Raw genomic sequence first — 111,680 nt, 5'->3', positions numbered from 1 at the left:
GCACGGGCATTGCGCTGCAGAACCGCGGGCACGGCTTCTCGATGGACCCGGCTTCGCCGAACGTCGTCGCGGGCGGCAAGCGGCCGTTCCACACGATCATCCCGGCGTTCGTCACCGAGGAAGCCAACGGCCGCACCGAGGCGGTGATGAGCTTCGGCGTGATGGGCGGCGACATGCAGCCGCAAGGCCACCTGCAGACCATCGTGCGGATGCTCGGCTATGGCCAGCAACCGCAGGCCGCGTGTTGCGCGCCGCGCTGGAAGGTCAACCGCGACTTCACGCTCGACGTCGAGGCGACGATGAACCGCGCGACGGTCGACGCGCTGGCCGCGCGCGGCCATACGATCAAGTCGATCGATGATCCTTACATGGATTTCGGATCGGGGCAGTTCGTCTGGCGCCTCGATCCCGACGATCCGGAGCGCGGCTACGTGGCCGCGAGCGACAGCCGGCGCGACGGGCTGGCGGCCGGTTTCTGACGGATCGCTTCCAGCCTGCTTGGCAGTGTCCCGGCATGACGGGCGGCCCGACGGCCGCCCGTTTTCATTTGGCGCGGCGCCTGCCATCGAGCACGCGCAAGCGGTTTGAAGGACTCGTCTAACGCACGGCAACAGACGCCGTGGAACTGCGCTCGTCGGGTATGGTCAGTGCTCTGGAGCACGAACATCAAAGTCCGGCTAAGATGCCAAGATGGTTCGGCCGGACCGATTCACTATAAACGCAAGTAAAACGCCGCCTGCGGATCGGCTGGCGCCTGTGCCCCAGGCACGGGCCGGCCTCCGCGCGACGACTGGGAGCGCACTACCATGGACACCAAAACGACGCATGTGATGCCGTGGCGTATCGAGGACATCGACCTGAACCGGATCGATCGTCAGCGTGCCGCCGCGAACGAGGATCTGCTGCTGCTGCTGTGCGCGTCGTCGTTCATCGAGAGCGGCTCGGATCTCTATACGAGCAATCTGAGCGAATTCTTCAATGACGATCCGGAAGTCTCCGCATGGCTCAACAATGCATGGGAGCACGAAGAATTGCAGCACGGCCGCGCGCTGAAGGCGTACATCGCGCACGTGTGGCCCGAGTTCGACTGGGATACCGCGTTCGCGAATTTCTTTGCCGAGTATTCGAAGACCTGCTCGGTCGAGGCGTTCGAAAAAACCCGCGCGCTCGAAATGGTCGCACGCTGCGTCGTCGAGACGGGCACGGCCACGCTCTATCGCGCGATCAACGAATGCTCGGACGAGCCGGTGCTGAAGGAAATCACCGACAACATCCGCACGGACGAAGTGCGTCACTACAAGCACTTCTTCAAGTTCTTCAAGAAGTACAACCAGGTCGAAGGCAACGGCCGGCTCGCGGTGCTCGGCGCCCTCGCGCGCCGCGTGATGGAAATCAAGAACGAGGATTCCGAGATCGCGCTGCGCCACGTGTTCGCGATCCGCTATCCGGATCGCGTCGGCGACAGCCAGTACAACCGCGAGCGCGCCGCGCGCATCAATTCGCTCGTCCGGCGCAACCTGTCGGCCGACATGTGCGTGAAGATGCTGCTCAAGCCGCTCGACCTGCCCGCGAAGATCCAGCCGGGCGTCCACTATCCGCTCACGAAGATCACGCGGCACGTTTTCCTGCGCTGATCGCCGCGGCACGGCCCGCCGCGCGTATGCTGGCGCATCCTCATCCGATCCGCACCGGGGCCACGCCATCATGACCGATACCCATCGCCACGCGCTCGAACAATGGACGTTCGACGCGTGGCCGCCCACCGTCGTGTCGCGGTTCGACGGCACCGCACTCGAGCGTCATGCCGACATGGCCGCATCGCTGATCGTCGCGACCGACGACGGCCAGTTGCGCACGACGCTGCTCGGCGTCGGCGAGATCTATGCACACGATGCGCGCACGCTGCTGATCGCGCTCTGGCCGCAGTCGCGGGCGGCGCGCGCGATCGCGCAGCGGCGCACGGCCGCGTTGACGCTCGTCGCGGACGGTGCGTTCTTTCAGGCGCAACTGGAGATGGCGCCGCTCGAAGGAGACTTCGGCGGACTGGCCGGATTCGCTGCGACGATCGCGCACGGCGATGCGCAGCGGGTCGGCTATGCGCGTCTTGCGACAGGCGTCACGTTCACGCTGGAAGGGGAGCGCGCCGCGGTGCTCGCACGCTGGCAACGCCAGGTCGAGCACCTGCGGCGCGCGGCCGCGCGGCTTCAGTGACCGCGCTGGCCGCTGCGCGACGAACGGTTGCGGTTCGCGTGCGCGGCGTTGCCGTTCGCCGGGCGGGCGCCGTTGCCGCCGCCCGCCGGACGTCCGCCGCCGTTACCACCGGCGCCGGCACCGCCTTGCGTGCGCGGCTTCGCGGCCTTCTGCTGCGCGGCCTTCGGTTGCGCGTGGCCGTCGCGTTTCGCGGCCGGCTGGCCTGAGCCGCCGGCGCGCGGCTGGCGATTGCCGCCGCCGCCACGCGGTTGCTGCTGCCCGCGGCGCTGCTGGATCGGCTCCGGCTTCGCGTTCGGATCGGGTTCGAAGCCCGCGATCACTTCCTGCGGGATCTCGCGCTTGATCAGCCGCTCGATGTCGCGCAGCAACTGCTTCTCGTCGACGCACACGAGCGACACGGCTTCGCCGGTCGCACCCGCGCGGCCCGTGCGGCCGATCCGGTGCACGTAATCCTCGGGCACGTTCGGCAGGTCGAAGTTGACGACGTGCGGCAACTGGTCGATGTCGATCCCGCGCGCGGCGATATCGGTCGCGACGAGCACCTGCAGCGTGCTGTTCTTGAACTCGGCCAGCGCGCGCGTGCGGGCCGACTGGCTCTTGTTGCCGTGGATCGCCATCGCGCTGATGCCGTCCTTGGTCAGCTGCTCGGCAAGCCGGTTCGCGCCGTGCTTGGTGCGCGTGAACACCAGCACCTGGAACCAGTTGTGTTCGCGGATCAGGTGCGTGAGCAGCTCGCGCTTGCGGTCGCGATCGACCGGGTGGATCTTCTGCGCGACGCTCTCGGCGGTCGTGTTGCGGCGCGCGACTTCGATCAGGGCGGGCGAGTCGAGCAGGCTGTCGGCGAGCGCCTTGATTTCATCGGAGAAGGTGGCCGAGAACAGCAGGTTCTGACGCTGCGGCGGCAGCTTCGCGAGCACGCGCTTGATGTCGTGGATGAAGCCCATGTCGAGCATCCGGTCGGCTTCGTCGAGCACGAGGATGTCGAGATCCGACAGGTCGATGGTCTTCTGCTGCATGTGATCGAGCAGGCGGCCCGGCGTCGCGACGACGATGTCGACGCCGCGCTTGAGCGCATCGATCTGCGGATTGATGCTGACGCCGCCGAACATCACGGTCGAGCGCAGCTTCAGGTACTTGCTGTACGCACGGACGCTTTCCTCGACCTGGGCGGCGAGTTCGCGCGTCGGCGTGAGGATCAGCGCGCGCACCGCGCGCTTCGCGCCACGGTGCTCGGCGTAGAACGTGTGCAGGCGTTGCAGGATCGGCAGCGTGAAGCCGGCGGTCTTGCCGGTGCCGGTCTGTGCGCCGGCGAGCAGGTCGCCGCCGCCGAGGACGGCCGGGATCGCCTGCTGCTGGATTGGGGTCGGCGACGTATAGCCGAGCTCGTTGACCGCCTTGACCAGCGGTTCGGCCAGGCCGAGAGATTCGAAAGACATAGATACCACTCTTGAGTTTTATGATCGGCGATGCGTCGCGCGGCCCGCGCGGCAAACCTGCATCGCAAAACAGCCAAAAAGCAAAAGGGCGCGGCCGCGGTTTCCCGCAGCCGCGCCCCGTTTGTGTGAGCCGCTTCTTAGTCGAGCGGCGCGGAACGCAGGTCGCTCACCTGTTGCGGCGAGATCGGCGTACCGTTGTTACCCCAAGACATCCGGATATACGTGACGACCGCCGCGACTTCCTGGTTCGACAGCGACTGTGCGAACGGCGGCATCCCGTACGGACGCGGATTCTTGAACGTGCTCGGCGGATAGCCGCCATTCAGCACCATGCGGATCGGGTTGACGGCCGATTCCATCATGATCGAGTGGTTGCCCGCGAGCGGCGGATAGGCCGGCGGCTTGCCGGCGCCGGTTTCGGCGTGGCAGGTCGCGCAGTTGTCCGCGTAGATCTTCTTGCCCTGGTCGAACAGCGCGTTGCCGAACTGCTTCGACGGCTCGTACTGCATGTTCTTCGGCGCTTCAGCCTTCTGCGGGATCGACTTCAGGTACGTCGACATCGCGCGCGTATCTTCGTCGGTCATGTACTGCAGGCTGTTGTGGACCACGTCCGCCATCGGGCCGAATACCGCACCCTTCTGCGACACGCCGGCCTGCAGCAGGTCGGACAGCTCCTGCACGTGCCAGTCGCCGAGGCCGAGTTCCTTGTCGTTCGTCAGCGACGGCGCATACCAGTTCTGCAGCGGGATCAGGCCGCCGGCGAACGCCGACGAGCTCACCGGGCCGCCCATCATGTTGATCGACGTGTGGCACATCGAGCAATGGCCGAGGCCTTCGACGAGATACGCGCCGCGGTTCCATTCGACCGACTTCGTCGGGTCCGGCTTGTATTCGCCTTCCTTGAAGAACAGCGTGCGCCAGCCGATCAGCAGGTTGCGGTTGTTGAACGGGAACTTCAGTTCGTGCGGACGGCTCGGCACCGACACCGGCGGGACCGAACGCAGGTACGCGTAGATCGCGTCCGAATCGGCGCGCGTGACCTTCGTGTAGCTCGCGAACGGGAAGCCCGGGTACAGCAGGCTGCCGTCCTTCGAGCGGCCCGTGTGCATCGCGCGGTAGAAGTCGTCCGACGTCCACTTGCCGATACCGTTCTGGTCGTCCGGCGTGATGTTCGGCGTGTACATCGTGCCGAACGGCGTCGCCATCGGCAGGCCGCCCGCGAACGACTTGCCGCCGCGCACGGTGTGGCACGCGATACAGTCGCCGACGCGCGCGAGGTATTCGCCCTTCTTGATCAGCGCGGCCTGGTCGGCCGGCGTGGCCGCGACGGCGGCAGCGCCGTGCAGCGTGTCGTTGCCCGGCCACAGGACCGGCACGAGGGCGGCAGCCGCGACGATCGCGACGGCCGAGAGTGCAAACAGGGACTTGCGTTTCATTGTGTCTGTCTCCCTTGCCTTATTGCGGTTCGCTGCCGCAGGCGAGCGGAGTCTTCATCGAACGCGCCGGGGCCGGCACGGGGTTGGCGGGCGCCGGTTGCGCGGCGAGCCATGCGGTCACGGCCGTCACGTCTTCGTCGGAAAGCTTCGCGGCGATGTCGTGCATGCAATCGGGTGCCTTCGCGTGGCGGTTGCCCGAGCGCCATGCGCCGAGCTGCGCGCTCAGGTAATCGGCGTGCAGGCCGACGAGGCCCGGGATCGCCGGCTGCATGCCGGTCAGCCCTGCGCCGTGGCAGGCTACGCAAGCCGGCAGCTTGCGGGACGGGTCGCCCTGCGTGACGAGCTGCTTGCCGCGTGCGAGCGTCGCGGCCGGCAGCGTCGGCTTCGCCGGCGTCGGGTACGGCGGACGTTCGGCCGAGAAATGCTCGGCGATTTCGCGCAGGTAGTCGTCGCTCAGGTACGTCAGCAGGTAGTTCATCGGCGGGTACTTGCGCCGGCCGTCACGGAAGTTGACGAGCTGGTTGTACAGGTACTCGGCCGGCTTGCCGGCAAGACGCGGGAAATAGTCGTTGTCCGTGCCCTGGCCGTGGACGCCGTGGCATGCGGTACAGCCGCGCACGCGCTCGGCCATGGTATCGGGTGCCTTGAGCGGCGCCTGCTGGGCGTGCGCTTGCTCCGTGGGCTTGGTCTGCGCTTGGGCAGCGCTCATAAGGCCCGCGCCGCCGATCATCAGAACGGCGAGCAGCGGACGGAAGAGGCGTCTTGAAGACACACGAGACTCCATGTTTATTCGTCGGGGACCTTGTCCGGGCTACGATCGGCTCGGCGCATGGACGGCAGGACAGCCGGGCTGCTGCGACGCGGCATTCTATCATCGATGGGTAATGACGGCTATTTGACGAAAGGACATCGGTTCCTGTCTGTTTGCGACTTGCGACAATTTGACGCGCATTGCGGTGGGGCCGTGTGAACCGGCGTGCGTTTTCACCATCGAAGACCGTACACTCGCGGGTCGCGCGGCGCCTGCGCCGCAGGTCCAGTCATTTCTCCCGTTTCCGGATTCATCGATGACGTTTTTTACCGTGCCGTTGCCTGCCTCACGCTGTCCGTCCCGTTGCCGCCGCATTGCCGGCCTGCCGCTTGCGGGAGGGTGCGTGCGATGAAGTTCGACAGCTTGTGGATCGGCCAGGTCGCGCTCGCGGCGCTGATGGATGCGGCGTTCGCGATGGCGGTCGGCTCGGCGCTGCTCAAGGCGTGGCTCGGCAAGGACGGCGCGCGGCCGGTCGTCGCGCCGTCGCACCCCGCATGGCTGCGCGCGCAACATTCGCTGGTCGCGGCGGCGCTGGCGCTGGTGCTCGCCGATCTCGGCTGGCTCGTCTACGAGGCCGCGACGATGAGCGGCGCGGGGCTCGGCGGCGCGTTCGCCGCGATCCCCGTCATGCTGATGCAGACGCACACGGGCTTCGCGTGGAGCGTCGCGTTCGCCGGCGCGGTGGTGCTCGCGATCGTCGCGCTCGCGAAGCCGGATGGCCCGCTCGCGCATGCGGTGCTGTGGCTCGCGGTGATCGTGGTCGCGGCCGGCAAGGCGTCGCTCGGCCATGCGGCCGACAGCGGCGTGCTGTCCGCGGCGGTCGGCGTGCAGACGCTGCACCTGCTGGCCACCGCCGTCTGGGGCGGCCTCGTGCTCGCGGGCGGGCTCGCGGTGCTGCCGGCGCTCGGGTCGTCGGTCGCGCGCGGCGCGCTGATCCGCATCGGCCAGCACCTGTCGCGCACGTCGATCGTCGCGGTGGTCTTCGTGCTCGGGACGGGCGTGCTCAACGCGATCCGCGGGCTCGGCGGCTCGCTCGCGCCGCTCGACGGCAGCACGTGGGGACGCGTGTTGCTGCTGAAGCTGCTGCTCGTCGCGCTCGCGCTGGTGCTCGGCGGGCTCAACCGCTTCTCGGCGCTGCCGCGTCTGCGCCGCACCGCGTCGACCGAGGACGCGCACACGTTCCGCAACATCCTGCATCTCGAAGGGATGACGATGATCGGCGTGTTCGTCGCGGCGGCCGTGCTGTCGTTCAGCGTGCCGGGGTTCGCGGCGCTCGGCTGACGACCGAACGGGCTGACGACCGAACGGCGCGGCCCGACGCGAGATGCCGGCGCGCGGCGGGCGTGGCGCGGATGCAAGAACGGCCGCCTGGTCGGGGCGGCCGTGTCGAACGTGTGGCGCGGCGCGCGTGCCGCGCCACACGGCTTCGTCATCTCACGCGTTCATCACCATTCGGCGACGCTGCCGTCCGCGTGGCGCCACACCGGGTTGCGCCAGCGATGGCCGGTCTTCGCCATCTCGCGCACCTTCTCCTCGTTCACGTCGATGCCGAGCCCCGGGCCCTGCGGGATCGCGACGAAGCCGTCCTCGTAGCGGAACACTTCGGGGTTGCGCAGGTAGTCGAGCAGGTCGTTGCCCTGGTTGTAGTGGATGCCGAGGCTCTGTTCCTGGATGAACGCGTTGTAGCTGACCGCGTCGAGCTGCAGGCACGCGGCGAGCGCGATCGGCCCGAGCGGGCAGTGCAGCGCGAGCGCGACGTCGTAGCTTTCCGCGAGCGTCGCGATCTTGCGGCACTCGGTGATGCCGCCCGCGTGCGACGCGTCCGGTTGGATGATGTCGACGTAGCCGCCCGCGAGGATGTGCTTGAAGTCCCAGCGCGAGTACAGCCGTTCGCCGAGCGCGATCGGCGTGTTGGTCTGGTTGACGATGTCGCGCAGCGCTTCGGCGTTCTCCGACAGCACCGGCTCCTCGATGAACATCAGCTTGTACGGGTCGAGTTCCTTCGCGAGCACCTTCGCCATCGGCTTGTGCACGCGGCCGTGGAAGTCGACGCCGATCCCGACGTGCGGGCCGACCGCGTCGCGCACCGCCGCGACGTTCGCGATCACCTGCTCGACCTTGTCGTAGGTGTCGACGATCTGCAGCTCTTCGGAGCCGTTCATCTTCACGGCCTTGAAGCCGCGCTCGACGACCGCGCGCGCATTGTTCGCGACGTCGCTCGGGCGGTCGCCGCCGATCCACGAATACACCTTGATGCGGTCGCGTACCTGGCCGCCCAGCAGCGCGTGCACGGGCACACCGTGATGCTTGCCCTTGATGTCCCACAGCGCCTGGTCGACGCCCGCGATCGCGCTCATCATGATCGGGCCGCCGCGGTAGAAGCCCGCGCGGTACATCACCTGCCAGTGATCCTCGATCAACAGCGGGTCGCGGCCGACGAGGTAGTCGGCCAGTTCCTGCACGGCGGCCTCGACGGTGTGCGCGCGGCCTTCGACGACCGGCTCGCCCCAGCCGATGATGCCCTCGTCGGTTTCGATCTTGAGGAACAGCCAGCGGGGCGGAACGACGAAAGTTTCGAGGCGGGTGATTTTCATGACGCGAGTCTCCATGATTGACCGGCGCGGCCGGGGCGCACGATCCGTGCTTTCGCGGTTATCCTAGCGTAGTCGAATAAAAAATAGTATTAATAGCATTAATGTGCAGATAGTGGGCAGCCCGCCCGACGGAGAACGATCATTCAACGCGACCTGCATGGACAGACGGCCTTCCGGCTCGCGACGGCGATCCTGCGCGGCGACTATCCGCCCGAATCGCTGCTGCCGAGGGAACCCGACCTGATGGAGATGTACGGCGTGAGCCGCACGGTGATGCGCGAGGCGCTGCGCACGTTGACGTCGAAGGGGCTGGTCGAATCGCGGCCGAAGGTCGGCACGCGCGTGCGGCCGCGTCGTGCGTGGAACCTGCTCGATGCCGACCTGCTCGACTGGTATGCGCGCGTCGCGCCGCCGCTCGCGTTCGCGCTGAAGCTGCAGGAGATGCGCGAGATGATCGAGCCGCACGCGGCCGCGCTGGCCGCGCGCACCCATACGCCCGAAGCGTTCGACGCGATCGACGACGCGGTGCGGGCGATGGCCGCCGCGCGCAACGTCGACGAATGGGTGCGCGCCGACCTGCGCTTTCACCTGAGCGTGCTGGAGGCCGGCGGCAACGAGCTGCTGGTGCCGCTCGGCGCGCTGATCGATCGCACGCTCGAGGCGCAACTGCAACTGAACGCGCGCCGGGCCGAGGTGTACAACGCGTCGCTTGCCGAGCACACGGCCGTCAGCGACGCGATCCGCGTGCGCGACGAGGACGGCGCGCGCCACGCGATGGCGATGCTGCTCGCGGTGACGCGCGCGCGGATCGAGATGTCGTGACGGACGCGAGGCGGGCGGCGCCGGCGGCGTGCCGTCAGGCGTTCGCGCAACCGCCCGGCTTGTGGATGCGTTCCGTCGACGGCGGGTACTTCGCGAGGAGGCTCGCCGGCCGCCGCGGGCGGGCGACCAGGTCGCCGCCGCAGTTCGGGCAGCGGCCCTTCAGCACGTCGTCCGCGCAGGTCGCGCAAAACGTACATTCGAATGTGCAAATGCGCGCTTCCGCCGAATCGGGCGGCAGGTCCTTGTTGCAGCATTCGCAGCCGGGGCGCAGTTCGAGCATGACGGTCTCCTGGGTCGGTGAGGGATGGGCGCCGCCCGGGCATTGCGTGCGGCGCATGCGAGCGCTACTGTACGCGCTTGGATCGGCCCGGCCAACGGTGTCCCGCCCGGGCGCCGGCGATGCGCACGGGCTGCACCGGGAGACGACCATGCTTTATCGCGGAAGCTGTCATTGCGGAGACGTGACGTTCGAGGCGGAAGGTGACCTGCAGGGCGTGATGGCGTGCAACTGCTCGATCTGCCAGCGCAAGGGCGCGCTGATGTGGTTCGTGCCGCGCGATCACATGAAGCTGCTGACGCCCGACGAGCATCTCGCGACCTACATGTTCAACAAGCACGTGATCCAGCATCGCTTCTGCAAGCGCTGCGGGATTCATGCGTTCGGCGAAGGCGTCCATCCGGACGGCACCGCGATGGCCGCGATCAACGTGCGCTGCCTGGAAGGCGTCGACCTCGACGCGCTGCCCGTCACGCACTACGACGGCCGCTCGCTCTGAGCGGCGCATCGGCGCGGGCGCCTGCGGGCCGCGATCGCGTCACGACGGTTGCACGGCCGCCGCGTTCGGCGCGGGCGTTTCCGCTTGCGGCGCCGGTCCGGCGGTGCGCGTGCCGGCGCTGGCCGGGCGTTCGATCAGCGGCGCGAGCGCCGGCGCCATCGACTTCAGCAACTGCACGGCCATCGCGCTCGTGAAGTCGTAGCGCGCCGCATACGGCTCATGCGCGGTCGCCGTCAGCACGCCGAAGAACCGGTCGCCGAGTGCGAACACGAAGGTGCCGCTGCGATTGACCTTGCGCGACTCGATCAGCCGCGCGCCGCGCGCATAGACGTTGAAGCGCTGGTCGCCCGTCCCCGTCTTGCCGTACACGTCGAGCGTCTTGCCGTCCGGCAGCGTGAGCCCGCCTGCGAGGCGGCGCGCGGTGCCGTTGAGCACGACGTCGCGCAGCAGCGTGTGCGTCACGTTGACGATCTCCGGCGCCAGCATCGGCTGCGGCTGCGCGGCCGCGCGCACGAAGCGCGTTTCGTACGGCGTGCCCTTCGCGAAATCGAGCCGCGTGATCGTTTCGGTCGGCGCCTTCTGGCCGCCGTTGGCGATCAGGCCGATCAGTTTCGCGAGCGCGTCGGGCTGGTCGCCCGATGCGCCGATCGCGGCTGCATACGACGGCGTCACTTCCGCGAACGGATAGCCGAGCGCGCGCCACGACTTCGTGATCTCCGCGTACGCACGCAGCTCGACCATGCGGCGGATGCGCCGGTCCTGCGTCGCGTGGTAGCGGGTCTTGTACAGCCACGAATACGTGTAGAAACGCGCATCGCGGCTGTCGCGCTGAACCTCGGCGAGCGATGCGCCCGGATGCGCGCGCAGGTAGTTGAGTGTCCACAGCGCGAGCGGATGGACGCTCGCGATATAGCCGCGATCGTTGAGATTGAAGCGGTCGATCGCGTATTTCGCGTAGAGCGCGGCGAGATCGTCGTCGGACAGCGTCGCGGCCGGCGTGCCCTTCAGTTGCGCACGCATCTGCGCATTGAACCATGCGGGCGATTCGTTCGGCGCGACGCTGCGCAGCACCGTCGCGAGCTTCGGCGGCGACTTGCGGACGTCGCGCAGCATCAGCGCGAGTGCGTCGTCGGGCGCCTTGCCCGCATAGCGCGTGTAGTAGCGCTTCACGTAGACCTGGCTTTCGCCGTCGACGAATTGCTGCAGGTAGTGCTGGCGCTGCGCGGGATCGTTGAGCCACGACGACGACGGCCCGGCCGCCTGCAGCGTCTCGTAGTGGACGATGTCGCGCATCAGCCGCACGAACACCAGGTTCACCGAATGCTCGAATGCCGCGTGCAGCGTCATGATGCGGCCGTTGTCCGACTTCTCGAAGTTGGAGAACACCTGCGCGCCGCCGCCCGTGTAGAACACGTCCGGGCTCGCCGAATACTTGCGTTCGACGGAGGCGTCGAGCATCGCCTGCAGCGAGCGGTCGCGCGTATGCGACAGATAGTCGAGCGCCCAGCGCGACAGCCCGTCGATCGGATCGGGCTTCACGCGCGCGAGCTCCGCTTTCGACAGGTTCGCGTAGCGCGCATGCAGGTCGGAGACGATCTGCAGGTACGTGATCAGCGTGCGCAGCTTCGCGGTCGAGCCGAGATTGATGCGGCCGCCGCGATTCACGTCGAACGGCTGGTTCACGCTGTCGGTCTGCACGCGCAGCAGGTTCGCGCCGTTGCGGTGTTCGTAGAGCGTGAAGCTGTACGTGAGGTGCGACGGGTCGTCCTTCGGCGCGAGCATTTCGAAACCGTACAGGCCGGCGGCCTGTGCGCCTTCACGTGTCGACGCTTGCGCGAGCCGCGCGGCGACCGCCTGCTGCACGCCGTTGTCGAGCGTGCTGGTCGCCTGGAGATCGAGCTGGTCGAGCTGGTACAGGTCGCTGATGCCGAGCGCCGACAGCAGCGACGCGCGCGCGGACGTGACGGCCTTGCGCGACACGAACGACTGCACGCGCGCGGCGGCCGGCGGCGCGCTGCGTTCGATCTGCGCGGCGAGCGCGGCATCGCGCAGCGCGGGCGAGATCACGCCGCCGTTCGACAGCAGCCGTAGGTAGCTGTCGGTCAGCTTCTGCAATGCCGGATAGCCGCGGTTCAGGAAGTACGACGGCGCGCGCTGCGCGATCAGCAGCGACAACACCTCGCGGAACGTCTTGCCCTGCTGATCGACGTTGTCGCCGGTCGTCGGCGCGGACAGCACGCGATTCACGTCGTTGAAGTCGCGGCCGTACCACGCGGCGAGACCGTCGCCGATGCCGGTGATTTCGCCCACGTGCGGCCGCGCGGCGAGCGGCACCGAGTTCAGGTAGCGCACGACGATCGTGCGGCGCGCGAGCATCGTCTGCGGACCGTTCAGGTAGGCGCGCACCGACGCGGACGCGATCTGCCGCAGCTTTTCGGGCGGCGTCGCGGTGCGGCCCTCGGGCGAATGGCGGAACTTCTCGATCTGCGTCGCGAGCGTGCTGCCGCCCGGGCGCGCCTGGTGGCGGTTGACGACGTGCAGCGCCTGGTCGGCGAGCGCGCGGCTGAAGCGTCCCCAGTCGATCGCCGGGTTGCGGTTCGGCTCGTTCGCATCGAGCAGGTAGCGATCCTCGATGAACAGCAGCGAATCGGTGATCACGCGCGGCACCGTGTCGAAATCGGCATAGACGCGCTGCGGAAACACGGTCGCGAACAGCGGCGAGCCGGTCGAATCGAACAGCATCAGGCCCGTCTGGTCTTTCTCTTCGTAAGGGAGGAACAGCCCGCGCTCGCCGAGCGACAGCATCCGCTGCGAATCGCGCGCCTGCTCGCTGACGACGAAGCCGCGTGCGAGCAGCCGCTGCTGGAACGCGGGAATCATCGCGTAGCCGAAGCGCTGGTCGTACGGGCCGTTTGCCGGGAAGCGGATGTGATCGCTCGGCCCCGCCTCGACCGTGTAGCCGACGTCGCGGGTGAGCTCGGACAGGTAGTGCGCTTGCAACCGGGACGTTTCGATCTCGGTCTGCACGAGCCGTGCGACGATCGCGACCGCGATCAACAGTGCGGCGAGCAAGGACCACTTGACCCACGTCCACACCGAGGCGGGACCGGTCACGCGCGGCAGGATACGATTCAGCGGCCGATTCATGGCGGCGTCTCCCTGAGGGCGCGGTTATCCGGCCGCACCCCATTAAGGATTAGTGTAGTCCTCCGCGGCGGGCTGCCAAGGGCGGTTGACTACCGAGATGCGCCGGCGCAACAGGCGTGCCCACGCGAGCCGCGCGGCGGCTGGCGGGCCGTCGGGGCGCCTGCCGGCGCGCCGCCGCGACCAGGCGAGGGCCGCGCGGGCGGCGGCGAATCGGTGTGAAAAATGGTGTGCGATGCCACCCTTCATTCAACCGACGAAATGGTCGATCAGGTGATCGACGAAAAGCCGGGCCTTGCGCGGAAAGTGACGGCGGCTCGGGTATGCGACGTTCATCTCGAGCGTCTCGAGCCGATAGCCGGGCAGCAGCGCGAGCAGTTGGCCGTCGTCGAGATCCGACTGGACGAGGAAGTCCGGCAGGACCGCGATGCCCATGCCGGACAGCGCCCAGTTGCGGATCAGCCCGACGTTGTTCGACGACGCGGACTTGTTCGGGCGCACGGTGATGCGCGTCTGGTCGTGATCGAACGACAGGTATTCGCCCATGAAGTCGGCATGGAACGACAGGCACGCGTGCGACGCGAGGTCGTGCGGATGCGCGGGCGCGCCATGCCGGTCGACATAGTGCGGTGCGGCGCAGACGATCTGCTTGAGCCGTGTGAGCGGGCGCTTCACCAGCGTGTTGTTGCTGATGTGCTGGGACAGCAGCAGCCCGACGTCGAAGCCCTCCGACACGAGGTCGACGTGACGATCCACGATCGTGACCTCCGGCACGATGGCCGGGTGGCGCATCTTGAACGCGTCGATGGCCGGCGCGAGCACGTGCATGCCGAACATGACCGGCGCGGCGATTTTCAGCGATCCGATCGGTTCGTGATGCATCGACGCGATGGTTTCCTCGACCCGGTCGATTTCGTCGATCACGTGACGGATCTGCGCCAGATAGAGGTGGCCTGCGTCGGTCAGCGACAGGCTGCGGGTGGTGCGATTCAGCAGGCGGGCGCCAAGCCGGTCCTCGATGCTCATGACGAGGCGGGTGGCCGATGAATTGGAGATGTTCAGTTCCGTGGCGGCGCGCGCGAAACTACGAAGTTCGGCGACCTTGACGAATAGTCGCATCGGTAGGAGTTCGTCCATTTTCTTATCGATAAACAGAAGGCATTGATTGAATTCTATCTATCGGTTTGCTGAATTTTAACGCCCCGTTTTAATGAATGTTTATTATGGAATAGCGTGTTTATCGGGTGTGCGAACGGTCGGAGAATGGTAGGTTTTGAGGTGGGAAGGGCGTCGAATGAATGATTCGAATCGGCTTGCTATTAAGCCTTTTTGATGTATTTGTATTTAGTACTTGTACGAAAATATAGGCTATTTTTTTCATTAAAGCATCAGCATTATCGATGCAATGCGATGTCGAACCGGCTGTGTCCTGATCGCCATGACGACTTCATGCGATCGTGCCGGCGCACGGCTCCGATGGAACAGGGGAACGGGTCGTCGCAGGCAGGCGGGTTCGACGCGTCATGGTGTGTGAGCACACCGCGACGCCGAATAGCCGTGTGCGGCGAAGGCGTGTTGCGACGGCCGCCCGATGCGGAGGGCCTGCGTCGCGGCCGTGGCGAGCGGTGATATGCTCGCGGGACGCCCGCGACCGACCGGCAGTATCACGATACCCGTGCGCGGTTGCGTTGCGCGGCGTTTCCGAGGGAAGAACCGACATCATGAGCCGCAAATTCATTCTGAAGGGCGACACGACCGATCATGGCGGCGTCGTGCTCGAAGGGATCGCCAATTCGTCGTTCGACGGGCGCGAACTCGCGTATCTCGGCGCAGCCGTGTTCTGCGCGGCGTGCAAGTCGCCGGGCGTGATCGTGTCGGACGGCGGCGAGCGCACGATGACCGTGATGGGCAAGGTCGTCGCCCTCGAGCACGACCTGTGTCAGTGCCAGTGCACGCCGCTGCCGAAACTGATCGCATCGCAGGCAACCGGCACGATCTCGGGGTAACGCCCACCGCGCGGCGTCGAGCCTCCGAGGCTCGCCGTCAGACGCTGCCTTCGGTCTCGATCACCAGGATGCGCGCGACGCCGAGCGGATGCGCGACGTGTTCGGTGCCGACCGTCGCGTGGAAGACGTCGCCCGTCTCCAACACCGTCGCATGCTCGACGCCTGCCTCGCGGTAGCGCATCTCGACGCGGCCGTCGAGCACCGCGAATACCTCCTCGCCGTCGTTCACGTGCCAGCGATACGGCTGGTCGGTCCAGTGCAGCCGGACCGTGATGCCGTTCAGGTTCGCGATGTCGAGGGCGCCCCACGCGCGGTCCGCGGTGAATGCGGCGCTCCGGATGATGTTCATCGAGATGGTCTCCCGCACGCGTGCGCGTTGCTTTCCCATGATTGTTCCGACATCCGCATTCAGCGCGGCGTCGCGCGCAGCGCGTGCTCGACGATCTGCTTGCGTTTCGCGAAGCCGGCGGCCGAACGTTCGGTGACGCGCTTCACGACCGCGGCCGGCGCGGTGTCGGGCGAGCCGGCGTCGAACGGCGGCGCCGGCGCATATTCGAGTTGCAGCTGGATCGCCTGCGCTTCTTCTTCGCCGACCAGCTCCGCGGCGATCGTCAGCGCGAAGTCGATGCCGGCCGTCACGCCGCCGCCCGTGACCAGGTTGCCGTCGCGCACGACGCGCTCGCGCACGGGTATCGCACCGAGCGGTTCGAGCAGCGCATGGAAGGCCCAGTGCGTCGTCGCGCGCCGCCCGCGCAGCAGGCCGGCCACGCCGAGCAACAGCGAACCCGTGCAGACCGACGTCACGTAGCGCGCGGTGGCCGCGCGCTGCTGCACGAACGCGATCGTTTCGGCATCGAGCAGCAGCTCGTTGATGCCGATGCCGCCCGGGATGCAGATCACGTCGAGCGGCGGGCAGTCGTCGAACGTGCAGGTCGGTGCGAGCGCGAGGCCGCTGCTCGACGCGACCGCGTCGCGCGACTTCCACACCAGGTGGACGGCTGCGTCCGGCAGTGACGCGAGCACGTCGTGCGGGCCGGTGAGGTCGAGTTGCTGGACACCCGGAAAGACGAGAAGGCCGATATGCAGGGTCATGCGAAGACTCCGAGAGGAAGGGAACGCGCGCCGTTCGGCACGGGATGGACAGATCGATTCTAGGCGCGTAGTGTTTGGCGAAATTGCCATATCCCCCACGTTTTCAGCCAATCGCCATGCCTGCCGCAGCCCCGCGCTCGATCCTGGTCCTCGCGTTTCCCCGTGCGCAACTGCTCGATGTGACGGGCCCGCTGCAGGTATTCGCGTCCGTCAACGAGCTCGCGCTGGAGCGCGGGCAGCCGGCGCCGTATGCGCCGCGCGTCGTGGCCGTCGAAGCGGGACCGGTCGAGACGTCGTCGGGCCTCGTCGTGATGGCCGAGTCGCTGCGCGCGGCCGCGCGCCATCCCGATACGCTGATCGTCGCCGGCGGCAAGGGCGTGCATGCGGCGTCGAAGGACGCGCGGATGGTGCGCTGGGTGCGGCAGCAGGCCGGGCGCGCGCGGCGCGTGGCGTCGGTCTGCACCGGTGCGTTCCTGCTCGCCGAAGCCGGCCTGCTCGACGGGCGGCGCGCGGTCACGCACTGGGCGCGCTGCGACGAATTCGCGGCGCGCTATCCGAACGTGCGCGTCGAACCGGACCCGATCTTCATCCGCGAAGGCGCGCTGTGGACGTCGGCCGGCGTGACGGCCGGCATCGATCTCGCGCTCGCGCTGGTCGAGGAGGATCTCGGGCGGGCGACCGCGCTCGACGTCGCGCGCGAACTCGTCGTGTTCCTGAAGCGTCCGGGCGGGCAGGCGCAGTTCAGCACGATGCTGTCGATGCAGCGCACCGCCGACCGGTTCGGCGAGCTGCACGCATGGATGGCCGAGCACCTGACGGCCGACCTGTCGGTGCCCGCGCTCGCCGAACGCGTGAGCATGAGCGAGCGCAGTTTCGTGCGCCACTATCGCGCGGCAACCGGCCGCACGCCCGCGCGCGCGGTCGAGCAGATCCGTGTCGAGGCCGCGCAACGCCTGCTCGGCGAAACGGCGTGGCCCGTCAAGCGGATCGCCGGGCGTTGCGGCTTCGGTTCCGAGGAGACGCTGCGGCGCAGTTTCGTGCGCGTGCTGGGCGTGTCGCCGCAGGGATATCGCGAGCGGTTCGTGCGGTGACGTACGACGGATGAGCGGGCTCGCCCGGAACTGCACGGAAACGACGCGATTTCCAGTCCGAAGCGTCGAAACTATTCGGCATTGGAGAACAATAGACGGGGGCTTGTGCCGCGCTTGCCGCGCGCTCTATTCTGTTCCGTTGGCGATTCGAAGGGGGAAGCAGCATGGACCGAATCCAGGCAATGGAAGTTTTTACCCGCGTGGTCGACGCGAACAGCTTCACGCGGGCGGCCGACACGCTCGCGATGCCGCGCGCGTCGGTGACGACCATCATCCAGAATCTCGAGGCGCTGCTCGGCGTGCGCCTGATGCACCGGACGACGCGCCGGCTGTCGCTGACGCCGGAGGGCGCCGCGTACTACGAGCATTGCATGAAGATCATCGCGGAGATCGCCGAGGCCGACGCGAGTTTCCAGACCGGCAACCGCAAGCCGAGCGGCGTGCTGCGCGTCCACATGCCGAGTTCGCTCGGGCGGCGCATCGTGCTGCCGTCGCTGTCGATCTTCCGGCAGCGCTATCCGGACATCACGCTCGAGCTGGGATTGTCCGACCGTTACGTCGATCCGGTCGAGGAAGGCATCGACTGCATGATCCGGGGCGGCCCGCTCGAGGATTCGTCGATGGTCGCGCGGCGCATCGGGATGCTCAAGCGCGTGACGTGCGCGTCGCCCGATTACCTCGCCCGTCACGGCGAGCCGAACGAGATTGCCGATCTCGTCGAACATCATGCGGTGAATTTCCGGTCGAGCCATGGCGCGCGGGCGATTCCGTGGGTGTTCATGATCGACGGCAAGCCGTTCGAGGTGCGGATGAACGGCAGCGTGACGGTCAACGACTCGGATGCGTACGTGACGTGCGGGCTCGAAGGCTTCGGGATGATCCAGCCGACGCTGTTCATGGTGCTGCCGAACCTGCTCGACGGATCGCTCGTCGAGGTGCTGCCGGACTGCAATCCGAAGCCGAAACCGATCTCGATCGTCTATCCGCACAACCGGCATCTGTCGCAGAAGGTGCGCGTGTTCGCCGACTGGATCGCGGAGGTGTTCGAGTCGACGCCGGCGCTGGAGGGCGGGGAGAACTGGCGGGGGAAGCTGCGGGCGCAGACGCCGGATGCGCAGCGCGGCGCGGTGGTGGCGTAGTCGCGGCGCAGCGCGCGGCCTGAAGGCGGGCAGCGCGCGACACCGCGTGCGCCGGATGAGGCAATGAAAAAAGCCGCTGTTTCTTTCGAAACAGCGGCTTTTCGCATTTGGTGGCGAATCAGGGATTCGAACCCCGGACCTGCGGATTATGATTCCGTCGCTCTAACCGACTGAGCTAATTCGCCGTGAAGACTTGAATTATGTCGATCGGCCGGTCAGCTGTCAATACCTTTTTCCATCTTTCCCGAAAAAAGTTGCCGGCGGCTCGTGCCGGCCTCCGTCGCGGGCGGGAGCCGGGCGCCGGAAGGCGATCCTCCGCCGGCCGTCCCCGCCGCGGACCCGACATCAATCCTGCGCGTAGATGTCCGAGTCCTTCGTCTCCTTGACGAACAGCAGGCCGATCACGAACGTGGCCAGCGCGATCACGATCGGATACCAGAGCCCCGAGTAGATGTTGCCCTTCGCCGCGACGATCGCGAACGCGGTTGCCGGCAGGAAGCCGCCGAACCAGCCGTTGCCGATGTGATAGGGCAGCGACATCGACGTGTAGCGGATCCGCGTCGGGAACATCTCGACCAGCATCGCGGCGATCGGGCCGTAGACCATCGTCACGAAGATCACGAGGATGGTCAGGATCACGATCGTCATCGGCCAGTTGAGCTGCGCCGGGTCGGCCTTCGCCGGATAGCCGGCCCCCTTCAGCGTCGACGCGAGCGTCTTGTCGAACGCCGCACCCTGCGTCTTCGCGTCGGCCGCCTTGCCGTCGTAGGTCTGGATCACCGTGTCGCCGACCTTGATTTCGGCCAGCGTCCCGGCCGGGGCCGCGACGTTCTCGTAGTTCAGGCCGGCCTTCGCGAGCGCGCTCTTCGCGATGTCGCACGAGCTGGTGAACTTCGACGTGCCGACCGGGTTGAACTGGAACGAGCAGGTAGCCGGATCGGCGACGACCGTGATCGGCGCCTTCTGCGTCGCGAGTTCGAGCTGCGGGTTCGCGTAGTGCGTGAGCGCCTTGAACAGCGGGAAGTAGGTCAGCGCGGCGATCAGGCAGCCGGCAAGGATGATCGGCTTGCGGCCGATCTTGTCCGACAGCGAACCGAAGAACAGGAAGAACGGCGTGCCGATCAGGAGCGCGATCGCGATCAGGATGTTCGCGCTGGCGCCGTCGACCTTCAGCGTCTGCGTGAGGAAGAACAGCGCGTAGAACTGGCCCGTGTACCACACGACCGCCTGGCCGGCCGTCAGGCCGATCAGCGCGAGGATCACGATCTTCAGGTTCTTCCACTGGCCGAACGCTTCGGTCAGCGGCGCCTTCGACGTCTTGCCTTCCGCCTTGATGCGCAGGAACACCGGCGATTCATTCAGTTGCAGCCGGATCCACACCGATACCCCGAGCAGCAGGATCGACGCCACGAACGGCACGCGCCAGCCCCAATTGCCGAACGCTTCCTCGCCGATGAACGTGCGCACGCCGAGGATCACGAGCAGCGACAGGAACAGGCCGAGCGTGGCCGTCGTCTGGATCCACGCGGTGTAGAAGCCGCGACGGTTGGCGGGCGCATGCTCGGCGACGTAGGTCGCCGCGCCGCCGTATTCGCCGCCGAGCGCGAGGCCCTGCAGCAGCCGCATCGCGATGAAGATCACGGGAGCGGCGATGCCGATCGACGCGTAGCCGGGCAGGAAGCCGACCACGAACGTCGAGACGCCCATGATCACGATCGTCACGAGGAACGTGTGCTTGCGGCCGACGAGGTCGCCGAGCCGGCCGAACACGATCGCGCCGAACGGTCGCACCGCGAAACCGGCCGCGAAGCCGAGCAGCGTGAAGATGAACGCGGCGGTCGGATTGACGCCGGAGAAGAAGCTCTTGCTGATGTAGGCCGCGAGCGAGCCGGCCAGGTAAAAGTCGTACCACTCGAACACGGTGCCGAGCGACGACGCGAAGATCACCTTCTTCTCTTCGCCCGTCATCGGCGAGTGCGAAATTTGCCCGCCTAACGTTGCCATGAATCGTCTCCAAGTCCCTTGATATAGATGTGCGGCCGCCTTGGGAGGGGCGGGCCTGTCGACGATTATTGGCACGGAAACTTACGGCGCACTGACTCGCGCGCACAAAACGACTGCGCGTTAACCCGTGTCGAATCGGCGGCTTCGCGCGCGGATCGTGACGCGAACGTCCGGTAAAGCGCCGGTTTCGACGTATCTGCAGCCGAGCCGCGGCGGCGTACGTCAGGGTTAATCCGGGGCGGTGTCGGTCAGCGGCAGGCTGATGCGCACGAGCGTGCCGGCGAGACGCGGCGCATGCTGGTAGACGTGATCGTCGAGCGTCAGCGTGCCGCCGTGCTGCGTGGCGATCTCGCGCACGATCGCGAGCCCGAGGCCGCTGCCGTCGCCTTCGCGGCCGAGGATCCGGTAGAAGCGCTCGACGACGCGCTCGCGCTCGCCGGCCGGGATGCCGGGGCCGGTATCCTCGACTTCGAGATGCACGCGCCGCGCCGCGCGCTCGGCCCGCACGCGCACCGTGATGCGTCCGCCTTCCGGCGTGTAGCGGATCGCGTTGTCGATCAGGTTGCCGAGCATCTCGCGCAGCATCACCGGGTTGCCGTCGACGTCGAGCGGCGCGTCGTCGTCCGGGCCTTCGTAGCCGAGGTCCATGCGTTTCGCGAGCGCGGCCTGCACCCAGTCGCGCACCGCGCGCCGCGCGAGCGCGGCGATCTCGACCGGCTCGAACGTCAATCCGCTCGCACGGTTCTCGGCGCGCGCGAGCGCAAGCAGTTGCGTGACGAGCCGCGCGGCCTGCTCGGAACTCGTCGCGATCTGCTCGAGCGAGCGCTGCACGTCGGGCGGGACCGGGTGGCGCATCGCGAACTCGGCCTGCGTGCGCAGGCCCGCGAGCGGCGTCTTCATCTGGTGCGCGGCGTCGGCGATGAAGCGTTTCTGCAGCGCCATGTTCTGTTCGAGGCGTGCGAGCAGGTCGTTGAACGACGTGACGAGCGGTTCGATCTCGGGCGGCGCGCGCTGCGCCTCGACGGGCGACAGGTCGTCGGGCCGGCGCGCGCGGATGTGCGCCTGCAGCGCGTTGAGCGGCGCGAGCCCGCGCGACAGCCCGAACCAGACGAGCAGGATCGCGAGCGGCAGGATCACGAATTGCGGCAGGATCACGCCCTTGATGATGTCGTTCGCGAGCGCGTTGCGCTTGTCGAGCGTCTCGCCGACCTGCACCAGCACGGGCTGCGCGCCGCTCGTCTGCGGCAGCGCGACGGTCGTATACGCGACCCGCACGTCGTTGCCGCGCAGCAGGTCGTCGCGGAACACGACGACGCCCGGCGGCGGGCGGTCCTCGTCGCGCGGCAGCGGCATGTCGGCTTCGCCCGCGACCAGCTCGCCGCGCGTGCCGAGCACCTGGAAGTAGACGCTGTCGATGTTGTCCGCGCGCAGGAAGTCGCGCGTCTGCTCCGGCAGCGTCAGCTCGGCGACGCCGTTGACCGGATGGATCTGGCGCGCGAGCACGTACGCGTTGGTCTCGAGCGCGCGGTCGAACGGGCTGTTCGCGATCGTTTTCGCGACGAGATAGGTGACGGCGATGCTCATCGGCCACAGCAGCAGCAGCGGCGCGAGCATCCAGTCGAGGATTTCGCCGAACAGCGAGCGCGGGCGCGGCGTTTCGGACGATTCGGTTTCGTCGGGCGGCGCGAACGGGTTCTCGTAGCGCGCGTCGCGTGCCTCGTCGGCGGCCGACGACGGCGCGCCGGTCGGGTGGCGGGAGTGGGCCGGCGTGGCCATCGCGGCGACGCCCGGCGTCAGCGCAGCGGCGTGCCGGCCGCCGCGGGCTGGGGCGCCGCCGTGTCGGCCGGCGTCGCGGGCGCGACCTTCTCGAGGCAATAGCCGAGGCCGCGCACGGTCGAGATCCGCACGCCGCTCGGTTCGATCTTCTTGCGCAGCCGGTGCACGTAGACTTCGATCGCGTTGTTGCTGACTTCCTCGCCCCATTCGCACAGGTGATCGACGAGCTGTTCCTTCGACACGAGCCGGCCGATCCGCTGCAGCAGCACCTCGAGCAGGCCCAGTTCGCGCGCGGAGAGATCGAGCACGTGATCGTTCGCATACGCGATGCGGCCGACCTGGTCGAACGCGAGCGAGCCGTGGCGCACGACGGTCGGGCCGCCGCCGGCGCCGCGCCGGGTCAGCGCGCGCACGCGCGCCTCGAGCTCGTTGAGCGCGAACGGCTTGGCCATGTAGTCGTCGGCGCCGAGGTCGAGTCCCTTCACGCGTTCGTCGACGCTGTCGGCGGCGGTCAGGATCAGCACGGGGAGATTGGAATTGCGCGCGCGCAGGCGCTTGAGCACGTCGAGCCCGGACATTTTCGGCAGCCCGAGATCGAGGATCAGCAGGTCGAAAGTCTGCATCGACAGCGCGGTGTCGGCGTCGACGCCGCTCTTCACGTGATCGACGGCATAGCCCGATTGGCGGAGTGACCGGGTGAGGCCGTCCGCGAGTATGCTGTCGTCTTCGGCGATGAGAATTCGCATGTTGCTGACCGATGCCGGCAGGGCGTTCGCGCCGGCGCGGCTGTCTCCGAAGTTATTCGTGCACAACGCGCTGCATTGCGGGCTTGCACAAAACACTGTTTTTTTATACAGTGTCTGCATTCGTGGGCAGCGCTTGAAAGGGGCGCGCCTCCAACAGACGCTGCTCATCATAGCAAAGGACGATTCATGGAAGATAGCAAGAAGGGCTCCGGGATGACCGCCGAGAAGAGCAAGGCGCTGGCGGCCGCGCTCGCGCAGATCGAAAAGCAGTTCGGCAAGGGCTCGATCATGCGGATGGGCGACGGCGAAGCGGCCGAGGATATCCAGGTCGTCTCCACGGGGTCGCTGGGTCTCGACATCGCGCTGGGCGTCGGCGGCTTGCCGCGCGGCCGGGTGGTCGAGATCTACGGTCCGGAATCGTCCGGTAAGACCACGCTCACGCTGCAGGTCATCGCCGAGCTGCAGAAGCTGGGCGGCACCGCGGCGTTCATCGACGCCGAGCACGCGCTCGACGTTCAATATGCCGCGAAGCTCGGCGTGAACGTGCCGGAGCTGCTGATCTCGCAGCCGGACACCGGCGAGCAGGCCCTCGAAATCACCGATGCGCTGGTGCGCTCGGGCTCGATCGACATGATCGTCATCGACTCGGTCGCGGCGCTCGTGCCGAAGGCCGAAATCGAAGGCGAGATGGGCGATTCGCTGCCGGGTCTGCAGGCCCGCCTGATGTCGCAGGCGCTGCGCAAGCTGACCGGTACGATCAAGCGCACGAACTGCCTCGTGATCTTCATCAACCAGATCCGGATGAAGATCGGCGTGATGTTCGGCAACCCGGAAACCACGACGGGCGGTAACGCACTGAAGTTCTACTCGTCGGTGCGTCTCGATATCCGCCGGATCGGCTCGATCAAGAAGAACGACGAGGTGATCGGCAACGAAACCCGCGTGAAGGTCGTCAAGAACAAGGTGTCGCCGCCGTTCCGCGAAGCGATCTTCGACATCCTGTACGGCGAAGGCATTTCGCGTCAGGGCGAGATCATCGATCTCGGCGTGCAGGCGAAGATCGTCGACAAGGCGGGCGCCTGGTACAGCTACAACGGCGAGAAGATCGGCCAGGGCAAGGACAACGCGCGCGAATTCCTGCGCGAAAATCCGGAAATCGCGCGCGAGATCGAGAACCGCATCCGCGAATCGCTCGGCGTCGTCGCAATGCCCGATGGCGCAGGCAACGAAGCCGAGGCGATGGACGAAGAAGAGTGATGGTTGCGCGCCGAGGTCAGGCCGGCGAGCCGGAGGAGCACGACACGCCCGAAACGGCGGGTCGCTCCGGCCGGCGAGGCGGATCCTCGGGCGCCGACCGGCGGAGCGCAGGCGGCAACGCCGCGAACCGCATCGCGACGAGGGCATCCGACGATGCCCTCGTTTCGTTTGAGATTGCCGCACCGGACGATCCGTTCGACGACGATGAGTCGTTCGACGCGCACGATCGGTCCCGCCGTCGCGTGTCCGGTGTCCGCTTTCCGGTCGATCGCACAGCCGATGCACCGGCGACGGAAGATGTCTATACGCGCAGCAGCCAGCATCCGCGCCGCGCACGCCGTGCAGCCGGCGCGTCTTCCGGCGATGCCTCGAGTGACGCGCCGGGCGCCCGCGAGCGCAAGTCGTCGAAGCCGCCGCGGTCGTTGAAGGGCCGCGCGCTCGGCTATCTGTCGAGGCGCGAATACAGCCGCGCGGAGCTCGCGCGCAAGCTCGCACCCTACGTCGGCGAGGACGAATCCGTCGAGCCGGTGCTCGATGCGCTGGAAAAGGAAGGCTGGCTATCCGACGCCCGTTTCGCCGAGAGCCTCGTGCATCGCCGCGCGTCGCGTGTCGGCGTCGCGCGCATCGTCGGCGAGCTGAAGCGCCACGCGGTCGGCGACAGTCTCGTCGAAGCGGTGAATGCACAATTGCGCGAGACCGAGTTGACGCGCGCGCAGGCCGTCTGGCGCAAGAAATTCGGTGCACTGCCGCAAACGCCCGCCGAGCGCGCGAAGCAGGCGCGCTTCCTGGCCGCGCGCGGCTTCTCGAGCGCGACCATCGTGAAGTTGCTGAAGGTCGGCGACGATTTCCCGATCGACGACTGACGGGCCCGGTCGCGCGCGTGGCGCGCGATTTTGCTGCATTGCAACCGCTTCCGGACAGGCGGGAATACCCGCCGTCGCGGCAAACTGTCTCAAATACCCAATATGCTAAAATCCACGGGTTTTCCTCTTCGGCCTCAACCTCCAGCATGCCGCTATCCGAGCCCGTGCCCCGTCAGTTGCGACATCGACGCGCAATCCGAGCGGAAGCCTACGAGCGCGGCGACGGCTTGTGGGACATCGAAGCCTGCCTGACCGACCACAAGCCGCGCGATGTCGCGCTTGCGTCGGGCATCCGGCCCCAGGGCCTGCCGATCCACGAACTCTGGCTGCGCGTGACCATCGATCGTGACCTCAATGTCGTCGACGCCGAAGCGTCTTCGGAATGGGTGCCCTATCCCGGTCACTGTCAGTCCGCCCCGCCTGCCTATCGGGCCCTCATCGGGCTCAATCTCTTCCGCAATTTCCGCCGCAACGCGAACCGGCTGCTCGCCGGCGTCGCAGGCTGCTCCCATCTCACCGAACTGTGCGCCGTGCTGCCGACGGCCGCGATCCAGGCGTTCGCCGGTGATGTGTGGAACGTGCGCGAGGAGGGCGGCGAAGGGCCGGATCATGACGACGCGCACGCCGAACCGCCTTTCCAGCTCGGCCGCTGCCGGGCGCTGCGATTCGACGGCGAGGTCGTGCGGCAGTACTACCCGAAGTGGTATGGCCCGCTTCGGCCGGATTTGCCCGGTGAAGGCAGCACGAAGGAATGAACGGAAATCATTCGAAGAAGCGTCTTAAGCGACTTTTCATCCAACTCTCAGACTGAAGGGAATCACGCATGAAGATTCACGAGTACCAGGGTAAGGAAATCCTGCGGAAATTCGGAGTCGCGGTACCGCGCGGCAAGCCGGCGTTCTCGGTTGACGAGGCCGTCAAGGTGGCGGAAGAGCTCGGCGGCCCGGTATGGGTCGTGAAGGCTCAGATTCACGCGGGTGGCCGTGGCAAAGGCGGCGGCGTGAAGGTGGCGAAGTCGATCGAGCAGGTCCGCGAATACGCGAACCAGATCCTCGGCATGCAACTCGTCACGCACCAGACCGGTCCGGAAGGCCAGAAGGTCAACCGTCTGATGATCGAAGAAGGCGCCGACATCAAGCAGGAACTGTACGTCAGCCTCGTCGTCGATCGCGTGTCGCAAAAGATCGTTCTGATGGGTTCGAGCGAAGGCGGCATGGACATCGAAGAAGTCGCCGAAAAGCACCCGGAACTGATCCACAAGGTCATCGTCGAGCCGTCGACGGGCCTGCTGGACGCGCAGGCCGACGACCTCGCCGCGAAGATCGGCGTGCCGGCTGCTTCGATCCCGCAAGCGCGCGCGATCCTGCAAGGCCTGTACAAGGCATTCTGGGAAACCGACGCATCGCTGGCTGAAATCAACCCGCTGAACGTCTCCGGCGACGGCAAGGTCACCGCACTCGACGCGAAGTTCAACTTCGACTCGAACGCGCTGTTCCGCCACCCGGAAATCGTCGCGTACCGCGATCTGGACGAAGAAGATCCGGCTGAAATCGAAGCGTCGAAGTTCGACCTCGCGTACATCTCGCTCGACGGCAACATCGGCTGCCTCGTGAACGGCGCGGGCCTCGCGATGGCGACGATGGACACCATCAAGCTGTTCGGCGGCGAACCGGCGAACTTCCTGGACGTCGGCGGTGGCGCGACGACCGAGAAGGTCACGGAAGCGTTCAAGCTGATGCTGAAGAACCCGGGCCTGAAGGCGATCCTCGTGAACATCTTCGGCGGCATCATGCGCTGCGACGTGATCGCGGAAGGCGTGATCGCCGGTTCGAAGGCCGTGAACCTGAACGTGCCGCTCGTCGTGCGCATGAAGGGCACGAACGAGGACCTCGGCAAGAAGATGCTGGCCGATTCGGGCCTGCCGATCATCTCGGCGGACAGCATGGAAGAGGCTGCGCAGAAGGTCGTCGCGGCTGCCGCAGGCAAGTAACGCTATCGAATACGCATGGCGGCGCGGTTTGCACGCGACGCCCATCGAACAGAGGTCAAAATACATGTCGATTCTGATCAACAAGGACACGAAGGTCATCACGCAGGGCATTACCGGCAAAACCGGTCAGTTCCATACGCGCGCCTGCCGTGAATACGCAAACGGCCGCGAAGCATTCGTCGCGGGCGTGAACCCGAAGAAGGCCGGCGAAGACTTCGAAGGCATTCCGATCTACGCGAGCGTCAAGGAAGCGAAGGCGGAAACCGGCGCGACCGTGTCGGTCATCTACGTTCCGCCGGCAGGCGCGGCGGCTGCGATCTGGGAAGCGGTCGAAGCCGACCTGGATCTCGCGATCTGCATCACGGAAGGCATTCCCGTCCGTGACATGATCGAAGTGAAGGACCGCATGCGTCGCGAAGGCCGCAAGACGCTGCTGCTCGGGCCGAACTGCCCGGGCACCATCACGCCGGACGAGCTGAAGATCGGCATCATGCCGGGTCACATCCACCGCAAGGGCCGCATCGGCGTCGTGTCGCGTTCGGGCACGCTGACGTATGAAGCCGTTGCGCAGCTGACGGCACTGGGCCTCGGCCAGTCGTCGGCAGTCGGTATCGGCGGCGACCCGATCAACGGTCTGAAGCACATCGACGTGATGAAGATGTTCAACGACGATCCGGATACGGACGCGGTCGTGATGATCGGCGAAATCGGCGGTCCGGACGAAGCCAACGCGGCCGAGTGGATCAAGGACAACATGAAGAAGCCGGTCGTCGGCTTCATCGCGGGCGTCACGGCGCCTCCGGGCAAGCGCATGGGCCACGCCGGCGCGCTGATCTCGGGCGGTGCGGATACGGCCGAAGCGAAGCTGGAAATCATGGAAGCGTGCGGCATCACCGTCACGCGCAACCCGTCGGAAATGGGCCGTCTGCTGAAGAAGGCGCTGTAATCATTTCCCCCGGGCTCGTCCTGCAGAAAACGCCGGCTTTGCCGGCGTTTTTTGTTATGCTGCCGCAATGAATTCGTAAGCACCGGGCATGCGTCCTGCATGTGCCGGCGATGAACCGGGTCGCCCTCGGAGCGGCCGCTGTCCTTTCCTCACCGCCATGCTCGAATTCCTGACCTCGCTGCACTGGGGCGCGATTCTCCAGATCGTCATCATCGATATCCTGCTCGGCGGCGACAACGCGGTCGTGATCGCGCTGGCCTGCCGCAACCTGCCGGCGAACCAGCGGCTGCGCGGCGTCGTCTGGGGCACCGCCGGGGCGATCCTGTTGCGTGTCGCATTGATCACGTTCGCGGTCGCGCTGCTCGACGTGCCATTCCTGAAGTTCGGCGGCGGGCTGCTGCTGCTGTGGATCGGCATCAAGCTGATGGCGCCGGCCGCCGACGCGCACGACAACATCAAGCCGGCCGACCGGCTGTGGGACGCCGTGAAGACGATCGTGATCGCCGATGCGGTCATGAGCCTCGACAACGTGATCGCGATCGCCGGCGCGGCCGAGCAGGCCGACCCGTCGCACCGGATCGCGCTCGTGATCTTCGGGCTGGTCGTCAGCGTGCCGATCATCGTGTGGGGCAGCACGCTGGTGCTGAAGCTGCTCGACCGTTTCCCGGTCGTCGTCGCGTTCGGCGCCGGGCTGCTCGGCTGGATCGCGGGCGGGCTGATCGTGAACGACCCGGTCGGCGATCGCTGGCCGGTGCTCGATACGCCGCCGGTGGTCTACGGCGCGAGCATCGCCGGCGCGCTGTTCGTCGTGGCGATCGGTTACGCACTCAGAAAACGCCGCAGCGCGCCGCATGCGCACTGACTAGGCCATCCGGCCGACTGCCGGCTTCGCCGCCCGCTGGCTACGATCGAGACGCCTGCCTGTATCGGCAGGCGTTTTTCGTTTCCGGAGCCTGTCCATGTTCGAAGCCTTTTCCGTTTCCCTGTTCCGTCGCGTGGCCGCCGACCTGCGGCGCGCGAACCGGCCGTCGCCGCGCTGGCGGCCGGCCGGCTTCACGCTGATCGAACTGATGATCGTGCTCGCGATCGTCGGCGTCGTCGCGGCCTATGCGATTCCCGCGTACCAGGATTACCTCGCGCGGTCGCGCGTCGGCGAGGGGCTGGCGCTCGCATCGTCGGCGCGGCTCGCGGTCGCTGACAACGCGGCGAGCGGCACGAGCCTCGACGGCGGCTACAGCCCGCCTGCCGCGACCCGCAACGTCGAGTCGGTCGCGATCGACGGCGTGACCGGTCAGATCACGGTCGCGTTCACCACCCGCGTCGCCGCCGCCGGCACGAATACGCTGGTGCTCGTGCCGTCCGCGCCCGACAAGGCCGATACGCCCACCGCGCGCGTGCCGCTCAAAAAGGGCACGATACAAGCCGGCACGATCGCGTGGGAATGCTTCGCCGCCGGCAAGGATGCGTCGTCGCTGCCGGCACCGGGAGCCGGGCCGTTGCCGGGTAACGCCGCGACGTTGCCCGCGAAATATGCGCCTGCGGAGTGCCGCGCATAGGTCCGGCGCGGAACGATGGCGCCGGGGCATGCGGCCGGCCGTCCGCCGCTTCGGCCGGCGGGGCGCCGGCCCCGCGCCGGCTCGCGGAGCGACAGCCCCGCACAGAGCAGGGAAAGTTTTGTATAGTGCGCCGGTTGCTGACATCCGGTTCGCTCATGCCTTCTACTTTTTCCCGTTCGTTGTCGCTCGTTGCGCTGGCTGTCGCCCTGATCGTGCCGTACGCGATCACGAATCACACGTATCCGATTCCGACCTTCTATTCCGAGTTTTCCGCGCTGGTGCTGTATCTGCTGGTGGGCGTGTCCGTCGTGCTGCTCGCGCGCACCGGCCGTCCGGCCGAGCCGTTTGCCGCGCCGGCCGCGTTCGCGGTGCCGCTCGGCTTTGCGGTGGTGCTGCTCGCGCAGGTTGCACTGATCCCGCTCAAGGTGCCGTCGATGAACTGGCTCGCGCTCGGGTATCTGGCCGCTGCGCTGGTCGCGATGCAGGCCGGCTATGCACTGGCGCGCGACGGGATGGCGGAAACGGTGTGGCCGATGATGGCCGGTGCGCTGCTCGTCGGCGGCGTGTTCGCGGTCGGTACCCAGATCGTGCAGCTGTTCCACCTCGAGTCGGCCGTCTCGCCGTTCGTCGTGGTGTACAACATCGCGGTCGACCGCCGTCCATACGGCAACATGGCGCAGGCGAACCATCTGGCCAGCTACATCGCCTTCGCGCTCGCGGGCGCGCTGTATCTGGTGCAAACGCGCCGGCTCGCGGTGTGGGCATGGCTTGCGCTGTCGCTCGTGCTGTCGGTCGGTCTCGCGCTCACGGTGTCGCGCGGGCCGTGGCTGCAGGTCGCGGTGATGGTCGTCGCGGGCTTCTGGATGGCGTGGGTCGAATCGCGCCGCACGCCGGGCAATGCACGCGCGTGGCTGATCCCGGTCGTGCTCGCGGCCGCCTTCATCGCGGTGAACGTCGCGGTGCGCTGGGCCAACGTGCACTATCACCTGAATCTCGCGGAGTCGGCCGCCGACCGGATGCGCGACGCCGGGCAGATCGCGCCGCGCCTCGCGCTGTGGAAGTACGGGCTCGCGATGTTCCGCGAGCATCCGCTGCTCGGGGTCGGCTGGGGCGAATTCCCGTCGCACCAGTTTGCGCTGGTGCGCACGCTCGGCGGCGTCGAGATCGCGAACAACTCGCACGACATCTTCATCGACCTGCTCGCGAAGTCCGGTCTCGTCGGGCTCGGTGTGCTCGCCGTCACGCTCGTCGCGTGGTTCGTGCGCGCGGTGCGTGCGCCGCAGTCGAGCATGCGCGTGTTCGGCTTCGCGCTGATCGGCATCCTGCTGATGCATGCGCTGGTCGAGTATCCGCAGCAGTACATGTTCTTCCTGCTGCCGGCGATGTTCGTGATCGGGCTGCTCGACGTGAAGCCGCTGCGCATCCTGCCGGGGCGGGCGGCCTTCGGGCTGTTCGCGGTGCTGTCGTTCGGCGGCGTGCTGGCGGCGGTGCCCGTGCTGCGCGACTACCAGCGCGCGGAAGTGCTCTATTACGGCAGCAGCCCGGCCGCGCAGTACCGCGATGCGCCGTCGCTGCTGTTCGGCGCGTGGGGCGATTACGGTGCGGCGACGCTGCTGCCGATTTCGCCGGACGATCTGCCGGCCAAGCTCGCCGCGCACGAGCGCGCGATCGCGCTGCTGCCCGGCGAGACGGTGCTGCGTCGCTACGCGGTGCTGCAGGCGCTGGCCGGCCGCGAAGCCGACGCGCTCGATACCGTCGCACGCCTGCATGTGTTCGCGAAGGAACTGAAGGACTGGCCGCAACAGCTGGCCGCGTTGTACAAGCTGTGCGACCAGGAGCCCGCGCTGAAGACGTTCAGGGCGGCCGTCGTCGCGAAATACGGGGAAGCGCCGGCCGACGAGGGCGACGACTCGGACGACGACGATTCGGATTGACGCCTGTCGTGCGCGCCGGAACGGGGAATTCCGGCGTCGATCGCGGCGGGCTTGAGGTGGTTGACGTCGGAGCCACACGACGTGGCCTGTCGTGCGGCAATCCGTCGGATCTCGATTACCTCGCGGATCGCGCGGATTCCGGCCGAACGAGCGGCGATTCGCGTCAACCATTGTCAAATTGACGCCGCTGACCTGGCGGCGCGTGCACAATGCGCGAAAGCGTTTGCGTGCCCGCAGGCGCCGGGCATCGCCGGTGCGAATACGGCAGATTTCCCGGCTATCCGGGCATTGCGCCGAGCAGGATCGCGGCCGAGCATCGCTCGGTCGTGCGGCCGTAACGGGGCGCCGGTCCGATGGCCGCGGCGCAGTGCGACACATGCGATGCGGCCGGGGAAGGCTGCCGGCCTGCGGCGCGTGTGCCCAGAACAGTGCTGAAGAACGATATTCGACCATGGCCATTCGCTCGACATACCTGATCCTGCCTGCCGCCGCGATGCTGTTTTCCGGCTGCGCGATGTTGTCGTCATCGCAGGAAAGCAAGCTGACCTGCCACATTCCGCGGGCCGTCTATCCGGATACCGCGAAGCCGCTCACGCGTCCGGCGACGGTGCTCGTGCGCGCGCTGATGACGACGTCCGGCGAAGCGCAGAACGTCACCGTGACGACGAGCAGCCGCAATGCGGCGGCCGATCGCGCGGCCGTCGAAGCGATGACGCACGCGACCTGCGTGCAGACCGGCGCGACCGCGAATCCTTTCTTGCTGACCCAACCGTTCGTGTTCGAGCCGCAGCGCGGGCAGTGACGCGGGGCGGGCGCCGCGCCGTGGCGCGCGGTCCAGATTCAGTTCCGGGGTATCGGGTTCGTGCCGCGACAGTCCGGCGGGGCACGAATGGCGCGAACCCGTCGCGCGTCCGTCGATCAACGCATCGTGACGGTGTTTTCCCGCGCTTGCCCGTCAGGGCCGGTTCACATGGGAACGGATAGCTGCCGGTACGGTGGCGCACCGGGGCACGCATACGGCAGCGGCGCAACGCATTTCACCGAATCGCTCCCCATCGGCGACGTGGTTTCCTGATGGTCTGTCGTCCGACCGGGAAATCACGACAACCATCGATTCTCCACGAGCTGCGCGCGAGTGCGTCGCGGCGGGCGCTCAACCGGCGACGTCTTCCGCCTTCCAGTCCCCCGACTTCCCACCGCGCTTCTCCCGCACGCTCACGTCGGTGATCACCATCCCGCGATCGACCGCCTTGCACATGTCGTAGACGGTCAGCAGCCCGACCTGGACGGCCGTCAGCGCTTCCATCTCGACGCCGGTCCGGCCGAACGTCTCGACCTGCACGACGCAGTGGACGCCCGGCAGCGCGTCGTCGAGTTCGAAGTCGACGGCCACGCGCGTCAGCGCGAGCGGATGGCACAGCGGAATGAGATCGGCCGTGCGTTTCGCGCCCTGGATCGCCGCGATGCGCGCGACGCCGAGCACGTCGCCTTTCTTCGCCTTGCCGTCGCGGATCAGCGCGAACGTGGCCGGCAGCATCCGGATCGTGCCGCGCGCGATCGCGATGCGTTGCGTTTCCTGCTTGCCGCCGACGTCGACCATGTGGGCGTGGCCGGCGGCGTCGAAATGGGTGAGTCCTGACATGTCTTCCTCTGGTGGAACGGAGTACGCGTGCACGTGCGTCGATCCTGCTTCGCGATCGGCAGGCCACCGGATGCCATACCGGCGCGACGAACCGATCCAACCGCTCAACGGGCGCCTATCATAGCAGCGGCGTTCGCGTTGCCGGAGGCGCAGATGACGCACGCGCGGTACGGGACAGTCATCGCGGCGCCGGTACAATGACCCGAATATTCAGACCAAACGCCGCGATGCGCGCCGCTCGCGCGGGACGGCGTCGTTTTCATCCTGCCATGCGTGTCAAACAGTTGCTTGCCGTGTCGCTGTCGGCGGCGCTCGCGCTACCGCCGGGCGGCCATGCGCAGAGCGCCTCCGCGCCGCCGCTCGAGCCGGCGGCCGGCGGCGCGACGTCGATTTCCACCGTGCCGTCCGGCATCGCGACCGGCGTGTTCGGCACGTACGGCGGCGCGGAGAGCCGGTTCTCGGGCGCGGGCGGTGCGTCGGCGCCGGTCGCGAGCCTGCGCGCGCCGCTGCGGGCACTGGAGCTGCCCGATCTAGGCGACGGCTCCGGCGGTGCGCTGACGCCGCGGGCCGAGCGCCGGCTCGGCGAGCGCGTGATGCGCGAAGTGCGGCGCGATCCCGACTATCTCGACGACTGGCTCGTGCGCGACTACCTGAACGCGATGGCGGCGCGGCTCGCGGCCGCGGCGGCGGCGCGCTACATCGGCGGCTACGCGCCGGACTTCGACCTGTTCCCGGTGCGCGATCCGCAGATCAACGCGTTCTCGATGCCGGGCGGCTTCATCGGAATCAACAGCGGGCTGGTGGTCACGACGCAGACGGAGTCGGAGCTCGCGTCGGTGGTCGGCCACGAGATGGGCCACGTGCTGCAGCGGCACATCGCGCGGATGATCGGCGCGAGCGAGAAGACCGGCTACACGGCGCTTGCGACGATGCTGCTCGGCGTGCTGGCCGGCGTGCTCGCGCGCAGCGGCGATCTCGGCAGCGCGATCGCGATGGGCGGACAGGCGTACGCGGTCGACAACCAGCTGCGCTTCTCGCGGTCGGCCGAGCGCGAGGCCGATCGCGTCGGCTTCCAGTTGCTCGCGGGAGCCGGCTACGACCCGTACGGCATGCCCGGCTTCTTCGAGCGGCTGGACCGCGCGTCGATGGGCGATGCGGGCGTGCCGGCCTATGCGCGCACGCACCCGCTGACCGGCGAGCGGATCGCCGACATGGAAGATCGTGCACGTCGCGCGCCATACCGGCAGCCACGCCAGTCGGCCGAATACGGGTTCGTGCGTGCGCGGCTGCGCGTCCTGCAGAACCGGGCGCCGACCGACATCTCGGCCGAGGCGCGGCGGATGCAGCTGGAGATCGACGATCGCACGGCGCCGAACGTCGCGGCGAACTGGTACGGCATCGCGCTCGCGAACACGCTGCTCGGCCAGTACGATGCGGCGGACAAGGCGCTCGCGTCGGCGCGCAGCGCGTTCGATGCGCGCGAGCGGCGCGACGACGATCCGGCGACCAGCTCGCCGAGCCTCGACGTGCTGGCCGCGGACCTCGCTCGCCGCGCGGGCCGGACCGACGACGCGGTACGGCTGTCGGCGCTCGCGCAGCGGCGCTGGCCGGCGTCGCACGCGGCGATCGTCGCGCACCTGCAGGCGCTGATCGCCGCGCGCCGCTTCGCCGAAGCGCAAACCCTCGCGCGGGCGCAGGCGAAGGCCGACCCCGAACAGCCGGACTGGTGGGATTACCTCGCGAAGTCGAGCGACGGCAAGGGCGACGTGCTCGCGCGGCGTCGCGCGCTGGCGGAGAAGCTGGCGCTCGACGGCGCGTGGCCGTCGGCGATCCGGCAACTGAAGGAAGCGCGCGACGCGAAGGATGTGTCGTTTTACGAGCAGTCGATCATCGGCGCACGGCTGCTGGAATTCGAGGCGCGCTACAAGGAAGAGCGCGACGACGAGAAGAACGGCCGCGGGTAGCGGCCGTCGCGCAGCGAACGCCGAAGGCGCCGCGGCGGGTCAGTTGCCGCTGTCGGCGGCATCGCGTGCGTGGCGCGCCGGGCTGGGAATGTAGCCGAACCGCGCAGGCACGTCGGCGCACGCGATGCTGCCAAGCGGCAGCGAGCGGCCGTCGCGCCAGCGCAGCACGGGCGGCTCCGCGTCGAAATCCGCGTGGTCGGCGAACAGCCCGAGATCGTGATCGTGCAGTGCCGCGATGCGCGGCGGTGTGCCGGCATCGCGAAACAGCACGCCGCCGCCGTCATCGAGCCACGCTGCGTCCGGTTCGAACGGGGCGCCCGTCTGGTCGGTGAGCGCGAGCTGCCCGTCGCGTTCGGCGAGCCGCACGATCCACGGCGTATAGGCGAGTTCGACGTACACGCGCTGCGGCCCGTTCTGGAAGAACCACTGGCCCTGCGCGTCGCATTCGTAGTTGCGGCCGATGAACGCGTTCAGCGCCGCATGCCGGATCGGCGAGCCGAGCTCGCCGGCCGCCTGCGCCGCGTCGTCGCGCAGCCGCCATGCGCCGCGCCGGTCGAGCAGCAGCCAGCCGGTGCAATGCGGCACGTTCGGCCATTTGGCGAGCGCCTGCCTGACGATGTCATCCATGGTCGACGAATTTCGAGCAATAGCCGAACACCCGCGCCGACAGCCAGTCGAGGCGGCCGGGGAACGGCCCGGTCATGAAACCCGCATGGCCGCCGTGCGCGGGCTGGTCGAGCTCGACGGCGGGCGACACGTCGGCCGGGCCCGGCAGCGCCGATTCCGGCAGGAACGGGTCGTTGCGGGCGTTGAGGATCAGCGTCGGCACGTCGATCGCGGGCAGCAGCGGCCGCGTGGTCGCCTGCGTCCAGTAGTCGTCCGCGTTCGCGAAACCGTGCAGCGGCGCGGTCACGACCTCGTCGAAGTCGCGCATCGTCACGGCCTGCAGCATCGCGTCGCGGTCGAACAGCCCCGGATACTGGTCGAGCTTCGCGAGCGCCTTGCGCTTGAGCGTCTTCAGGAAGCTGCGTGTGTAGACCATCGCGAACCCCTGCGACAGCGCGCGGCCGCCCGCATGCACGTCGATCGGCGTCGAGATCGCGGCGGCGGCGCGCACGATCGACGTGTCGCTGCGATGCTCGCCGAGCCAGCGCAGCAGCACGTTGCCGCCGAGCGATACGCCGGCCGCGACCAGTGGCCCGCGATGCTGCGCGGCGAGCCGGCGCAGGATCCAGTCGACCTCGGCGCTGTCGGCGAGATGGTAGAAGCGCGGCTGGCGGTTGATCTCGCCGCTGCAACTGCGGAAGTGCGGCACCACGGCGTGCCAGCCGTTCGCGCGCGCGGTGGCCATCATCGCGAGCGCGTAGTGCGACGCGGAGCTGCCTTCGAGACCGTGGAACAGCACGAACAGCGGCGCGTCGGGCGCCGGCGCCGCGCTGTCGAGGTGCGCGACCCAGTCGAGGTCGATGAAGTCGTGGTCGGGGGTTTCCCATCGCTCTCGCCGGTAAGCGACAACCGGACGCCGCGCGAACAGCGCGGGCACGATGGTTTGCACATGGCTGTTGGGCAGCCAGCGCGGTGCGCGATAGCGCAGTGTGTCGTCGTCGGGGGCCGGGGCCCCGGTCAGCGGCGAGGTGGGCGGAGAAGCCGTACTCATGATCGCCCCGCTAATGCGTTGCTTCGTTCTTCGTCAGTGCAGCGGACCCTGCCCGTGACGGATCTTCGCGGCGAATTGTCCGGCCGCCTGTTCAGGAATCGGGCTCGCGTGGATGTGCGCGATGCGCCATTCGCCGCGTTCGTGGATCATCACGTACGTCGCGAAAACCATGTCGGGTTCGGCCGTCAGGTCGGCCTGCTGATGCGCTTCGGCGATCGTATAGACGACCGTGCCGAGGCTGTCGTACACGCGGATGTCGAGCGGCTCGATCGTGACCGGACGCGTCGCGAGCCGGTTGGCGAGCCCGCCGCGGATCTGGTCGAGGCCGTGCAGATGCTCGCCGTCCGCCCACACGCAGCTGGCGAAATCCTCGTCGATCCACAACGCCAGCAGCGCGTCGAGATTGGCATCCGCGACGGCCTGGTAGTAGGCGTTCAGCGTATCGGCAGCGGCTTCGAAGAGGCGGGCAAAACGTGGCATCGGGGTTGTCTCTCGCGCGCGTCGCGCGCCGTATTCAGCACGGCGGCCCGGATCGAGCCGCCGCACACCGGTGAATCGGATTGCCCGGCGCGCCGTGCGACGCTGCCGGTCAGGGTCAGCGCTGCCCGACGAGCATGCCGCGCAAATCGCCGAATACCTGCTCCGGACCGAGTTCGCGCAGGCACTTCAGGTGGCCGAGCGGGCACTCGCGTTCGAAGCAGGGACTGCATTCGAGATGCAACCATTGTACCTTCGCCAGCTCCGACAGCGGAGGGGTGTGGCGCGGATCGGTCGATCCGTACAACGCGACGAGCGGCCGGCGCAGCGCGGCCGCGACGTGCATCAGCCCGGAATCGTTGGTGACGACCGCGTTCGCGCGCGCGATCAGCGCGCACGCCTCGGACAACGACGTCTGCCCGCACAGGTTGCGCACGTTCGGCGCGTGGTCGGCGATCGCCTGCGCGGCCGCGGCATCCTTCTGCGAGCCGAGCGCGACGATCTGCGTATACGGGAACGACTGGTGCACGATGGTCGCGAGCGACGCGAAGTGCTCGGGCGGCCAGCGCTTGGCCGGGCCGTATTCGGCGCCGGGGCAGAACACGACGAGCGGCTTGCGTGTATCGAGATTGAAACGTGCGGACACCCGCGCCGTTTCGTTCAGGTCGGCGTCCAGGCGCGGGGCGGGCAGCGTCTTCATCGACTCGGGCAGCTTCGCGCCCGGCGCGTACGCGAGCGCCGCGTAGTGGGTCGTCATCGGCGGCCGCTCGCCCGACTTGTCGGGGTTCGCGTGGCGCACGTTGAGCAAGCCGTAGCGGTGCTCGCCCGTATAGCCGATCCGCAGCGGGATGTTCGCGAGCCACGGGATCACCGCGGACTTCAGCGAATTCGGCAATACGTACGCCGCGTCGTAGCCGACGTCGCGCAGGTCGCTCGCGAGCTGCCAGCGGCGCAGCAGCTGCAGCTTGCCGTGCGCGAGATCGGTCGCGTGGACATCGTGGATCTCGGGCATCCGCTCGAGCACGGGCGCGACCCACGAGGGTGCGACGGCATCGATCGCGATGCGGGGATGGAGTTTCTTCAGCAGCGCAAAAAGCGGCTGCGCCATCAATGCGTCACCGATCCAGTTCGGTGCGATAACCAGCGCTCGACGCATCAGGTCGACTTCCGATGTCGTAATGAAGCACGGCGCTCGGGCGCCGCGTTCGGGTTGCCAGAATGGGGAACGGCGGCGCGCCGGACTTCCGGCTGCGCCGCCTTGCGGGTCGGTGGGCCTTCAGGCCCGGCCGCCGGGCTCAGTGGCCCTTGACGACCTCGCCGTCGCGCAGCTTGTAGCGCGTGCCGCAGTACGGGCAGCGCGCCTCGCCGTGCGACACGTCGATGAAGACGCGCGGGTGCGCGTTCCAGCGGGTCATGGCCGGGTTCGGGCAGTAGGCGGGAAGATCCTTGGCCGTCAGCTCGACCAGCGGCATTTCCTTGATTTCACTCATGAGACTTTCTCTTATCACTCTTGTGTGGGGCGGTCGGTCGCGCGGCGCGCTCAGACCTTCGTCAGCCAGTGCGCGTACTTCGCGTTCTTGCCCGACACGATATCGAAAAACGCCGACTGGAGCTTTTCCGTGATCGGGCCGCGCGCGCCGCTGCCGATCGTGCGGTTGTCGAGCTCGCGGATCGGCGTGACTTCGGCGGCCGTGCCGGTGAAGAACGCTTCGTCGGCCGTGTAGACCTCGTCGCGCGTGATGCGCTTCTCGATCACCTCGATGCCGGCGTCCTTCGCGAGCGTGATGACCGTGTCGCGCGTGATGCCGTCGAGGCACGACGACAGGTCGGGCGTGTACAGCTTGCCGTTGTTCACGAGGAAGAAGTTTTCGCCCGAGCCTTCCGACACGTAGCCGTCGACGTCGAGCAGCAGCGCTTCGTCGTAGCCGTCGGCCGTCGCTTCCTGGTTCGCCAGGATCGAGTTCACGTACCAGCCCGACGCCTTCGCGCGCACCATCGACACGTTCACGTGGTGGCGCGTGAACGACGACGTCTTCACGCGGATGCCCTTCGCGAGACCGTCTTCGCCGAGGTACGCGCCCCACGGCCATGCGGCGATCGCGACGTGGATCGTGTTGCCCTTCGCCGCCACGCCGAGCTTTTCCGAGCCGACCCAGATGATCGGGCGCAGGTAGCACGACTCGAGCCGGTTCTCGCGCACGACCGCGAGTTGCGCGGCTTCGAGCGTTTCGCGGTCGAACGGCACGTCCATCTGGAAGATCTTCGCCGAATTCAGCAGACGTTTGGTGTGCTCGGGCAGGCGAAAGATCGCGGTGCTGCCGTCGGCCGCCTTGTACGCGCGCACGCCCTCGAAGACGCCCATGCCGTAGTGCAGCGTGTGGGTCAGGACGTGGATCTTGGCGTCGCGCCAGTCGATCAGCTTGCCGTCCATCCAGATCTTGCCGTCGCGGTCGGCCATTGACATAGGATTCTCCTGGAAGCGGTGAGGTGCTGCGGGTTGTATGCAGCGTTGAGCCGGAAAGACGCGTATTTTAGCGTCATTTGGCGACGATCCGGTCGGACGGCGCGGGGCCGGCGCTATAATCGTCCGGTACCGATTCCAATAACGATGGGTCGCACCGGCAGGAGGCGCCGGCGTCCCGACGAACCGCCCGCTGCGGCCCGCTTTCCCATGCTCGCTCGATTGTCCGCCACCGACCGCTTCGCGCTGATCCAGGGCGCGCGCGACTATTCCCCGACACTGATGGCGATCCTGTCCTGGGGGCTCGTCACCGGCATCGCGATGAGCAAGTCCGTGATGACGCTCGGGCAGGCGAGCGCGATGTCGCTGTTCGTCTACGCGGGCTCGTCGCAGCTCGCGGTGCTGCCGCTCCTCGCGGCGAAGCTGCCGATCTGGACCGTGCTACTCACGGCCGCGATGGTCAACATGCGCTTCGTGATCTTCAGCGCCGGGCTGGCGCCGCATTTTTCCTACCTGCCGCTGTGGCGGCGTCTCGCGATCGGCTATTTCAACGGCGACGTGATCTACCTGCTGTTCCAGAAACAGGGCTTCGCGTACGGCCGCGTGCCGGGCAAGGAAGCCTATTTCTGGGGGATGGCGCTCGCGAGCTGGGCGTCGTGGCAGGTGTCGTCGCTCGCCGGCATCCTGCTCGCGAGCTTCTTTCCCGCGAGCTGGGGGCTGGAGCTGGCCGGCACGCTCGCGCTGATCCCGATCATGGTGTCGGCGGTCGCGAACCGCTCGACGCTCGCGGCCGTCGCGGTCGCCGGGATCGTGTCGCTCGTCGCGTTCGACCTGCCGTACCGGCTTGCGCTGCCGCTCGCGGTGCTCGCCGCGCTCGCGGCCGGCTGCACGGCCGACTTCTTCGTCGAGCGGGCCGACTGGCGGCGCATCCGTACCGAAACCGTGCACGAAAAGGAGATCGAATGAGCGCGACCGAGATCTGGATCGTCATCGTCGGGATGACGATCGTCACGGCGGTCACGCGCGCGCTGTTCCTGATCGGCGGCGAGCGCACCGTGCTGCCCGAACGCGCGCAGCGCGCGCTGCGCTATGCGCCGGCCGCCGCGCTGGTCGCCGTCGTGCTGCCCGACGTGCTCGAAACGCCGGCCGGCCTGTCGTTCGCGCTGTCCAACCATCCGTTCTACGCGGCGCTCGCCGGCCTCGGCTGGTTTTTGTGGCGGCGCAGCATGCTCGGTACGATCGTCGTCGGAATGCTCGTCTTCACCGCGTTGCGCCTGATCTTCTGAGGGGCCGCCGTTCCGGCTCGCCCGGCGCCGCCCGGTTGCGTCGGCGAATTGCTGCGTTGCGGCAATATGTCGGTTCCGGCGCGCGATCCCAAATAGGCGGAATTCGCCGCCGCACGGGTCAGTCTGCCGGGTGGATCGGCTAGAATGCCCGTTCGAGATTTTTTACCCGTGCGCGTCATGCGAACCGCCAGCCACGGCCGCATCCGGCGCCCTTTCGCGGCAGCCCGCGCACGTCCAGCGTGAACCCCCTTTCCCCATCCACTACTTCAATTTGTCCAACATGAGCCAAGTCAAGCGTCTTACCGACCTGATCGCCGCCGGCCAGCTCGCCGGCAAGCGGGTGTTCATCCGCGCCGACCTGAACGTCCCGCAGGACGATCACGGCAACATCACCGAGGACACCCGCGTGCGTGCGTCCGTGCCGGCCATCCAGGCCGCGCTCGACGCCGGCGCGGCCGTGATGGTCACGTCGCACCTCGGCCGTCCGACCGAAGGCGAATTCAAGCCGGAAGACTCGCTCGCGCCGGTCGCGAAGCGTCTCGCCGAGCTGCTCGGCCGCGACGTGCCGCTCGTGTCGAACTGGGTCGAGAACGGCGTGAACGTCGCACCGGGCCAGGTCGTGCTGCTCGAGAACTGCCGCGTGAACAAGGGCGAGAAGAAGAATTCGGACGAACTTGCCCAGAAGATGGCGAAGCTCTGCGACGTGTACGTGAACGACGCGTTCGGCACCGCGCACCGCGCGGAAGCGACCACGCACGGGATCGCGAAGTACGCGCCCGTCGCGTGCGCGGGCCCGCTGCTGGCCGCCGAACTCGACGCGCTCGGCAAGGCGCTCGGCAACCCGGCGCGCCCGCTGGTGGCGATCGTCGCCGGCTCGAAGGTGTCGACCAAGCTGACCATCCTGAAGTCGCTGGCCGGCAAGGTCGACCAGCTGATCGTCGGCGGCGGCATCGCGAACACGTTCATGCTCGCGGCCGGCCTGTCGATCGGCAAGTCGCTCGCGGAAGCCGATCTCGTCGCCGAGGCGAAGGCGATCATCGACGAAGCGCGCGAGCGCGGCGCCTCGGTGCCGATCCCGACCGACGTCGTCACCGCCAAGGAATTCTCGCCGACGGCCGCGGCCACGGTGAAGCAGGTCGCCGACATCGAAGCGGACGACATGATCCTCGACATCGGCCCCGATACGGCCAAGGCGCTCGCGAGCCAGCTCGAGAAGGCCGGCACGATCGTGTGGAACGGCCCGGTCGGCGTGTTCGAGTTCGACCAGTTCGGCAACGGCACCAAGACGCTCGCCGAAGCGATCGCCAAATCGTCCGCGTTCTCGATCGCGGGCGGCGGCGACACGCTCGCGGCCATCGCGAAGTACGGCATCCACGACCAGGTCAGCTACATCTCGACGGGCGGCGGCGCCTTCCTCGAGTTCCTCGAGGGGAAGAAGCTGCCGGCGGTGGAAGTGCTCGAAACGCGGGCGGCCTGAGCGTGGCGGCGCGCGCAGGGGTGACGAAGGCCGCGCGCTCCGCGAAAGCGGAGCAGCCGGCCGGCGCGGGCAAGCGCAAACGCGCGCCCGCGCGGGCGAACACCGCCCCGCGCGCACCGGCGGCTGCCGGCGACGCGGCCGCACAGCACCACGAGATCCAGAACAAAGCGATGCCGGGCGCAAGCACCGGCACGCCCCCCGGAACGGCCGCCGCTGGGCCCGCCGATTCCGGCTCTCGCAGCGTTTCACCCAGCGCATCCACCTTGATCCAGATGAGGAGTTTCATGCAGCGCGCCACCAAGATAGTCGCCACGATCGGCCCGGCTTCCAGTTCGCCGGAGATTCTGCTGCAGATGATGCAGGCGGGCCTCGACGTCGTGCGGCTCAACTTTTCGCACGGCACGGCCGACGATCACCGCCAGCGCGCCGAAATGGTGCGCGAGGCCGCCCGCAAGGTTGGCCGCGAGATCGCGATCATGGCCGACCTCCAGGGCCCGAAGATCCGCGTCGGCAAGTTCGAGAACGGCAAGACCACGCTCGTGCCCGGGCAGCCGTTCATCCTCGATGCGGGCTGCGAGCTCGGCAACGACGAGCGCGTCGGCCTCGACTACAAGGAACTGCCGCGCGACCTGAAGCCGGGCGACCTGCTGCTGCTGAACGACGGCCTGATCGTGCTGACCGTCGAGCGCGTGCTCGGCGACGAAATCCACACGATCGTCAAGGTGGGCGGCGAGCTGTCGAACAACAAGGGGATCAACCGCCAGGGCGGCGGCCTGTCGGCGCCGGCGCTGACCGCGAAGGACATGGAAGACATCCGCACCGCGATGTCGCTCGGCGCAGACCTCGTCGCGGTGTCGTTCCCGAAGAATGCGACCGACATGGAAATGGCGCGCCAGCTCGCGAACATCGCGGGCGCGCCGTACGGCATCAAGCCGAAGATGATCGCGAAGATCGAGCGCGCGGAGGCGATTCCGGCGCTGCAGAGCATCCTCGACGCGTCCGACGGCATCATGGTCGCGCGCGGCGACCTCGCGGTGGAAGTCGGCAACGCGGCCGTGCCGGCGCTGCAGAAGCGCATGATCCGGATGGCGCGCGAGTCGAACAAGCTCGTGATCACCGCGACGCAGATGATGGAATCGATGATCCACGCACCGGTGCCGACCCGCGCGGAAGTGTCGGACGTCGCGAACGCGGTGCTCGACGGCACCGACGCGGTGATGCTGTCGGCCGAGACGGCCGCCGGCAAGTACCCGGTCGTCACGATCGAGACGATGGCGGCCGTGTGCGTCGAAGCGGAAAAATCCGAAGAAGTCGAGCTGGACAAGGATTTCCTCGACCGCACGTTCACGCGGATCGACCAGTCGATCGCGATGGGCGCGCTGTTCACCGCGTACCACCTGGGCGCGAAGGCGATCGTCGCGCTGACCGAATCGGGCGCGACCGCGCTGTGGATGTCGCGTCACTACACGCACGTGCCGATCTTCGCGCTGACGCCGCGCGTCGGCAGCGAGCGGACGATGGCGCTGTACCGCAACGTGACGCCGCTGCACGTCGACTTCAACAGCGACCGCGATTCGGCGCTGCAGGCGGCGCTCGAGATCGTCGTCAAGCAGGGGTACGTGCAGCACGGCGACATGGTCGTGCTGACCGTCGGCGAGCCGATGGGGCAGGCGGGCGGCACCAACACGCTGAAGATCGTGCGGGTCGGCGAGCACTATTGAGCGCCGGCTGAGCCTCGCTGAGCCGGCCTGCGAGCCGGCGACCCGGATCGGTCGAGGCTGATCCGGCACCGTTTTTGCGCAAAAAGCCGCGCGGGGTCCGAAGCCCCGCGCGGCTTTTTTTCTCCTTTTTGGCCGCATTGTGCCGTGCGAACGTAACAAATTGCGAGCGGGGGCCACCGGGCGGTCGGAATCGGAGGCGCTTCGCGATAAAATGCGGCTATTCGACGCTCAGCCGCGCCGCGCTGCCCAGATCCAGACCCGGGCAGGTGCCGCGCCGGCGTCAGGGCGCACCGGTTTTCATTCCAAGGAGTTCCACAATGCCTCTCGTATCAATGCGTCAATTGCTGGACCACGCGGCAGAGCACGGTTACGGCCTGCCGGCCTTCAACGTGAACAACCTGGAGCAGGTCCAGGCGATCATGGCGGCGGCGGACCAGGTCGGCGCGCCCGTGATCATGCAGGCATCGGCCGGCGCGCGTAAGTATGCGGGCGAGCCGTTCCTGCGCCACCTGATCGAAGCGGCGGTCGAATCGTATCCGCACATCCCGGTCGTGATGCACCAGGATCACGGCCAGTCGCCGGCCGTCTGCACGGCCGCGATCCGCAGCGGCTTCACGAGCGTGATGATGGACGGTTCGCTCGAAGCCGACGGCAAGACGGTCGCGTCGTACGAGTACAACGTCGACGTGTCGCGCAAGGTCGTCGAGATGGCGCACTCGATCGGCGTGACGGTCGAAGCCGAACTCGGCGTGCTCGGCTCGCTCGAGACGATGAAGGGTGACAAGGAAGACGGCCATGGCGCGGAAGGCACGATGACCCGCGAGCAACTGCTGACCGATCCGGAGCAGGCCGCCGACTTCGTCAAGCTCACGCAGTGCGATGCACTCGCGATCGCGATCGGTACGTCGCACGGCGCGTACAAGTTCTCGAAGAAGCCGACGGGCGACATCCTGTCGATCCAGCGCATCAAGGAAATCCACGCGCGCATCCCGAACACGCACCTCGTGATGCACGGTTCGTCGTCGGTGCCGCAGGAACTGCTGGCCGAGATCCGCGAATTCGGCGGCGACATGAAGGAAACCTACGGCGTGCCGGTCGAGGAAATCCAGGAAGGCATCAAGCACGGCGTGCGCAAGATCAACATCGACACCGACCTGCGTCTCGCGATCACCGGCGCGATCCGCCGCTACCTGTTCGAGAACCCGGGCAAGTTCGATCCGCGCGACTACCTGAAGCCCGCGCGCGAAGCGGCGAAGAAGGTGTGCGTCGACCGTTACCTCGCGTTCGGCTGCGAAGGCCAGGCCGGCAAGATCAAGCCGGTGTCGCTCGACAAGATCGCCGAGCAGTACAAGTCGGGCGCGCTCGCACAGGTCGTGCGCTGAGACTGTAGTACGATTTGCCCCGCCCGGTTCTGCCGCCGGGCATGGGCTGGCCGCCCGGCTGGCCGGATCCGATCCGGCCCCGGCAGCCGTTCCGTCCGGCCGAACAAGGGCCGGCCGGCAGCCGTCGGGGCGCTGCGCCCGCCGGTTCGCCGACGTATTGCAAGACCGCCGTTCCCGCCTGCCGCGGGGAACGGCGTTTCCCTTTTTGTTTGGCTCCTTATCTGCGAAAAGACGATGTCTACCCTTTACGAATCCACGCTCCGTTCGCTGCCGCTCCTCGGTCGCGGCAAGGTTCGCGATAACTACGCGGTCGGCAACGACAAGCTCCTGATCGTCACGACCGATCGCCTGTCGGCGTTCGACGTGGTGATGGGCGAGCCGATTCCGAACAAGGGCCGCGTGCTGAACCAGATGGCGAACTTCTGGTTCGACAAGCTCGCGCACATCGTGCCGAACCACCTGACGGGCGACGCGCCGGAAGCGGTCGTCGCGGCCGACGAAGTCGAGCAGGTGAAGGGCCGCGGCGTGGTCGTCAAGCGCCTCGAGCCGATCATGATCGAAGCGGTCGTGCGCGGCTACCTGGCCGGCAGCGGCTGGAAGGAATACCAGGCGTCGGGCGCCGTGTGCGGCGTGCAGCTGCCGGCAGGCCTGCAGAACGCGCAGAAGTTGCCGGAGCCGATCTTCACGCCGGCCGCGAAGGCCGAGATGGGCGAGCACGACGAGAACATCACGTTCGAGGAAACCGAGCGCCGCATCGGCACCGAGCTGGCCGCGACGATCCGCGACATCTCGATCAAGCTGTACAAGGAAGCGGCCGACTACGCGGCGACGCGCGGCATCATCATCGCCGACACGAAGTTCGAATTCGGCCTCGACAACCACGGCAAGCTGTACCTGATGGACGAAGTGCTGACCGCCGATTCGTCGCGCTTCTGGCCGGCCGACCAGTACGAAGTGGGCACCAACCCGCCGTCGTTCGACAAGCAGTTCGTGCGCGACTGGCTCGAGGCGCAGCCGTGGGGCAAGACGGCGCCGGCGCCGGCGCTGCCGGCCGACGTCGTCGAGAAGACGGCCGCGAAGTACCAGGAAGCGCTCGAGCGCATCACGGGCCAGTCGCTCGCCTGATCGGGACAGATACGACATGAGCGAAATCCAGACTGCCCACACGCACAGCGCGCCGCTCGTCGGCGTGCTGATGGGCTCGAGTTCCGACTGGGACGTGATGAAGCATGCGGTCGCCATCCTGCAGGAATTCGGCGTGCCGTACGAAGCGAAGGTCGTGTCCGCGCACCGGATGCCCGACGAGATGTTCGACTATGCGGAGAAGGCGCGCGAGCGCGGGCTGCGTGCGATCATCGCGGGCGCCGGCGGCGCCGCGCACCTGCCCGGCATGCTGGCCGCGAAGACCACGGTGCCGGTGCTCGGCGTACCGGTCGCGAGCAAGTACCTGAAGGGTGTCGATTCGCTGCACTCGATCGTGCAGATGCCGAAGGGCGTGCCCGTCGCGACGTTCGCGATCGGCGAGGCCGGCGCCGCGAACGCCGCGCTGTTCGCGGTGTCGATCCTGTCCGGCAACTCGGTCGACTACGCGAACCGGCTCGCCGCGTTCCGCGTGCGCCAGAACGAAGCCGCGCACGCGATGGTGCTGCCGCCGCTGGAATGACGGCATGGCGCGCGGCCGCACGACGCGGCCGGCGCTGGATTTTCCCACTGCGGCGGGCCGTTCCGCGTTCCGCCGCGACCGACCACTGACATGACCGCAACTCCTGATTCCGTTTCCCCGATCCTGCCCGGCGCGTGGCTGGGCATGGTCGGCGGTGGCCAGCTCGGCCGCATGTTCTGCTTTGCCGCCCAGTCGATGGGCTATCGCGTCGCCGTGCTCGATCCCGATCCGACGAGCCCCGCCGGCGCGGTCGCCGATCGCCACCTGCGCGCGGCGTACGACGACGAAGCTGCGCTCGCCGAACTGGCCGGCCTGTGCGAGGCCGTATCGACGGAGTTCGAGAACGTGCCGGCCGCGAGCCTCGATTTCCTCGCGCGCACGACGTTCGTCGCGCCGGCCGGCCGCTGCGTCGCGGTCGCGCAGGACCGGATCGCGGAGAAGCGTTTCATCGCGGCATCGGGCGTGCCGGTCGCGCCGCACGTCGTGATCGAATCGGCGGCGGCGCTCGCCGCGCTTGACGATGCGGCGCTCGACGCGGTGCTGCCGGGCATCCTGAAGACGGCCCGCCTCGGGTACGACGGCAAGGGCCAGGTGCGGGTCGCCACCGCGCAGGAAGCGCGCGACGCGCATGCCGCGCTCGGCGGCGTGCCGTGCGTGCTGGAGAAGCGCCTGCCGCTGAAATACGAAGTGTCGGCGTTGATCGCGCGCGGCGCGGACGGCCGTTCGGCCGCCTTCCCGCTCGCGCAGAACGTGCATCACAACGGCATCCTCGCGCTGACGGTCGTGCCGGCGCCGGCCGCCGATGCGGCCCGCGTCGAGGAAGCGCAGCAGGCGGCGATCCGGATCGCCGATACGCTCGGCTACGTCGGCGTGCTGTGCGTCGAATTCTTCGTGCTGGAGGACGGTTCGTTCGTCGCGAACGAAATGGCGCCGCGCCCGCACAACTCCGGCCACTACACGGTCGATGCGTGCGCAACGAGCCAGTTCGAGCAGCAGGTGCGCGCGATGACGCGCATGCCGCTCGGCAACCCGCGCCAGCATTCGCCGGCCGCGATGCTGAACATTCTCGGCGACGTGTGGTTCCCCAACGGTGCGGCGGCCGATGCCGTCACGCCGCCGTGGGACACGGTCGCCGCGATGCCGGCCGCCCACCTGCACCTGTACGGCAAGGAAGAAGCGCGCGTCGGCCGCAAGATGGGCCACGTGAACTTCACGGCCGAGACGCGCGACGAAGCCGTCGCCGCCGCCACCGCGTGCGCGCAACTGCTGCGCGTGCCGCTCGACTGAGGCGCCGGCCGATGCCCAGCGATCTCCCGAAGCACGTGACGCCCGCGCAGATCGACGCGGCCGCCGCGTTGCTCGACGCGGGCCAGCTCGTCGCGTTTCCGACCGAAACCGTCTACGGGCTCGGCGGCGATGCGGCGAACCCCGAGGCCGTCGCACGCATCTACGCGGCGAAGGGGCGGCCCGCGAACCATCCGGTGATCGTGCATCTGCCGCCGGGCGGCGATCCCGGTTACTGGGCCGACGACCTGCCGGCCGACGCGCACGCGCTGATCGACGCGTTCTGGCCGGGCCCGCTGACGCTGATCCTGAAGCGCCACGCGCGCATTCCGGATGCCGTGAGCGGCGGGCAGGATTCGGTCGGGCTGCGCTGCCCGTCGCATCCGGTCGCGCAGGCGCTGCTGGCCGCGTTCAGCGCGCGGCGCGGCGGCCACGGCGGCGTGGCTGCGCCGTCCGCGAACCGGTTCGGCCACGTGAGCCCGACGACCGCGCAACACGTGCGCGACGAATTCGGCGATACCGTGCACGTGCTCGACGGCGGCGCATCCGAAGTCGGCATCGAGTCGACGATTCTCGACCTGTCGCGTGGTTTCCCGGCGCTGCTGCGCCCGGGGCACGTGACGCCGCAACAGATCGCCGACGTGCTCGGCCGCGCCCCGAAGCTGCCGGACGGCAGCGATGCGACGGCCCCACGCGCGTCGGGCACGCTGAAAGCGCATTACGCGCCGCGCACGCCGCTCGCGCTGCTGCCGTTCGACGCGCTCGAGCCGCTGCTCGCGGCCGCGCAAACCGACGGCGAACGCATCGCGCTCGTCGCCCGCGCGTCGCGTGCGGGACGCTGGGCGCAGGCTGACGGCGTGCACTTCGTCGCGGCGCCGGAAGATCCGCAAGCCTATGCGCGCGACCTGTACGGAATGCTGCGCGCGCTCGACCGGGCGCAGGTCGCGCGCATTCTCGTCGAGAAGCTGCCCGAGACCGTCGAATGGATCGCGGTCAACGATCGCCTCGGCCGCGCGGCCGCGGCGTTCGAAGCGCGCGACTGACGCAGCCACGCGCATCCGTCCACGCAAACAAAAAACGCCTGACCGGCGCGAACCGGTCAGGCGTTTTCGTTTGGGCGCGTAGTGAGCGGCTTACTTGCCGACGCCGGACTTCGCGATCTGCTGTTCGACGTACTGCGCGAACAGCGCATGCAGGCGCGTCGTCGGGTGGACCGTGTCGGCGAACATGTAGGTCTGGTCCGCGTTCGCGACCGTGTAGGTCTGCGGCGAGCAGAACAGCGACGAGCCGAACGCGGTCGCGTTCGCGACGCCGTACTGCGTGGCGGCCTGGACCATCGCCTTCAGGTTGCAGGCGGTGTCGGTGTTCGACACGCTGAAACCGTTCGACTGGTAGTTGGCCGCGATGCCGTCCTGCCACGTGAACGAATCGACCACCGCATATTTCGTCGGGTCGACCTTCAGCGCGGCGAGCGTACCGACGAGCGTCTTGTTGAACAGCCCGGACAGTTGCGTGAACGCGGCCTGCGTGCCGCCTTGCAGCGCGAGCGGCGTGCCGCCGATGTCCGGCACGTTCGCGACGAACACGTGGGTCGCGCCGGCCGCGACGATCTGCTGGACGATCCCGCCGAGCTGCTGCGCGGCCAGGCCGATCGCCTGCGCCGCCGCGAGCTGCGCGGCCGGCGTGTTGCCTTGCGCCTGCGCGACCTGGGCCTGGTAGAAGATGTCGTTCGCACCGCCGTTGATCAGCACGATCTGGCCGGCGTTGAAGCTGCCGTATTGCGACAGGTACTGCTTGACCTGGTCGGCGATCGGCGTGGTCGTCGCCTGCGCGTAGTCGGGATTCGGCACGCTCGCGTCCGCATGGCCGATGCCCGGCTGCAGCGTCACGCGCGAGCCGCCCTGCGCGTAGCCGAGGCCGCCGGTGGCCTGCAGCGGGATGCCGAAGCCGCCCTGGTTGGCGGGCTGCAGCGTGTCGCCGTAGTACTGCGCGACGTTCTGCGTCCATACCTGGCCCGGGTTGGTCGTGAAGCGGCCGCCGCCGAAGCCGAGCTTGATCTGCGAGTAGGTGCCGACGTCGGACAGGCTGTCGCCGAACGACACGATCTGCATCTTCACGCCCGACGGCGGCGTGTTCGATGCACTGCTGTTGTTGTTGTCGTCACCGCCGCCGCATGCGGCGAGCAGCGCGAGCGCGGCGCCGGCGATCGCGACCTGCGCGGTGCGCAGCATGCGCTGCCGGGTGCGGGAAGGTGCGTGTTGTTGTGTCTGCATCGTTCGATCTCCTCGTAGATATGGCCTGATGTGTTGCTCATCTGCCGCGTGCCTGCTCGGTTCCGGGCTGCGCGGCGGCCGTTGGCTGAAACGGTTTATCGATCGCGCGCAGCCGCCAGCGGCACGGCGCGCGGATCCTGGTTCGCGGCCTCGGCAATCTGCGCATGATAAGCGCTCGCCCATTCGGGCGGGCCGAAAATCGCGCGCAGCTTGTTGCGCCATCCGCCGACGCGCAACGCGTCGGACGCCATCGACACCCACTCGTGAAACGTCGCGACGAGCGGGTTGTTCGAGCCGAGCCGCTCGACGATGCCGTACTGCGGCGGATCGTCGGGCGTTTCCTCGACATAGCTGCCGAACAGGCGATCCCAGATCACCAGGACGCCTGCGTAATTGCGGTCGATGTAGCGCGCGTTGCGCGCATGGTGCGCGCGGTGGATCGACGGCGTGTTGAGCACGTATTCGAGCCAGCCGAGCTTGCCGATCGCCTGCGTGTGCACGAAGAACTGGAACGCGAGGTTGATCAGCACGACGCCGACGACCTGTTGCGGCGGAAAGCCCGCGAACGCGAGCGGCAGCCAGAACAGCCACATGCCCGCGACCGGATACATCAGGCTCTGGCGGAACGCGGTCGAGAAATTCATTCGCTCGGACGAGTGGTGCACGACGTGCGCGGCCCACAGCCAGCGCACGCGATGGCTCGCGCGATGGAACACGTAGTAGAGGAAGTCCTGCGCGACGAACAGCACCGCGAACGACAGCCAGCCGTCGTGCCACGTGTAGACGCGATAGTGCCGGTAGCAGTACGCATAGACAGGAATCACGAACAGCCACGCGATCTTGTCGGCGCCCTGGTGCATCAGTGCGAGCGCCGCGTTGCACAGCGTGTCGCGCCACGCGTAGATACGGTCCTGCGCACGGGTGCGGGCGAGGTGCCAGGCCTCCCACGCGATGCAGAGCAGGAAGACGGGCGCCAGCGCGAGCAGAAGCAATTCGACGTCGAATCGCATGGGCGTGTGTCTCCTTCGTTCCCCTGCAAGCCATCAGGCCGGGCGTGTGGCCCGTTGTAGATATCGTCAGGCCAACAGCCTACGCAATCGCTACGCGCTAGGCGAGGGGGCAGCGTAGAGGGTTCCCTCTGAGGACAGGGTTTCTACGGAATCCGTACTGCACGGGGCCGGGCGGTGTGGCCCCGTTTTGAGGATGGGGCGAGCGCGCGAGGCGTCGCGCGACGGTGGCGGCGCGCGTTTCAAACCGCGCGGCGCGAAATTTCGCGGGTGACGCACTGCGGGGCCGCACGGGCCGCCGTGTCACGACGGCCCGCCGCGCGGTGCGCGGATCGTCAGTGCGCGCCCGCGTAGATCCATTCGAGCAGCGTGTCGTGCGCGGCGCGCGCGGCTTCCGCGTGATCGTTGTTGATGAAGCTGACGACGATGTAGCTCTGGCCGTCCGCGCCGGCGACGTAGCCGGCGATCGCGCGCACGTCGCGCAGCGTGCCGGTCTTGATGTGCGCGTTGCCGAGCACGCCCGCGTTGGTGAGGCGGTTCTTCATCGTGCCGTCGATGCCCGCGATCGGCAGCGAATCGATGAACGCCTGCGCGACCGGGCTCGCGTTCGCGGCCTGCAGCAGCGCGGCGAGCGACAGCGCGCTCACGTGCTCTTCGCGCGACAGCCCCGAGCCGTTCTCGAGCACGAGGTCGGGCATCGCGATGCCGTTCTTCTGCAGGAACGCCTGGATCGCGCGGCTCGACTGCTCGGGCGTCGCGGGCGGCTTGCCGCTGACCGCGCCGATCGTCAGGAACAGGTTGCGCGCCATCACGTTGTTGCTGAACTTGTTGATGTCGTAGACGATGCTGCCGAGCACCGGGCTGTGATGCACGGCGAGCGGCCGCGCGGTGGTCGGCACCTTGCCTTCGCTCACGGGCCCGGCGATCGTGCCGCCGTCCTGCTGCCACAGCGCGAGGAAGCCGCGCGCGAAGAAGGTCGTGTGATCGAGGATCGCGAGGTTGGTCGTGTGCGCGCCGCAGCGCAGCGGGTAGTCGCCGGCGAACGACGCCGTCATGATTCCGCCGCCGGCCGTCAGCGTCGGGCGCGCGGCCGCGGCGGCCGCGCTGCACGAGCCCGAACCTTCGACGAGCTGGTTGTCGATCGACAGGTCCGCGAGCGGCGGCAACACGTCGACGGCGACCTTGCCGTCGTCGCCCGGCGTGACCGTGAACGACACGGCCTTGAACGCGTACAGCAGCGGATCGGGGCCGACGTTGTACGGCGCGCTGGCATCGTCGTCGAACGACGGCAGGTCGCGCGTCGACGCCGCGAAATAACTCTTGTCGAGCACGAGGCCGCCGGCCACGCGCTTGACGCCGGCCTTGCGCAGCTTGTCGACGAGGTCGATCAGCTCCTCGGGCACGAGCTTCGGATCGCCGGTGCCCTTGATGTACAGGTTGCCCTGCAGCGTGCCGTCCGGGTCGACCGTGCCGTCCGTGTACGCGGTGGTGCGCCAGCGGTAGTCGGGGCCGAGGATCGACAGGCCCGAGAAGGTCGTCACGAGCTTCATCGTCGAGGCCGGCAGCATCGGCCGGCTCGCATTCCACGCGATCAGCGGCTGCGGATCGCCGACGCGCTCGACCACCACGCTCATCGCCGACGCCGGCACCTTCGCACGCTGCAGCGCGACGAGCACGGAGGCCGGCAGGCCGGCCGCGCGTGCGGCCGGCGACACGACGGCGGTCTTGCGCGCTTCCTTGTGGGATTTCTTGCGGGCCTGGGCGGACGGCGCGAACGCGAGGGCCGTGCAGGTGGCGACGACGGCGGCCGCGCGCAGGCAGACGCGGGCGCGGGGGGCGAACCGGGCGGAAAGATCGGAAATCGGCATGGGCGAATACGGGAAAAGCAGGGGGCTCGGGCAGGACGCGCGGGGGCGCCGAAGCGCACATTGTAGAGACAAGTCGGGGTAGGCCCCTTGCAATCCGCCTTACTGTTGCATTGCACGGTGCCGCGCACCCGATTCGCGGCGCTACAATGGTCGCCGTGTTTGACTCGCCCCATGGATGCGTGGCCCGATGCGGATTCTGCTTGTCGAAGATGATCGAATGATTGCCGAGGGCGTGCGCAAGGCGCTGCGCTCGGACGGCTTTGCCGTCGACTGGGTGCAGGACGGTGACGCCGCGCTGACGGCGCTCGGCGGCGAGACGTACGATCTGCTGCTGCTCGATCTCGGCCTGCCGAAGCGCGACGGCATCGACGTGCTGCGCACGCTGCGCGGGCGCGGGCTCGCGCTGCCGGTGCTGATCGTCACCGCGCGCGACGCCGTCGCCGATCGCGTGAAGGGGCTCGACGCGGGCGCCGACGATTACCTCGTCAAGCCGTTCGATCTCGACGAGCTGGGCGCACGGATGCGCGCGCTGATCCGCCGTCAAGCTGGGCGCAGCGAGTCGCTGATCCGCCACGGCGCGCTGACGCTCGATCCCGCGTCGCACCAGGTGACGCTCGACGGCGCGCCCGTCGCGCTGTCCGCGCGCGAGTTCGCGCTGCTCGAGGCGTTGCTCGCGCGGCCGGGCGCGGTGCTGTCGAAGAGCCAGCTCGAGGAGAAGATGTACGGCTGGGGCGAGGAGATCGGCAGCAACACGGTCGAGGTCTACATCCACGCGCTGCGCAAGAAGCTCGGTTCGGACCTGATCCGCAACGTGCGCGGGCTCGGCTACATGGTCGTCAAGGAAAGCTGACGCGTGCGGTCGATTCGTCATCAACTGCTGATCTGGCTGCTCGCGATCGTCGTCGCGGGCGTGGGCGCCGCGGGCTGGCTCATCTACCGGCAGGCGCTCGCCGAGGCGAACGAGCTGTTCGACTACCAGTTGCAGGAAATCGCCGCGGCGCTGCCGTCGGAGCCGTTCTCGCAGGTGTTCGGCTCGCGCACCAACGGCGACGAAGGCATCGTGATCCAGATCTGGAATCGCAACGGCGTGCTGATGTACTTCTCGCATCCGCGTGCGCCGATCGCGCCGCGCGCGGAGCTCGGCTTCTCGACCGAACGCACCGATCGCGGCGAATGGCGCGTGTACGGCGCGATCGTCGGCGACAACGTCGTGCAGCTCGCGCAGCCGCTGTCGGTGCGCAACCGGCTCGCGGCGAACGTCGCGCTGCGCACGCTGTGGCCGCTGATCGTGCTGCTGCCGTTCCTCGGCGCGGCCGCGTGGGGGATCGTCGGGCGCGGGCTCGCGCCGCTTGGCCGCGTGACGCGCGCGGTCGAGGCGCGCCGGCCGGAAGCGCTCGATCCGCTGCCCGACGCGCGCCTGCCGCTCGAGGTGCAGCCGCTCGTGCGGGCGCTGAACGGGCTGCTCGCGCGACTGTCGGCGGCGCTCGACACGCAGAAGGCGTTCGTCGCCGACGCCGCGCACGAATTGCGCACGCCGCTCGCGGCCGTGCAGATCCAGGCGCAGCTCGTCGCGCGCGCGAAGGACGATGCGTCGCGCCGCGAGGCGATCGCGGATCTCCAGGACGGCGTGTCGCGCGCGACGCGCCTCACCGAGCAACTGCTCGCGCTCGCGCGCGCCGAGCCGGACGGCGCGACGATGCGCGAGCCGGTCGACCTGCAGGCGCTGCTCGCCGAATGCGTGGCCGCGCATGCGCCGCTCGCGCAGCGGCGCGACATCGATCTCGGCTTCGAGGAAACGCGCGCGGCGAGCGTCGTCGCGGACGTCGGCGCGCTGCGCGTGATGTTCGGCAACCTGCTCGACAACGCGGTGAAATACACGCCGGACGGCGGCCGCATCGACGTGTCGCTGACGCGCGACGCGGCCGGCCGCGCCTGCGTGCAGATCGGCGACAGCGGGCCGGGCATTCCGGCCGACGAGCGCGAGCGCGTGTTCGACCGCTTCTATCGCGACAGCACGGCGCGGGCGCGCACCGACGTGTCGGGCAGCGGGCTCGGGCTCGCGATCGTCAAGCGCGTAGCGGCGCAGCAGGGCGCGACGGTGTCGCTCGGCGATGCGGCCGCGGGCGGCCTGCTCGTCAGCGTCGTGTTCCGCGATGCCGAGATGCCGGCCCCGGCTTCGCAGCCGTCCGAAACCGTCTGAAGGGGCGGCGCGGGCAGCCGCTTAAGCCCCGCTTAAGGCTGATTAAGCCTCCTTTAAGTCAGGGTCGTTACGCTGCGTCCTAACAAAGAGGAGGTCCTACGATGAACACCCGATTCCTTGCGCGCGGCGCCGTCGCGGTCGCCGTGGCGGCTGCCCTGTCGGCCGGCTATTTCGCCGGCACCCGCCGCGCCGATCCGCAGATCATCACGCCCGCGCAGGCGGCCGCATTGATGCCGGCCGAAGCTGCCGCCAAGACCGGCATTCCCGATTTCTCCGGGCTCGTCGAGACCTACGGCCCGGCGGTCGTGAACATCAGCGCGAAGCACGTCGTGAAGCAGGTGGCGCGGCGCGCGCCGCAGCCGCAACTGCCGATCGATCCGAGCGACCCGTTCTACCAGTTCTTCAAGCACTTCTACGGCCAGGTGCCGGGCATGGGCGGCGACGCGCAGCCGGACGACCAGCCGAGTGCGAGCCTCGGGTCGGGCTTCATCGTCAGTTCCGACGGGTACATCCTCACCAATGCGCACGTGATCGACGGCGCGAACGTTGTCACGGTCAAGCTGACCGACAAGCGCGAATACAAGGCGAAGGTCGTCGGCTCCGACAAGCAGTCCGACGTCGCCGTGCTGAAGATCGACGCGAGCGGCCTGCCGACCGTGAAGATCGGCGATCCGGCGCAGAGCAAGGTCGGCCAGTGGGTCGTCGCGATCGGCTCGCCGTACGGCTTCGACAACACGGTCACGTCGGGCATCATCAGCGCGAAGTCGCGCGCGCTGCCGGACGAGAACTACACGCCGTTCATCCAGACCGACGTGCCGGTGAACCCCGGCAACTCGGGCGGCCCGCTGTTCAACCTGCAGGGCGAGGTGATCGGCATCAACTCGATGATCTACTCGCAGACGGGCGGCTTCCAGGGCCTGTCGTTCGCGATCCCGATCAACGAGGCGATCAAGGTGAAGGACGAGCTCGTGAAGACGGGCCACGTGAGCCGCGGCCGGCTCGGCGTGGCCGTGCAGGGGCTGAACCAGACGCTCGCGAGCTCGTTCGGGCTGCAGAAGCCGGACGGCGCGCTCGTCAGCTCGGTCGACGCCAACGGTCCGGCCGCGAAGGCCGGCCTGCAGCCGGGTGACGTGATCCTGTCGGTCAACGGTTCGCCGGTCGCCGATTCGACGTCGCTGCCCGCGCAGATCGCGAACCTGAAGCCGGGTTCGAAGGCCGACCTGCAGATCTGGCGCGACAAGTCGAAGAAGTCGATCACCGTGACGCTCGGCGCGATGGCCGACGCGAAGCTCGCATCGAACGACGGCGGGCCGGTCGAACAGGGCCGCCTGGGTGTCGCGGTGCGGCCGCTGTCGCCGCAGGAACGCAGCGCCGACAACCTGTCGCACGGGCTGATCGTGCAGCAGGCCGGCGGGCCGGCCGCCAACGCGGGCATCCAGCCCGGCGACGTGATCCTCGCGGTGAACGGCCGTCCGGTCACGAGCCCCGAGCAGTTGCGCGACGCGGTGAAGGGCGCGGGCAACAGTCTTGCTCTGTTGATCCAGCGCGATAATGCACAGATCTTCGTGCCGGTCGACCTGAGCTGACCGGCAACGGCCGACGGCCGGCCCGGCCGGCCGTGGCGGGCGCCGCCGCCGCTCGATCGATCGCGTGACGCCGCGCCCCGTATGTGTTCCGACCCCAAGGAGAGAGCCATGCAATATCTACGCAACGTGTCCCGATTTGCCGTCGCCGCGGCGCTGACCGCCGGCCTCGCAGCCGGTGCGACCGGCGCGTACGCGCAGTCGGACGGCTTGCCCGCCGCGCGCCAGCAAGGCGATGTCACCTTCGTGTCCGGCGGTGTCGGGCAGGACGAATCGACGGCGTTCCAGCGCAACGAGTCGCAGTGGCCGCTGGCGCTGCGCTTCACCGGCAAGGGCGGCGAGTTCCTGGCCGACGTCCATGTCCGGATCGTCGACGGCAAGGGCGCCGAAGTGCTGAAAACCGACACGCGCGGGCCGTACATGCTCGTGAAGGTGCCGCCGGGGCGCTATACGGTGCACGCGTCGTACCAGGGCAGCGACGAATCGCGCGCCGTCACGGTCGGCGCGAAGGGCGGCGCGAAAGCCGCGTTCCAGTGGAGTGCGCAGTAGCCCGTCGCGCGCGGCCGGGCTCCCGGTCGCGCAATCGGACGAAGTTTCGCCCATAATGAAAGCCACGGCATGCGTGCCGTGGCTTTTTCGTTTCCTGCCCCCGGCCTGACGCCGCCCGAAGGAGAAACGATGTCCGATGCAGCCGACCCCCGACTCGAAATCGTGCCGAACCGTCATCGCGTGCGCGTGATTCATCGCGGCATCACCTATGCCGATTCGCACGGCGCGCTGACCGTGCGCGAGGCGGGGCTCCCGGACATTCATTACCTGCCGCGCGGCGACGTCAACATGCGCCGGCTCGTGAAATCGGGCGTCACGTCGGCCTGCCCGTTCAGGGGGCAAGCCGTGCATTTCGACTTGCAGACGGAAGACGGCGTGATCGAGAACGCCGCATGGAGTTACGAAGAACCGAAGGAGGCGGCGGCCGTGCTCGCGCACTACGTCGCCTTCGATGTCGCACGGGTCGACAGTCTCGTCGAGACGTCCTGATGCGGCGCGCGTTCATCGGGGAGGCGTCATGGAACTGAACGACACGTTACGCGTACCGCTCGCGCCGCCTGTCGTGCGGGATGCGCTGGAGGATCTCGCGCTGCTGCGGGCGAGCTTCGACCATTGCGAATCGTTCGTGAAACTCGCGCACGGCGAGTTCGCGCTGACGATCACGGTGCCGCTTGGCCCGCTGCGCGCCCGCTACGACGTGCGCGCGCATGCGGCCGCCGAGCAGGGCGACGCCGAAGGTCGGCCGCGCCGGGTGCTCAACTTCAAGGCGCGGGCCGACGGCCTCGGCGCGCTGCGCGGCCAGGTCGAACTGGTGCTGACGCCGGATGACGATGCGAACGCCACGCGGATCGAATACGTGGTCTGGGCGACGGCGAGCGGGCCGCTCGCGGAGTTGCCGGCGCGGCAGATCGACAATGCGCTGCGCGAATGGACCGACACGTTCTTTCGCGAGTTCTGCGCGGTCGTGCAGGTGAAGCACGGTCTCGCGCCGAATCGCGCGCGCCCCCCGGCGCAGCGCCGCCAGCATGTCTTCCTGCGGCCGGCGTCGCTGGTGGCCGCGACGAAGCGTTCGCTGCCGCCGCACCTCGGCGGCGCGCTGAGCGGGCGGGCGGCGAGCGCGCTTCCGCATCGCGATTCGGGCACCGTGCCCGTATGGGCCTGGGCGGCGATGATCGTGTTCGTCGCGTTGCTGCTTTACGCGGCGCGCTGGATCAACGGCGGCTGAGCGGCTGCCCGGTTCCGCTTCGAGGCCTGCCCGCCACGCGAGCGGCCGGCGTCACTGTCCCGCGTCGGCACGGGCTCCGGCGCCGCGAAATTCCCTTCGATACGCAGACGGCGACGTGCCGAGCGCGCCCGCGAAATGCTGGCGCAGCGACACGCTCGAGCCGTAGCCGGCCGCCTGCGCGATCGCGTCGATCGACTGCCCGGTGGTTTCGAGCAGATGCTGCGCACGCGCAAGCCGTTCGGCCTGCAGCCACGCGGTGACGGTCGTGCCCGTCGCCTGGCGGAAGTGGCGCGTGAACGTGCGGCGGCTCATCAGCACGCGTTCGGCGAGCGAATCGACGCTGTGCGCGGCGTCGAGATGCGCGCGCACCCAGTCGAGCAGGCCCGCGAGCCGTGCATCGCGCGGGTGCGCGGCGACCGGCTGCGGCACGTATTGGGCCTGTCCGCCCTGGCGGTGCGGCGGGATCACGAGGCGGCGCGCGATCCGGTTCGCGGCGTCCGAGCCGAAGCGCCGCCGCACGACGTGCAGGCAGCAGTCGAGGCCGGCGGCCGTGCCGGCCGACGTCATCAGGTTGCCGTCGTCCACGTAGAGCACGTCGGGATCGAGTTTCACGCGCGGAAAGCGTTGGGCGAAATCGTCGGCCCACGCCCAGTGCGTGGTGGCCGGACGGCCGTCGAGCAGGCCGGCCGCGGCGAGCACGTAGGCACCGAGGCACAGGCCCACGAGCTCCGCGCCGCGCGCGGCGACCGCGCGGACCGCATCGAGCAGCGCGTCGGGCGGCGCTTCGTCCGGGTCGCGCCAGGACGGCACGATGACGATGTCCGCGTCGTCGAGCGCGTCGAGCCCGTACGGTGCGGTGATCGTGAAGCCGCCCGTCGTCGCGAGCGGGCCGCGCTCGGCCGAGCAGACGCGGAACTCGAACGCGGGCGACGCGGCCGCATCACGTTCCTTGCCGAACACGACCGATGGCACGGACAGGTGGAACGGACTGATGCCGTCGTACGCGATCACGGCGACGATGGTCGGAACGGACGGGGCGGGCGACGCGGCGGCGAGCATGGCGGATTCCGGAAAGGCGATGGCCCGATTTTATCGAAGAATGGCTATCGGGCCACTATCGGCATACGCGCTGCGGTCCGACAATGCATCCCATCGCACTGCTGGCCGCCCTGCTCCGGGGCGGGGCAGCGCCTCCCGACCAGGAGTCCGCCATGCTTGCCGCCGCGTCGCCCGCCGTCCCGCAATCCGCTTCCCGTCCCGCTGCCCGCCGCGCACTGATCGTGATCGACGTGCAGAACGAATACGTGACGGGCAACCTGCCGATCGAATATCCGCCGCTCGACGTGTCGCTCGCGAACATCGGCCGGGCGATCGACGCCGCGCACGCGGCCGGCGTGCCGGTGATCGTGGTTCAGCACGTCGCGCCGGCCGGTGCGCCGATCTTCGCGCCCGGTACCGACGGCGTCGCGCTGCACACGGTGGTCACCAGCCGCCCGTACGCGCACCTGATCGAGAAGGCGCAAGCGAGCTCGTTCGCCGGCACCGATCTCGCCGCGTGGCTCGACGCGCACGGAATCGACACGCTCGCGGTGACCGGCTACATGACGCACAACTGCAATGCGTCGACGGTCTATCACGCGGCGCATGCGGGGCTGAAGGTCGAATACCTGAACGACGCGACGGGCGCGCTGCCTTACGAGAACGAAGCGGGGGCGGTGAGCGCCGAAGAGATTCACCGCACGTACGCGGTGGTGTTCCAGTCGAATTTCGCGGCGGTGATGTCGACCGACGCGTGGATCGCGGGGCTCGCTGGCGCACCGATGCCGGCGCGCGATTCGGTCGCCGCGTCGAACCGGCGGGCCCGCGCGCGGCGCGCGAAGGCGGCCTGACCCGGCACGGCGACGCGGCGCGCGATGCGCCGTGCCGTCAGTCGCGGTCCTTCAGCATCGCCGGGCTGTAGCGCAGCATGTCGAAACAGCCGTCGACGAGCTTTTCCGCATGCTGCTCGGCGTCGATCTCGTCGGGCAGCATCAGCATGTCGCGCACGAAGCCGCTGACCAGCGTGTGCAGCATCAGCGTCGCGCGCCACGTGTCGAGCCGCTCGGGCAGCAGCTTGAGCCCCACGGCCACCGCGAGATCGGCGTCGATCATGTGCAGCGCCTCGCTCATCCCCGCGCGGTTGCGCTGCAGCAGCGGCTCCATGTCCGCGACGTACTCGCACTTCATGAACAGGATGCTGAACACGCGGCGCAGCTGCGGGTCGCGCTGCACGCCGAGCAGGCACCAGATCAGGATCTGGCGCACCTTCTCCAGCGGATTGCCGCCCGGCGCGTCGAGCGGCATCCGTTTCAACTCGTCGATCGGCAGGAACACGCGGTCGAACATCGCATCGAACAGTTCGCTCTTGTTCGCGAAATGCCAGTAGATCGCGCCGCGCGTCACACCGGCGTGCTGCGCGATGTCCGCGAGCGACGTGTGCGACACGCCTTTCTCGAAGAACACGTGTTCGGCGGCGTCGAGAATGCGATTGCGCGTCTCGAGCGCCTCCTCCTTGGTACGTCTGACCATGTGCAGGCCTGATTGGATCGATCGTAGGTGAATATAGGGTCCGCAACCCCTCGTCGCCGTCACGCAGACGGGCTATGCTTGCTGCTGGTAACAATCTGTAAGACTGGACAGCGGGCGGAGTACAAACGGGCTTTTTACATACATTCGTGAATGTATATACAATACCACCCTACGATCGAATGACCCAAGTGGCAATCAGTTAATATCCCACTCTGCTGATTCCCGCCCTAGTACCAGTCCGCAGTTCGCGGCATCCCCGTCGGCACGGAGGTCTCGTGCCGACGTGCTGTATCTGGCAGTCCAGTAATTCAGGTGTTCGATCTGCGCCGCGAGGCGCATCCGTGTTGCGCTCCGGTCGGGCGTGGCACTTATTCCATTGGTTATACACAGAGGTCGCTCCATGCGCGTCGAACGGGTTCCATACCGCTTAATCACTGTCGCGACGGCCGCCGTTTTCCTGGCCGCGTGCGGGAAAAAAGAATCGGCACCGCCGCCGCAAACGCCGGAAGTCGGCGTCGTCACCGTCCAGCCGCAATCCGTACCGGTCTTCACCGACCTGCCGGGCCGCACCAGTGCATTCCTCGTCGCGCAGGTGCGCGCGCGGGTCGACGGCATCGTGCTGCGTCGTGAATTCACCGAGGGCACCGACGTCAAGGCCGGCCAGCGTCTCTACAAGATCGATCCGGCGCCGTACATCGCGGCCCTGAACAGCGCGAAGGCGACGCTCGCGAAGGCGCAGGCGAACCTCGTCACGCAGAACGCGCTGGTCGCGCGCTACAAGGTGCTGGTGGCCGCGAACGCGGTCAGCAAGCAGGACTACGACAACGCGGTCGCCACGCAAGGGCAGGCCGCGGCGGACGTCGCGGCCGGCAAGGCGGCGGTCGACACCGCGCAGATCAACCTCGGCTATACGGATGTCGTGTCGCCGATCACCGGCCGCGTCGGCATCTCGCAAGTGACGCCGGGCGCCTACGTGCAGGCGAGCCAGGCGACGCTGATGTCGACCGTGCAGCAGCTCGATCCGGTGTACGTCGACCTCACGCAGTCGAGCCTCGAAGGGCTGAAGCTGCGGCAGGACGTGCAGAGCGGCCGTCTGAAGACGACCGGCCCGGGCGCGGCGAAGGTGTCGTTGATTCTCGAAGACGGCAAGACCTATTCGGAGCCGGGCAAGCTGCAGTTCTCGGACGTGACGGTCGACCAGACCACCGGCTCGGTGACGATCCGCGCGGTGTTCCCGAACCCGAATCGCGTGCTGCTGCCGGGCATGTTCGTGCGTGCACGGATCGAGGAAGGCGTGAACGAGAACGCGTTCCTGGTGCCGCAGATCGGCGTCACGCACGACCAGAAGGGCCAGGCGATCGCGATGGTGGTGAACGCCAGCAACAAGGTCGAGCCGCGTCCGCTGAAGACCACCGGCATGCAGGGCCAGAACTGGGTCGTCGAAGGCGGTCTGCAGGCGGGCGATCACGTGATCGTGCAAGGCGTCGACAAGGTGCGCCCGGGCGCGACCGTGAAGACGGTCCCCGCGCAGCTCGCCCCGGCGGCCGATGCCGCTTCGGGCGCTGCTGCCCCCGCCGCGCCGGCCGCTGCCGGGTCCGGCGCCGCTGCCGCTTCCGGTGCCGCCGCATCGGGCGCCGCGCCGGCGAGTGCTGCCGCTGCTTCGAGCGCGAAATAACAGGGAGCCTGTTTCATGGCAAAGTTTTTTATCGATCGCCCGATCTTCGCGTGGGTGATCGCCATCATCCTGATGCTGGCCGGGGTTGCGGCGATCTTCACGCTGCCGATCTCGCAGTATCCGACGATCGCGCCGCCATCGATCCAGATCACCGCGAACTACCCGGGCGCTTCCGCGAAGACGGTGGAAGACACGGTGACGCAGGTGATCGAGCAGCAGATGAGCGGTCTCGACAACTTCCTGTACATGTCGTCGACGAGTGACGATTCGGGCAACGCAACGATCACGCTGACCTTCGCGCCGGGCACCAACGCCGACATCGCGCAGGTCCAGGTGCAGAACAAGCTGTCGCTCGCGACGCCGGTTCTGCCGCAGGTCGTGCAGCAGCTCGGTCTGTCGGTCACGAAGTCGAGCAGCAGCTTCCTGCTGGTGCTCGCCTTCAACTCCGAAGACGGCAGCATGAACAAGTACGACCTCGCGAACTTCGTGGCGTCGCACGTGAAGGATCCGATCAGCCGGCTGAACGGCGTCGGTACCGTCACGCTGTTCGGCTCGCAGTACGCGATGCGGATCTGGCTCGACCCGAACCGCCTGACCAACTACGGCCTCACGCCGGTCGACGTCAGTTCGGCGATCACCGCGCAGAACGTGCAGATCGCGGGCGGCCAGATCGGCGGCACGCCGGCCACGCCGGGCACCGTGCTGCAGGCGACGATCACCGAATCGACGCTGCTGCAGACGCCCGAGCAGTTCGGCAACATCCTGCTGAAGGTCAACCAGGACGGCTCGCAGGTGCGCCTGAAGGACGTCGCGCAGATCGGCCTCGGCGGCGAAAACTACAACTTCGACACGAAGTACAACGGTCAGCCGACCGCGGCACTCGGTATCCAGCTCGCGACCAACGCGAACGCGCTCGCGACCGCGAAGGCCGTGCGCGCGAAGATCGACGAGCTCGCACCGTTCTTCCCGCACGGCCTCGTCGTGAAGTATCCGTACGACACGACGCCGTTCGTGAAGCTGTCGATCGAGGAAGTGGTCAAGACGCTGCTCGAAGGTATCGTGCTCGTGTTCCTCGTGATGTATCTGTTCCTGCAGAACCTGCGGGCGACGATCATCCCGACGATCGCGGTGCCGGTCGTGCTGCTCGGTACGTTCGCGATCATGTCGATGGTCGGCTTCTCGATCAACACGCTGTCGATGTTCGGCCTCGTGCTCGCGATCGGCCTGCTGGTCGACGATGCGATCGTGGTGGTCGAGAACGTCGAGCGCGTGATGGCGGAAGAGGGGCTGTCACCGAAGGAAGCGACCCGCAAGGCGATGGGCCAGATCACCGGCGCACTCGTCGGCGTGGCGCTCGTGCTGTCGGCGGTGTTCGTGCCGGTGGCGTTCTCCGGCGGCTCGGTCGGCGCGATCTATCGTCAGTTCTCGCTGACGATCGTGTCGGCGATGGTGCTGTCGGTGCTGGTCGCGTTGATTCTGACGCCGGCGCTGTGCGCGACGATCCTCAAGCCGATCCCGCAAGGGCATCACGAAGAGAAGAAGGGCTTCTTCGGCTGGTTCAACCGCACGTTCAACAACAGCCGCGACAAGTACCACGTCGGCGTGCACCACGTGATCAAGCGCTCGGGCCGCTGGCTCATCATCTATCTGGTCGTGATCGTCGCGGTCGGGCTGCTGTTCGTGCGCCTGCCGAAGTCGTTCCTGCCCGATGAAGATCAGGGCCTGATGTTCGTGATCGTGCAGACGCCGTCGGGCTCGACGCAGGAAACGACCGCGAAGACGCTCGCGAACATTTCCGACTACCTGCTGAAGGACGAGAAGGAAATCGTCGAATCGGCGTTCACGGTCAACGGCTTCAGCTTCGCGGGTCGCGGCCAGAACTCGGGTCTCGTGTTCGTCCGCCTGAAGGACTACTCGCAGCGTCAGCATGCGAACCAGAAGGTGCAGGCGCTGATCGGCCGGATGTTCGGGCGCTACGGGAGCTACAAGGACGCGCTCGTGATCCCGTTCAACCCGCCGTCGATTCCTGAGCTCGGTACGGCTGCCGGCTTCGACTTCGAGCTGACGGACAACGCCGGTCTCGGCCACGACGCGCTGATGGCCGCACGTAACCAGCTGCTCGGGATGGCATCGAAGGACCCGACGCTGCAGGGTGTGCGTCCGAACGGCCTGAACGATACGCCGCAGTACAAGGTGAACATCGACCGCGAGAAGGCGAATGCGCTCGGCGTGACGGCGGATGCGATCGACCAGACGTTCTCGATCGCGTGGGCGTCGAAGTACGTGAACAACTTCCTCGACACCGACGGCCGGATCAAGAAGGTGTACGTGCAGGCCGATGCGCCGTTCCGGATGACGCCGGAAGACATGAACATCTGGTACGTGCGCAACGGGTCGGGCGGGATGGTGCCGTTCAGCGCGTTCGCGACCGGTCACTGGACGTACGGTTCGCCGAAGCTCGAGCGCTACAACGGTGTGTCGGCGATGGAAATCCAGGGTCAGGCCGCACCGGGCAAGTCGACCGGTCAGGCGATGGCCGCGATGGAAACGCTCGCGAAGAAGCTGCCGGTCGGTATCGGCTATTCGTGGACGGGCCTGTCGTTCCAGGAAATCCAGTCCGGTTCGCAGGCGCCGATCCTGTACGCGATCTCGATCCTCGTCGTGTTCCTGTGTCTCGCGGCGCTGTATGAAAGCTGGTCGATCCCGTTCTCGGTGATCATGGTCGTGCCGCTCGGCGTGATCGGTGCGCTGCTCGCGGCCACGATGCGCGGCCTCGAGAACGACGTGTTCTTCCAGGTCGGCCTGCTGACCACCGTGGGCCTGTCCGCGAAGAACGCGATCCTGATCGTCGAGTTCGCGCGCGAACTGCAGCAGACGGAGAAGATGGGGCCGATCGAGGCCGCGCTGGAAGCGGCGCGCCTGCGGCTGCGTCCGATCCTGATGACGTCGCTCGCGTTCATTCTCGGCGTGATGCCGCTCGCGATCAGCAACGGCGCGGGTTCGGCCAGCCAGCACGCGATCGGTACGGGCGTGATCGGCGGGATGATCACGGCGACGTTCCTCGCGATCTTCATGATCCCGATGTTCTTCGTGAAGATCCGCGCGATCTTCAGCGGCGAGAAGGAAGACGTCGACGAGGCGCTGCGCCTGGCTCAGGAGCACTCGCACCACGAAGAGAAGCCGGGCAACGGCGACGAAGGCAACAAGGGACAGTGATGATGCAAAAACACGCTTTGACTGCAATCGCAGTCGCGCTCTTTGCCACGGGCTGCACGATGGCGCCGCACTACAAGCGGCCCGACGCACCCGTCGCGCAGGCGTACCCGGCCAGCGGCGTCTACGCGACGCAGCCGGGCGCGGCCGGCGCGCGCAGCGCGAATGGCCAGGCGGCGACTGCCATCGGCTGGCGCGAATTCTTCGTCGATCCGCGCCTGCAGCGGCTGATCGAGATCGCGCTGAAAAACAACCGAGACCTGCGCGTATCGGTGCTCAATATCGAGGCCGCGCGTGCGCAGTACCAGATCACGCGTGCGGGGCTGTTCCCGACGCTCGACGGTACGGGTACGGGCAACCGTCAGCGTTTGCCGAATTCGCTGACGGCCGTGCCGGGCCGGAACATCACGACGACCTACAACGTCGGGCTGTCCGCGTCATGGGAACTCGACCTGTTCGGCCGCGTGCAGAGCCTGAAGGATCAGGCGCTCGCGCAATACCTGTCGACGTCGTACGCGCGGCAGGCGTCCGAGATCTCGCTGGTGTCGCAGGTCGCGGATCAATATCTGACGCTGCTGTCGACCGATGACCTGCTGAAGGTCACGGAGGACACGCTGAAGACCGCGCAGGCATCGTACGACCTGACCAAGCTGCAGTTCGACAACGGCACGGGCTCCGAGCTCGAGCTGCGTCAGGCGCAGACGGTGGTCGAGACGGCGCTCGCGAACCAGCAGGCGCAGGCGCGAGCCCGCGCGCAGGCGCTGAACGCGCTGGTGCTGCTGATCGGCGAGCCGCTGCCGGACGATCTGCCGGCGGGCATGCCGCTCGATGCGCAGAACCTGCTGACGGACGTGCCGGCCGGGTTGCCGTCGGACCTGCTGACGCGTCGTCCTGACGTGATGCAGGCCGAGCAGACGCTGCTGGCCGCGAATGCGAACATCGGCGCGGCGCGCGCGGCGTTCTTCCCGAAGATTTCGCTGACGGGCGCGTTCGGCACCGCGAGCCCGACGCTGGGCGGCCTGTTCAAGGCCGGCACGGCGGCGTGGTCGTTCGCGCCGAGCATCGCGCTGCCGATCTTCGAAGGCGGGCAGAATATCGCGAACCTCGATCTCGCGAACGTGCAGAAGCGCATCGAGATCGCGAACTACGAGAAGGCGATCCAGTCGGCGTTCCGCGAAGTGTCGGATGGTCTGGCCGCACGCGGCACGTACGACCAGCAGATCGCGGCGCTCGAGCGCAACGAGCACGCGCAGCAGCGACGCTTCGATCTGTCGGACCTGCGCTACAAGAACGGTGTCGACAGCTATCTGTCGGTGCTGACCGCGCAGACGGATCTGTACGCCGCGCAGCAGTCGCTGATCAGCGCACGTCTGGCACGCTGGACGAACCTGGTCGACCTGTACCGCGCCCTGGGCGGCGGCTGGATCCAGCGCGCCGGCGAGACGCCGCGCGCGCCGGATGCGCCGGTCGATTACGACAAGGCGGCTGCGCCGGCGCCCGCGTCGGCAACCGCGACGAACGGGTAAGCACCGAGAAGGCAGGCGCGGGTTATCGCGTTTGCGCTTCGAACCGGCTGTATGCGCAAAAAAAACGCCACGGACGAAAGTCCGTGGCGTTTTTTTTTGTGTTGTCGAATCGTGCGGGAAATCAAGCAAAACGCCACGGCATGCCGTGGCGTTTTTCGTTACTGCTTCGCGCCATCGGCCGATGCGGCGCGATCAGTGGTGCACGTCGGCGGGCCGCCCATCGAAATCGTGTCCCGCGCGCCGAATCCCGCAGCGCGCATCCTTTTCGCCTTTCACGCCGTTGAACGCGATGTTCAGGTTCATCGCTGGATGGGAGCGAGCGGCCGGAGGCTCATTTGCTGTTGACCGTGCTTATAACAATTAGCTATGCGAAATTCGAATTCGTCTGATTGCCTCTCCTTTCTCACACGAGCAAATTTCGCATGGAGCATTCCTCACCCATGGTCGAGAAAGGAAATCCGAATGAAGAGCGAGCAGACTGCACCGACCAATCTTTTTGCCACCATCGGGGCGCTCACCGAGCGCGGTGGGCGGGTAACCAAGGCTACCAGCGGCCTGACAGTCGCCGGGCTTGTCGTTGCCCGTGTTGGCGATGTCGTCACTTACGAGGATGGCAGCGAGGCCGTCATTGTGGATGGCGCCGGCGAATATGCGATTTGCAGCGACAAGCCGTTTGCGCTGGTGGGTAGCCGGTTGAGCAACGGCGATCGTATCGTCGAAACGCTTCAGCAGTTCTGGGGAATTCACATACAGGCCGACGAAACGGCCGAGGGATTGTTTAACGAAGACTATGAGCCGCCGCCTGCGCTCCCGCGCTACCGGCTGACCGTACGAGGAGCCACGACCGCGCGAGGCGGCGCGTTGCGCGAAGCTACCGGCACGTGGGACACCGGCGTCCGGCTTGGCAAGGCTGGTGTCGTGGGCAATCGGATTCACTACGCAGACGGTTCGACCGCGCGAATCATAAGCGGCCTTGGGTTGGTGGATAACGGAGACTTTCAGCCGCTGGCTTTCGTCGGTAGCGAACTGGATAACGGCGACGTCATTACCGATAGCCCTGAGCGCGATGGTCTGGTATCTGCTGACGCCTTCACCGTGGTGAAGCGTCCAACTGTTGCGCATCGAGGCGAGACCTCATGATTCGTTATTTCCTTGCCAAAGGAGATCAGGGCGGCAGCGCCACGATTACGGAAGGATTGGAGGGCGTCACCTGTTCCAATCCGCCGCCGCGCGTCCATATCGCAACGCTTTACATGAAGACGTACTGCACGGCGTGCAAGCAGGAGGGGTTTGTGGCCCCGGTGGGCCCACGCTGGCCCGGCACTGGACCAAACGGCAAGCCCTGGGCGTTGAGTGGTGATATCAACGTCTGTGATTGCAAGCCGCCACCTGTTTTCTACGCCGAGCGCGGCATGAAGATGACCTTTGCCACGGAAGAGGTGGCGCGGTTGACCGGGAAGAATGAGTTAGGTGTCGCCCCTGCAAGCGGACGCACTGCGGTCCATGATCAGCAGTTCGTCATTCGCAACAAGAAGTCCAGGCAACCTGTTGCAGGGGTTCGGTATTGGATCACAAATTACCGTGGTGACGTGCTGGCATCAGGGACTACCGATGCGCAGGGCCATACCATGCGGGTGGTCACGCGGAAGCCTGAGTCGGTAAAACTGGAAGTCAGCTGGGAAGAAGAATGAGTGGCGGCGATCGCGTAGCAATTGCAGAGGCAATGACAGACATGAAAGAAGGTTCGGTTATCGAAGCATTGATATCGAACGGGCCGCCCATCTGTCCAAATATGACTGACGCGGAATTTCGCCGTATGGTTATAACGTTATGCGACAGAGCCGTACAAATGATCGACGTACGGCTCGAAGACTTGCGCAAGTGGGGGGCGGTCGAACGTCAACGCGTCGCGACATGGTTTGGCTCAAGCGATGAAACGATCCGGCAGCGTTTGACAGTCGGACTCACACAAGTAAGTCGGGTGATGCGCGACCTCAAGCCCGGAAACTTTGTTCGTCAATCAGAGGAGCTTGATCGGTATCTTGGTTGTACGCCGAATAACAAGGACCCTGATGGTGCCGTCGCTCATGTTTGCGGCCCTGACACGGCTACACATACTATTTGTATCCATGAGAATTTTTGTGGGATGCGCCCTATATCCAGTGCGAAGGACTCGATGTTATCGACGCTGATTCATGAGTGCACTCATTTTGCTGATACTTTTGGCGCTCAGGATCATCAATATTTCATGCGCGAGTGCTTGGTATTGGCGCGGACGCGCCCCGATCTCGCAATTAATAATGCGGATAGAATTGCCGGGTATATCATCTATGAGGGTTAGAGGCGGCGTGGCGCAGCAATTCTTGTTGAATCTGATCGAGTCCAACGGAAAATCGATATGGTAAAGGGGCTTGCATGTATCGCGCTGGCATTTTTCTCGGCCGGAACATTCGCCTGCTCCCCAGTCCATACGCTTGACGTTTCGTTTGAACGAGATTCTGCCAAAGTGCCTGGCGACGAGCTCATAAGGCTGGCCAATTGGGCGATAGACCTTCAACTCAAATATCCCAATCTTGATCGTACGTCTGTCGGCGGCGTTGCCGAAGCTGACGAAAGGCAGCCGCGCGTGCTGGCGCAGCAACGCGCGGAAAGTGTCAAGGGGCTGCTAGTCACGTTGGGGCTTGGTCGAGCCCCTATCGACGTCGATGCCAGGCTTTATAAGTCGCATCATCTGAATGGTGTGCCGGATAATGGCCGACGAGCAGAAATCGACTTCCTTCCCGGTTGCCCGCATGAATGCCCCTGCCAAGGGAAATGAGGTCCTGGCTGCGATCTGCCGCGCAGTGCTGCACATTTCGATGGTGTGAAGCGGCCTTTTACGCACCATGCAGCAAGCGCCGGCCCATCACGAGCCGGCGCATGCCTGGTGTCCGTCAGTGCGAATCGGCGGGCCGCCCGTCGAAGTCGTGTCCCGCGCGCCGAATCTCGCAGCGCGCATCCTTTTCGCCTTTCACGCCGTTGAACACGATGTTCAGGATTACGGCCGAGGCCGATGCCAGCAGGATGCCGCTATGCAGGATCGGTGCCAGCGCGGGCGGCAGCTTCGAGAAGAAGTGCGGCGACACGACCGGCACGAGGCCCATGCCGACGCTCACGGCGACGATGAACAGGTTGTGCGAGTTGTTCACGAAGTCGACCTTCGACAGCACCTTGATGCCGTTCGCGGCGACCATCCCGAACATCACGATGCCTGCGCCGCCGAGCACGAACGGCGGCACCGACGCGACGACCTGCGCCATCTTCGGGAACAGGCCGAGCAGCACGAGGATCACGCCGCCCGTCGCACACACGAAGCGGCTCTTCACACCCGTCACGCCGATCAGGCCGACGTTCTGCGAGAACGACGTATGCGGGAACGAGTTGAAGATGCCGCCGATCAGCGTGCCGAGGCCGTCGACGCGCAGGCCGCGCACGAGGCGCTCCTGATTGACCGGGCGATCGACCATGTCGCCGACCGCGAGGAACATGCCGGTCGATTCGATGAACGTGACGAACATCACCGTGACCATCGTCACGATCGACAGCGGATCGAAGTGCGGCAGGCCGAAGTGGAACGGCATCACGAAGCCGACCCACGGCGCATGCGCGACGCCGTCGGTGTTCACGCGGCCGATCGCGAAGGCGATCGCGAAGCCGGCGACGATGCCGAGCAGCACCGAGATGTTCGCGACGAAACCGCGGCCGTACTTGTTGATCAGCAGGATCAGCGTGAGCACGAGCAGCGACAGGCCGAGATAGACCGGGCTGCCGTACTCGGGGTTGCCGACGCCGCCGGCTGCCCAGTTGATGCCCACTTCCATCAGCGACAGCCCGATCACGGCGATCACCGTGCCGACGACCACCGGCGGGAAGAACCGCAACAGCTTGCCGATCATCGGCGCGAGCACGATGCCGATGATGCCGGCCGCGATGGTCGAGCCGAAGATGTCGAGAATGCCGAGGCCGGGGTTCGTGCCGATCGCGATCATCGGGCCGACGGCCGCGAACGTGCAGCCCATGATGACGGGCAGGCGGATCCCGAAGATCCACAGGCCGAGCGTCTGGATCAGCGTGGCGATGCCGCACGAAAACAGATCGGCGCTGATCAGGAACGCGATCTGGTCTTTCGGCAGCTTGAGCGCGGCGCCGACGATAAGCGGCACGGCGACGGCGCCGGCGTACATGACGAGGACGTGTTGCAGGCCAAGCGTTACCAGCTTGCCGGTCGGCAGCACCTCATCGCACGGATGGACCGTGTTCGATTGCATCTGTCTCACTCCATGATCTTGTTTTCGGGGTGATACGAAGTTATTCGGAATGAATCCATGCAACAAGAGCACTGGGTTCTATTCCGTTCTTTGCTGGTTCGATATGCCATTTCGGCATGGAGCAGGGGGGCGATCATCGGGAAACTGCCGCAGGAGTGAGGTTCACCGGTTTTATAGCGCTTCAAAATAGCGCCGGCCCCCATGTCAAATATGGGCCGCTTTATGGTGTGTATCGGGTCGGACGCATAGTGGCAAAAAGGGGGGTGCGGAAAGCGTGCCGGGTTAACCCGCGAGCGGCCGCTTTTGCGTGCAAGGTGCAGCCCGGTCAAACCCGCCGGCCGAGCGCCGTTTCGACGCGTCGACGTGACGGCAAAAAACGGGGCGCACATCGCGATCCCGTTATCATCGACATCCGTTCATACGAATCCCCCTCACGTCATGCGCCTGCTCGGAATCGACCTCGGCACCGGCTCCGTCAAACTCGTCACGCTCGATGCCGACGGCGTCGAGCGGGCGGTCGCGAGCGAACCTTATGCGTTGTCGTCGCCGCAGCCGGGCTGGGCGGAAATCGCGCCCGACACCTGGTGGCAGGCGCTGGTGCGCGCGGCCGCGCGGCTGCCGGCCGACGAGCGCGCGCAGGTCGCGGCGATCGGCTTTTCGGGCCAGATGCATGGCGTCGTGCTGATCGACGCGGCCGGCCAGCCGGTGCGGCCCGCGCTGCTGTGGCCGGACACGCGCGCGGTGCGGGAGGCGGATGCAGCGAGCTGGCCGGCGTCCGGATCGCCCGTCGCCGGATTACCCGTCGCTGGGTTGCCCGTCGCCGGAGTGCCCGTCGCCCCGAATCCCGTCGCGCCCGGCATGGCCGGCCCGCTGTTGCGCTGGCTGGCCACGCACGAACCCGCTGCGCTGCGCGCCGCGCGCTGGGCCGTGCAGCCGAAGGACTGGCTGCGCATCGCGCTCGGCGGCGATGTCGCGGCCGATCCGAGCGACGCGTGCGCAACCGCGCTCGCGACGCCCGACGGCGCGTGGGACAACGCATTGATCGACACGCTCGGCTTGCCGACCGACCGCTTCGCGCCGGTGCGTGCGTCCACCGCGCGCTGCGGCGTGCTCGGCGCGCAGGCTGCCGCCGCGCTCGGCCTGCCGGCCGGCGTGCCGCTCGCGACGGGCGCGGCCGATACCGCGTGCGCGGCGCTCGGCAGCGGGCTGGCCGTCGCAGGCGACGCGCTGCTGACGACCGGCAGCGGCGGGCAGATCGTCGTGCTCGCGGACGCGTTGCCGCCCGCGCGGCGCGGCTTGCATCGCTATCGTGCGGCGGCCGGCGGCGGCTATTACACGATGGCCGCGATGCAGAACGTCGGGCTCGCGCTCGAAGCCGTGCGCGGCTGGCTCGGCTACGCGCGATGGGCCGATGCATATGACGATGCGTTCGCGCAGCCGGCGTCGGAGCGGCTGTGCTTCCTGCCTTACCTGACCGGCGAACGTTCGCCATGGATGAACCCCGATGCGCGCGGCGGCTGGCTCGGCCTCGGGCTCGGCGACACGCGCGGCGCGATGATGCGCGCCGCGTTCGAAGGCGTCGCGTTCGCGTTGCGCGCGGGGCTCGATGCGATCCGCGACGCCGATCGCCGTGATGCCGTGACGACGCTGCGTCTCGCGGGCGGCGGCTCGGTCGATCCGCGCTGGCGCCAGTTGCTCGCCGACGCGCTCGGCGCGTCGCTGCACGCGATCGATTGCCCGAACGCCGCGACGCGCGGCGCCGCGTTGCTCGCAGGCGTCGCGATCGGACATTGGCGTGAAGATGCGTTGCGCGCGCTGGCGCCGACTGCGTCGCCGGTCGCGACCCCGCACGACGATCGCCGGCTGGCTGCCCGCCACGCGCGCTTCGTCGATCTGTACGTTCGCACGGATGCATGGTTCACGACGGGCGTTTAAACTCGAGCACTTGTTCTTTTGCGTCAGCGATGACGCATCCTGGCAAGCCGGCGACCGTTTCCCGCACGCGATGCGCGGCGGGAGCGGCCATCATGGCGAGCACGAGATTCTTTCGCCGTGCCACGCGGCACGGCTTCGACCGCTTTGCACGAAACCCCGGCCGGCGCCGACCCGCGGGCCCGGGCCGATCTCACAGACATACAGGAGTGACACGATGAAGACGAAAGCCGCGATTGCATGGAAGGCCGGTGCGCCGCTCACGATCGAGGAAGTCGATCTCGAAGGGCCGCGCGCCGGCGAAGTGCTGATCGAAGTGAAGGCGACGGGCATCTGCCACACCGACTACTACACGCTGTCGGGCGCCGATCCGGAAGGGATCTTCCCGGCGATCCTCGGCCATGAAGGCGCGGGCGTGGTGGTCGACGTCGGCCCCGGCGTCGGCACCGTGAGGAAGGGCGACCACGTGATTCCGCTCTACACGCCCGAATGCCGCGAGTGCAAGTTCTGCCTGTCGCGCAAGACCAACCTGTGCCAGAAGATCCGCGCGACGCAGGGCAAGGGCCTGATGCCGGACGCGACGTCGCGCTTCTCGCTCGACGGCAAGCCGCTGTTCCACTACATGGGCACGTCGACGTTCTCGAACTACATCGTCGTGCCGGAGATCGCGGTCGCGAAGGTGCGCGAGGACGCGCCGTTCGACAAGATCTGCTACATCGGCTGCGGCGTGACGACGGGCGTCGGCGCGGTCGTGTACTCGGCGAAGGTCGAGGCCGGTGCGAACGTGGTCGTGTTCGGCCTCGGCGGGATCGGCCTGAACGTGATCCAGGGCGCGAAGATGGTCGGCGCGGACAAGATCATCGGCGTCGACATCAACCCGAAGCGCGTCGAGCTCGCGAAGAAGTTCGGGATGACGCACTTCATCAACCCGAACGAGGTCGAGAACGTCGTCGACCACATCGTGCAGCTGACCGACGGCGGCGCCGACTACTCGTTCGAATGCGTCGGCAACGTGAAGCTGATGCGCCAGGCGCTCGAGTGCACGCACAAGGGCTGGGGCCAGTCGTTCATCATCGGCGTGGCGGCAGCGGGCGAGGAAATCAGCACGCGCCCGTTCCAGCTGGTGACGGGCCGCGAATGGAAGGGCTCGGCGTTCGGCGGCGCACGCGGGCGCACCGACGTGCCGAAGATCGTCGACTGGTACATGGAAGGCAAGATCAACATCGACGACCTGATCACGCACACGCTGCCGCTCGAGCGGATCAACGAAGGCTTCGACCTGATGAAGGCCGGCGAGTCGATCCGCTCGGTCGTGCTGTACTGACCGGGAGCGAATCGTCATGCTCGAACTCGTTTCCTCGCATGCGTGCCACGGCGGCGAGCAGCGCTTCTACCGTCACGATTCGGCAGTCATCGGCCTGCCGATGAAGTTCTCGGTGTACCTGCCGCCACAGGCCGCGCACGGCCGCGTGCCGGCGCTGTTCTATCTCGCCGGGCTCACGAGTACCGACGAGACGTTCGCGATCAAGGCCGGCGCGCAGCAATACGCGGCGCAGCACGGCATCGCGCTCGTGATGCCCGACACGAGCCCGCGCGGCGCGGGCGTGCCGGGCGAGACCGATGCGTGGGACTTCGGCGTCGGCGCGGGCTTCTACGTCGATGCGACCGAAGCGCCGTGGTCGACGCACTACCGGATGGAGTCGTACGTGACGGGCGAGCTGCGCGAGCTCGTCGCGGCCGAACTGCCGATCGACGGCGCGCGGCTCGGCATCTTCGGCCACTCGATGGGCGGGCACGGCGCGCTGACGCTCGCGTTGCGTCATCCGGGGCTGTACCGGTCGGTGTCGGCGTTCGCGCCGATCGCCGCGCCGACGCGCTGCCCGTGGGGCGAGAAGGCGTTCTCCGGCTATCTCGGCGCCGATCGCGACGCGTGGAAGGCGCACGACGCGAGCGAGCTGGTCGCGCGCGCCGATGCGCCGAAGTTCGCGGACGGCATCCTCGTCGATCAGGGGCTGGCCGATCAGTTCCTCGCGAACCAGCTGAACCCGGACGTATTCGAAGCCGCGTGCGCGAAGGCCGGCCAGCCGCTGACGCTGCGCCGCCATCCGGGCTACGACCACGGCTACTACTTCATCTCGACGTTCATCGCCGATCACCTCGCGCATCACGCGCGCGTGCTGGCGCGGTGAGCAAGGGCGCAAGCCGGTAACGCACACGGCGCGCTGCACGCGATTGCGAGCGCATGAAAAAACGCCGGCGCTGCCCTCGGGCACGCCGGCGTTTTCTTTGATCGGCACCGGGCGGCGATGCGCCGGGCCGCGATCAGTTGCGTCGCAACAGGCTCGCGCCGTACACGAGCGCCGACAGCGCGGTGATCCAGAAGCTCGTCGGCCAGTCGGTGTGATACGCGAGCACGATGCCGGCCCACGCTTCGAACAGCGCGAACAGCGCGGCGAGCAGCACGCCCGTCGACAGTCGCGTCGACACATTCTGCGCGGCCGCCGCCGGCCCGACCAGCAGCGTGAACACGAGCAGCACGCCGACGATTTGCGTGGCCGCGGCCACCGCGAGCGCGCACACCGCGAGGAACAGCATCGACACCGTGCGCAGCGACACGCCCTTGGCTTCGGCCAGTTCGGGCTGCAGCGACGCGAACAGCAACGGCCGCGCGATCAGCGCGAGTGCGGCGAGGCTCACCGCGCCGATGCCCGCGAGCACCGCGAGCGTGTCGTGGCTGACCGCGAGCACGTTGCCGAACAGCAGTGCGGTGACCTGCGTCGCGAACGACGTGTAGAAGTGCAGGAACAACAGGCCGAAGCCGAGTGCGCCCGACAGGATCACGCCGATCGCGACGTCGCGGCCCGCGAGCTTTTCGCCGAGCGCGCCCATCCCGATCCCGGCCGCGAGCGTGAAGCCGACCATCCCCCAGATCGGCGAGACGCCGAGCAGCACCGCGCCCGTCGCGCCGGTGAAGCCGACGTGCGACAGCGCGTGGCCGGCGAAGGTCTGCCCGCGCAGCACCAGGAAGTAGCCGACGATGCCCGCGAGCACCGCGACGATTCCCGACGCCGCGAAGGCGTTGATCATGAAGTCGTATTCAAACATCGTGCGAATGCCCGGGATGAGCATGTCCGTGGTGGTGGTGGTGGCCGTGGCCGCCGCCGTGCGAATGGCCGTCGTCGTCCTCGTGTTCGTGATCGTGCTTCTCGATCTCGACGTCGCCCGACATCACGAAGATCTTGCCGTTCACGCGCATCACGTCGATCGGCGATCCGTAGAGCCGCGACAGCACGGGTTTCGTGATCACCTCGTCGACGGTGCCGAGCGCCGCCACGCCGTTGCCGAGATACAGCACGCGGTCGAGCGCGTTCAGCAGCGGATTCAGTTCGTGCGCGGAGAACAGCACGGTGATGCCGAGCTCGCGCTGCACGTTGCGCACGAGCTCGACGACGCCGCGCTGGTGGTTCGGGTCGAGGCTGATCAGCGGCTCGTCGAGCAGCAGCAGCTTCGGGTTGCCGAGCAGGCATTGCGCAAGCAGCAGCCGCTGCCGCTCGCCGCCCGACAGTTCGGACAGCGGGCGGCGCGCGAGCGACGGGCCGCCGACGAGGTCGAGCACGCGATCGACGTCGCGGCGCGTGGCCGCGTTCGTGTGCGGCAGGCCCCAGCGGTGGCCGTCGGCGGCCATCGCGACGAAGTCGTAGCCGCGCATCCGGCGGTTCGCGAGGCCGCTCCGGATCTGCGGCATGTAGCCGATCGACGGGTTGCCGCGCACGACCGGCACGCCGCCGACCGACAGCGTGCCGGCCGACACGGGCACGAGGCCGAGCACCGCGCGCATCAGCGTCGTCTTGCCCGCGCCGTTCGGCCCGAGCACGCCGACGAATTCGCCGGGCTCGATCGAGAAGCTGACGTCGCGCAGGATCGTGCGGCCGCCCAGTTCGAGCGTGACGCGATCGACGGCGAGGGCGTGGGGAGTGGCGGTCATGACGTTACGGTTGTCGGTTACTTGCCGGCTGAGAGCGCGTTGCCGAGCGCGTCGAGCTGGCCGCTCATCCATTGCTGGAAGGTCTTGCCGGCCGGCTGCGTCTCGGTGACGCTGACGGTCGGCACGCCGCCGTCGCGCGCGACCTTCAGCATGCGCTTGGTCATCGGCTCCTCGGCCTGGCTGTTGTAGATCAGCACGCGCACCTGCTTCTTGCGCAGATCGTTCTCGAATGCGGCGACGTCCTGCGCGCTCGCCTCGGTGTCGTTCATCGTCGCGAGCTGGAAGCGCTGGTTGCGCATGTCGAGGCCGATCGCGTCCGACATGTAGCCGAACACGGGCTCGGTGGCCGTCACGGGCACCCCCTTGAACTTGGCGCGCAGTGCGGCGACCTGGTCGTCGACGGGTTTCAGCGATGCGACGAACTTCTGCAGGTTCGCCTCGTATTCGGCCTTGTTCGCCGGGTCGGCGCGGCCGAGTTCGGCCGCGATCGCGCGTGCGGCCGCCGGCATCGTCGCCGGGTCGTACCACAGGTGCGGGTTGTCGCCGGCCTTCTTGCCGACGAGATCGGCGACGACGATCGTCGCGCGCTTCGCCTGTTTCGACGCGCCGAGCAGCTTGCCCATCCACGGATCGTAGCCGGCGCCGTTGTAGATCACGACCTGCGCGTGCTGGAGCGCGCGGGCCGTCTTCGGGCTCGCTTCGAACAGGTGCGGATCCTGATCCGGATTGCTGAGGATGCTGGTGACCGCGACGTGGCGGCCGCCGATCTGCGACGCGACGTCGCCGTAGAAATTCTCGGCGGCGACGACGTTGACGGTCGCGGCCTGCGCGACCACGGGCGCGGCGAACGACAGCGCGGCGACGGCGGCGGCCAGCCAGCGGACAGGCGACAGGGCGCGCCGCGGCGCGCGCTTCAGGGCAATGGACATGGAACTCCTCGTTGGAAGGGCGGCGCGTACGCCGCGATTCGGCGTCAGCGCTGCGCGGGCTTGCGCTTGCAGTGTCCGCACAGGCCGCTCAGCTCGACGACCTGGTGGTGGACTTCGAAACCGTGCGCGGGCTCGCTCGCGGACAACTGCTTCGCGAGGTCGCCGCCGGGAATCTCGACGGTGTCGCCGCACGAATCGCAGATCAGGAACTGGCCTTCGTGCGGCACGCCGATCTCGCAGCACGCGAAGAATGCGTTCTTCGATTCGATCCGGTGGATGAAGCCGTGTTCGACGAGGAAATCCAGCGCGCGATAGACGGTCGTCGGCGGCACCCGGCCGCGTTGCGGTTCGAGTTCGGCGAGCAGGTCGTACGCGCCGATCGGGCGTTGCGCGGCCAGCACGCGTTCGTAGACCTGGCGGCGCAGCGGTGTCCACGCGAGCCCGTGTTCGGCGGCGAATGCGTCGGCCCGGGACAGCCGGGCGTCAATGGGCGATGAGGTAGCCATGGCGTGAAGCAGGCGATGAAACACAGTACGGCGATGATATAACGTATCGCCGCGCCGTGCAGCGCGAATTCCGCGTTCCGCCGTCGCTCCGTCCCCTTCATGCCGCTCCCACTGCGCCGCACCGTGCGCGCCGCACCTTGCCGCGCGGGCGCGACCGGGCGTCGTCATGCGCCGCCGTGCCGCAGCGCGTCATAGAAAGCCGTCGCGTCGTCTTGACAGCGCGTATCGCGTATCCGATCATTCGATCACTAACAGAGCAATTGATCGGTTTGCGAGCGTTCGCTCACCTCGTGACCGTCGTACAGCAGAACGAACCGGAGACAGCCAGTGAGACTGGAAGACAAGGTCGCGATCCTGACGGGCGCCGCAAGCGGCATCGGCGAGGCGGTCGCGCAACGCTATCTGGACGAGGGCGCGCGCTGCGTGCTCGTCGACGTGAAGCCGGCAGGCGGCTCGCTCGCGCGGCTGATCGAGGCCAACCCGGGCCGCGCGGTGGCCGTCACGGCCGACGTCACGCGCCGCGACGACATCGCGCGGATCGTCGCCACGGCGGTCGAGCGCTTCGGCGGCGTCGACATCCTGTTCAACAACGCGGCGCTGTTCGACATGCGCCCGCTCCTCGACGAATCGTGGGACGTGTTCGACCGGCTGTTCTCGGTCAACGTGAAAGGGCTGTTCTTCCTGATGCAGGCGGTCGCGCAGCGGATGGTCGAGCAGGGGCGCGGCGGCAAGATCGTCAACATGTCGTCGCAGGCCGGCCGTCGCGGCGAGGCACTCGTTTCGCACTACTGCGCGACCAAGGCCGCGGTGATCAGCTATACGCAGTCGGCCGCGCTCGCGCTCGCGCCGCACCGGATCAACGTGAACGGCATCGCGCCGGGCGTCGTCGACACGCCGATGTGGGAGCAGGTCGATGCGCTGTTCGCGCGCTACGAGAACCGGCCGCTCGGCGAGAAGAAGCGGCTCGTGGGCGAAGCCGTGCCGCTCGGCCGCATGGGCGTGCCGGGCGACCTGACGGGCGCCGCGCTGTTCCTCGCGTCGGCCGACGCCGACTACATCACCGCCCAGACGTTGAACGTCGACGGCGGCAACTGGATGAGCTGACGTGGCGCCGCTCGCACGCGCCACCCGCCGGCCGGCCCGCGACGCCGCGGCCGCCGTCGCACGAGGAGGGCTCGCCTGATGGCCGAGATCGTCGTCGCCGGCGAACTGCTGGCGGAATTCGTCGCCGCCGAGCGCGGCCAGGGTTTCGATACGCCGGGCCTGTTCGCCGGACCGTTCCCGAGCGGCGCGCCGGCGATCTTCGCCGACCAGGCCGCCCGGCTCGGCGCGCGCGTCGCGTATGCGGGCTGTGTCGGTCGCGATGCGTTCGGCGACGCGATCGTCGCGCGGCTCGCCCGCGACGGCGTCGACGTCGCGCGCATCCGCCGCGTCGCCCGCCCGACCGGCACCGCGTTCGTCGCGTATCGCGACGACGGCTCGCGCAGTTTCGTCTTCACGCTTTCCACCAGCGCGGCCGCGTGCGTCGATGCGTCCGACGTCGACACCGCGATGTTCGACGGCTGCCGCTACTTCCACGTGATGGGCTCGTCGCTGACGAGCGAATCGGCGATCGCCGCGGTGCAGCGCGGCGTGATCGAGGCTGCGCGCGCCGGCGCCAAGGTGTCGTTCGATCCGAACGTGCGGCCCGAAATGCTGAGTTTCCGCCCGATGCGCGCGGCCCTCGACGAGATGCTCGCCGCGTGCCACCTGTTCCTGCCGAGCGAAGCCGACCTGCCGTTCTTCTGCGGGCCGCAGCCGGCCGAGCGCGCGATCGCCGGCCTGCTCGCGACCCATCCGCTGCTCGAGCGGGTCGTGCTCAAACGCGGCGCGCAAGGCAGCGTCGCGTTCGAGCGCGCGCACCGGGCCGACGCGCCGGCGTTCGCGGTCGACGAAGTCGATCCGACCGGCGCCGGCGACTGCTTCGGCGGCACGCTGGTCGCGAGCCTCGTCGCGGGCTTGGCCGTCGACGTCGCGTTGCGTCGCGCGAACGCGGCCGGCGCGATCGCGGTCACGCGGCGCGGCCCGATGGAAGGCAACAGCAGCGCGGCCGAGATCGACCGCTTCCTGACCGAACGGGGGATCGCATGTCCGGCCTGACGACCGTTGCCGAACGCACGCGCACCGCGCACGCGGACACCGTGCTGCGGATGATCTTCGACGCGAACCGCGCGGACGCGCAGCGCGGCATCTATTCGGTCTGCAGCGCGCACCGGCTGGTGCTGGAGGCCGCGTGCGAAGCGGCGCGCGCGGACGGCTCGCCGCTGTTGATCGAGGCGACCTGCAATCAGGTGAACCATCTCGGCGGCTATACGGGCATGACGCCGGCCGATTTTCGTCGCGACGTCGATGCGATCGCCGCGCGCTGCGGGCTCGCGCCGTCGGCGCTCGTGCTCGGCGGCGACCATCTCGGCCCGAATCCGTGGCGGCACCGTCGCGCGGCCGACGCGATGCGTGAAGCGGCCGCGATGGTCGCGGCCTACGTCGAAGCCGGCTTCGAAAAGATCCACCTCGATGCGAGCATGGCGTGCGCCGACGATCCGGCACGGCTCGACGATCGCACGATCGCCGCGCGCGCGGCCGAGCTGTGCCGCGTCGCGGAAGACGCGGCCGCGCGCGTCGGCATCGCGCCGGTCTACGTGATCGGCACCGAGGTGCCGACGCCGGGCGGCGAGGTGAGCGGCGACGCAAGTAACGACGCGATCGCACGGATCGCGGTCACGCGCAGCGACAGCATCGCGGCGACGCTCGATGCGCACCGCCGCGCGTTCTCCGCGGCCGGGCTCGACGATGCGTGGACGCGCGTCGTCGCGGTCGTCGCACAGCCGGGCGTCGACTTCGACGATCGCCACGTGCTCGATTACGACAGTGCCAAGGCAGCGTCACTGGGCGCGAGTATCCTGCAGACACCGCGCCTCGTGTTCGAAGCGCATTCGACCGACTACCAGACCGAGGCGGCGCTCGCCGCGCTGGTGCGCGACCACTTCGCGGTGTTGAAGGTCGGCCCCGCGCTGACGTTCGCGCTGCGCGAGGCGCTGTTCGCGCTGACGTTCATCGAGGACGCGCTGATCGACGACGTCGCGCAGCGCTCGCGATTGCGCGACGTCGTCGATGCGGCGATGCGCGCGCAGCCCGAACACTGGGCGCCGTACTACCGCGGCGACGAGACCGCGCAGCGGCTCGCGCGCCAGTTCAGCTACAGCGACCGCATCCGCTATTACTGGCTGCAGCCGGCCGTCGCGGCCGCGGTCGAGCAGCTGTTCGACAACCTCGCGCGACAGCCGGTGCCGGAGACGCTCGTCGCGCAGTGGCTGCCGGATGTCTACGCGGCATGCCGCGCGGGCGGCCTCGCGAAGGCGCCGCGCGCATGGGTGCGCCACCGGATACGCGACGTGATCGCGCACTATGCGCGCGCGTGCGGCATGCAGCGGCCGGCATGACGGGCCGCGAAGGAAACGACGCAACACCGACGCAAGACCGACGACATTTCGAACAATCACAGGAGACATGCCATGCAACGAAAGATGCTCGACGCCGCCGCCCGCTGTTTCGCCGGAGCCGCGCTCGCGACGGCGGCCTGCGCGGCGTCCGCCGGCACGCTGACGATCGCGACGCTGAACAACCCCGACATGATCGAGCTGAAGAAGCTGTCGCCGGCGTTCGAGAAGGCGAACCCCGACATCAAGCTGAACTGGGTGATTCTCGAGGAGAACGTGCTGCGCCAGCGCGCGACGACCGACATCACGACCGGCAGCGGCCAGTTCGACGTGATGGCGATCGGCACCTATGAAACGCCGCAGTGGGGCAAGCGCGGCTGGCTCGCGCCGATCACGGGCCTGCCGGCCGATTACGACCTGAACGACATCGTGAAGACCGCGCGCGACAGCCTGTCGTACAACGGCCAGCTCTACGCGCTGCCGTTCTACGTCGAAAGCTCGATGACGTTCTACCGCAAGGACCTGTTCGCGGCGAAGGGGCTGAAGATGCCCGACCAGCCGACCTACGACCAGATCGCCGAATTCGCGGACAAGCTCACCGACAAGTCGAAGGGCACCTACGGGATCTGCCTGCGCGGCAAGGCCGGCTGGGGCGAGAACATGGCGTACGTGTCGACGGTCGTGAACACGTTCGGCGGGCGCTGGTTCGACGAGAACTGGAACGCGCAGCTCACGTCGCCCGAATGGAAGAAGGCGATCAATTTCTACGTGAACCTGCTGAAGAAGAACGGCCCGCCCGGAGCGAGCTCGAACGGTTTCAACGAGAACCTGACGCTGACCGCGTCCGGCAAGTGCGCGATGTGGATCGACGCGACGGTCGCGGCCGGGATGCTCTACAACAAGCAGCAGTCGCAGGTGGCCGACAAGATCGGCTTCGCGGCCGCGCCGGTCGCCGCGACGCCGAAGGGCTCGCACTGGCTGTGGGCATGGGCGCTCGCCGTGCCGAAAACGTCGAAGCAGCAGGACGCCGCGCGCAAGTTCATCGCGTGGGCGACGTCGAAGCAGTACATCGAGATGGTCGGCAAGGACGAAGGCTGGGCGTCGGTGCCGCCGGGCACGCGCACGTCGACGTATCAGCGCGCCGAGTACAAGGCCGCCGCGCCGTTCTCCGACTTCGTGCTGAAGGCGATCGAGACGGCCGACCCGAACGATCCGTCGCTGAAGAAGGTGCCGTACACGGGCGTGCAGTACGTCGGGATTCCTGAATTCCAGTCGTTCGGCACGGTGGTCGGCCAGTCGATCGCGGGCGCGGTCGCGGGCCAGATGTCGGTCGACCAGGCGCTCGCCGCGGGCCAGGCCGCGGCCGACCGCGCGGTGCGGCAGGCCGGCTACAAGAAGTAACGCGCAAGCCGTCGCGCGGCCCGCGTCGTGCGCCGTGGCACACGGCGCGGGCCGGCGAGGCGGACAGGCGGGCGGCCGTTCGCGCCCGCGCATCAACCGGAGGGACTCCGATCATGCGTCACCTGCGTCTTCCCCTGAGTCACGCTCACGCGCCGTCGGTCGGCGACGCGTCGTCGCCGCCCGGCGCGCCGCGCCGCGCGCGCGGCGGCGCGAGCTGGCTCGTGTCGCCGTCCGTCGCGGTGCTGCTGCTGTGGATGTCGATTCCGCTCGCGATGACGATCTGGTATTCGTTCTCGCGCTACAACCTGCTGAACCCGGACGTGAAGGGCTTCGCCGGGTTCGACAATTACCGCTTCCTCGCGACCGATCCGTCGTTCCTGCCGGCGATCTGGCACACGCTCGTGCTGATCGGCGCGGTGCTCGCGATCACCGTGGTCGGCGGCGTGCTGATGGCCGTGCTGTTCGACCGCAAGTTCTACGGGCAGGGCGTCGCGCGCCTGCTCGCGATCGCGCCGTTCTTCGTGATGCCGACCGTCTCCGCGCTGATCTGGAAGAACATGATCCTGCATCCGGTGTACGGGCTCGTCGCGAACGCGATGCGCGCGCTCGGGATGACGCCGATCGACTGGTTCGCCGATTACCCGTTGACCGCGGTGATCATCATCGTCGCGTGGCAATGGCTGCCGTTCGCGTTCCTGATCCTGTTCACCGCGATCCAGTCGCTCGACCAGGAGCAGAAGGAAGCCGCGCGCATCGACGGCGCCGGCCCGATCGCGATGTTCTTCTACATCACGCTGCCGCACCTGAAGCGCGCGATCGCCGTCGTCGTGATGATGGAGACGATCTTCCTGCTGTCGATCTTCGCGGAAATCTACACGACGACCGGCGGCGGCCCCGGCGACGCGACGACCAACCTGTCGTACCTGATCTACGCGCTCGGCCTGCAGCAGTTCGACGTCGGCCTCGCATCCGCGGGCGGCATCATCGCCGTCGTGGTCGCGAACGTCGTGTCGTTCTTCCTCGTGCGGATGCTCGCGCGCAACCTGAAAGGGGAATACGAGAAATGAGCGACCTGACCTTCTCGGGCCGGCGCGCGCCGGCCGCGTTCGACCTCGTGCGGCGCGCGCTGCCCGGCACGCTCGCGTGGCTGATCGCGCTCTTGCTGTTCTTCCCGATCTTCTGGATGGCGATCACCGCGTTCAAGACCGAGCAGCAGGCGTACGCGTCGTCGCTGTTCTTCATGCCGACGCTCGACAGCTTCCGCGAGGTGTTCGCGCGCAGCAACTACTTCGCGTTCGCGTGGAATTCGGTGCTGATCTCGGCCGGCGTCACGGTGATCTCGCTGCTGTTCGCGGTGCCGGCCGCCTACGCGATGGCGTTCTTCCCGAACCACCGCACGCAGAAGGTGCTGCTGTGGATGCTGTCGACCAAGATGATGCCGTCGGTCGGCGTGCTGGTGCCGATCTACCTGCTGTGGAAGAACGCGGGCCTGCTCGATACGGTGTCGGGGCTCGTGATCGTCTACACGCTGATCAACCTGCCGATCGCGGTGTGGATGACCTTCACGTACTTCAACGAGATCCCGAAGGACATCCTGGAGGCCGGGCGCATCGACGGCGCGTCGACGTGGCAGGAAATCGTCTACCTGCTGATGCCGATGGCGCTGCCGGGGCTCGCGTCCACCGCGCTGCTGCTCGTGATCCTGTCGTGGAACGAGGCGTTCTGGAGCATCAACCTGTCGAGCTCGAACGCCGCGCCGCTGACCGTGTTCATCGCGTCGTACTCGAGCCCCGAAGGGCTGTTCTGGGCGAAGCTGTCCGCCGCGTCGCTGCTCGCGGTCGCGCCGATCCTGATCGTCGGCTGGCTGTCGCAGAAGCAGCTCGTGCGCGGGCTCACGTTCGGGGCGGTCAAATGAGCGCGGCAAATCATGGCGTGAACGTGCTGATCTGCGACTGCGACGGCGTGCTGATCGACAGCGAGGCCGTGGCCGCCGACGTGATCGTGCGCGAACTCGATGCGCGCTGGCCGGGCGTCGACGCGCGGCCGGCCGTGATGCCGCTGCTCGGGCTGCGCATCGAGCGCGTGCTGGCCGGGGCGGCCGATGCGGTCGGCCGCACGCTGTCGGCCGACGACGTCGACGCGATCCGCCGCGCGGTGGAGGCCGCGGCCGTCAACGCGCCGATGGTCGACGGCATCGATGCGGCGCTGGCCGCGATTCGACTGACGACGGCCTGCGCGAGCAACAGCTATCGCGCGTACGTCGAGGCGGCGCTCGCACGCACCGGCCTCGCGCGCTTTTTCGGCGACCGGCTGTTCTGCGCGGATTCGGTCGCGCGGCCGAAGCCGGCGCCGGACGTGTATCTGGCGGCCGCGCGCACGCTCGGCGCGGCGCCCGCGAATTGCCTGGTCGTCGAGGACAGCGTGACCGGCATCACCGCGGCGGCGGCGGCCGGCATGACCGTGCTCGGCTTCGTCGGCGGCGGGCACGCATCGGCGGCCCAGATCGACGCGTTGCGCAGCATCGGCGCGCGTCACGTATTCGACGACATGCACGAGCTGCCCGGCTACGTCGCGCGCTGGCAGGCGACGGGCGCGGTGCTGCCCCACTAGCAACGATCAGGCGCTGCCTGCACGGCGGCGCATCACGAACGAACGGAGACAGATCATGGCAAGCGTGTTCCTGCGCAACATCGCGAAGCGCTACGACGACACCGAAGTGCTGCGCAACGTGAACCTCGACATCGCCGACGGCGAATTCGTCGTGTTCGTCGGCCCGAGCGGCTGCGGCAAATCCACGCTGATGCGGATGATCGCCGGCCTCGAGGACATCTCGAGCGGCGACCTGCTGATCGACGGCGCGAAGGTCAACGACGTGCCGAGCGCGAAGCGCGGCATCGCGATGGTGTTCCAGTCGTATGCGCTGTATCCGCACATGACGCTGTACGACAACATGGCGTTCGGCCTGAAGCTCGCGGGTGCGAAGAAGCCCGAGATCGACCAGGCCGTGAAGCAGGCCGCGAAGATCCTGCACATCGACCACCTGCTCGATCGCAAGCCGAAGCAGCTGTCGGGCGGCCAGCGGCAGCGCGTCGCGATCGGCCGCGCGATCACGCGCAAGCCGAAGGTGTTCCTGTTCGACGAACCGCTGTCGAACCTCGACGCCGCGCTGCGCGTGAAGATGCGGCTGGAGTTCGCGCGGCTGCACGACGAGCTGAAGACGACGATGATCTACGTGACGCACGACCAGGTCGAGGCGATGACGCTCGCCGACAAGATCGTCGTGCTGTCGGGCGGCGCGGTACAGCAGGTCGGCACGCCGAACGCGCTGTATCACGCGCCGGCGAACCTGTTCGTCGCGGGCTTCATCGGCTCGCCGAAGATGAACTTCCTGAAGGGCACGGTCGAATCGGCCGATGCGGGCGGCGTGCTGGTGCGCTTCGACAGCGGCGAGACGCAGCGCGTGGCGGTCGACGCGGCGGGGCTGCAGCGCGGCGCGGCGGTGACCGTCGGCGTGCGGCCCGAGCACCTGCTGGTCGATGCGGCGGCGGCGGGCGTCGCCGCGCGGACGATGGCGGTCGAATCGCTCGGCGATGCCGCGTATCTGTATGCGGAGTCGGCCGTCGCGCCGGACGGGCTGATCGCGCGGATTCCGCCGCTCGACACGTACCGCACCGGCGAGGCGCTGCGCGTGCATGCGCAGCCCGAGCACTGCCACCTGTTCGACGAAAACGGGCAGGCGTTCCGGCGGCTGAGCGCGCACGCGAAGGCGGCGTGACGGCGGCGCGCCGGTTACAGCCGCAAATGCTCGGCCATGTAGTCGACGAACGCGCGTAGCTTGGGCAGTGGATGGCGGCCGGACGGCCACAGCACGTAGAACGGCGTGCGGCTCGCGACGTGATCGTCGAGCACTGCGCACAGCCTGCCGTCGGCGAGCGTGTCGCGCACGAAGAATTCGGGCAGGCATGCGATGCCGAGCCCGCGCAGCGCGAAGCACAGGCGCGTCTCGGCGTTGTTGCTGACCATCGAGACGGGCACCTCCGGCGGCGTGCCGGCGCGCGGCGCGCGCAGCGGCCAGATCTCGAGCTTGCCGCTGCTCGGGAATCGGTAATGCAGGCAGCGGTGCCGCGCGAGGTCGGCTGGCGTGCGCGGCGTGCCGTGCCGTTCGAGATAGTCGGGCGACGCGACCAGGTGCTGGCGGAAGTGGCCGAGCAGCCGCGACGACAGTCGGGAATCGGTCGGATGGCCGGTGCGCAGTACCACGTCGAAGCCTTCGTCGATCACGTCGACGATCCGGTCGCTGAAATCGATGTCGAGCTCGATCTCCGGATACGCGGCCATGAAGTCGGCGAGCACCGGCAACAGCAACGTGCCGATCGTCGGCAGGCTCACGCGCAGCCGCCCGCGCGGCGCCTCGACGCTCTGCGTGAGTTCCCGCTCGGCCGCGTCGATTTCGGCGATCACGCGCCGGCATCGTTCGAGAAAGCGCGCGCCTTCGGCCGTCAGCGTGATGCTGCGCGTGCTGCGGTGAAAGAGCCGTACGTTCAGGCGTGCCTCGAGCCGCGCGATGCGCTTGCCGATCGCCGACGCCGACAGTCCGAGCGCACGGCCGGCCGCGACGAAGCTGCGCGTTTCCGCGACCTGGACGAACACGACGAAGCCGCCAAGATTTTCCATGCAGGTTCTCGATTGCGGACACCCATGTCCGGAGTGTCCGGAACTCTAACCCGATTTTTCTTCTCGTGCCGGCTCCCTACGATGGGCGTTCCTTCACTGTTCGAGGTCACGCCATGTCATCACTGCCTGTCACCGCCCGCCGTGCCGAACCGGATGCCGCGCTGCGCGCCCGGCTCGATGCCGTGCTCGACCGCGCGCTGGCCGATGCGCGCGCGGTCGGCGCGGTCGTGCTGGTCGCGCGCGACGGCGAATTGCGTTATGCACGCGCGGCCGGGCTGGCCGATCGCGAAGCCGGCACGCCGATGCGCGAGGACACGCTGTTCCGGCTCGCGTCGGTATCCAAGCCGATCGTGACGGCCGCCGCGATGCGGCTGGTCGCGACATCGAAGATCGGGCTCGACGAGCCGGTCGCGCGCTGGCTGCCCGCGTTCACGCCGACGCTCGCGGACGGCACGCCGGCGAACATCACGCTGCGGCATCTGCTGTCGCATACGGCCGGGCTCGGCTATCGCTTTCTCGAAGCCGACGCCGACGGCCCGTATGCGCGCGCGGGCGTGTCCGACGGGATGGACCGCGCGAGCCTGTCGCTCGCCGAGAACGTCCGGCGCATCGCCGGCGTGCCGCTGCAGTTCGCGCCCGGCACGTCGTGGGGCTACTCGCTTGCGACCGACGTGGTCGGTGCGCTGATCGAGGCGGTCGACGGCCGGCCGCTCGCCGACGCCGTGGCGGCGCTCGTGACGACGCCGCTCGGGATGACCGACACGGCATTTTTCACGCATGACGCGGCGCGTCTGGCGACGCCTTACGTCAGTACGCCCGACGTGCCGCGCCGGATGGCGGACGACGATCTCGTGCCGGTATTCGACGGCACGGTGGGCATCCGCTTCGAGCCGGCGCGCGCGTTCGATGCGACCGCGTGGCCGTCGGGTGGCGCGGGCATGGTCGGCACCGCGCACGATTGCCTGACGCTGCTCGATACGCTGCGCACGGGCCTCGACGGCTGGCTCGCACCGCGCTGGATCGACGAGATGGCGCGGGTGCAGCCTGGTGCGCACGACCTGCCCGACGCGCCGGGGTTTGGCTTCGGGCTCGGCTTTTCCGTGCTGCACGACCCGGTGGCCGCGCAATCGCCGGAATCGGTCGGCACCTGGCGCTGGGGCGGTGCGTACGGGCATGCGTGGTTCGTCGACCGCGCGGCCGGGCTGACGGTCGTCGCGCTGACCAATACGTTGTACGAAGGGATGCACGGGCGCATCGTCACCGACGTGCGCGATGCGGTGTATGGCGTCGGCGACCGGAGCGCGCGATGAGCGAGTGCGCATCCGTCTCCGACCGCGCCATCGATCGTGTGGCAGATCCGTCCACGCCGGCCCGCGCACGCTTGCCCGTCGCGAACCTGCTCGCGCTCGCCACCGCCGGCTTCATCACGGTGCTCACCGAAGCCCTGCCGGCCGGCCTGCTGCCGCTGATGAGCGCCGACCTGCACGTGACCGAGGCGCTGATCGGCCAAGTGGTGACCGTCTACGCGCTCGGCTCGATCGTCGCGGCGATCCCGCTCGTCGCCGCGACCCGTGCGATGCGCCGGCGCCGGCTGCTGCTCGCGGCGCTGGCCGGCTTCGTCGTCTCGAATGCGCTGACGGCCGGGTCGCCGTATTACGCGCTCACATTGGCTGCGCGGTTCGTCGCGGGGATGTCGGCCGGGCTGCTGTGGGCGCTGCTCGCGGGCTACGCGAGCCGGCTGGTCGACCCGTCGCTGCGCGGCCGTGCGATCGCGATCGCGATGCTCGGCATACCGGCGGCGATGTCGATCGGCATTCCGGCGGGCACCGCGCTCGGCGCGATGTTCGGCTGGCGCATCGCGTTCGCGGGCATCACGCTCGCGGCGCTCGTGCTGATCGGCTGGATCCGGCTGCGTGTGCCCGACTATCCGGGGCAGGCGGCCGGCGCGCGCGAGCCGGTGCTCGGCGTGATGACGCTGCCCGGCGTGCGGCCGGTGCTGGCGGTGATGTTCGCGTACGTGCTCGCGCACAACCTGCTGTACACGTACGTCGCGCCGTTCCTCGCGGGCGTGCGGATGGGCGCGCAGGTCGACGTGGTGCTGTTCGTGTTCGGCGTCGCGTCGCTGGTCGGCATCGCGCTGACGGGCGCGTGGATCGGCGCCGCGCAGCGACGCCTGACGCTCGCCAGCATCGCGCTGTTCGCGCTGGCGGCGGCGATGCTCGGCGCCGGCTCGGGGATGACGGTCGTCTATGCGGGCGTCGTGCTGTGGGGGCTCGCGTTCGGCGGTGCGCCGACACTGTTCCAGACCGCCACTGCGAACGCGGCGGGGGAATCGGCCGACGTCGCGCAGTCGATGCTCGTGACGGTCTGGAATCTCGCGATCGCCGGTGGCGGCATCGCAGGCGGGATGCTGCTCGGCGCGACGGGCGCCGGCGCGATTCCGTGGGTGCTCGTCGTGCTGCTGGCGCTGGCGTGGGTCGGCGCGTGGCGCGCCCGCCGCCATGCATTTCCGGCGCCGCGCGCGGCCTGAGCCGGCGTGCGCGATGGCGACGGCGGCGTCAGGCCGCCTTCGCGGCGAGCGCGGCGCGCGCGCAGGTTTCGTCGGTGACGAGCCCCGACAGCCAGCCGCCGCGCAGCGCGGCAATCACCGCGTCGTGTTTCTTCGGGCCGCCGGCGAACGCGATCGTGGGCAGCTTCGGCGGCGTGGCGAGCGCGACGCTCGTCACGCGCGCGCTGGTCGACACGGTGATCTGCGTGCCCTGCGCGTCGATCGGCACGCCGAGCAGTTCGGCCACCGCGCCGAGCGCGGTCATCTCGTCGCGCTCCTGTTCGGTGATGAAGCCGTCTTCGTAGAGCGGGCAGTGCGGGCCGATGTTGCCGATCCCGACGAACGCGACGTCGGCCTTGCCCGACAGCGCCTCGACGATCCGGTACAGCCGGTGATTGCACCACTGCGCGCGTTCGGCGTCGCTGTCCGCGAACAGCGGCGCAGGCAGCAGGAAGTGCTTGCTGCCGGTTTTCTCGGAGATGTACTGCGCGACGTCGTAGCGGTTCGACGAGCCGTCGGCCGCGATCGCGCCGACCATCGATACGAGCCGGTGCTGCGGGCGGTCGATTTGCGCGATCTGCGCGACCGCGGCCTTCAGCGTCCGGCCGCTGCTGACCGCGATCACCATCGGCCGCGTTTCGTTCAGGTAGCGCTCCATCACCTGCGCGCCGGCGACCGCGAGCTTGCGGTCGATCGCGTCGGGCGCATCGGCGTCGACCGGCACGACTTCGCACATCGCGAGGCCGTAGCGTTTCGACAGTTGCGCGCCGAGATCGAGACAGTCGGCGAGCCGATGGTCGACGCGCACGCGGATCAGGTTCTTCTCGACCGCGAACGCGACGAGGCGCTGTGCGACGGGGCGCGACACCTGCAGCTTTTCGGCGATTTCGTTCTGCGTGTCGCCCGCGACGTAATAGAGCCACGCGGCGCGCGTGGCGAGATCGAGTTTTTCTGAGGACTTGGACACGATAGCGATTCGGTTCGGATCTGGGGGCCGCCCCGCGGACCGGCCGGCGGGCCGCATGACGGCATCCACTGTACCGCATGTCGCGCGCGCGGCCGGCGGCCGGTCGCGCGAGCGCGGCGCCTACGCGAGTCGTGCGCGCGACGGTTCGTACAGCGGCCGCACGTGGCGGTACAGCGTGCGGAACGCGTCGAGGCGTTCGCGCAGCCGCGCATGGCGGGCGGCGTCCGGCGCGTATTCGGCGCGTACCGGCGGCTTGGTCAGCACCGTATGTGGATCGCCGCCGACGGCCAGCCAGCCGAGCCGTGCCGCGCCGAGCGCCGCGCCGGTTTCGCCGCCGCCGTGCTGACGCGTGCGCACGTTCAGCGCGTCCGCGATCAGTTGCGCCCAGAACGCGCTGCGCGCGCCGCCGCCGATCAGCGACAACTGGTCGGTCTCGACGCCGGCCGCGTGCAGCGCGTCGAGACCGTCGGCGAGGCCGAGCGTCACGCCTTCGAGCACCGCGTAGCCGAGGTGCGCGCGGTCGGTTGCGTGCGTCATGCCGAAGAACGCGCCTTGCGCGTACGGATCGTTGTGCGGCGTGCGCTCGCCCGACAGGTAGGGCAGGAACAGCGGCGCCGCCGCGAGTGCGTCGGCGTCGAGCGCCTCGACTTCGGCGAGCAGCGCGGGCTCGTCGGTGCCGGTCAGCTTGCAGACCCAGCGCAGGCAACTCGCGGCCGACAGCACGACGCTCATCAGTTGCCAGCGGTCGGGAATCGCATGACAGAACGCATGCACGGCCGACGCGGGATTCGGCATGAAGCGGTCGCCGACCACGCTCAGCACGCCGGACGTGCCGAGCGACACGAAGCCGTCGCCCGCGTGGATCGCGCCGATGCCGAGCGCGCTCGTCGCGTTGTCGCCGCCGCCGCCCGCGACCACGACGGCCTCGGACAGCCCCAGTTCGCGCGCGACGTCCGCGCGCAACGTGCCGGACGGCGCGTTGCCTTCGACGATGCGCGGCATCTGCCCGCGCGTCATCCGGCACGCGTCGAGCAGCGCATCGGACCAGTCGCGGCGCGCGACGTCGAGCCACAGCGTGCCGGCCGCGTCCGACGGATCGGACACTTTCGCGCCGGTCAGCCGGAATCGCAGGTAGTCCTTCGGCATCAGCACGCACGCGGTCGCCGCGAACACGTCGGGCTCGTGCTTCGCGACCCACAGCAGTTTCGGCGCGGTGAAGCCGGGCATCGCGAGGTTGCCGGCCAGTGCGTGGAGATCGGGCGCGCGTTCGGTGAGCAGCGCGCATTCGTCGGCGCTGCGCATGTCGTTCCACAGGATCGCGGGGCGCAGCACGCGATCGTCGCGGCCGAGCAGCACGGCGCCGTGCATCTGGCCCGACAGGCCGATGCCGCGTACCTGCGCGAACGCCTGCGGGTGCCGTTCGCGCAGCGCGGCGAGCGCGGCGAGCGTGCCTCGCCACCAGTCGTCCGGATGCTGTTCGGCCCAGCGCGGATGCGGTCGCGACACGCTGAACGGCGAGCCGGCGGTGCCGACGACCGCGCCGTCCGGGGCGAGCAGCAGCACCTTCACTTCCGAGGTGCCGAGGTCGATGCCGAGATACATGAGCGATCCGTTCCGTCAGAGAGGAGCCGCTACTTTAGCCGTGCCGCACGGCATGTGCCAAGCGGGTTCGCCCGGTGGCGCGGCCGGGCGCCGCGCGCGGGTCATCAGCGTGCGGCGAGCCATGCGTCGACGCGCGCGAGCCCGGCGCGCAGCGCGTCGAACAGCGCCGCGTTGCCGGCGAGCGAGCCCCACAGCGCGCGGTTCGCGCCGAGCGCGACAACGGGGTCTGCGGCCCCGACGATCGCGCGGGCGCTGCTGTCGTCCATCACGCCGTCCTGGTACGCATACGGCAGCGTGCCGCGCGCCCAGCGTTCGAGAAAGCGCAGGAACAGTGCGGGCAGCACGGCGGTGGCGATGGGTGCCGCGCCGCGCGCGAACGATTCGACGAGCGTCGGCGCGATGAAACCGGGGATCTTCGAGAAACCGTCGGCCGCGACGCGCTGGTTCGTGTCGAGCACGTACGGATTGCCGAAGCGCTCCAGCACGACGTCGCGGTAGCGCGCGAGATCGAGCGGGCTCGGCGTGAGGCACGGGATCACGTCCTGCGTCACGTAGTCGTGCGCGAAGCGGCGGATCGCCGGGGCGTGCGTGCCTTCGTGGATGTAGGTATGGCCCGCGAGCGTGCCGGCCCATGCGATGCAGCTGTGCGTCGCGTTGAGGATGCGGATCTTCGCTTCCTCGTACGGATGCACGTCGTCGACGAGTTCGGCGCCGGCCAGCTCCCAGCGTGGCCGGCCGGCCGCGAAACGGTCCTCGATCACCCACTGGATGAACGATTCGCCCATCACCGGGCACGCATCGTCGACGCCGGTGGCCGCGAGGACGCGCTCGCGCACGTCGGCGGTCGGGCGCGGCGTGATGCGGTCGACCATCGCGCTGGGCGTCGCGACGTGCGCATCGAACCACGCGAGCAGGCCGCCTTCGCCGCGCCGTTCGAGGAATTCGCGCATGCCGGCGCGAAAGCGTGCGCCGTTGTTGCGCAGGTTGTCGCAGCTTTGCAGCGTGAGCGGGCCCGCGCCGCGCTTCACGCGTTCGGCGAGCAGCGCCGCGAGCGCGCCGTACAGCGTCGTGCGCGCGCCCTGCAGGTCGGCGGCGAGATCGGCATTGGCGACGTCGAGCCGGTTGTGTTCGTCGAGGTAGTAGCCGCCTTCGGTGACGGTGAACGACACGATCCGGCAGGCCGGATCGGCGCCGGCGTCGATCAGTGCGGCAAGGTCGATCGACCACGGCAGCACGCGCGTGATCGCGCGGATCGTCTCGTACGCGCGCTCGCCCTGCGGGGTGACGGTTTCGAGCGTGTACGCGCCGTGCTGCGCGGCGAGCGCGTCCATCGTCGCGCGCATGTCGTCGCGGATGTTGCCGACGGTCAGCGACCAGCGCTCGTCGGCCGGCACGGCGGCGTTCACGCGATGCAGATACCACGCCTGATGCGCGCGGTGAAACGAGCCGGCGCCGATGTGCAGCAGCACGGGCGCGTGGGCGGAGGGCGATTCGCTCATCCGGTGTCTCCTTTTCCTGCCTGTCTGTCCTGTCGAATACGATCATTTGCTCTTTGTGTGAGCGAATGATCGTATTCGGGCGAACGAAAGTCAAGGCGGGGACGCGGCATTTCGATGGTGCGCTGCGGCGGCGCGCGGGCCGGGCGGACGCGGAGCCGGCAGGAAACGAACGTCAGCGTCCTTCGCGCGTGAGCGCGACGAGTTCGTCGAGCAGCTTGCCGGCCGGCCCCGGCAGGATGCCGTGGCGGCGCCGGAACGCGGTGAGCGTGCGCACCGCGACCACTTCGCGCACGGGCAGCGTGTCGATCGTGCCGGCGCGCTGCTCGGCGCCGACCATCGGCTCGGCCATCCAGCTCAGGAAACCGGCGTGCGCGACCAGGCTTTTGAGCGTCGTGACCGAGCGCGTCTCGACCGCGATGTCGGGCAGCGGCAGCCCGTGCGCGTCGAAGGTCGCGCGCATGTGGTCGAACGGCGCGGTGCCGCGCGGCGGAATCGCCCAGCGCGCGTGCAGCGTATCGGCGAGCGTCGGCGGGCGGCCGAGCGCTCGCAGCGGATGGTGCGGCGCCGCAACGATATGGCTGCGGTCTTCCCAGCGGCACTCGGGAATCGCGACGATCTCGTCGGTATCTGGCCCGTGCGCGGACAGCGCGAGGTCGATCTCGTGCTTGATCAGCCCTTCCGCGAGCCGGTCCCACACGCCTTCGATGATCTCGACGCGCAGGTTCGGCCAGCGGTCGAGCACGCGGCCGACTGCGATCGGCAGCACGAGGCTCGCGATGCTGCCCACCGCGCCGACCTTGATCGTGCCCTTCGCGAACCCGCGCATCGCGTCGAGCTCCTCGCGCGCATGCTCGGCCTCGTGCTGCAGCAGCGTCGCATGCGGCAGCAGCGCCTCGCCGAACGCGGTGAGCTGCACGCCCTTCGAATGGCGCTCGAACAGCGGCGCGCCGACCTGTTCCTCCAGCCGCTTCAGGATCCGGCTCAACGCCGGCTGCGTGACGTGCAGCGCGTCGGCCGCGCGGCCGAGGCTGCCGGACGCGACGATCGTCGTGAACGCGCGTAATTGTCGGAGATCGAAAGTCATGCCGGATCGTAATGGCTTTTTGCAGAAAATACAGTATCCGAGAATGGCTTGCACTTCGATACTGTGGAAACCGCCCAGTCATCGAGGAGACACCCGAGCATGTCCGGCCATCCGCCCCTTTCCGCATCGATCACCGTCCGCGACGCGGTCGTCGACCTGCTCCGTCAGTTCGGCATCGACCGCGTGTTCGGCAATCCCGGTTCGACCGAGCTGCCGATGTTCCGCGACTTCCCCGACGATTTCCGCTACGTGCTCGGCCTGCACGAAGCCGTCGTGGTCGGGATGGCCGACGGCCATGCACAGGCCACCGGCAATGCGGCGGTCGTCAACCTGCATTCGGCGGCGGGTGTCGGCAACGCGATGGGCACTCTGTTTACCGCGTTCAAGAACCGCACGCCGCTGATCGTCACCGCGGGCCAGCAGGCGCGCGCGATTCTGCCGTTCGATCCGTTCCTCGGCGCGACGCAGGCCGCCGAGCTGCCGAAGCCGTACGTGAAATGGAGCATCGAGCCGGCGCGGGCGCAGGACGTGCCGGCCGCGATCGCGCGCGCGTACCGCATCGCGATGCAGGAGCCGCGCGGCCCCGTGTTCGTGTCGATCCCGGTCGACGACTGGGACCAGCCGGCCGAACGGCTGCCGCGGCGCGACGTCAGCAGCATCGTGCGGCCCGATCCCGACGCGCTCGCGCGGCTCGGCGACGCGCTCGACGCCGCGCGGCGCCCGGCGTTCGTGGTCGGCGCGGCCGTCGATCGCGCGGGAGCATGGGACGACGTCGTGCGCCTCGCCGAGCGGCACCGGGCGCGCGTGTACGTCGCGCCGATGTCGGGGCGCTGCAGCTTTCCGGAAGACCATCCGCTGTTCGCCGGCTTCCTGCCCGCGATTCGCGAGAAGATCGTCGCGCGGCTCGACGGGCACGATCTCGTGTTCGCGTTCGGCGCGCCCGCGTTCACCTATCACATCGAAGGCTTCGGCCCGCACGTGCCGCCGGGCGCGACGCTCGTGCAGCTCGTCGACGATCCGGGCGTCGCCGCGTGGACGCCGTCGGGCGATGCGGTCGTCGGCAATTTGCGGCTCGCCGCGCGCGACCTGCTCGCGCGACCGGCGCCGCCCGAGCGGCCGATGCCCGCGGCGCGCGCGCCGCGGGTACGCGTCGACGCGCCCGCCGCCGGCGAGCGCATGTCGGTCGCGTTCGCGCTGCAGACGCTCGCCGACGTGCGCGACGCGTCCGACATCGTCGTCGAGGAGGCGCCGAGCGCGCGGCCGGTGATGCAGGAGCATCTGCCGTTCACGCGCAGCGGCACGTTCTACACGATGGACAGCGGCGGGCTCGGCTACGGGATGCCGGCCGCGGTCGGCGTCGCGCTCGCGCAGCCGGGCCGGCGCGTGATCGGGCTGATCGGCGACGGCTCGAGCCTGTATTCGATCCAGGCGTTGTGGAGCGCCGCGCAGCTGAAACTGCCGATCACGTTCGTGATCCTGAACAACCGGCGTTACGCGGCGCTGCAGGATTTCGCGCCCGTGTTCGGCTTTGGTCCGGGCGACCCGGTGCAGGGCACCGAGCTGCCCGACCTGGATTTCGTCGCGCTCGCGCAAGGGATGGGCTGCCGCGGCGTGCGCGTCGCCGAAGCGGCGAAGCTGCGCGACACGCTGACCGACGCGCTGCGTGCCGCGACGCCGGTCGTCGTCGAAGTCGAGATTGCGTGACGCGCCGCGCGCGTCCTTCCGGAGATTCCATGCAAACCGTAGCGATGCTGATCGGCGGCGAACGCCGCCACTCGTCCGGCGGCGCGACCTTCGTGCGCCGCAACCCGCTCGACGGCCAAGTCGCGTCCGAAGCGCCCGCATGCACCGTCGACGATGCGCGCGCGGCGGCCGATGCGGCAGCCCGTGCATTTCCCGACTGGGCCGCGCTCGGGCCCGGCGCGCGGCGCGCCTTGCTGCTGAAGGCGGCCGCCGCGCTCGAAGCGAAGCACGACCAGTTCGTTGCGGCGATGGCGGCCGAGACGGGGGCGTCCGCGCTGTGGGCTGGCTTCAACGTTCACCTCGCGGCGAGCGGGCTCGTCGAGGCCGCATCGCTCACCACGCAGGTCGGCGGCGAGCTGATTCCGTCGGACGTGCCGGGCTCGCTCGCGATGGGCGTGCGGCAACCGGCAGGCGTCGTGCTCGGCATCGCGCCGTGGAACGCGCCGGTGATCCTCGCGACGCGCGCGCTCGCGCTGCCGCTCGCGTGCGGCAACACGGTCGTGCTGAAGGGCTCGGAGCTGTGTCCCGTCACGCACGGGCTGATCGTCGAGGCGCTGCAGGAGGCCGGACTGCCGCCGGGCGTCGTCAACTTCGTGACGAACGCGCCCGACGATGCGGGCGCCGTCGTCGATGCGCTGATCGCGCATCCGGCCGTGCGCCGCGTGAATTTCACCGGCTCGACGCGGGTTGGGCGGATCGTCGCGCAAGCGTGCGCGCGTCACCTGAAGCCGTCGGTGCTGGAACTCGGCGGCAAGGCGCCGTTCGTCGTGCTCGACGATGCCGATCTCGACGCGGCGGTCGCCGCGGCCGCATTCGGCGCATTCGCGAATTCCGGGCAGATCTGCATGTCGACCGAGCGCATCGTCGTCGACGCGGCGATCGCCGATGCGTTCGTCGCGAAGCTCGCCGACAAGGCCGCGTCGCTGCCGCTCGGCGATCCGCGCAACGGGCCCGTCGTGCTCGGTTCGCTGATCGACACGAAGGCGGTCGAGCGCTGCAACGCGCTGATCGACGATGCGCTCGCGCACGGCGCGACGCTGCTGTGCGGCGGCAAGGCCGACACCACGCTGTTCCCGGCGACGCTGCTCGACCATGTGACGCCGGCGATGCGCATCTACGCGGAAGAATCGTTCGGCCCGGTGAAGGGCATCGTGCGCGTCGACGGCGAGGAGGCCGCGATCCGTTGCGCGAACGACAACGCGTTCGGGCTGGCGTCGGCCGTGTTCAGCCGCGACGTCGCGCGGGCGCTGCGCGTCGCGGCGCGCATCGAATCGGGCATCTGTCACGTGAACGGCCCGACCGTGCACGACGAGGCGCAGATGCCGTTCGGCGGCGTGAAGGACAGCGGCTTCGGCCACTTCGGCGGCAAGGCCGGCATCGCCGCGTTCACCGACCTGCGCTGGATCACCGTGCAGACGGCGCCGCGCCACTATCCGTTCTGACGAGGCCGCCGACGATGAGAATTGCAATTCTGGGCGCCGGCGCGATGGGTTCGCTGTTCGGCGCGCGACTGGCCGAAAGCGGCGAAGCCGTCACGCTGATCGACGTGAACGATGCGCATCTCGATGCGATCCGCCGCGACGGGCTGCATATCGACGACGACCGCGGCGAACGGCGCATTCGCACGCTGCAGGCCGTGCGGCCGGACGCCGCGAATGCGGCCGCGGCCGCCGCGCCCGACACACCGTTCGATCTGCTGATCGTTTTCACCAAATCGCTGCACACGCGCGCCGCGCTAGACGGCGTGCGCGCGCTGCTGACGCCGGACACGTTCGTGCTGACGTTGCAGAACGGGCTCGGCAACGTCGAGACGCTGAATGCGTTCGTGCCGCTCGAGCGCATCCTGGTCGGCGTGACGACGTGGCCGGCCGATGCGGCCGGGCCCGCGCACGTGCGCTCGCACGGCGCCGGCACGATCCGCATGATGACGGCCGACGGCGCGGCACGCCCGTTCGCGACGGCCGTGGCCGACACGCTGTCGCGCGCGGGGCTCGCCTGCACGCTCGATGCCGACGTGTGGGCCGCGATCTGGGAGAAGGTCGCGTTCAACGCGGCGCTCAACACGCTGTGCGCGACGACGGGTTGCACCGTCGATCAGCTCGGCCATCATCAGGACGGGCCGCGGCTCGCGCTGGCGATCGCGGCCGAGACGGCCGCCGTCGCGCGCGCGAAGGGCATTGCGGTCGACGGCGAGCGCGTCGCACGCAACGTCGAGCATGCGATCCGCGACCATCGCGGCCATCGCCCGTCGATGCTGCAGGACGTGCTCGCGGGCCGCCGCACCGAAATCGACGCGATCAGCGGCAAGGTCGTCGCGGCCGCGCGCGAAGCGGGCGTCGCGGTGCCGCATGCCGAGACGCTGCTCGCGCTCGTCCGGTTGATCGACGCACGGACGAACTGAGCCACAGGCCGGCGGCCGGCTCGCGCCGCATGACGATACGGAGGCCGCGCCCGCGGGGCGATGGCGCCGGGTCGTGAAGGGTGGAACAAGACGCCGACGCCGATGCACGGGCGCCGGTCGATGCACAGCACGAGATCCGGGCACGCATGCGCGCCAGCCCGGACAACCGGAGACGCCATGAAAACCATCGAATGCCGCTGTCTTGCCGCGCGCCGGTCGCGCACGTTGCCGCCGACGCGCGGCGCCCGGGAGGCCGCATGAGCACGCACGACGCACTGGATGGCCGGCGGCCGCCGTCGATCGACATCGGCACGACGCTCGACGACGGGCCGTTTACGCTGATGCAGCGCTGCGTGGTGCTGCTCGCCGCGCTCGCGATCGTGCTCGACGGCTTCGACGGCCAGTTGATCGGCTTCGCGATTCCCGTGCTGATCCGCGAATGGGGTATCACGCGCGGCGCGTTCGCGCCGGCCGTCGCGGCGGGGCTGGTCGGGATGGGCATCGGCAGCGCGTGCGCCGGGCTCGTCGCGGACCGCTTCGGCCGCCGCCAGGCCGTGATCGGCAGCGTGTTCCTGTTCGGCCTCGCGACCTGCGCGATCGGCTTCGCGCCCGACGTCGCGACGATCGCGATGCTGCGCTTTTGCGCCGGGCTCGGGATCGGCGGCGCGTTGCCGACGGCCACGACGATGACCGCCGAATACACGCCCGCGCGGCGCCGCACGATGATGGTGACCGCGACGATCGTCTGCGTGCCGCTCGGCGGGATGCTGGCCGGCCTGTTCGCGCACGAGGTGCTGCCGCGCTACGGCTGGCGCGGGCTGTTCTTCGCGGGCGGTGCGTTGCCGCTCGTGCTCGGCTTCGTGCTGGTGCGCGCGTTGCCCGAGTCGCCGCGCTATCTCGCGCGACGCCCCGCACGCTGGCCGGAACTCGGCGCGCTGCTCGCGCGGATGCAGCGGCCGGTCGCGCCGGGCACCGTGTTCACCGATACGAAGGACGCCCGCGCGCCGGGCAGCCGCGGGGGCTTCGGCGCGCTGTTCGCGAGCGGCCAGGCGCGCGACACGATCGCGCTGTGGTGCGCGTTCTTCATGTGCCTGCTCGCCGTGTACGCGGCGTTCAGCTGGCTGCCGACGATGCTCGCGGCGAGCGGGTTGAGCGTGTCGGTCGCGGGCTCGGGGCTCACCGCGTACAACCTCGGCGGCGTGATCGGCGCGTTGTTGTGCGCATGGGCGATCGCGCATGCGGGCTCGCGCTGGCCGCTCGCGCTGTGCAGCATCGGCGGCGCGGCGAGCGCGGTGTGGCTGATGGGTGTCGATGCGAGCCGCCACACGGGCTGGCTGATCGTCGGGCTCGGCCTGCATGGGCTGTTCGTCAACGCGGTGCAGTCGACGATGTATGCGCTGTGCGCGTACATCTATCCGACGGCCGTGCGTGCGACGGGCACCGCGAGTGCGCTCGCGTTCGGCCGGCTCGGCGCGATCCTCAGCGCATTCGCGGGCGCGATCGTGATCACGGCGGGCGGCGCGGGCGCGTATCTGACGATGCTGGCCGTGGCGATGGGCGTGGTGTGCGTCGCGCTGCTCGCGGTGCGGCGGCACATTCCGCGGCTGTCGCGCGTGCCCGCGCCGCCGCGCGAAGGGGAGGAACTCGCCCGCCCGTCGTCGTGACGGCGGGCGCGTGACGTGCGTTACAGCGTGGTGCGCACGTGCCAGAGCTCGGGGAACAGCACGACGTCGAGCATCTTGCGCAGGTACGGCGCGCCGCTCGTGCCGCCGGTGCCCTGCTTGAAGCCGATGATGCGTTCGACCGTCGTCACGTGACGGAAGCGCCACTGACGGAACGCATCCTCGAGATCGACCAGTTCCTCGGCCATCTCGTACAGCTCCCAGTGCTGCTGCGGATGACGATAGACCTCGAGCCACGCGGCTTCGACCGTCTCGTCGTGCCGCATCGGCTGCGTCCAGTCGCGCTCGAGCCGCTCGGGCGCGATCGGGAACCCGCGCCGCGCGAGCAGGCGCACGACCTCGTCGTAGAACGACGGCGCCTCGAGCGTCGCGCGCACCTGTTCGAGGATGTCGGGCCGGTGCGCATGCGGCTGCAGCATCTGCGCGTTCTTGTTGCCGAGCAGGAATTCGAGCTGGCGATACTGGTACGACTGGAAGCCCGACGACTGGCCGAGATACGGCCGCATCGCCGAATACTCGGACGGCGTCATCGTCGACAGCACGTTCCACGCCTGCACCAGCTGCTCGAGGATGCGCGACACGCGCGCGAGCATCTTGAACGCGGGCGGCAGCGCGTCCGTGCGCACTGCATCGAGCGCGCCGCGCAATTCGAACAGCGCAAGCTTCATCCACAGCTCGCTCGTCTGATGCTGGATGATGAACAGCATCTCGTTGTGATCGGGCGACAGCGGATGCTGCGCGTCGAGGATCAAATTCAGCGACAGGTAGTCGCCATAGCTCATCGACTTCGAGAAATCGAGCTGCGCGTTGTGCCAGCCGGCTTGAGCGTCGGCCTCGCCCGGCACGTGCGGGGCTTCGTGCGCGGCTTGCGCCGGTTGTGCGGCGCGTGCGCCCGAGAACGGGCAGCCTGCCGGCGCGTCGCCGCCGGGGGGCTGCATATGACCAGAATTCACGACTTTCTCCAGATTTGAATGATGAATGCGCGGCGCGCGCACCGCATGCAACGGCGGCGCGCCGCGCAGAACCGGTCAGGTCACCGCGCCGCGTTCGGCGAACTCGGGCGCCTTCCACGCGTCGGTGGCGAGGATGTCGCGCAGCGTCTCGACCGCATCCCACACGTCGGCGAAGCGCGTATAGAGCGGCGTGAAGCCGAAGCGCAGCACGTACGGCTCGCGATAGTCGCCGATCACGCCGCGCGCGATCAGCGCCTGCATCACTTCGTAGCCGTGCGGATGCTCGAAGCTCGCCTGCGAGCCGCGCTGGTGATGCGCACGCGGCGTGACGAGCTTCAGCGACAGGCCCGCGCAGCGCGCTTCGACGAGCGCGATGAAGGCATCGGTCAACGCGAGCGACTTGCGGCGGATCGCGTCCATGTCGGTCTGCAGGAACACGTCGAGCCCGCATTCGACCATCGACATCGACACGATCGGCTGCGTGCCGCACAGGAAACGCGCGATGCCCGGATCGGGCGCGAAGCCCGGCTGCATCGCGAACGGCGCGCGGTGGCCCCACCAGCCGGACAGCGGCTGCGAGAAATGCGCGAGATGGCGTTGCGGCACCCACACGAACGCGGGCGAGCCGGGGCCGCCGTTCAGGTACTTGTACGTGCAGCCGACCGCACCGTCCGCGCGCGCGCCGTTCAGGTCGACCGGCACTGCGCCGGCCGAGTGCGCGAGATCCCACAGCATCAGCGCGCCGGCGTCATGCACCAGCTGTGTGACGGCCGGCATGTCGTGCATGTAGCCGGTGCGGTAGTTCACGTGCGTGATCATCGCGACGGCCGTGTCCGCGCCGAGCGTGCCGGGCAGGTCGGCCGGATCGTCGATCAGGCGCAGCGTGTAGCCGCCGCCGAGCTGGTCGATCAGCCCCTGCGCGATGTACAGGTCGGTCGGGAAGTTCGAGCGCTCCGACACGATCACGCGGCGCTCGGGCGCACGCTCGGCCTGGTGGCGCAGCATCGCCGACAGCAGCTTGAAGAGGTTGATCGAGATGGTGTCGGTGACGACCGTCTCGCCGGGCGCGCCGCCGATCAGCGTCGCGAGCTTGTCGCCGAGGCGGCGCGGCAGCGCGAACCAGCCGGCCGTGTTCCAGCTGCGGATCAGGCCTTCGCCCCATTCGGCGCCGATCACCTGCTGCGCGCGGGCGGCCGATGCACGCGGCTGCGCGCCGAGCGAGTTGCCGTCGAGATAGATCACGCCGTCGGGCAGCGAGAACTGGTCGCGCAGCGGGGCCAGCGGGTCGTCGCGGTCGAGCGCGAGCGCGTCTTCACGGGTCTTGATCATCATGATGTGAGGTCGTAGGTCGGGTAATCAGGAAGCCTGCGCGGGCAGCGCGCGCAGCACCGCACGCACGGGGCTCGCGTCGAGTGTCGCGAATTTCAGCGGCAGTGCGATCAGTTCGTAGTCGCCGGGCGGCACGTCGTCGAGCACGATGCCTTCGAGGATCGCCATCCGGTGCGCGCGCACGCGGCGATGCGCATCCATCGTCTTCGATTCCTGCGGGTCGAGCGACGGCGTATCGATGCCGATCAGCTTCACGCCGTGCGCGGCGAGCAGGTCGACGGTGTCGGGCGCGACCGCGCAGAAATTGCTGTCCCATTGCTCGACCGCGGCGCGCGCATACGTGCGCAGCAGCACGCGCGGCGGTACGCCGTCGAGCGCGGCTTCCACATCGGCCGGCCGCACGACCGGCGATGCGCCGATGCAATGAATCACGCGGCACGGGCCGAGATAGGTGTCGAGCGGCACCGCGCCGATCGGCGCGCCGTCGGCGTCGTAGTGCAGCGGCGCGTCGCAGTGCGCGCCCGTGTGCGGCGACAGCGTCAGGCGTGCGACGTTGACCGGCGAGCCGGCCTCCATCCGCCATACGCGTTCGACGGCAACCGGCGTATCGCCCGGCCACACGGGGGTGGCGGGGCTGACCGGCGGTGAGATGTCCCAGAGTGTGTCCATGGCATGACGAAGCGTGAGTCGATCCTTCGAATGATAGGTGGACGCTCGCAGAAAGTGCTTGCGAAATAAACATGGACAATCCGCCGGATTGGCAGATAATTCGACTCAGAGGGAAAACGGGGACCAAAAATGCACGCGATCACGCTCGATGCCACCGACTGCCGGATTCTGGCGGTACTGCAGGAGGAGGGCAGAATCAGCAATCTCGACCTGGCCGAACGCATCTCGCTTTCGCCATCCGCCTGCCTGCGCCGCATGCGCCTGCTCGAGGAGCAGGGCGTGATCGAGCACTATCGCGCGTGCCTGAGCCGCGAGAAGCTCGGTTTCGAGCTCGAGGCGTTCGTGCAGGTGTCGATGCGCAACGAAGAGAATCAATGGCACGAGCGCTTCGCGGAAGCGCTGCGCGAATGGCCGGAGGTGGTCGGCGCGTTCGTCGTGACGGGCGAGAGCCACTATCTGCTGCGCGTGCTCGCGCACAACCTCAAGCACTATTCGGATTTCGTGCTGAACCGCCTCTACAAGGCGCCGGGCGTGATGGACATCCGGTCGAACATCGTGCTGCAGACGCTGAAGGACGAAGCCGGCGCGCCGGTCGGGCTGGCGCGCACGGGGGCGATCAAAGCGGTGTGAGGCCGTGGAAGCCGCCGCCGTGGAACACGAGCGGCGGCGCCGTTTCCGTTACGGCGCGCACGCCGCAGCGTTCCACTTCGCCGACGAAGATCACGTGGTCGCCTTCGTCGTAGCGGCTGCGGTTGTGGCATTCGAACCATGCGAGCGCGCCGTCGAGCACCGGCATCCCCGAGTTGCCGGCCGCGTGCGCGATTCCTTCGAAGCGGTCGCCCTTGTAGGTCGAGAAGCGCTTGCACAGGTCCAACTGCGACGCCGCGAGCACGTTCACCACGTAATGGCTGTTGCCGCGGAACACCGGCGTCGACGCCGATTTGTGCGCGAGGCTCCACAGCACGAGCGGCGGATCGAGCGACACCGAATTGAACGAACTGGCGGTGATGCCGATCAGCTGGCCGGACGGCGCGCGCGTCGTGATCACCGTCACGCCCGTCGCGAACTGGCCGAGCGCCTGCCGGAAGGCGGCCGAGTCGAAATCCGGCGGATTGGCGTGGCTCATCGGGCAGCCATCCGGAACGGGACGGGCGGGCGCGACACGGCACGGGGGTGACGGGCGCGGCGGACGAAAGACGACGAGGCGGTCGATTGGGAAGGGGTGCGCATGGCCCGATTTTAACGGAATCGAGGGCGCCGGACCCGGTCGGGCGGCGCATCGCGACGGCAGGGTGGCGTAGCGAACACTGCGGCGCGCGGCCGGCAGCGCCGTTCCGTCACGTTTTTTAACGGTGCGGCCGTTGCGCCCGGCACCTCGTTGCGCCAGCGAGCCATCGCTGCCCGCGCTATCGCGCCGCCGCCAGCCCGAGCGACAACGCTCCCGTCACGATCAGGCTCGACGCCCACACCGCATCCAGATTGAACCAGCTCCGCGACACGAACTTCAGCCCGAGATAACGGTACACGAGCCACGCGAGCCCGCCGCCGGCGGCGATCATCGCGGCCGCATGCACGGCGGCGACGACGAGCGCCATGCCGAGGTGCGCATCGACGAGCAGCGCCGCCGCGCGGTGGCCGGCATCCCGGTCGAGCCCGCACAGGCCGAGGTAGATCGGCACGAGCATCAGCCCCGCGCCGTGCGCGAGCGCGACCGCGAACGACCACAGGCCGAGCCGCGCCGGCGGAATCCGTGCGAGCGCCCGCGGATGTCGGCGCCGGATCAGCAGTACCGCGCCGAAGCCGATCACGAGCGCGCTCGCGCCGATCCGGATCGCCGACTGCCACGCGAGCAGCGCGGCGAGCAGCCCGAATGGCAGCATCACCGCGAAAACGGCCAGCGCATGACCGAGCGCGAGATAGCCGAGCGCCGCGACGAGCGCGCCGCCGCGGCGCGTCATCAGCGCGTTCGACACCGCGAGCGGCCAGCCCATCGCCGGGTTGAGTCCGTGATAGACGCCGCTCGCGAGCACGGCCGCCCACAGCGCGAACGACGCGTGAAGGCCGGTGCTCAACGCTTGACCGACGGATAGCAGAACGAGTCGGTCGAGCAGTCGCCGCCTTCGAGCCGGATCTGGTGCGCGCGGTAGCCGTCGGGGAACTCGACCCAGTAGTCGTCGGCGAGCGTCAGCCCGCCGTCCGGCCCCGCGTGCGCGAGCACCTGCGCGGCCGGCACGCCGTCCGGATAGAACTGGTCGTCCCACGTCGAATAGAGCGAGTTGGTCCAGTACACGCGCCGGCCGTCGCGACTGATCTCGACCATCTGCGGGCCGCCCGCGAACGTGCGGCCGTTCGAGTGCGGCGCACGGCGCGCGATGCCGCCGATGCGCACCGACCCCGCGAGCACCGGGTGGTGCGGGTCCGACACGTCATACTGGCGCATCTCGCCGGTGCCCCAGCACGACACGTACAGGAAGCGATCGTCGAGCGACAGGTCGATGTCGGTCACGAGCGGCGGCACCGCGCCGAATCCTTGCAGCAGCGGCGGCAGCTCATCGGCCGCGGCCGGTTCGGCCGGGATCGTCGCGGTTTTCTTCGCATGGAACTTGCCGCCTTCGCGCCACCAGGTCCAGATCGAGCCTTCGAGATTGGTCGTATCGACCACGACGCCGACGAATCCGTATTCGCGCACCGGGTCGTGCGCGGGCCGCACCTCGAGCGCCATCTGGTGCTGCGCGCCGAGATCGATCGTCTGCACGTTGCGCCGCGCGCGCAGGTCCCAGAAATGCAGCCGGTGCCCGTACTTGTTCGCGAGCAGATCCTCCGGGACGATCCCGTTCTCGAATTGCGGCGGCAGCGCCCATTCGCTCGACACCATGTAGTCGCGCGGCAGGTTCCACCAGAAGTCGTAATGCTTGTCCTGCGGGCCGCGGTCGATCTCCCAGCGGCCGAGCACGTCGAAGGTCTCGCAATCCATGATGAAGATGCCAGGCGCGCCGTCGGTGCCGTCCTTGCCCGCGCCGCCCAGCGTGCTCACGTAGATGCCCTCGGGTCCGCAATGCACGGTGTGCGGCCGCGAATAGCCGGTCTTCGCGAAGATTTCGTCGGGCTCGATGATCTTGTGGATGCGCGCCTGCGTCGGATGCGGCTTCGTGTCGATCACGTAGATGCGCGACGAGCGCAGGCCGGGAATGATCAGGAAGCGGCGCTCGAGGAACGCATGGCCGGTCAGCGGCGACAGCGACGACGAGCACGCATTCCAGCCGAAGTGGTGAAACTCGTCGCCGGTGTTCGGCATCGTCACCGTGTGCACGATCTTGCCGTACGTCGACGAACCGGGCTTCACGTCGATCACGGCAAGCGCATCGGGTCTGGAAAAATCGGGGCTCAGCAACAACGTATAGGCAAACTCCTCCGCCGGCGCCTGCATCGCAAGTTCGGGCGAAGCGTGAAACGTCGGGTCGGGCCGCATGCTCATGGTGATGTCCTCCGGATGGTGTCGGATCGTGGACGCACGGCCGTTCGTTGCGGACGTGCGGACTGCGGTGGCCGCGCGCGTCGGCGACGCGCGCGATGCCGTGCATCAGGTCGTGAAAGCGGGAAAAGGCGAGGGGGTGCCGCGCGGCGCGCTCCGCGAAACCGGCACGTGCCACTGCGATGGTGCGATCGACGGAGCGGCGACCGGGCCCGCGACGCAGGCGATGTCTGTTAAGGCGTGCATATCGATGTTCCGGCAGATGATGGTGGCATCGGGGTCGGGCATGCATCGGACGCTGGGCGGGCGCGACGGGTTGGCCGTCGCTTGCGCGTGCCTAAGTGTAGACGAGAAACACGCGGCGGGGCGCGTGCGGCGCCCTGTCCGATCTGCCAGTTGCGCGCGCGAGTGAGATACTTGACGAAGTGCCGCTGCCTCCCCCTCGCGGGCGGGCAACGGCGACGCGAAACGATGGCGCCGGCACGGGCGTGCCGGCTGCCGTCATCCACGAGGGACTGATTTCATGGGGAACGAGATGCTTGAAACCGCGACGCTCGGAGGCGGGTGTTTCTGGTGCACGGAGGCCGTGTTTCTCGACGTCGACGGCGTGACGGCCGTGCAGTCGGGTTACGCGGGCGGCCATACGCGCAATCCCGGCTATCGCGACATCTGCGAAGGCGACACGGGCCACGCGGAAGTCGTCAACGTGACGTTCGATCCGGCGCGCATCGGCTATCGCGAGATCCTCGAGATCTTCTTCGCGACGCACGATCCGACCACGCTGAACCGGCAGGGCAACGACGTCGGCACGCAGTACCGGTCGGTCGTGTTCACGCATTCGGATGCGCAGCGCGATACCGCGCTCGACATGATCCGCGAGCTCGAGCGCGAGCAGGTGTTCGGCCAGCCGATCGTCACGCAGGTCGTGCCGCTCGACGGCAATTACTGGCCGGCCGAGGACTATCATCAGAACTATTACGCGCGCAATCCGGGGCAGGGCTACTGCTCGGTCGTGATCGGGCCGAAGCTCGCGAAATTCCGGCAGAAGTTCGCGCACCGGCTGAAGTCGCTGCGCGGCGCGTGAGCGTCGACGGCGCACGCCGCGATCACGCCGCCTCGTTGCGCCACTGCGCGCACGCGGCGGCGATTTCGCGCGCGAGCGCGATGCACGACAGCGGCGCGGAGCCTTCCGCCTTGTTGTTGATCGTGATGATCACCGGCTGCCCGGCCAGTGCGTAGCGCGCGGCCAGTTCGGCGAGCGCCGAGCGGGTGGCGGGATCCTCGTCGACGAGCTTGTCGAACGGCTCGTATTTCGCTTTCGCCTGCTCGTACTTGAACCCGCCGTGCAGGCTCCAGCGCACGATCAGCGGGCCCGGCGCGTCGCCGTCGAGCAGTGCGAGCGCGGCGGCCTGGCGCAGCGGGTCGGGCATCCGCGCGTGCAGGCCGACGCAATAGCGCACGCCGAGCGCGGCCAGGGCGCGGATGAAGCGCGGCGTGAGCAGGCTCGCGTCGCGGATCTCGATCGCGTAACGCGGGCCGTCGGCATCCGGCGGCAGCGGCGGCAGCGCCGCGAAGAACGCCGCGAGCCGGTCGATCAGCGCGGCCGGCGCCGCGAGCAGTTGATCGGGCAGCGGCGAGAACTGGAACACGAGCACGCCGGCTTTCCGGCCGAGCCCGTCGAGGCACGGCTGGACGAATTCGCGGGTCGCGAGCGGTGCGTCGAGGAAGGTCGGGTTCGGCCCGGACGGCTCGCCGCGCCGGCCGCGGATCACCGCGTCGGTCACCGCGGCCGGCGCCTTCACGACGAAGCGGAAATCGTCGGGCACCTGCTGCGCGTAGCGCAGGTAGTCGGCCACCGACAGCGGGCCGTAGAACGAGCGGTCGAGGCTGACGCTCCTCAGCAGCGGATGCGCGCCGTACGCTTGCAGCCCTTCGCGCGACAGCTTCGTCTGCGCGAAATCGCCGTCGAAGACGATGCCGTTCCAGCCGGGGAAATACCACGACGACGTGCCGAGCCGCACGTTCGGCGGCAGGCCGGCCGCGGCGGCGGCCACGTCGGCCGGGATCGGCGCAGGCAGCACGCCGCGCTTGCGGCGGCCTTTTTTCGGCGCGGCGGCCGGCGGGGACGGTTCGTCCCACAGCAAACCGGACGACGGGGCAGGCGCGTCGTCGTCGGCGGCGGGGCGGGAG

At 68.3% G+C, this 111,680-nt stretch carries 104 protein-coding genes and 1 tRNA gene (1 of these 105 running past the window's edge); 63 read left to right on the top strand and 42 right to left on the bottom strand.

Going from position 1 to position 111,680, the window contains the following annotated elements:
• From H0X90_RS16985 to H0X90_RS16975, 3 genes are all read left to right on the top strand, one after another.
• Positions 1 to 479, top strand: partial view of a gamma-glutamyltransferase family protein gene (locus tag H0X90_RS16985; RefSeq protein WP_006484465.1) — the end only. The gene continues 1,162 nt to the left of window position 1, outside the view; only the last 479 of its 1,641 coding nucleotides appear in the window; its start codon lies beyond the left edge, outside the window; its stop codon occupies positions 477 to 479.
• 327 nt (positions 480 to 806) lie between these two features.
• Positions 807 to 1,634, top strand: coding sequence for a ferritin-like domain-containing protein (locus tag H0X90_RS16980; protein WP_006484464.1), 828 nt, complete (start codon positions 807 to 809; stop codon positions 1,632 to 1,634).
• A gap of 70 nt (positions 1,635 to 1,704) precedes the next feature.
• Positions 1,705 to 2,211 carry a hypothetical protein gene (locus tag H0X90_RS16975; protein ID WP_059720712.1) on the top strand — a complete coding sequence of 169 codons (507 nt, stop codon included), beginning with the start codon at positions 1,705 to 1,707 and terminating at the stop codon, positions 2,209 to 2,211.
• Here H0X90_RS16975 and H0X90_RS16970 read toward each other — a convergent pair.
• The 3 genes from H0X90_RS16970 to H0X90_RS16960 form a co-directional block, all read right to left on the bottom strand.
• A complete protein-coding gene (locus H0X90_RS16970; protein WP_077189711.1) occupies positions 2,205 to 3,647 on the bottom strand; it encodes a DEAD/DEAH box helicase in 1,443 nt (480 codons plus the stop codon). The genes H0X90_RS16975 and H0X90_RS16970 overlap by 7 nt on opposite strands.
• Before the next feature lie 137 nt (positions 3,648 to 3,784).
• Complete coding sequence (locus H0X90_RS16965) at positions 3,785 to 5,083, bottom strand: cytochrome c (protein ID WP_006477897.1); 1,299 nt, start codon at positions 5,081 to 5,083, stop codon at positions 3,785 to 3,787.
• A 19-nt stretch (positions 5,084 to 5,102) separates the two neighbouring features.
• Entirely contained in the window at positions 5,103 to 5,867 is a 765-nt protein-coding gene (locus H0X90_RS16960) for a c-type cytochrome (protein WP_006483254.1), read from the bottom strand.
• 375 nt (positions 5,868 to 6,242) lie between these two features.
• Here H0X90_RS16960 and H0X90_RS16955 point away from each other — a divergent pair, with 375 nt between their 5' ends.
• Complete coding sequence (locus H0X90_RS16955) at positions 6,243 to 7,175, top strand: CopD family protein (protein WP_006483260.1); 933 nt, start codon at positions 6,243 to 6,245, stop codon at positions 7,173 to 7,175.
• Positions 7,176 to 7,339: 164 nt separating this feature from the next.
• Here the strand turns inward: H0X90_RS16955 and dgoD are convergent, their stop codons facing one another.
• Positions 7,340 to 8,488 carry a galactonate dehydratase gene (gene dgoD, locus H0X90_RS16950; protein ID WP_006483258.1) on the bottom strand — a complete coding sequence of 383 codons (1,149 nt, stop codon included), beginning with the start codon at positions 8,486 to 8,488 and terminating at the stop codon, positions 7,340 to 7,342.
• Between the two features lie 138 nt (positions 8,489 to 8,626).
• On the opposite strand from dgoD, the gene H0X90_RS16945 reads away from it, so the two are divergent.
• Positions 8,627 to 9,310 (top strand): FadR/GntR family transcriptional regulator, encoded by a 684-nt coding sequence (locus tag H0X90_RS16945; RefSeq protein ID WP_034178258.1) that lies wholly within the window; start codon positions 8,627 to 8,629, stop codon positions 9,308 to 9,310.
• 34 nt (positions 9,311 to 9,344) lie between these two features.
• Here H0X90_RS16945 and H0X90_RS16940 read toward each other — a convergent pair whose 3' ends face one another.
• Positions 9,345 to 9,590 carry a DUF1272 domain-containing protein gene (locus tag H0X90_RS16940; RefSeq protein WP_048989297.1) on the bottom strand — a complete coding sequence of 82 codons (246 nt, stop codon included), beginning with the start codon at positions 9,588 to 9,590 and terminating at the stop codon, positions 9,345 to 9,347.
• 148 nt (positions 9,591 to 9,738) lie between these two features.
• On the opposite strand from H0X90_RS16940, the gene H0X90_RS16935 reads away from it, so the two are divergent.
• The gene (locus tag H0X90_RS16935; RefSeq protein WP_043205698.1) at positions 9,739 to 10,086 is read left to right on the top strand and encodes a GFA family protein; all 348 of its coding nucleotides are present in this window, start codon (positions 9,739 to 9,741) and stop codon (positions 10,084 to 10,086) included.
• Positions 10,087 to 10,125: 39 nt separating this feature from the next.
• On the opposite strand, the gene H0X90_RS16930 is transcribed toward H0X90_RS16935, so the two are convergent.
• Positions 10,126 to 13,233, bottom strand: a complete 3,108-nt coding sequence (locus H0X90_RS16930; protein ID WP_077189710.1) for a transglycosylase domain-containing protein — start codon at positions 13,231 to 13,233, stop codon at positions 10,126 to 10,128.
• 246 nt (positions 13,234 to 13,479) lie between these two features.
• Positions 13,480 to 14,367 (bottom strand): LysR family transcriptional regulator, encoded by an 888-nt coding sequence (locus H0X90_RS16925; RefSeq protein WP_034201402.1) that lies wholly within the window; start codon positions 14,365 to 14,367, stop codon positions 13,480 to 13,482.
• Positions 14,368 to 14,951: 584 nt separating this feature from the next.
• On the opposite strand from H0X90_RS16925, the gene H0X90_RS16920 reads away from it, so the two are divergent.
• Complete coding sequence (locus H0X90_RS16920; protein WP_006483555.1) at positions 14,952 to 15,236, top strand: PAAR domain-containing protein; 285 nt, start codon at positions 14,952 to 14,954, stop codon at positions 15,234 to 15,236.
• 37 nt (positions 15,237 to 15,273) lie between these two features.
• On the opposite strand, the gene H0X90_RS16915 is transcribed toward H0X90_RS16920, so the two are convergent.
• A complete protein-coding gene (locus H0X90_RS16915; RefSeq protein WP_006497351.1) occupies positions 15,274 to 15,585 on the bottom strand; it encodes a cupin in 312 nt (103 codons plus the stop codon).
• Positions 15,586 to 15,644: 59 nt separating this feature from the next.
• A complete protein-coding gene (locus H0X90_RS16910) occupies positions 15,645 to 16,328 on the bottom strand; it encodes a DJ-1/PfpI family protein (protein ID WP_006483566.1) in 684 nt (227 codons plus the stop codon).
• A gap of 116 nt (positions 16,329 to 16,444) precedes the next feature.
• Between H0X90_RS16910 and H0X90_RS16905 the strand changes: the two genes are divergently transcribed.
• Entirely contained in the window at positions 16,445 to 17,419 is a 975-nt protein-coding gene (locus H0X90_RS16905) for a GlxA family transcriptional regulator (protein ID WP_048989299.1), read from the top strand.
• A 164-nt stretch (positions 17,420 to 17,583) separates the two neighbouring features.
• Positions 17,584 to 18,558 carry a LysR family transcriptional regulator gene (locus H0X90_RS16900; protein ID WP_196438156.1) on the top strand — a complete coding sequence of 325 codons (975 nt, stop codon included), beginning with the start codon at positions 17,584 to 17,586 and terminating at the stop codon, positions 18,556 to 18,558.
• Between the two features lie 108 nt (positions 18,559 to 18,666).
• On the opposite strand, the gene H0X90_RS16895 is transcribed toward H0X90_RS16900, so the two are convergent.
• The 4 genes from H0X90_RS16895 to H0X90_RS16880 form a co-directional block, all read right to left on the bottom strand.
• Positions 18,667 to 18,743 (bottom strand) — tRNA-Met (locus H0X90_RS16895).
• Positions 18,744 to 18,903: 160 nt separating this feature from the next.
• Entirely contained in the window at positions 18,904 to 20,562 is a 1,659-nt protein-coding gene (locus tag H0X90_RS16890; RefSeq protein WP_006483562.1) for an MFS transporter, read from the bottom strand.
• 228 nt (positions 20,563 to 20,790) lie between these two features.
• The gene (locus tag H0X90_RS16885; RefSeq protein ID WP_077189709.1) at positions 20,791 to 22,338 is read right to left on the bottom strand and encodes a sensor histidine kinase; all 1,548 of its coding nucleotides are present in this window, start codon (positions 22,336 to 22,338) and stop codon (positions 20,791 to 20,793) included.
• Positions 22,339 to 22,355: 17 nt separating this feature from the next.
• On the bottom strand, positions 22,356 to 23,084 hold the full coding sequence (locus H0X90_RS16880) for a response regulator transcription factor (protein WP_006497347.1): 729 nt from the start codon (positions 23,082 to 23,084) through the stop codon (positions 22,356 to 22,358).
• On the opposite strand from H0X90_RS16880, the gene H0X90_RS16875 reads away from it, so the two are divergent.
• The 10 genes from H0X90_RS16875 to H0X90_RS16830 all read left to right on the top strand — a co-directional run bounded on the left by H0X90_RS16875 (position 23,083) and on the right by H0X90_RS16830 (position 32,432).
• Positions 23,083 to 23,301 carry a hypothetical protein gene (locus H0X90_RS16875; protein ID WP_124550975.1) on the top strand — a complete coding sequence of 73 codons (219 nt, stop codon included), beginning with the start codon at positions 23,083 to 23,085 and terminating at the stop codon, positions 23,299 to 23,301. The two genes, H0X90_RS16880 and H0X90_RS16875, sit on opposite strands and share 2 nt — an antisense overlap.
• Positions 23,271 to 24,341 carry a recombinase RecA gene (gene recA / locus H0X90_RS16870; protein ID WP_006486701.1) on the top strand — a complete coding sequence of 357 codons (1,071 nt, stop codon included), beginning with the start codon at positions 23,271 to 23,273 and terminating at the stop codon, positions 24,339 to 24,341. The genes H0X90_RS16875 and recA overlap by 31 nt, the downstream gene beginning before the upstream one ends.
• Entirely contained in the window at positions 24,341 to 25,204 is an 864-nt protein-coding gene (recX, locus tag H0X90_RS16865) for a recombination regulator RecX (protein WP_077189708.1), read from the top strand. The genes recA and recX overlap by 1 nt, the downstream gene beginning before the upstream one ends.
• Positions 25,205 to 25,350: 146 nt before the next feature.
• Positions 25,351 to 25,959: a DUF2889 domain-containing protein gene (locus tag H0X90_RS16860; protein ID WP_034178260.1), complete on the top strand. Its 609-nt coding sequence runs from the start codon at positions 25,351 to 25,353 to the stop codon at positions 25,957 to 25,959.
• 68 nt (positions 25,960 to 26,027) lie between these two features.
• Entirely contained in the window at positions 26,028 to 27,194 is a 1,167-nt protein-coding gene (sucC, locus tag H0X90_RS16855) for an ADP-forming succinate--CoA ligase subunit beta (RefSeq protein WP_006491644.1), read from the top strand.
• Positions 27,195 to 27,258: 64 nt separating this feature from the next.
• A complete protein-coding gene (gene sucD, locus H0X90_RS16850) occupies positions 27,259 to 28,140 on the top strand; it encodes a succinate--CoA ligase subunit alpha (protein ID WP_006477916.1) in 882 nt (293 codons plus the stop codon).
• A gap of 157 nt (positions 28,141 to 28,297) precedes the next feature.
• Positions 28,298 to 29,002 (top strand): TerC family protein, encoded by a 705-nt coding sequence (locus tag H0X90_RS16845; RefSeq protein WP_006486690.1) that lies wholly within the window; start codon positions 28,298 to 28,300, stop codon positions 29,000 to 29,002.
• Positions 29,003 to 29,099: 97 nt separating this feature from the next.
• A complete protein-coding gene (locus H0X90_RS16840) occupies positions 29,100 to 29,696 on the top strand; it encodes a pilin (RefSeq protein ID WP_077189707.1) in 597 nt (198 codons plus the stop codon).
• A 155-nt stretch (positions 29,697 to 29,851) separates the two neighbouring features.
• Positions 29,852 to 31,630 (top strand): Wzy polymerase domain-containing protein, encoded by a 1,779-nt coding sequence (locus H0X90_RS16835; protein WP_034201903.1) that lies wholly within the window; start codon positions 29,852 to 29,854, stop codon positions 31,628 to 31,630.
• Positions 31,631 to 32,081: 451 nt separating this feature from the next.
• Positions 32,082 to 32,432, top strand: a complete 351-nt coding sequence (locus tag H0X90_RS16830) for a TonB family protein (RefSeq protein WP_006482365.1) — start codon at positions 32,082 to 32,084, stop codon at positions 32,430 to 32,432.
• Positions 32,433 to 32,783: 351 nt separating this feature from the next.
• Here the strand turns inward: H0X90_RS16830 and moaC are convergent, their stop codons facing one another.
• Positions 32,784 to 33,272 carry a cyclic pyranopterin monophosphate synthase MoaC gene (gene moaC / locus H0X90_RS16825; RefSeq protein ID WP_006482362.1) on the bottom strand — a complete coding sequence of 163 codons (489 nt, stop codon included), beginning with the start codon at positions 33,270 to 33,272 and terminating at the stop codon, positions 32,784 to 32,786.
• A 269-nt stretch (positions 33,273 to 33,541) separates the two neighbouring features.
• Between moaC and H0X90_RS16820 the strand changes: the two genes are divergently transcribed.
• Positions 33,542 to 35,236 carry a M48 family metalloprotease gene (locus tag H0X90_RS16820; protein ID WP_060210828.1) on the top strand — a complete coding sequence of 565 codons (1,695 nt, stop codon included), beginning with the start codon at positions 33,542 to 33,544 and terminating at the stop codon, positions 35,234 to 35,236.
• Between the two features lie 39 nt (positions 35,237 to 35,275).
• On the opposite strand, the gene H0X90_RS16815 is transcribed toward H0X90_RS16820, so the two are convergent.
• The 6 genes from H0X90_RS16815 to H0X90_RS16790 form a co-directional block, all read right to left on the bottom strand.
• Positions 35,276 to 35,863 carry a DUF2946 family protein gene (locus tag H0X90_RS16815; protein ID WP_006497341.1) on the bottom strand — a complete coding sequence of 196 codons (588 nt, stop codon included), beginning with the start codon at positions 35,861 to 35,863 and terminating at the stop codon, positions 35,276 to 35,278.
• On the bottom strand, positions 35,856 to 36,893 hold the full coding sequence (locus H0X90_RS16810) for a hydrolase (RefSeq protein ID WP_006482501.1): 1,038 nt from the start codon (positions 36,891 to 36,893) through the stop codon (positions 35,856 to 35,858). Before H0X90_RS16810 ends, H0X90_RS16815 begins: the two co-directional genes overlap by 8 nt.
• A gap of 33 nt (positions 36,894 to 36,926) precedes the next feature.
• Complete coding sequence (locus H0X90_RS16805) at positions 36,927 to 37,373, bottom strand: nuclear transport factor 2 family protein (protein ID WP_006477934.1); 447 nt, start codon at positions 37,371 to 37,373, stop codon at positions 36,927 to 36,929.
• A gap of 115 nt (positions 37,374 to 37,488) precedes the next feature.
• Positions 37,489 to 38,526, bottom strand: a complete 1,038-nt coding sequence (gene waaF / locus H0X90_RS16800; protein WP_006482498.1) for a lipopolysaccharide heptosyltransferase II — start codon at positions 38,524 to 38,526, stop codon at positions 37,489 to 37,491.
• Between the two features lie 139 nt (positions 38,527 to 38,665).
• Entirely contained in the window at positions 38,666 to 38,860 is a 195-nt protein-coding gene (locus tag H0X90_RS16795; RefSeq protein WP_006482499.1) for a zinc-finger domain-containing protein, read from the bottom strand.
• 50 nt (positions 38,861 to 38,910) lie between these two features.
• Entirely contained in the window at positions 38,911 to 39,834 is a 924-nt protein-coding gene (locus H0X90_RS16790; RefSeq protein WP_006481735.1) for a branched-chain amino acid transaminase, read from the bottom strand.
• A gap of 207 nt (positions 39,835 to 40,041) precedes the next feature.
• Between H0X90_RS16790 and H0X90_RS16785 the strand changes: the two genes are divergently transcribed.
• The 9 genes from H0X90_RS16785 (at position 40,042) to H0X90_RS16745 (ending at position 49,687) form a co-directional block, all read left to right on the top strand.
• The gene (locus H0X90_RS16785; protein WP_006481734.1) at positions 40,042 to 40,797 is read left to right on the top strand and encodes an AzlC family ABC transporter permease; all 756 of its coding nucleotides are present in this window, start codon (positions 40,042 to 40,044) and stop codon (positions 40,795 to 40,797) included.
• A complete protein-coding gene (locus H0X90_RS16780) occupies positions 40,794 to 41,117 on the top strand; it encodes an AzlD domain-containing protein (RefSeq protein WP_006477942.1) in 324 nt (107 codons plus the stop codon). The genes H0X90_RS16785 and H0X90_RS16780 overlap by 4 nt, the downstream gene beginning before the upstream one ends.
• A 280-nt stretch (positions 41,118 to 41,397) precedes the next feature.
• Positions 41,398 to 42,594, top strand: coding sequence for a phosphoglycerate kinase (locus H0X90_RS16775; RefSeq protein WP_006481732.1), 1,197 nt, complete (start codon positions 41,398 to 41,400; stop codon positions 42,592 to 42,594).
• A gap of 284 nt (positions 42,595 to 42,878) precedes the next feature.
• Positions 42,879 to 44,315, top strand: coding sequence for a pyruvate kinase (gene pyk / locus H0X90_RS16770; protein ID WP_006493398.1), 1,437 nt, complete (start codon positions 42,879 to 42,881; stop codon positions 44,313 to 44,315).
• A gap of 317 nt (positions 44,316 to 44,632) precedes the next feature.
• Positions 44,633 to 45,697, top strand: coding sequence for a class II fructose-bisphosphate aldolase (gene fba, locus H0X90_RS16765; RefSeq protein WP_006481730.1), 1,065 nt, complete (start codon positions 44,633 to 44,635; stop codon positions 45,695 to 45,697).
• A 234-nt stretch (positions 45,698 to 45,931) separates the two neighbouring features.
• Entirely contained in the window at positions 45,932 to 46,822 is an 891-nt protein-coding gene (locus H0X90_RS16760; protein ID WP_006477945.1) for a phosphoribosylaminoimidazolesuccinocarboxamide synthase, read from the top strand.
• A gap of 16 nt (positions 46,823 to 46,838) precedes the next feature.
• The gene (gene purE, locus H0X90_RS16755; RefSeq protein ID WP_006481724.1) at positions 46,839 to 47,360 is read left to right on the top strand and encodes a 5-(carboxyamino)imidazole ribonucleotide mutase; all 522 of its coding nucleotides are present in this window, start codon (positions 46,839 to 46,841) and stop codon (positions 47,358 to 47,360) included.
• Between the two features lie 90 nt (positions 47,361 to 47,450).
• Positions 47,451 to 48,647 carry a 5-(carboxyamino)imidazole ribonucleotide synthase gene (locus H0X90_RS16750; protein WP_006481737.1) on the top strand — a complete coding sequence of 399 codons (1,197 nt, stop codon included), beginning with the start codon at positions 47,451 to 47,453 and terminating at the stop codon, positions 48,645 to 48,647.
• Positions 48,648 to 48,658: 11 nt separating this feature from the next.
• Positions 48,659 to 49,687 (top strand): L-threonylcarbamoyladenylate synthase, encoded by a 1,029-nt coding sequence (locus tag H0X90_RS16745; RefSeq protein ID WP_077189705.1) that lies wholly within the window; start codon positions 48,659 to 48,661, stop codon positions 49,685 to 49,687.
• A 90-nt stretch (positions 49,688 to 49,777) separates the two neighbouring features.
• On the opposite strand, the gene H0X90_RS16740 is transcribed toward H0X90_RS16745, so the two are convergent.
• From H0X90_RS16740 to dacB, 3 genes are all read right to left on the bottom strand, one after another.
• Entirely contained in the window at positions 49,778 to 50,917 is a 1,140-nt protein-coding gene (locus tag H0X90_RS16740) for an SGNH/GDSL hydrolase family protein (RefSeq protein ID WP_034201411.1), read from the bottom strand.
• Between the two features lie 95 nt (positions 50,918 to 51,012).
• Entirely contained in the window at positions 51,013 to 51,927 is a 915-nt protein-coding gene (locus H0X90_RS16735; protein WP_077189704.1) for a sterol desaturase family protein, read from the bottom strand.
• A 332-nt stretch (positions 51,928 to 52,259) separates the two neighbouring features.
• Positions 52,260 to 53,792, bottom strand: a complete 1,533-nt coding sequence (gene dacB / locus H0X90_RS16730) for a D-alanyl-D-alanine carboxypeptidase/D-alanyl-D-alanine-endopeptidase (RefSeq protein ID WP_006497334.1) — start codon at positions 53,790 to 53,792, stop codon at positions 52,260 to 52,262.
• A 187-nt stretch (positions 53,793 to 53,979) separates the two neighbouring features.
• Between dacB and H0X90_RS16725 the strand changes: the two genes are divergently transcribed.
• The 6 genes from H0X90_RS16725 (at position 53,980) to H0X90_RS16700 (ending at position 59,349) form a co-directional block, all read left to right on the top strand.
• The gene (locus tag H0X90_RS16725; protein WP_006481728.1) at positions 53,980 to 54,642 is read left to right on the top strand and encodes a response regulator; all 663 of its coding nucleotides are present in this window, start codon (positions 53,980 to 53,982) and stop codon (positions 54,640 to 54,642) included.
• A 3-nt stretch (positions 54,643 to 54,645) separates the two neighbouring features.
• Entirely contained in the window at positions 54,646 to 55,992 is a 1,347-nt protein-coding gene (locus H0X90_RS16720; protein ID WP_006493399.1) for an ATP-binding protein, read from the top strand.
• Between the two features lie 101 nt (positions 55,993 to 56,093).
• Entirely contained in the window at positions 56,094 to 57,578 is a 1,485-nt protein-coding gene (locus tag H0X90_RS16715; RefSeq protein WP_006497333.1) for a DegQ family serine endoprotease, read from the top strand.
• Positions 57,579 to 57,686: 108 nt separating this feature from the next.
• Positions 57,687 to 58,124, top strand: coding sequence for a carboxypeptidase-like regulatory domain-containing protein (locus H0X90_RS16710; protein WP_006490101.1), 438 nt, complete (start codon positions 57,687 to 57,689; stop codon positions 58,122 to 58,124).
• A 129-nt stretch (positions 58,125 to 58,253) separates the two neighbouring features.
• Complete coding sequence (locus tag H0X90_RS16705; RefSeq protein WP_006497332.1) at positions 58,254 to 58,613, top strand: DUF427 domain-containing protein; 360 nt, start codon at positions 58,254 to 58,256, stop codon at positions 58,611 to 58,613.
• A gap of 28 nt (positions 58,614 to 58,641) precedes the next feature.
• Positions 58,642 to 59,349, top strand: a complete 708-nt coding sequence (locus tag H0X90_RS16700) for a CoxG family protein (protein WP_069353157.1) — start codon at positions 58,642 to 58,644, stop codon at positions 59,347 to 59,349.
• 51 nt (positions 59,350 to 59,400) lie between these two features.
• Here H0X90_RS16700 and H0X90_RS16695 read toward each other — a convergent pair whose 3' ends face one another.
• Positions 59,401 to 60,408: a helix-turn-helix domain-containing protein gene (locus tag H0X90_RS16695; protein ID WP_048989254.1), complete on the bottom strand. Its 1,008-nt coding sequence runs from the start codon at positions 60,406 to 60,408 to the stop codon at positions 59,401 to 59,403.
• Positions 60,409 to 60,560: 152 nt separating this feature from the next.
• Between H0X90_RS16695 and H0X90_RS16690 the strand changes: the two genes are divergently transcribed.
• The gene (locus tag H0X90_RS16690) at positions 60,561 to 61,238 is read left to right on the top strand and encodes a cysteine hydrolase family protein (protein ID WP_006497329.1); all 678 of its coding nucleotides are present in this window, start codon (positions 60,561 to 60,563) and stop codon (positions 61,236 to 61,238) included.
• Positions 61,239 to 61,275: 37 nt separating this feature from the next.
• Here H0X90_RS16690 and H0X90_RS16685 read toward each other — a convergent pair whose 3' ends face one another.
• Entirely contained in the window at positions 61,276 to 61,917 is a 642-nt protein-coding gene (locus tag H0X90_RS16685) for a TetR family transcriptional regulator (protein WP_006486802.1), read from the bottom strand.
• A gap of 400 nt (positions 61,918 to 62,317) precedes the next feature.
• On the opposite strand from H0X90_RS16685, the gene H0X90_RS16680 reads away from it, so the two are divergent.
• The 7 genes from H0X90_RS16680 to H0X90_RS16650 all read left to right on the top strand — a co-directional run bounded on the left by H0X90_RS16680 (position 62,318) and on the right by H0X90_RS16650 (position 71,149).
• On the top strand, positions 62,318 to 63,592 hold the full coding sequence (locus H0X90_RS16680) for an efflux RND transporter periplasmic adaptor subunit (RefSeq protein WP_006497328.1): 1,275 nt from the start codon (positions 62,318 to 62,320) through the stop codon (positions 63,590 to 63,592).
• 15 nt (positions 63,593 to 63,607) lie between these two features.
• Complete coding sequence (bpeB, locus tag H0X90_RS16675) at positions 63,608 to 66,808, top strand: efflux RND transporter permease BpeB (protein ID WP_006482626.1); 3,201 nt, start codon at positions 63,608 to 63,610, stop codon at positions 66,806 to 66,808.
• A complete protein-coding gene (locus H0X90_RS16670) occupies positions 66,808 to 68,331 on the top strand; it encodes an efflux transporter outer membrane subunit (protein WP_012492848.1) in 1,524 nt (507 codons plus the stop codon). Before bpeB ends, H0X90_RS16670 begins: the two co-directional genes overlap by 1 nt.
• Before the next feature lie 462 nt (positions 68,332 to 68,793).
• The gene (locus tag H0X90_RS16665; RefSeq protein ID WP_077189703.1) at positions 68,794 to 69,471 is read left to right on the top strand and encodes a PAAR domain-containing protein; all 678 of its coding nucleotides are present in this window, start codon (positions 68,794 to 68,796) and stop codon (positions 69,469 to 69,471) included.
• Positions 69,468 to 70,022: a hypothetical protein gene (locus tag H0X90_RS16660; RefSeq protein WP_077189702.1), complete on the top strand. Its 555-nt coding sequence runs from the start codon at positions 69,468 to 69,470 to the stop codon at positions 70,020 to 70,022. Before H0X90_RS16665 ends, H0X90_RS16660 begins: the two co-directional genes overlap by 4 nt.
• Complete coding sequence (locus H0X90_RS16655) at positions 70,019 to 70,672, top strand: M35 family metallo-endopeptidase (RefSeq protein WP_077189701.1); 654 nt, start codon at positions 70,019 to 70,021, stop codon at positions 70,670 to 70,672. Before H0X90_RS16660 ends, H0X90_RS16655 begins: the two co-directional genes overlap by 4 nt.
• A 57-nt stretch (positions 70,673 to 70,729) precedes the next feature.
• Positions 70,730 to 71,149, top strand: a complete 420-nt coding sequence (locus tag H0X90_RS16650; RefSeq protein ID WP_125346044.1) for a hypothetical protein — start codon at positions 70,730 to 70,732, stop codon at positions 71,147 to 71,149.
• Positions 71,150 to 71,264: 115 nt separating this feature from the next.
• On the opposite strand, the gene H0X90_RS16645 is transcribed toward H0X90_RS16650, so the two are convergent.
• Positions 71,265 to 72,638, bottom strand: a complete 1,374-nt coding sequence (locus H0X90_RS16645; RefSeq protein WP_077189699.1) for a nucleobase:cation symporter-2 family protein — start codon at positions 72,636 to 72,638, stop codon at positions 71,265 to 71,267.
• A 438-nt stretch (positions 72,639 to 73,076) separates the two neighbouring features.
• Here H0X90_RS16645 and H0X90_RS16640 point away from each other — a divergent pair, with 438 nt between their 5' ends.
• The 3 genes from H0X90_RS16640 (at position 73,077) to fghA (ending at position 76,759) form a co-directional block, all read left to right on the top strand.
• A complete protein-coding gene (locus H0X90_RS16640) occupies positions 73,077 to 74,573 on the top strand; it encodes a xylulokinase (protein WP_077021620.1) in 1,497 nt (498 codons plus the stop codon).
• Positions 74,574 to 74,787: 214 nt separating this feature from the next.
• On the top strand, positions 74,788 to 75,894 hold the full coding sequence (locus H0X90_RS16635; protein ID WP_006483756.1) for an S-(hydroxymethyl)glutathione dehydrogenase/class III alcohol dehydrogenase: 1,107 nt from the start codon (positions 74,788 to 74,790) through the stop codon (positions 75,892 to 75,894).
• Between the two features lie 16 nt (positions 75,895 to 75,910).
• Positions 75,911 to 76,759 (top strand): S-formylglutathione hydrolase, encoded by an 849-nt coding sequence (fghA, locus tag H0X90_RS16630; protein WP_006483753.1) that lies wholly within the window; start codon positions 75,911 to 75,913, stop codon positions 76,757 to 76,759.
• A gap of 133 nt (positions 76,760 to 76,892) precedes the next feature.
• On the opposite strand, the gene H0X90_RS16625 is transcribed toward fghA, so the two are convergent.
• The 4 genes from H0X90_RS16625 to H0X90_RS16610 are packed head-to-tail and all read right to left on the bottom strand — an operon-like array spanning position 76,893 to position 79,990.
• Complete coding sequence (locus tag H0X90_RS16625) at positions 76,893 to 77,675, bottom strand: metal ABC transporter permease (protein WP_006483758.1); 783 nt, start codon at positions 77,673 to 77,675, stop codon at positions 76,893 to 76,895.
• Complete coding sequence (locus H0X90_RS16620; RefSeq protein ID WP_060210739.1) at positions 77,668 to 78,555, bottom strand: ABC transporter ATP-binding protein; 888 nt, start codon at positions 78,553 to 78,555, stop codon at positions 77,668 to 77,670. The genes H0X90_RS16625 and H0X90_RS16620 overlap by 8 nt, the downstream gene beginning before the upstream one ends.
• Before the next feature lie 17 nt (positions 78,556 to 78,572).
• Complete coding sequence (locus tag H0X90_RS16615; protein WP_077189698.1) at positions 78,573 to 79,484, bottom strand: metal ABC transporter solute-binding protein; 912 nt, start codon at positions 79,482 to 79,484, stop codon at positions 78,573 to 78,575.
• A 44-nt stretch (positions 79,485 to 79,528) separates the two neighbouring features.
• The gene (locus H0X90_RS16610) at positions 79,529 to 79,990 is read right to left on the bottom strand and encodes a Fur family transcriptional regulator (protein ID WP_006483754.1); all 462 of its coding nucleotides are present in this window, start codon (positions 79,988 to 79,990) and stop codon (positions 79,529 to 79,531) included.
• A 327-nt stretch (positions 79,991 to 80,317) separates the two neighbouring features.
• Between H0X90_RS16610 and H0X90_RS16605 the strand changes: the two genes are divergently transcribed.
• The 8 genes from H0X90_RS16605 to H0X90_RS16570 all read left to right on the top strand — a co-directional run bounded on the left by H0X90_RS16605 (position 80,318) and on the right by H0X90_RS16570 (position 88,642).
• Positions 80,318 to 81,094, top strand: coding sequence for an L-iditol 2-dehydrogenase (locus H0X90_RS16605; RefSeq protein ID WP_006483759.1), 777 nt, complete (start codon positions 80,318 to 80,320; stop codon positions 81,092 to 81,094).
• A 78-nt stretch (positions 81,095 to 81,172) separates the two neighbouring features.
• Complete coding sequence (locus tag H0X90_RS16600; protein ID WP_006496500.1) at positions 81,173 to 82,129, top strand: sugar kinase; 957 nt, start codon at positions 81,173 to 81,175, stop codon at positions 82,127 to 82,129.
• A complete protein-coding gene (locus H0X90_RS16595) occupies positions 82,117 to 83,469 on the top strand; it encodes a D-tagatose-bisphosphate aldolase, class II, non-catalytic subunit (protein ID WP_006496499.1) in 1,353 nt (450 codons plus the stop codon). Before H0X90_RS16600 ends, H0X90_RS16595 begins: the two co-directional genes overlap by 13 nt.
• Before the next feature lie 72 nt (positions 83,470 to 83,541).
• Positions 83,542 to 84,867 (top strand): sugar ABC transporter substrate-binding protein, encoded by a 1,326-nt coding sequence (locus H0X90_RS16590; RefSeq protein ID WP_006477974.1) that lies wholly within the window; start codon positions 83,542 to 83,544, stop codon positions 84,865 to 84,867.
• Between the two features lie 113 nt (positions 84,868 to 84,980).
• Positions 84,981 to 85,934, top strand: coding sequence for a carbohydrate ABC transporter permease (locus H0X90_RS16585; protein ID WP_006496497.1), 954 nt, complete (start codon positions 84,981 to 84,983; stop codon positions 85,932 to 85,934).
• Positions 85,931 to 86,782, top strand: a complete 852-nt coding sequence (locus H0X90_RS16580) for a carbohydrate ABC transporter permease (RefSeq protein ID WP_006484674.1) — start codon at positions 85,931 to 85,933, stop codon at positions 86,780 to 86,782. The genes H0X90_RS16585 and H0X90_RS16580 overlap by 4 nt, the downstream gene beginning before the upstream one ends.
• Positions 86,779 to 87,477: an HAD family phosphatase gene (locus tag H0X90_RS16575; protein ID WP_006496495.1), complete on the top strand. Its 699-nt coding sequence runs from the start codon at positions 86,779 to 86,781 to the stop codon at positions 87,475 to 87,477. Before H0X90_RS16580 ends, H0X90_RS16575 begins: the two co-directional genes overlap by 4 nt.
• A 55-nt stretch (positions 87,478 to 87,532) precedes the next feature.
• Complete coding sequence (locus tag H0X90_RS16570) at positions 87,533 to 88,642, top strand: ABC transporter ATP-binding protein (protein ID WP_077189697.1); 1,110 nt, start codon at positions 87,533 to 87,535, stop codon at positions 88,640 to 88,642.
• A 14-nt stretch (positions 88,643 to 88,656) separates the two neighbouring features.
• Here the strand turns inward: H0X90_RS16570 and H0X90_RS16565 are convergent, their stop codons facing one another.
• Positions 88,657 to 89,541, bottom strand: coding sequence for a LysR family transcriptional regulator (locus tag H0X90_RS16565; RefSeq protein WP_077189696.1), 885 nt, complete (start codon positions 89,539 to 89,541; stop codon positions 88,657 to 88,659).
• 113 nt (positions 89,542 to 89,654) lie between these two features.
• On the opposite strand from H0X90_RS16565, the gene H0X90_RS16560 reads away from it, so the two are divergent.
• Together H0X90_RS16560 and H0X90_RS16555 are read left to right on the top strand one after the other, a co-directional pair.
• The gene (locus H0X90_RS16560) at positions 89,655 to 90,851 is read left to right on the top strand and encodes a serine hydrolase (protein WP_048988961.1); all 1,197 of its coding nucleotides are present in this window, start codon (positions 89,655 to 89,657) and stop codon (positions 90,849 to 90,851) included.
• Entirely contained in the window at positions 90,848 to 92,071 is a 1,224-nt protein-coding gene (locus H0X90_RS16555; RefSeq protein ID WP_077189695.1) for an MFS transporter, read from the top strand. The genes H0X90_RS16560 and H0X90_RS16555 overlap by 4 nt, the downstream gene beginning before the upstream one ends.
• A 28-nt stretch (positions 92,072 to 92,099) precedes the next feature.
• On the opposite strand, the gene H0X90_RS16550 is transcribed toward H0X90_RS16555, so the two are convergent.
• The 4 genes from H0X90_RS16550 to H0X90_RS16535 form a co-directional block, all read right to left on the bottom strand.
• Complete coding sequence (locus H0X90_RS16550) at positions 92,100 to 93,113, bottom strand: sugar-binding transcriptional regulator (protein WP_077019627.1); 1,014 nt, start codon at positions 93,111 to 93,113, stop codon at positions 92,100 to 92,102.
• A gap of 63 nt (positions 93,114 to 93,176) precedes the next feature.
• A complete protein-coding gene (xylB, locus tag H0X90_RS16545) occupies positions 93,177 to 94,658 on the bottom strand; it encodes a xylulokinase (RefSeq protein ID WP_006485856.1) in 1,482 nt (493 codons plus the stop codon).
• Positions 94,659 to 94,762: 104 nt separating this feature from the next.
• Positions 94,763 to 96,157, bottom strand: coding sequence for a D-arabinitol 4-dehydrogenase (gene dalD / locus H0X90_RS16540; protein ID WP_060210745.1), 1,395 nt, complete (start codon positions 96,155 to 96,157; stop codon positions 94,763 to 94,765).
• A gap of 172 nt (positions 96,158 to 96,329) precedes the next feature.
• The gene (locus H0X90_RS16535) at positions 96,330 to 97,241 is read right to left on the bottom strand and encodes a LysR family transcriptional regulator (RefSeq protein WP_006485519.1); all 912 of its coding nucleotides are present in this window, start codon (positions 97,239 to 97,241) and stop codon (positions 96,330 to 96,332) included.
• A 99-nt stretch (positions 97,242 to 97,340) separates the two neighbouring features.
• On the opposite strand from H0X90_RS16535, the gene mdlC reads away from it, so the two are divergent.
• The 4 genes from mdlC to H0X90_RS16515 all read left to right on the top strand — a co-directional run bounded on the left by mdlC (position 97,341) and on the right by H0X90_RS16515 (position 103,049).
• Positions 97,341 to 98,945, top strand: coding sequence for a benzoylformate decarboxylase (mdlC, locus tag H0X90_RS16530; RefSeq protein ID WP_077189694.1), 1,605 nt, complete (start codon positions 97,341 to 97,343; stop codon positions 98,943 to 98,945).
• A gap of 29 nt (positions 98,946 to 98,974) precedes the next feature.
• Positions 98,975 to 100,426, top strand: coding sequence for an aldehyde dehydrogenase (locus tag H0X90_RS16525; RefSeq protein ID WP_059721413.1), 1,452 nt, complete (start codon positions 98,975 to 98,977; stop codon positions 100,424 to 100,426).
• Positions 100,427 to 100,440: 14 nt separating this feature from the next.
• Complete coding sequence (locus H0X90_RS16520; RefSeq protein WP_077055748.1) at positions 100,441 to 101,385, top strand: ketopantoate reductase family protein; 945 nt, start codon at positions 100,441 to 100,443, stop codon at positions 101,383 to 101,385.
• 257 nt (positions 101,386 to 101,642) lie between these two features.
• Positions 101,643 to 103,049 (top strand): MFS transporter, encoded by a 1,407-nt coding sequence (locus H0X90_RS16515; RefSeq protein ID WP_034201905.1) that lies wholly within the window; start codon positions 101,643 to 101,645, stop codon positions 103,047 to 103,049.
• Positions 103,050 to 103,069: 20 nt separating this feature from the next.
• On the opposite strand, the gene kynA is transcribed toward H0X90_RS16515, so the two are convergent.
• From kynA to kynB, 3 genes are all read right to left on the bottom strand, one after another.
• Positions 103,070 to 104,005 (bottom strand): tryptophan 2,3-dioxygenase, encoded by a 936-nt coding sequence (gene kynA / locus H0X90_RS16510; RefSeq protein WP_077189693.1) that lies wholly within the window; start codon positions 104,003 to 104,005, stop codon positions 103,070 to 103,072.
• Between the two features lie 90 nt (positions 104,006 to 104,095).
• A complete protein-coding gene (gene kynU / locus H0X90_RS16505) occupies positions 104,096 to 105,346 on the bottom strand; it encodes a kynureninase (RefSeq protein ID WP_102898918.1) in 1,251 nt (416 codons plus the stop codon).
• 30 nt (positions 105,347 to 105,376) lie between these two features.
• Positions 105,377 to 106,018 (bottom strand): arylformamidase, encoded by a 642-nt coding sequence (gene kynB, locus H0X90_RS16500; protein WP_060210750.1) that lies wholly within the window; start codon positions 106,016 to 106,018, stop codon positions 105,377 to 105,379.
• Positions 106,019 to 106,147: 129 nt separating this feature from the next.
• Here kynB and H0X90_RS16495 point away from each other — a divergent pair, with 129 nt between their 5' ends.
• Positions 106,148 to 106,648: an Lrp/AsnC family transcriptional regulator gene (locus H0X90_RS16495; protein WP_006477992.1), complete on the top strand. Its 501-nt coding sequence runs from the start codon at positions 106,148 to 106,150 to the stop codon at positions 106,646 to 106,648.
• On the opposite strand, the gene H0X90_RS16490 is transcribed toward H0X90_RS16495, so the two are convergent.
• The 3 genes from H0X90_RS16490 to H0X90_RS16480 form a co-directional block, all read right to left on the bottom strand.
• Complete coding sequence (locus H0X90_RS16490; RefSeq protein ID WP_006482487.1) at positions 106,635 to 107,144, bottom strand: flavin reductase family protein; 510 nt, start codon at positions 107,142 to 107,144, stop codon at positions 106,635 to 106,637. The two genes, H0X90_RS16495 and H0X90_RS16490, sit on opposite strands and share 14 nt — an antisense overlap.
• 280 nt (positions 107,145 to 107,424) lie before the next feature.
• A complete protein-coding gene (locus tag H0X90_RS16485) occupies positions 107,425 to 108,090 on the bottom strand; it encodes a hypothetical protein (protein ID WP_006482477.1) in 666 nt (221 codons plus the stop codon).
• Positions 108,087 to 109,493 (bottom strand): selenium-binding protein SBP56-related protein, encoded by a 1,407-nt coding sequence (locus H0X90_RS16480; RefSeq protein ID WP_006482492.1) that lies wholly within the window; start codon positions 109,491 to 109,493, stop codon positions 108,087 to 108,089. The genes H0X90_RS16485 and H0X90_RS16480 overlap by 4 nt, the downstream gene beginning before the upstream one ends.
• Between H0X90_RS16480 and H0X90_RS16475 the strand changes: the two genes are divergently transcribed.
• Both H0X90_RS16475 and msrA read left to right on the top strand, forming a co-directional pair.
• Entirely contained in the window at positions 109,486 to 109,902 is a 417-nt protein-coding gene (locus H0X90_RS16475; RefSeq protein ID WP_226245078.1) for a hypothetical protein, read from the top strand. The two genes, H0X90_RS16480 and H0X90_RS16475, sit on opposite strands and share 8 nt — an antisense overlap.
• A 111-nt stretch (positions 109,903 to 110,013) precedes the next feature.
• Positions 110,014 to 110,574, top strand: a complete 561-nt coding sequence (gene msrA, locus H0X90_RS16470) for a peptide-methionine (S)-S-oxide reductase MsrA (RefSeq protein ID WP_048988968.1) — start codon at positions 110,014 to 110,016, stop codon at positions 110,572 to 110,574.
• A gap of 22 nt (positions 110,575 to 110,596) precedes the next feature.
• Here msrA and H0X90_RS16465 read toward each other — a convergent pair.
• Positions 110,597 to 111,680 (bottom strand): DUF72 domain-containing protein (locus H0X90_RS16465; protein ID WP_196438155.1); only part of this gene is annotated, 1,084 nt, incomplete at its 5' end.

The organism is Burkholderia sp. 9775_39, from assembly GCF_015712225.1.
Classification (GTDB): domain Bacteria; phylum Pseudomonadota; class Gammaproteobacteria; order Burkholderiales; family Burkholderiaceae; genus Burkholderia; species Burkholderia cenocepacia.
Note: the sequence above shows the minus strand (reverse complement) of the source record. Positions and strands in the feature narration are given on the sequence as shown.

What these genes read in the sequence shown, in the direction of transcription:
- H0X90_RS16480 (WP_006482492.1), bottom strand. Translation starts at nt 109,493, where the DNA reads ATGAGCATGCGGCCCGACCCGACGTTTCACGCTTCGCCCGAACTTGCG.
- H0X90_RS16620 (WP_060210739.1), bottom strand. Translation starts at nt 78,555, where the DNA reads ATGACCGCCACTCCCCACGCCCTCGCCGTCGATCGCGTCACGCTCGAA.
- H0X90_RS16820 (WP_060210828.1), top strand. Translation starts at nt 33,542, where the DNA reads ATGCGTGTCAAACAGTTGCTTGCCGTGTCGCTGTCGGCGGCGCTCGCG.
- H0X90_RS16560 (WP_048988961.1), top strand. Translation starts at nt 89,655, where the DNA reads ATGTCATCACTGCCTGTCACCGCCCGCCGTGCCGAACCGGATGCCGCG.
- recX (WP_077189708.1), top strand. Translation starts at nt 24,341, where the DNA reads ATGGTTGCGCGCCGAGGTCAGGCCGGCGAGCCGGAGGAGCACGACACG.
- H0X90_RS16495 (WP_006477992.1), top strand. Translation starts at nt 106,148, where the DNA reads ATGCACGCGATCACGCTCGATGCCACCGACTGCCGGATTCTGGCGGTA.
- H0X90_RS16625 (WP_006483758.1), bottom strand. Translation starts at nt 77,675, where the DNA reads ATGTTTGAATACGACTTCATGATCAACGCCTTCGCGGCGTCGGGAATC.
- sucC (WP_006491644.1), top strand. Translation starts at nt 26,028, where the DNA reads ATGAAGATTCACGAGTACCAGGGTAAGGAAATCCTGCGGAAATTCGGA.
- H0X90_RS16750 (WP_006481737.1), top strand. Translation starts at nt 47,451, where the DNA reads ATGACCGCAACTCCTGATTCCGTTTCCCCGATCCTGCCCGGCGCGTGG.
- H0X90_RS16815 (WP_006497341.1), bottom strand. Translation starts at nt 35,863, where the DNA reads ATGGATGACATCGTCAGGCAGGCGCTCGCCAAATGGCCGAACGTGCCG.
- H0X90_RS16490 (WP_006482487.1), bottom strand. Translation starts at nt 107,144, where the DNA reads ATGAGCCACGCCAATCCGCCGGATTTCGACTCGGCCGCCTTCCGGCAG.
- moaC (WP_006482362.1), bottom strand. Translation starts at nt 33,272, where the DNA reads ATGTCAGGACTCACCCATTTCGACGCCGCCGGCCACGCCCACATGGTC.
- waaF (WP_006482498.1), bottom strand. Translation starts at nt 38,526, where the DNA reads ATGCGTCGAGCGCTGGTTATCGCACCGAACTGGATCGGTGACGCATTG.
- H0X90_RS16960 (WP_006483254.1), bottom strand. Translation starts at nt 5,867, where the DNA reads ATGGAGTCTCGTGTGTCTTCAAGACGCCTCTTCCGTCCGCTGCTCGCC.
- H0X90_RS16665 (WP_077189703.1), top strand. Translation starts at nt 68,794, where the DNA reads ATGAAGAGCGAGCAGACTGCACCGACCAATCTTTTTGCCACCATCGGG.
- H0X90_RS16890 (WP_006483562.1), bottom strand. Translation starts at nt 20,562, where the DNA reads ATGGCAACGTTAGGCGGGCAAATTTCGCACTCGCCGATGACGGGCGAA.
- purE (WP_006481724.1), top strand. Translation starts at nt 46,839, where the DNA reads ATGAGCGAAATCCAGACTGCCCACACGCACAGCGCGCCGCTCGTCGGC.
- H0X90_RS16705 (WP_006497332.1), top strand. Translation starts at nt 58,254, where the DNA reads ATGTCCGATGCAGCCGACCCCCGACTCGAAATCGTGCCGAACCGTCAT.
- H0X90_RS16810 (WP_006482501.1), bottom strand. Translation starts at nt 36,893, where the DNA reads ATGAGTACGGCTTCTCCGCCCACCTCGCCGCTGACCGGGGCCCCGGCC.
- H0X90_RS16840 (WP_077189707.1), top strand. Translation starts at nt 29,100, where the DNA reads ATGTTCGAAGCCTTTTCCGTTTCCCTGTTCCGTCGCGTGGCCGCCGAC.
- H0X90_RS16670 (WP_012492848.1), top strand. Translation starts at nt 66,808, where the DNA reads ATGATGCAAAAACACGCTTTGACTGCAATCGCAGTCGCGCTCTTTGCC.
- H0X90_RS16475 (WP_226245078.1), top strand. Translation starts at nt 109,486, where the DNA reads ATGCTCATGGTGATGTCCTCCGGATGGTGTCGGATCGTGGACGCACGG.
- H0X90_RS16555 (WP_077189695.1), top strand. Translation starts at nt 90,848, where the DNA reads ATGAGCGAGTGCGCATCCGTCTCCGACCGCGCCATCGATCGTGTGGCA.
- H0X90_RS16940 (WP_048989297.1), bottom strand. Translation starts at nt 9,590, where the DNA reads ATGCTCGAACTGCGCCCCGGCTGCGAATGCTGCAACAAGGACCTGCCG.
- H0X90_RS16875 (WP_124550975.1), top strand. Translation starts at nt 23,083, where the DNA reads ATGTTGCTGACCGATGCCGGCAGGGCGTTCGCGCCGGCGCGGCTGTCT.
- dgoD (WP_006483258.1), bottom strand. Translation starts at nt 8,488, where the DNA reads ATGAAAATCACCCGCCTCGAAACTTTCGTCGTTCCGCCCCGCTGGCTG.
- msrA (WP_048988968.1), top strand. Translation starts at nt 110,014, where the DNA reads ATGGGGAACGAGATGCTTGAAACCGCGACGCTCGGAGGCGGGTGTTTC.
- H0X90_RS16640 (WP_077021620.1), top strand. Translation starts at nt 73,077, where the DNA reads ATGCGCCTGCTCGGAATCGACCTCGGCACCGGCTCCGTCAAACTCGTC.
- H0X90_RS16685 (WP_006486802.1), bottom strand. Translation starts at nt 61,917, where the DNA reads ATGGTCAGACGTACCAAGGAGGAGGCGCTCGAGACGCGCAATCGCATT.
- H0X90_RS16525 (WP_059721413.1), top strand. Translation starts at nt 98,975, where the DNA reads ATGCAAACCGTAGCGATGCTGATCGGCGGCGAACGCCGCCACTCGTCC.
- H0X90_RS16520 (WP_077055748.1), top strand. Translation starts at nt 100,441, where the DNA reads ATGAGAATTGCAATTCTGGGCGCCGGCGCGATGGGTTCGCTGTTCGGC.
- kynB (WP_060210750.1), bottom strand. Translation starts at nt 106,018, where the DNA reads ATGGACACACTCTGGGACATCTCACCGCCGGTCAGCCCCGCCACCCCC.
- H0X90_RS16745 (WP_077189705.1), top strand. Translation starts at nt 48,659, where the DNA reads ATGCCCAGCGATCTCCCGAAGCACGTGACGCCCGCGCAGATCGACGCG.
- H0X90_RS16980 (WP_006484464.1), top strand. Translation starts at nt 807, where the DNA reads ATGGACACCAAAACGACGCATGTGATGCCGTGGCGTATCGAGGACATC.
- H0X90_RS16925 (WP_034201402.1), bottom strand. Translation starts at nt 14,367, where the DNA reads ATGGACGAACTCCTACCGATGCGACTATTCGTCAAGGTCGCCGAACTT.
- H0X90_RS16920 (WP_006483555.1), top strand. Translation starts at nt 14,952, where the DNA reads ATGAGCCGCAAATTCATTCTGAAGGGCGACACGACCGATCATGGCGGC.
- H0X90_RS16650 (WP_125346044.1), top strand. Translation starts at nt 70,730, where the DNA reads ATGGTAAAGGGGCTTGCATGTATCGCGCTGGCATTTTTCTCGGCCGGA.
- bpeB (WP_006482626.1), top strand. Translation starts at nt 63,608, where the DNA reads ATGGCAAAGTTTTTTATCGATCGCCCGATCTTCGCGTGGGTGATCGCC.
- H0X90_RS16680 (WP_006497328.1), top strand. Translation starts at nt 62,318, where the DNA reads ATGCGCGTCGAACGGGTTCCATACCGCTTAATCACTGTCGCGACGGCC.
- H0X90_RS16795 (WP_006482499.1), bottom strand. Translation starts at nt 38,860, where the DNA reads ATGAGTGAAATCAAGGAAATGCCGCTGGTCGAGCTGACGGCCAAGGAT.
- H0X90_RS16700 (WP_069353157.1), top strand. Translation starts at nt 58,642, where the DNA reads ATGGAACTGAACGACACGTTACGCGTACCGCTCGCGCCGCCTGTCGTG.
- H0X90_RS16975 (WP_059720712.1), top strand. Translation starts at nt 1,705, where the DNA reads ATGACCGATACCCATCGCCACGCGCTCGAACAATGGACGTTCGACGCG.
- H0X90_RS16590 (WP_006477974.1), top strand. Translation starts at nt 83,542, where the DNA reads ATGCAACGAAAGATGCTCGACGCCGCCGCCCGCTGTTTCGCCGGAGCC.
- xylB (WP_006485856.1), bottom strand. Translation starts at nt 94,658, where the DNA reads ATGTATCTCGGCATCGACCTCGGCACCTCGGAAGTGAAGGTGCTGCTG.
- H0X90_RS16955 (WP_006483260.1), top strand. Translation starts at nt 6,243, where the DNA reads ATGAAGTTCGACAGCTTGTGGATCGGCCAGGTCGCGCTCGCGGCGCTG.
- H0X90_RS16600 (WP_006496500.1), top strand. Translation starts at nt 81,173, where the DNA reads ATGGCCGAGATCGTCGTCGCCGGCGAACTGCTGGCGGAATTCGTCGCC.
- H0X90_RS16785 (WP_006481734.1), top strand. Translation starts at nt 40,042, where the DNA reads ATGCTCGCTCGATTGTCCGCCACCGACCGCTTCGCGCTGATCCAGGGC.
- H0X90_RS16695 (WP_048989254.1), bottom strand. Translation starts at nt 60,408, where the DNA reads ATGCTCGCCGCCGCGTCGCCCGCCCCGTCCGTTCCGACCATCGTCGCC.
- H0X90_RS16595 (WP_006496499.1), top strand. Translation starts at nt 82,117, where the DNA reads ATGTCCGGCCTGACGACCGTTGCCGAACGCACGCGCACCGCGCACGCG.
- H0X90_RS16565 (WP_077189696.1), bottom strand. Translation starts at nt 89,541, where the DNA reads ATGGAAAATCTTGGCGGCTTCGTCGTGTTCGTCCAGGTCGCGGAAACG.
- dacB (WP_006497334.1), bottom strand. Translation starts at nt 53,792, where the DNA reads ATGCCGATTTCCGATCTTTCCGCCCGGTTCGCCCCCCGCGCCCGCGTC.
- H0X90_RS16585 (WP_006496497.1), top strand. Translation starts at nt 84,981, where the DNA reads ATGCGTCACCTGCGTCTTCCCCTGAGTCACGCTCACGCGCCGTCGGTC.
- H0X90_RS16655 (WP_077189701.1), top strand. Translation starts at nt 70,019, where the DNA reads ATGAGTGGCGGCGATCGCGTAGCAATTGCAGAGGCAATGACAGACATG.
- H0X90_RS16845 (WP_006486690.1), top strand. Translation starts at nt 28,298, where the DNA reads ATGCTCGAATTCCTGACCTCGCTGCACTGGGGCGCGATTCTCCAGATC.
- H0X90_RS16735 (WP_077189704.1), bottom strand. Translation starts at nt 51,927, where the DNA reads ATGCGATTCGACGTCGAATTGCTTCTGCTCGCGCTGGCGCCCGTCTTC.
- H0X90_RS16970 (WP_077189711.1), bottom strand. Translation starts at nt 3,647, where the DNA reads ATGTCTTTCGAATCTCTCGGCCTGGCCGAACCGCTGGTCAAGGCGGTC.
- H0X90_RS16570 (WP_077189697.1), top strand. Translation starts at nt 87,533, where the DNA reads ATGGCAAGCGTGTTCCTGCGCAACATCGCGAAGCGCTACGACGACACC.
- H0X90_RS16515 (WP_034201905.1), top strand. Translation starts at nt 101,643, where the DNA reads ATGAGCACGCACGACGCACTGGATGGCCGGCGGCCGCCGTCGATCGAC.
- recA (WP_006486701.1), top strand. Translation starts at nt 23,271, where the DNA reads ATGGAAGATAGCAAGAAGGGCTCCGGGATGACCGCCGAGAAGAGCAAG.
- H0X90_RS16880 (WP_006497347.1), bottom strand. Translation starts at nt 23,084, where the DNA reads ATGCGAATTCTCATCGCCGAAGACGACAGCATACTCGCGGACGGCCTC.
- dalD (WP_060210745.1), bottom strand. Translation starts at nt 96,157, where the DNA reads ATGAGCGAATCGCCCTCCGCCCACGCGCCCGTGCTGCTGCACATCGGC.
- H0X90_RS16615 (WP_077189698.1), bottom strand. Translation starts at nt 79,484, where the DNA reads ATGTCCATTGCCCTGAAGCGCGCGCCGCGGCGCGCCCTGTCGCCTGTC.
- H0X90_RS16805 (WP_006477934.1), bottom strand. Translation starts at nt 37,373, where the DNA reads ATGCCACGTTTTGCCCGCCTCTTCGAAGCCGCTGCCGATACGCTGAAC.
- H0X90_RS16790 (WP_006481735.1), bottom strand. Translation starts at nt 39,834, where the DNA reads ATGTCAATGGCCGACCGCGACGGCAAGATCTGGATGGACGGCAAGCTG.
- H0X90_RS16775 (WP_006481732.1), top strand. Translation starts at nt 41,398, where the DNA reads ATGAGCCAAGTCAAGCGTCTTACCGACCTGATCGCCGCCGGCCAGCTC.
- H0X90_RS16900 (WP_196438156.1), top strand. Translation starts at nt 17,584, where the DNA reads ATGGACCGAATCCAGGCAATGGAAGTTTTTACCCGCGTGGTCGACGCG.
- H0X90_RS16915 (WP_006497351.1), bottom strand. Translation starts at nt 15,585, where the DNA reads ATGAACATCATCCGGAGCGCCGCATTCACCGCGGACCGCGCGTGGGGC.
- H0X90_RS16930 (WP_077189710.1), bottom strand. Translation starts at nt 13,233, where the DNA reads ATGAATCGGCCGCTGAATCGTATCCTGCCGCGCGTGACCGGTCCCGCC.
- H0X90_RS16935 (WP_043205698.1), top strand. Translation starts at nt 9,739, where the DNA reads ATGCTTTATCGCGGAAGCTGTCATTGCGGAGACGTGACGTTCGAGGCG.
- H0X90_RS16965 (WP_006477897.1), bottom strand. Translation starts at nt 5,083, where the DNA reads ATGAAACGCAAGTCCCTGTTTGCACTCTCGGCCGTCGCGATCGTCGCG.
- H0X90_RS16860 (WP_034178260.1), top strand. Translation starts at nt 25,351, where the DNA reads ATGCCGCTATCCGAGCCCGTGCCCCGTCAGTTGCGACATCGACGCGCA.
- fba (WP_006481730.1), top strand. Translation starts at nt 44,633, where the DNA reads ATGCCTCTCGTATCAATGCGTCAATTGCTGGACCACGCGGCAGAGCAC.
- kynA (WP_077189693.1), bottom strand. Translation starts at nt 104,005, where the DNA reads ATGCAGCCCCCCGGCGGCGACGCGCCGGCAGGCTGCCCGTTCTCGGGC.
- H0X90_RS16575 (WP_006496495.1), top strand. Translation starts at nt 86,779, where the DNA reads ATGAGCGCGGCAAATCATGGCGTGAACGTGCTGATCTGCGACTGCGAC.
- H0X90_RS16835 (WP_034201903.1), top strand. Translation starts at nt 29,852, where the DNA reads ATGCCTTCTACTTTTTCCCGTTCGTTGTCGCTCGTTGCGCTGGCTGTC.
- pyk (WP_006493398.1), top strand. Translation starts at nt 42,879, where the DNA reads ATGCAGCGCGCCACCAAGATAGTCGCCACGATCGGCCCGGCTTCCAGT.
- H0X90_RS16715 (WP_006497333.1), top strand. Translation starts at nt 56,094, where the DNA reads ATGAACACCCGATTCCTTGCGCGCGGCGCCGTCGCGGTCGCCGTGGCG.
- H0X90_RS16535 (WP_006485519.1), bottom strand. Translation starts at nt 97,241, where the DNA reads ATGACTTTCGATCTCCGACAATTACGCGCGTTCACGACGATCGTCGCG.
- H0X90_RS16690 (WP_006497329.1), top strand. Translation starts at nt 60,561, where the DNA reads ATGCTTGCCGCCGCGTCGCCCGCCGTCCCGCAATCCGCTTCCCGTCCC.
- H0X90_RS16645 (WP_077189699.1), bottom strand. Translation starts at nt 72,638, where the DNA reads ATGCAATCGAACACGGTCCATCCGTGCGATGAGGTGCTGCCGACCGGC.
- H0X90_RS16830 (WP_006482365.1), top strand. Translation starts at nt 32,082, where the DNA reads ATGGCCATTCGCTCGACATACCTGATCCTGCCTGCCGCCGCGATGCTG.
- H0X90_RS16905 (WP_048989299.1), top strand. Translation starts at nt 16,445, where the DNA reads ATGCCTGCCGCAGCCCCGCGCTCGATCCTGGTCCTCGCGTTTCCCCGT.
- H0X90_RS16780 (WP_006477942.1), top strand. Translation starts at nt 40,794, where the DNA reads ATGAGCGCGACCGAGATCTGGATCGTCATCGTCGGGATGACGATCGTC.
- H0X90_RS16710 (WP_006490101.1), top strand. Translation starts at nt 57,687, where the DNA reads ATGCAATATCTACGCAACGTGTCCCGATTTGCCGTCGCCGCGGCGCTG.
- sucD (WP_006477916.1), top strand. Translation starts at nt 27,259, where the DNA reads ATGTCGATTCTGATCAACAAGGACACGAAGGTCATCACGCAGGGCATT.
- H0X90_RS16725 (WP_006481728.1), top strand. Translation starts at nt 53,980, where the DNA reads ATGCGGATTCTGCTTGTCGAAGATGATCGAATGATTGCCGAGGGCGTG.
- H0X90_RS16760 (WP_006477945.1), top strand. Translation starts at nt 45,932, where the DNA reads ATGTCTACCCTTTACGAATCCACGCTCCGTTCGCTGCCGCTCCTCGGT.
- H0X90_RS16635 (WP_006483756.1), top strand. Translation starts at nt 74,788, where the DNA reads ATGAAGACGAAAGCCGCGATTGCATGGAAGGCCGGTGCGCCGCTCACG.
- H0X90_RS16910 (WP_006483566.1), bottom strand. Translation starts at nt 16,328, where the DNA reads ATGACCCTGCATATCGGCCTTCTCGTCTTTCCGGGTGTCCAGCAACTC.
- H0X90_RS16660 (WP_077189702.1), top strand. Translation starts at nt 69,468, where the DNA reads ATGATTCGTTATTTCCTTGCCAAAGGAGATCAGGGCGGCAGCGCCACG.
- H0X90_RS16550 (WP_077019627.1), bottom strand. Translation starts at nt 93,113, where the DNA reads ATGCGGCCCGCCGGCCGGTCCGCGGGGCGGCCCCCAGATCCGAACCGA.
- H0X90_RS16580 (WP_006484674.1), top strand. Translation starts at nt 85,931, where the DNA reads ATGAGCGACCTGACCTTCTCGGGCCGGCGCGCGCCGGCCGCGTTCGAC.
- H0X90_RS16740 (WP_034201411.1), bottom strand. Translation starts at nt 50,917, where the DNA reads ATGCAGACACAACAACACGCACCTTCCCGCACCCGGCAGCGCATGCTG.
- fghA (WP_006483753.1), top strand. Translation starts at nt 75,911, where the DNA reads ATGCTCGAACTCGTTTCCTCGCATGCGTGCCACGGCGGCGAGCAGCGC.
- H0X90_RS16885 (WP_077189709.1), bottom strand. Translation starts at nt 22,338, where the DNA reads ATGGCCACGCCGGCCCACTCCCGCCACCCGACCGGCGCGCCGTCGTCG.
- H0X90_RS16610 (WP_006483754.1), bottom strand. Translation starts at nt 79,990, where the DNA reads ATGGCTACCTCATCGCCCATTGACGCCCGGCTGTCCCGGGCCGACGCA.
- mdlC (WP_077189694.1), top strand. Translation starts at nt 97,341, where the DNA reads ATGTCCGGCCATCCGCCCCTTTCCGCATCGATCACCGTCCGCGACGCG.